This window comes from Variovorax sp. 01N425 (assembly GCF_056399465.1).
The window spans coordinates 167,436-282,492 of record NZ_JBFTRJ010000005.1 but is presented as its reverse complement, the minus strand read 5'-3'; the positions used below and the strand labels follow the sequence as shown (position 1 = coordinate 282,492).

Below are 115,057 nucleotides of genomic sequence, written 5' to 3'. Positions count from 1 at the left end.
CACCGAGGTCGGCGTGCCGGTGAAGTAGAGGTGGTGCAGCGTGCCCAGGATGCCGCCGAACAGGAACACGATGGTCTCGGCGATGATGGCGCGGTTGGCGCTCTCGGTGCGCACCAGGCCCAGGCGCGTGAAGATCAGCGCGACCACGGCGGTGGCGAACACCTCGAAGAAGCCCTCCACCCAGAGGTGCACCAGCCACCAGCGCCAGTACTCGATCATCGAGTAGTGCGTGTGCTGTCCCCACACCAGCGAGGTCGAATAGAAGCCGCCGATGCAGGTGGCCGACAGGAACACCATCGCGATCAGCCCGCGCGATGCCGAAGGCTTGACCAGCGCGGGCCAGAGCGCACGGCCCAGCAGGAACACCCAGAACAGCAGGCCCACGAACAGCAGCACCTGCCAGACGCGGCCCATGCTGGTGTATTCGAGGCCCTGGTTGCCGAGCCAGAAGCTGAAGTCGACGCCGCGGTGCTGCAGCGTGCCGAGCCAGCCCGTCAGCGTCGAGCCGACCACGATGGCGATCAGTGCCCAGAACAGCACGTCGACCCCGAGCTTCTGCAGCCTGGGCTCGCGGCCGGACAGCAGCGGCGCGATGTACAGGCCCGTGGCCAGCCACGCGGTGGCGATCCAGAAGATGCCGATCTGCGTGTGCACCGTGCGGCTCACCACGTAGGGCAGCAGCTTGGCCAGCGGAAGGCCGAAGAACGAATCGCCCTCGACCGCGTAGTGCGCCGTGACGATGCCCATCGCGATCTGCAGCAGCATGAGGCCGATCACCGCGAAGAAGTACTTGCGCGTGGCCTTCATCGAGGGCGTGGCCACGGCGCCCAGCAGCGGGTCCGCCTGGGGCGGCTGCGCCTCGGCCTCGTGCCGCTGGCTGCCGTGCAGCCACAGCATGGCCGCAATGGCCGCCAGCAGCAGGCAGATGCTGACCATCGACCAGACCGCGGCCGAGCTGGTCATGGTGTTGCCCACCAGCGGCTCGTGCGGCCAGTTGCTGGTGTAGCTCAGGCCCGTTTCTCCGGGCCGGTCGGTGGCCGCGGCCCAGGAGGTCCAGAAGAAGAAGGCGGTGAGCGCCTGGCGGTCGGCGCGGTCGGGCAGCGTGCCCGGCGTCATCGCGTACTGGCTGCGCAGCGTGGCGAGCGAGCTGTCGTCGCCGAACAGCGCGTCGTAGTGCGCCGCCACCTCGCGGATCGCTTGCGCCCGGTCGGCCGGCACGGTGATCACGCCGCTGGCTGCGTCATAGGTGTTGCGCCGCATCTGCTCGACCACCGTGGCCGCGAGCGCGCCGCGGTCCGCCGGGCTCAGCGAGTCGAAGTCCTTGCGAAAGGCCTGGGCGTGGCGGTTGCGCAGCGCCACGGCCTCGCGGTGCAGCCAGTCGGCGGACCAGTCGGGCGCGACGTAGCTGCCGTGCCCCCACACCGAGCCCAGCTGCTGCCCGCCGGCCGACAGCCAGACCTGCTGGCCACGCCGGATCTGCTCGCCGGTGAAGATCGGTTCGCCGTCGGAGCTGGTGACCGCGCTCGGGATCGGTGGCGCGGTCAGGTAGATCTGCACGCCCAGGTAGCCGAGCGCACCGAACGACAGCACGAAGATGAAAGCGAGCCAGCGCCACAGCCGGTTGTTGTTGCTCATGATGTTTCCTTCTTGGGAATCCGGATCGGTGGAGGTGCTCAGGCGCCGCCGCATCCACCGCAGCAGCCGCCGCTCGCGTGCGCGTCGAAAGCCGGCACCTTGGTGATGGCCACGCGCCAGACCCAAGGGCCCTGCTCGAGGTAGTTCCATGCGAACCGGTCGGGCCACTGCGACTGGAACTGCGCATACAGCGGCCGGGGATCGTGGTCGTTCACCAGTTCGATGGCGCTGCCGACGTCGAGCGCGGCAAAGGTGGAGAAGATGTGCGCGTGGCGAAAGCGCGGCTCGAGCCTGCGGACATCGACGATGGAGGAGGGTGCGGATTTCATGGGTTTTCCTCGGTGGAAGCGAAGGGATCTGAAAGGTGTATTTCGGATGCACCTATGCTAGGAACGCGCGTGCGGCGCCCCTTGATCTGCATCAACAACAAGAGCGAAGGCAGCGGCGACGCTCGCGGCATGCCTTCTTCTTCTTCTTCTTCTTCTTCCTCTCTTTTCGATCAGCTGCTGCAGGCCGCGGCGGCCCAACCCGAGCCCCAGCGCCTGCTGTTCGTGTTCGCCGAAGCCGAATTGCCCGGCGACGCCGATGCCGCGCAGCGCGCACGTTTCGAGGCGGGGCAGGGCGGCGCGCTGACGCCCGTGGCCTGCGTGGAGAAAAGCCTGCCGGAGCTCAGCACCTTTGCTGCGCTGGTGGCCGAATCGCGCCGCGTGAGCCTGCCCTGGCGCGTGGTGTTCGCGGCCGGGCTGTCCGGCGCGAACGGCCTGCCGCCCTCGCCCGAACGCATCGACAGCGCGCTCGAAGCCATGGTCGAGGGCGTGCGAAGCGGGGCCTTCGGCGGCTATCTCGCGCTCGACGCCGAAGGCCGGGCGGTGCGGTTCGGCTGAGGCGCGCCCCGGCTACTTTCGAACGCCGCGGCGCGCCGCCAGCCGCTCCTGGATCAGGCGGTCCTTGTCCTGCCACTGGGCTTCAATCCACTTGCGGGTGTGCGCGCGGCGGGCCTTGTCGCCCGACGGGCTCGTGCCCAGCAGATGAGGCGGAATGGCGCGCTGGCGCACATCGACTGTCACGGCCTGCACGTTGCCGCACAGCAGCGCCCAGAAGCTCGGCGTTCCTTCGGGGTAGACGATGGTCACGTCGAGCATCGCCTCGAACTGCCCGCCCATGGTGGCCAGCGCCACGCCCAGGCCGCCCGCGCGGGGCTCGAGCAGATGGCGGTAGCTGCTGTTCTGCGCAGCATGCTTGGCCGCGGTGAAGCGCGTGCCCTCGACAAAGTTGATGACGGCCGTCGGCACGCGCTTGAACTTCTCGCACGAGCGCCGCGTGGTCGCAAGGTCGCCGCGACCGGTGCCGCGGCCGCGCTTCATGAACGGAAAGTCGAGCGCCCACCACGCCAGCCCGATGACCGGAACCCAGATCAGCTCGCGCTTGAGAAAGAACTTGAGGAAGGGAATGAGCCCGTGGAAGATGCGCTGCAGCACCAGGATGTCGACCCAGCTCTGGTGGTTGCTCGACACCAGGTACCAGCCGCGCGGGTTCAGGCCCTCGACGCCGCGGACCTGCCATGGCGTGGGGCATGCGCCGGCGATCCATGCGTTGTTGACGGCGACCCAGCCGCCGGCCAGCGCGTTCAGCGCCCGGTCGCAACCGGCACGCACGCGGTCGGCTGGCACCAGCAGCTTCACCAGCGCCGGCGGCACCATCAACGTGAACGCGAGCAGCGTGTTCAGGCCGAGCAGCAGCCCGTTGAGCGCACCGCGCACGGAAGGCATCAGTCGCATGGCGAAAGCTCCGGCGCGCCGCCCAGTTCGCGCGTGTAGCGGCTGGGCGCGGGCCGCGCAGGACCGGCCTTCGGCGCCGTCACCGAACCCACGCTGACGAAGCACAGCGGCTCGTCGTGCCGACCGAGCGCGAACAGGGCGCGCAGTTCGTCCGACTGCAGCGCCTTGCCGCTGGTCAGCGCCGAGCCGTAGTCCAGCGCGGTCGCGGCCAGCAGCATGTTCTGGATGGCGCATCCGGCCGACAGGATGCGCTCGGCGGCCGGGATCTCCGCGTTGCCGGGGCCCATGCGCACGACCGCGAGCATCAGCAGCGGCGCGCGGAAGGCCTTCTCGCGCGCCTGGCCCTGCTGCTCGGGCGTGGCGGCGTCGTCGCGCTGCAGCAGCGCCTGCGCGAACACGTCGGCAAGCCGCCCGCGCTGCGGTGGCGGCACGACGACGAAGCGCCAGGGCACCAGGCCGCCGTGGTCCGGCGCCGAGGCCGCGGCGCCGAGGATCTGCGCGAACTCGGGATGGCCGGGGCCGGGTGCGCCGAGCCGTTTGGGCAGCACGGTGCGGCGCGCCTCCATCAGCGCGGCCAGCTGCCGCGCGCTCGCGGGCGGCTCGGCCACAGCATGGGCCACCGCATTCATCCGCAGCTCCCGAGGTGGCCGCACTGCGTGCAGTAGTCGCAGCCGTCCTTGCGGATCATGGCGTGGGCGCCGCATTCGGGGCACTTGGCGCCCGCCATCGGGGCGGCGGCAGCAACCAGTGACACCGGCACGTCCGGTGCCGCGGGCGCCTGGCCCGCGCGGCGCGCGATCAGCTGCTGGATCGCATAGGCGATGGCGCCCGCTTCGGAGTCGTGCCACATCGGCACCTGGGTGCCGTCGGCCTTCAGGTGGTGGCCCAGGCGCACCGGCCCGCGGTCCCAGGCGACCTTGCGCATGTCGGCGAGTGCGCGTTCGAGAAAACCGCCGCGCGCGGCCAGCGACAGCAGCCGCATGCTCGCGGTGATCCATTGCTGCGACTCGCCGCTCTGGCCCACCGGCATGAAGAATTCCACGGCCCGCTCGCGGCCGTCGGCCAATGGCAGGAACGAAACCACCAGGTAGAGCGTCTGCCGCCCCTGCTGCGTCCAGTACTCGATCTTCTCGGCGACGGCATCCAGCGCGCCCTTCGGCCGGCTCTCGATCATTGCGCGCATCGGATCGGCGGCGGCACTGTCGACGGCGGGGCGGGCCTCCGGCTGCGCTGCTGGCGCGACCTCCAGCACGGCGCCCAGGATGCTGTTGGGCCGGTAGGTGGCCAGGCCCTTGAGGCGGGCATTCCATGCCTGCTGGTAGAGCTCCTTGAAGTCCTCGTAGGGATAGTCGGCGGGCACGTTCACCGTCTTGGAGATGGCGGTGTCGACGAAGGGCTGCACCGCTTCCATCATCGCCAGGTGGCCGGCTGCGGGCATCGACAGGGCCGAGACGAAGTACGGCGGCAGCCGGTCGGTGTCGCCGCCGAGGAAGCGGTACAGGCGCCAGGCGTGGTCCTCCACGTCGTACTCGGTGGTGCTGCCGTCGGCCTCGCGCTTCTTGCGCCGGTAGCTCCACGAGAACGCCGGCTCGATGCCGTTGGAGGCGTTGTCGGCGAACGCCAGGCTCACGGTGCCCGTCGGCGCGATCGAGACCAGGTGGCTGTTGCGGATGCCGTGCATGCGGATCTGCTCCTGCAGCGCCGGGTCCAGGCGGCTCGCGAAGGTGCCGCACGCCAGGTAGCGCTCGGCGTCGAACAGCGGGAAGGCGCCTTTCTCGCGCGCCAGCGCCACCGAGGCAGCATAGGCCGCATCCCGCAGGCAGCGCGCGATGCGCACCGCCATGGCCCGGCCCTCGGGCTGGTCATAGCGCAGGCACAGCATCGCGAGCGCGTCGCCCAGGCCCGTGAAGCCCACGCCGATGCGGCGCTTGGCCATGGCCTCGGCGCGCTGCTGCGGCAGCGGCCAGAAGGTGAGGTCCAGCACGTTGTCGAGCGCGCGCACCTGCAGCGCCACGGCTTCGCCGAAGCGCGCGAGATCGAAGTGCGCCGCACCGCCGATGCCGAACGGATGGTCCACGAAGCGCGTCAGCACGATCGGCCCGAGGTCGCAGCATCCGTACGGCGGCAGCGGCTGCTCGCCGCAGGGGTTGGTCGCCTCGATGTGCTCGCAGTAGCGCAGGTTGTTGTCGTTGTTGATGGTGTCGGTGAACAGGATGCCGGGCTCGGCGAAGTCGTAGGTCGAGCGCATCACCAGGTCCCACAGCTCGCGCGCCGGCAGGCTCCGGTAGACCCAGCTGCCGTCGGCGGTCTGCGCTGCGCCGCGCGCGATCAGCTCGGCGCCGGGCCTGGCGCTGTGCACCAGCGGCCATTCCTCGTCATCCGCCAGCGCACGCATGAACTTGTCGCTCACCGCCACCGATACGTTGAAGTTGTTCCAGCGCCCCGGCGTGCGCTTGGCCGTGATGAAGTCCAGCACGTCGGGGTGGTCGATGCGCAGCACGCCCATCTGCGCGCCGCGGCGCGCGCCCGCGCTCTCCACCGTGGCGCAGGAGCGGTCGAACACGTCGATGTAGCTGCACGGGCCCGAGGCGGTGGAGGCGGTGGTGCGCACCTGCGCGCCGCGCGGGCGGATGCGCGAGAAATCGTAGCCGACGCCGCCGCCGCGGCGCATGGTCTCGGCGGCTTCGCGCAGCGCCTCGTAGATGCCGGCGTAGCCACCGGCGTCCTGGCCCTGGATGCAGTCGCCCACCGGCTGCACGAAGCAGTTGATCAGCGTGGCCTCCAGCTCGGTGCCCGCGGCGCTCATGATGCGGCCGGCGCCGATTGCGCCGGCGCGCAGGTTGGCGAGGAAGCGCGCCTCCCATGGCGCACGTTCTTCCTCGGCTTCGACCGAGGCCAGCGCACGCGCGACGCGCGCGAACAGGGCCTCGGCATCGGCTTCGCCGGGCTTCAGGTATTTTTCGCGCAGCACGTCGCGGCTGATGGGCTGCACGGGCAGCGGCTCCATGTTGCTGGCGTCTTCGCGCTTCATGCCGCGGCCTCCCCGGCGAGGCCGGCCGGGCGGATGCCGCCGAGCAGCCAACGCATCAGGTCGCGCACGGGGCGGATCTCGCTGCCGAAGGGCAGCGTCCCTGCGCCGCGGAAGAACAGGCCGCGGTCGAGGTGGCCTTCCAGTGCGTGCCCCAGTGTCTTGTCGATGCAGAACTGGCCCCAGCTCGGGGTGCCGTCGCGCAGGCCGCAGTGCGCCAGGCAGTCGAAGCGCATGGTGCAGCTCTCCTTCTTGTGCGCCTTGTGCTGCAGCCGCTCCTCCAGCCGCAGGTACTTGTCGAGCCACGGCGTGCGCACCGCGCGCGCGGGCAGGCCCGCCGTGCTGACGAACTCGACGATGTCGGCGGGCTGGGCGTCGGCCAGCACCTGCTTGAAGGCCGGGTGCGCATCGCATTCGGCGGTCACCGCGAACGCGGTGCCCAGCTGCACCGCCGCGGCGCCGATGCCCTGCAGGCGCCGGATGTCCTCGAGGCTGCCAATGCCGCCGGCCGCAATCAGCGGAATGCGCCCCTCGATGCCGGCCGTCTTGAAGAATTCGAGCACCTGCGGAATGGCGACGTCGAAGTCGAAGCGCGGGTCCTGCAGGTCGGCGACCTTGGAGGCGCCCAGGTGGCCGCCCGCGAGCCGGGGATGCTCGATCACGATGGCGTCGGGCAGGCGCCCCTTCTTCTCCCATTTGCGCACCACCAGCTGCACGCCGCGCGCATCCGAAAGGATGGGGATCAGCGCCACCTCGGGATGGTCGCGCGCGAGCTCGGGCAGGTCCAGCGGCAGGCCCGCGCCCACCACCAATGCGTCGATGCCGCAGGCCATGGCGTGGCGCAGGTAGGCCTCGTAGGCGGTCAGCGCCTTCATCACGTTCACGGCGACCAGGCCGCGCCCGCCGGAGAGCTCGCGGGCCCGCGCGATCTCGCGGCCCAGCGCCTCGAGGTTGGCGGCGTCGATGCGCTGCCCGGCGTCCGGCTCGGCGTTCAGGTGGGCCGTGCGGGCCATCAGGTCGGGATGCAGCCGGCGCAGGTCGACGGCCGAGATCGTGCCCATGCCGCCCAGCCCGGCGACGGTGCCGGCGAGCCGGCCGGCCGACACGCCGACACCCATGCCGCCCTGGATGACAGGAAGGCGTTCGACACCCTTGAGGCGCCAGTTGCGCAAGCCCGCATCGCGCGAAAGCGCTTGCAGGGCGACTGCTGTTTCGTCAGAGGATCGATCCATCATGTTCCACATCAGATTGATAGGGGCCGGTGCCGGCCGTGGCGGTTCACTGCACCAGCGGGGAGTCCGCCCCTTCGAGCGCGAGGCCGCGCAGCTCGGCGCGGCCGGCCAGCAGCTGCATGTACTGGTGCAGCGCCTTGGCGCGCGACTGCTGGGCGAGCTGCACCGCGATGCGCGAGCCCACCTCTTCGAAGGATTGCTGCCGCCCCGCATCGCGCGCGAGCACCTCGACGATGTGGAAGCCGTAGCGGCTGTGGACCAGCCGCGGATGCAGGCCCAGCGCGTCGAGCCGTTCGGTGTTGTGGAACAGCTCGGCCGTGAGCTCGTCGGCGCAATCGTCCGGGCCGATCCAGCCGAGGTCGCCGCCGTCGGCGCCGCTCGGGCAGTTGGACAAGGTCCGCGCGAGCTTGGCGAAGCGGCCGGGCGCGGCCTCCCTGTGGCGCAGCTCGAGCAGGGCCTGCTCGGCGCGCGCGGCCAGCGCCGCCACGTTGATGCCGTCCGTCACCGCAAACAGGATGTGGCGTGCATGCACGCGGCGGCCGATGGCGAAGTGCGCGCTGCGCGCCGCGTAGTAGCGGCGGCATTCGTCCTCGCTGGCCGCGGGCACCTCGATCTCCTCGTCGAGCATCTGCTGGATCACCGCCTGCTCGGCCGTGCCCAGGCGCGGCGCAAGGAGTGCATCCGAAGGCGGCAGCAGGCCGCGCGCAACGGCGGCCTGCCGCAGCAGCTCGGCCCAGGCGAGTTCGCGCAGGCTGTATTCGTCCGGACGTTCGCCCGGCAGGTGCAGCGCGACGCCGTTGACCGCCGCGCATTCGCCGGCGCTCACCGGGCCACCCCCGTCGACCTGGCTGCGGCGCCGCTTGGCACGGCCTTGGGCGGCGCATGGGGCGCGGCGCTCGGGGCGGCCGCCGATGCCGGCTTGCGCGGTGCCAGCGCACGGCGGCTGCGCACCACCTGGTAGGGCCGCAAGACATAGCCCACCGTCGCGAAGCCGCTCCAGACATGCACCAGCCGCGTGAACGGGAAGATCAGGAAGATCGACATGCCGAGGAACATGTGGGCCTTGAAAACCCAGCTTGCGCCGTCCAGCAGTTCCACCGCGCCGCCGCGGAAGGTGACGATGCGCTGCGCCCATTCGGCCAGCAGCACCATCATGCTGCCGTCCAGATGCTGCGCCGACAGCGGAATGGTCGCCAGGCCGAGCGCCAGCTGCAGCCACAGCAGCACCAGCAGCACGATGTCGCTGGCCTTGGAGTTGACGCGGATGCGCTCGTCGCCGAGCCGCCGGTGCAGCAGGATCGTGACGCCGGCAAAGCCCAGCAGGCCGGCCACGCCGCCCGAGATCATCGCCATCAGCTGCTTGCTGCCGGCGCCGATGAAGGGCTCGTACAGGAAGTGCGGCGTCAGCATGCCGACGCTGTGGCCGAAGAACAGGAACAGCACGCCCACGTGGAACAGGTTGCTGCCCCAGCGCAGCTGGCCGGCACGCAGCAGCTGCGAGGAGTCGCTCTTCCAGGTGTACTGGTCGCGGTCGAACCGGATCAGGCTGCCGATGAAGAAGACGCTCAGGCAGATGTACGGATAGATGCCGAAGATGAAATTGTCGAGGGCGTTCATATGCGGGCTCCACGGGCGGCGGGCGCGGCCGCCTTGCGAACGATGTGGATGGGCTGCGCAGCGCCGGGCCGGGCCTGGCCCTGCGTGCTGCAGCCGTCGAAGACGATGGGCTCGGCCCAGCTCTCGTCGATCGGCTGGTCATCGGCCACCGCCACCGCTTCGGCCTTGTGGCCGGCCAGTTCGATGACCGCCGCCAGCACGCTCGCATAGGCACTCTCGCGCTTGCGCAGCGCGCTGAAGATGGACGCGAGGATGTGCGCCATCTCGCCGAGGAAGGCACGTGCCACCGCCGGCGGCTGCGTGGAGGCGAACTCGAGCAGCACGCACAGGTGGTCGGGCGCTTCATGGGGGCCGAGCAGCAGCCCCGACTTCTCGTAGGTCTGGACCAGGTCGATCATGGCCGGGCCGCGCTCGCGCGAGTCGCCGTGCACATGCTCGAACAGGTGCAGCGAGGTGCTGCGGCCGCGGTCGAACAGTTCGACGAACTGCGTCTCGGCCTCGATCGGATCGACCGAGACCAGCGCGCGGGCCAGTGCCCGCAGCTCCTTGCGGCGCGCCGGCGACAGCGCCGCTTCGGCGTCGATCGCATCGGCCAGCTGCGGCATGAGTGCGCGCGCCTTCGCATCGGGATAGCCGAGCAGGAGGGCGAGCGCGCGAAGGGTGTGGCGTTGGGTTTTCATCGTTTCGCTCCCGGTGTCAGACCTTGGCGTGGATCGGAATCGTGCGGCGCTTGGCGGCGCCGAACAGGCTGGCCTCGGAGCTGCCGTCGGAGCAGCCGTTGCCGAACGAGAAGCCGCAGCCGCCCTTCATGTCGAAGGTGTTCTCGGCGTACTCGCGGTGCGTCGAGGGGATCACGAAGCGGTCCTCGTAATTGGCGATGGCCATCACCTGGTACATCTCTTCGACCTGCGCGGCGCTGAGGCCCACCTGCGCCAGCACGGCCGGGTCCGCGAAGTCGTCGACGTGCTTGCCGCGCTGGTAGGTGCGCATGGCCAGCATGCGCTCGAGCGCACGGATCACGGGTTCGGTCGCGCCCGCGGTCAGCAGGTTGGCCAGGTACTGCACCGGGATGCGCATCTGCGTGACGTCGGGAATCGCGCCCTTGGCGCCCACATGGCCCGCGTTGGCGGCCGCGGTGATCGGCGACAGCGGCGGCACGTACCAGACCATCGGCAGCGTGCGGTACTCGGGGTGCAGCGGCAGCGCCACCTTCCATTCCATCGCCATCTTGTAGACGGGGCTCTTCTTCGCGCCTTCGAGCCAGGCCTCGGGGATGCCGTCGCGCCGGGCCTGCGCGATCACTTCCGGATCGTGCGGGTCGAGGAAGATGCCGAGCTGGGCCTCGTAGAGATCCTTCTCGTCCGGCACGCTGGCCGCTTCCTGGATGCGGTCGGCGTCGTACAGCACCACGCCCAGGTAGCGGATGCGCCCGACGCAGGTTTCCGAACAGACGGTGGGCTGGCCGGCCTCGATGCGCGGGTAGCAGAAGATGCACTTCTCGGCCTTGCCGCTTTGCCAGTTGTAGTAGATCTTCTTGTAGGGGCAGCCCGAGACGCACATGCGCCAGCCGCGGCACTTGTCCTGGTCGATCAGCACGATGCCGTCTTCCTCGCGCTTGTAGATCGAGCCCGAAGGGCAGGAGGCCACGCACGCCGGGTTCAGGCAGTGCTCGCACAGCCTGGGCAGGTACATCATGAAGGTGTTCTCGAACTGGCCGACCATCTCCTTTTGCACCGCGTCGAAGCTGTCGAGGTTGGCGTCCTTGCTGCGCTTGGCGAACTCGCCGCCGAGGATCTCTTCCCAGTTCGGGCCCCACTCGATCTTCTCCATGCGCTTGCCGGTGATCAGGCTGCGCGGGCGCGCCGTCGGCGGCGCCTTCATCGCGGGCGCCGACTGCAGGTGCTCGTAGTCGAAGGTGAAGGGCTCGTAGTAGTCGTCGATCTGCGGCAGGTTGGGGTTGGAGAAGATGCGCATGAGCAGGCTCCACTTGCCGCCCTGGCGCGGCTCGATCGAGCCGTCGGGCTTGCGCACCCAGCCTCCTTGCCACTTGCCCTGGTTCTCCCATTCCTTGGGGTAGCCGATGCCGGGCTTGGTCTCGACGTTGTTAAACCAGGCGTACTCGACGCCGGGCCGGCTGGTCCAGACGTTCTTGCAGGTGACCGAGCAGGTGTGGCAGCCGATGCACTTGTCCAGGTTCAGGACCATGCCGATTTGCGCGCGTATTTTCATTGGGTACCTCGTTCAGGCCGCGGTCGCGGCGGGCACGGTGGCCACGTCCGCGGGCGTGTCGAGCCAGTCGACCTTGTTCATCTTGCGCACCACCACGAACTCGTCGCGGTTGGTGCCGATGGTTCCGTAGTAGTTGAAGCCGTAGCTCAGCTGGGCGTAGCCGCCGATCATGTGCGTGGGCTTCAGCACGATGCGGGTCACCGAGTTGTGGATGCCGCCGCGCGTGCCGGTGATCTCGGAGCCCGGCGTGTTGATGATCTTCTCCTGCGCGTGGTACATCATCACCATGCCCGGATTGACGCGCTGGCTCACCACCGCGCGCGCCGCAATGGCGCCGTTGATGTTGAACAGCTCGACCCAGTCGTTGTCGACGATGCCGGCGCTCTTCGCGTCGTCCTCCGACAGCCACACCACCGGCCCGCCGCGGTTGAGCGTGAGCATCAGCAGGTTGTCGGTGTAGGTCGAGTGGATGCCCCACTTCTGGTGCGGCGTGATGAAGTTGAGCTGGATCTCCTTGTTGCCGTTGCCGCGGATGTTGTGGATGTCCTTCGTGGTCTTCAGGTCGACCGGCGGGCGGTAGACCGCCAGGCTTTCGCCGAAGGCGCGCATCCACGGATGGTCCAGGTAGAACTGCTGGCGGCCGGTCAAGGTGCGCCATGGAATGAGCTCGTGGACGTTGGTGTAGCCCGCGTTGTAGGAGACCTTCTCGCTCTCGATGCCGCTCCAGGTGGGCGAGGAGATGATCTTGCGCGGCTGCGCCTGGATGTCGCGAAAGCGGATCTTCTCGTCCTCGCGGTAGATCGCCAGGTGCGTGTGGTCGCGCCCGGTCTGCACGCCCAGGGCCTTCCACGCCTTCACGGCCACGTGGCCGTTGGTTTCGGGCGCCAGCTGCAGCACGACCTCGCAGGCGTCGATGTCGGTGTCGATGCTCGGCATGCCCTGCGTGGCGCCGGCATCGGTGACGCGGCCGTTGAGGTTGCCGAGTTCGTCGACCTCCACTTCCGTGTTCCAGCCGATGCCCTTGCCGCCGTTGCCGATCTTCTTGAGCAGCGGGCCCAGCGCGGTGAAGCGCTTGTAGAGGTTGGGATAGTCGCGCTCGACCACGGCGATCTGCGGCGCGGTCTTGCCGGGAATCAGCTCGCACTCGCCGCGCTTCCAGTCGGCCACGCCGAAGGGCTGGGCCAGCTCGGCGGGCGAGTCGTGCATCAGCGGCGTGAGCACCACTTCCTTCTCGACGCCGAGGTAGCCCGGGCACATGGCGCTGAAGGTGCGCGCGAAGCCCTTGTAGATCTCCCAGTCGCTGCGCGCCTGCCAGGCCGGGTCGACCGCGGTCGACAGCGGATGGATGAAGGGGTGCATGTCGCTGGTGTTGAGGTCGTTCTTCTCGTACCAGGTGGCGGTCGGCAGCACGATGTCCGAGTAGAGGCAGGTGGTGCTCATGCGGAAGTCGAGCGTCACCAGCAGGTCGAGCTTGCCCTCGGGCGCCTTGTCGTGCCAGACCACCTCGGTCGGCTTGGCGTCGTCGGGTCCGAGGTCCTTGCCCTGCACGCCGTGCGTGGTGCCCAGCAGGTGCTTGAGGAAGTACTCGTGCCCCTTGCCCGAGGAGCCCAGGATGTTGGAGCGCCACACGAACATGTTGCGCGGCCAGTTCGACGGGTGGTCCGGGTCTTCGCAGCTCATGCGCAGCGTGCCGTCCTTCAATGCCTTCGCCGTGTAGGCCGCGCCGTCGATGCCGGCGGCCTGCGCGTCGCGCGCCACTTGCTGCGGGTTGGTCTGCAGCTGCGGTGCCGACGGCAGCCAGCCCATGCGCTCGGCGCGCACGTTGTAGTCGATCATCGTGCCGGCGAACGCGGCCTTGTCGGCCAGCGGGGACAGCACTTCCTCCATGCCGAGCTTCTCGTAGCGCCACTGGTCGGTGTGGGCGTAGAAGAAGCTCGTGGAGTTCATCTGCCGCGGCGGGCGGATCCAGTCGAGTGCGAAGGCCAGCGGCGTCCAACCGGTCTGCGGGCGCAGCTTTTCCTGGCCCACGTAATGGGCCCAGCCGCCGCCGCTCTGGCCGATGCAGCCGCACATCATCAGGATGTTGATGACGCCGCGGTAGTTCATGTCGCTGTGGTACCAGTGGTTCATGGCCGCGCCGATGATCACCATCGACTTGCCGTGCGTCTTCTCGGCATTGGCCGCGAACTCGCGCGCCACGGTGATGACCTGGTCGCGCGGCACGCCGGTGATCTTTTCCTGCCAGGCCGGGGTGTAAGGCGTGTCGTCGTCGTAGCCGGCGGCCGCCATCTCGCCCGGCAGGCCGCGCGCCAGGCCGTAGTTGGCGGCCTGCAGGTCGAACACCGTGGCGACCAGCGCGGTCTGGCCTTCTGCGCCGAGCGCGACGAGCCGCACCGGCACCGTGCGCACCAGCACGTCGCTTTGCGCATTGTTCGGGAAGTGCTCGCTCTCGATGCCGCCGAAGTAGGGGAAGCCGATCTGCGCGGGCTGGATCGCCGCGGCCGCATCGTCGAGCAGCGACAGCGTGAGCTTTACCTCTGCGCCGTGCTCCGCTTCCTTGGCCTCGAGGTTCCACTGCCCGGCATCGGCGCGGCCGTCCGCGCCCCAGCGAAAGCCGATGGCGCCTTGCGGCACCACCACCCGGCCGTCCTCGGCCAGCGCGACGGTCTTCCATTCGGGGTTGTTCGGCTGCCCGAGCCGGTCGTCGAAGTCCGAGGCCCGCAGGTAGCGGTCGGGCACCATCACTTGTTCGCCCGAGGGCAGGGTGTGCGGCTTGAGCATCACCAGCATCGGCAGGTCGGTGTAGCGGCGCGCGTAGTCGTCGAAGTAGGCGCTGCGCCGGTCGAAGTAGAACTCCTTGAGGATCACGTGGCCCATGGCCATGGCGACCGCGGCGTCGGTGCCCTGCTTGGGATGCATCCACAGGTCGGACAGCTTGGCGACCTCGGAGTAGTCGGGCGTGATCGCGACCGTCTTGGCGCCCTTGTAGCGGACCTCGGTGAAGAAGTGCGCATCCGGCGTGCGCGTCTGCGGCACGTTGGAGCCCCAGGCGATGATGTAGCTCGAGTTGTACCAGTCGGCCGATTCCGGCACGTCGGTCTGCTCGCCCCACACCTGGGGGCTGGCCGGCGGCAGGTCGCAGTACCAGTCGTAGAAGCTCATGCACACGCCGCCGATCAGGCTCAGGTAGCGGCTGCCCGCGGCGTAGCTCACCATCGACATGGCGGGAATCGGCGAGAAGCCGATGATGCGGTCGGGCCCGTGGCGGCGGATGGTGTGGATGTTGCTGGCCGCGACGATCTCGTTGACCTCGTCCCAGCCCGAGCGCGCGAAGCCGCCGAGGCCGCGCACGCTCTGGTAGCTGCGGCGCGTGGCCTCGTCCTGCACGATGGAGGCCCAGGCCTCGACGGGTGCGAGCGTCTTGCGCGCTTCGCGCCACGCCTTGAGCAGCGCGCCGCGCACCATCGGGTACTTGACGCGGTTGGCGCTGTACAGGTACCAGCTGTAGCTGGCGCCGCGGGCGCAGCCGCGCGGCTCGTGGTTGGGCATGTCCCAGCGGGTGCGCGGATAGTCGGTCTGCTGGGTTTCCCAGGTGACGATGCCGCCCTTGACGTAGATCTTCCACGAGCAGGAGCCCGTGCAGTTCACGCCGTGCGTGCTGCGCACGATCTTGTCGTGCGCCCAGCGCGTGCGGTAGGCGTCCTCCCAGGTGCGGTCTTCGCCGGTGACCTGGCCATGGCCGTCGGCGAAGGATTCGCGCGGCTGCGCGAAGTAGGTCAGGCGGTCGAGAAAGTGGCTCATCGTGGGTCTTTCATACGAATTCGATTGGCTGGCTCAGGGGTTCTTCACATAGGCGCCGCGGCGCAGGTAGAACCACCAGTTGAGAACGAGGCACAGGGCATAGAACACGGCAAAGCCGTACATCGCGTATTGCGGCGTGCCGGCCTTGATCTGGGCGCCGATGACCACGGGCGCGATGAAGGCGCCGTAGCCGGCGATGGCGGAGGTCCAGCCCAGCACCGGGCCGGCCTTGGCGCGGTCGAAGATCACGCCGATGGTGCGGAAGGTGGAGCCGTTGCCGATGCCGCTGGCCGCGAACAGCAGCACGAACAGCAGCATGAAGGGCAGGAAATACTGCTCCGGCTGCGGCGAGCCGTAGGCCAGCAGCATCACGTAGCCCACGGCGGCCGAGGCCACCACCATCACCGCGGAGATCGCCTGCGTGACGATCGAGCCGCCCACCTTGTCCGAGATCCAGCCGCCCACCGGGCGGATCAGCGCGCCGACGAAGGGGCCGATCCACGCGTAGGTGAAGGCCGAGGGCGCGTTCGGGTTCTTCAGCGTGTGCTGCAGCACGCCGGCCGCGTCGGGCACGTGGCTGATGCCGAAGATCACCGCGATCGACAGCGGCAGCGCCATCGAGAAGCCGATGAAGGAGCCGAAGGTCACGATGTACAGCGCAGTCATCGACCACGTGTGCTTGTCGCGGAAGATCTCGAACTGCTTGGCGATGTTTTCCTTCATCGTGCCGAACGCGGCGAGCTTCATGGTGAACAGCGTGGCCACGATGATCAGCGGCATGGCCACCCACATGTTGAGCAGGCCCAGGCCCGTGGGCGCCGGCAGGTACAGGTACAGGCCCGCGATCGCCGGGGCGAACGACAGCGTGTACAGCCAGGTGATCTTCAGGAAGGCCTGGACCGGGCCGCCGGTGTCGGGCGAGACGGTGCGCAGGTTGTTCATGCCGAACCAGCACAGGATCGACAGCGGCACCAGCGACAGCACCCAGGCGAAGCCCGCGTTCTGGATCCAGGTGGGCGTGCCGGCGGTGATCTTGCCCATGATCCAGCCGCTGTCCTTGAGCAGCGTCATGGGCTCGCCGCCGATGCTGCCCAAGAGGCCCACGGTCATCACCAGCGGGATGACGATCTGCATGGTCGTGACGCCGAAGTTGCCGATGCCCGCGTTCAGGCCCAGCGCCGTGCCTTGCAGGCGCTTGGGAAAGAAGGTGCTGATGTTGGACATCGAGCTGGCGAAGTTGCCGCCGCCCACGCCCGACCAAAGCGCCATGAGCTGGAACACCCACAGCGGCCACTCCTTGTGCTGCAGCGCGATGCCGGTGCCGATGGCCGGCGCCAGCAGCATTGCCGTGGTCAGGAAGATGGTGTTGCGCCCGCCCGCCAGGCGGATCAGGAACGCGGCCGGGATGCGCATGGTGGCGCCGGCCAGGCCCGCGATGGCGGTGAGCGTGAACAGCTCGGCCTGGGTGAAGGGAAAGCCCAGGTTGTTCATCTGCACGGTGATGATTCCCCACATGCCCCACACCGCGAAGGCGCACAGCAGGGCGGGCACCGACAGCCACAGGTTGCGCCATGCCACGTGCCTGCCGGTGCTTTCCCAGAACTGTTCGTCCTCGGGGCGCCAGTCGGCGATGTCGGTGCGGCCGCCGGTCGTGCCCGGGGGAACGGCGATGGTGCTGGTGCTCATGATTTGGCTTCCAGGTTGAGTTTCGATTCGCGCGCGCCGCCCATCACCTGGGTGCCGCGCACTTCGGTCCAGTACATCCAGACGAGGGAAACCCAGACCACGCCGTACATCAGCATGAAGGCGCTCGAGCGGATGCCGGTGAGGTCCATCAGCGCGCCGAACATCACGGGCAGCACGAAGCCGCCGAGGCCGCCGGCCAGGCCGACGATGCCGCTGATCGCGCCGATGTTGGCGGGGTAGTCGTCGCTGATGTACTTGAAGACGCTGGCCTTGCCGAAGGCCATCGCGATGCCGAGCACGAACATCAGCGCGGTGAAGCTGTAGACGTTCAGCCCGATGTGGAAGGTGCGCGGGCCGTTCACCGTGACGAGCGTGAGATCGGTCTGCGGATAACTCAGCAGGAACAGGCAGATCCAGCACACCCACATCACCCACCAGGTGACGCTGTGCGCGCCGTACCGGTCCGACAGCCAGCCGCCCGCGGCGCGCAGCACGCCGCCGGGCAGCGAGAAGCAGGCGGCCAGCAGCGCGGCGACGCGGATGTCGAGCCCGTATTCGCCGACGTAGTACTGCACCATCCACAGCGAGATGGCGACATAGCCGCCGAACACGATGCTGTAGTACTGGCAGTAGCGCAGCACGCGCGGGTCCTTGAGCGTGCCCAGCTGCTCGGCGAAGCCGGCGCTGCGGCCCACCAGGTGCGCGGGGTCGCTCGTACTCAGCAGCCAGAACAGGACCGTAGCACCGAGCATGATCGCCGCGTACACCTGCGGTACCACGGCCCAGCCGACGGCCACCACGATGGCGGGCGCCACGAACTTGTTGACGGCCGCACCCGAGTTGCCGGCGCCGTAGATGCCCATCGCAAAGCCTTGCCGCCCGCGCGGAAACCAGCGCGCCACGTACGGCGTGCCGACCGAGAAGGCACCGCCCGCGAGCCCGACGAACATGCCCAGCACGATGAAGTGCCAGTACTGCGTGGCGTAGGACATCAGCCAGATGGCGGGCACCGTGGCGGCCATCAGCAGCGTCATGACGATGCGGCCGCCGAAGCGGTCGGTCCAGATGCCCAGCGGCACGCGCACCAGCGAGCCCGTGAGCACCGGCATGGCCGTGAGCAGGCCGAACTCGGTCGCGTTGAGGTCGAGCGCCTTGCGGATCGGGATGCCGATCACGCCGAACATCATCCAGACCATGAAGCAGACGGTGAACGCCAGCGTGCTCACCGCCAGCACGCGCCAGGCCTTGGCGGGCACGGCCTGGGTGGCCGATGGCGGCGAGAGTGGGGGGCTGGTTGCGGTGGCGCGCTGCTGCACGGTGGGTCTCCTGAAAGGCTGACCGGAGCTTAGGAAGGGGGCATTGCGGGCGGCTTGATCCACATCAAGCGGCAGCGCTTGTGCACAGACACACTGGGCCATGGATCAAAACCCGCGAGCCCGGCCCGCACGGCCATACCCTGTGCTGGACGACGCACAGGGCTTCGCGACGGCCGTGCTGCTGGTCGGGCTGGGGCTGGCGGTGCTTCGCAGCGCCCATCTGCTGACGGGCGGTCTTCCCGGCCTGGCCTTCGTGCTGAACTATGCGACGGGCTGGCCTCTGGGGTGGACCCTGCTGATCGTGAACCTGCCCTTCATTGCCTTCGGCTGGCATGCATTCGGTTTGCGCTTCACGTGGAAGACGATGCTCGTCGTTGCCGGGCTGTCGCTGAGCGTCGAAGGGATAGGGCGGGTGCTCAGCGTGCATTCGGCGCACCCGCTGGCCGCGGCGGTCGCCGGCGGCCTGCTGATCGGCGTTGGCCTGCTCATCCTGTTCCGCCATGGCGCGAGCCTCGGCGGATTCGGCGTGCTGGCGCTGTTCCTGCAGCGCCGCTACGGCTGGCGCACGGGCGCCGTGCAGATGGCGTGCGATGCCGCGATCGTGGCCTCGGCCTTCGCCCTCGTGGAACCGGGCCGTGTCGGCTACTCGATCGTTTCGGCGCTGGTGGTGAACCTGGTCCTGCTGTGGAACCACCGGCCCGGTGCGCAGGCAATGCGATCGTTGAGCGGCATCAAGGGACCACCCGCCGGGCATCGATAACCTTGCCGCCAGTTCCATCCTCAGAGGAGACCGCATGGCTGTCCTGGACCGATCCGATACCGCTTCGCTCGGCCTGCCTTTCATGGACCAGGCGCGAGGGCGATTCGCCGGCCTGCTGGCGCAGGTGGAGGCCGCCGGCAATGCCGCGTTGCCGGCGGCCTGGCGCGAACTGCTCGCGTACGCCGCCGAGCTCTTCGCCTGCGAGGACATCTGGATACGGGCGTCCGGCTTTGCTGCGCGCCGGGATCACGCGGCGCAGCACCGCGTGGTGCTGGAGGTGATGCGCGAAGGTGCGGTGCATGCCGCCGAGGGGCGGCTTGCGCAACTGAGGGAGATGGCGCGCCAGTTGAAGGCCTGGCATGAAGCGCATGGCCGGACGATGGACGCGCCGCTGGCGCGCCATCTGCGCATGCGGCGGGCTGGCCGCGGGAGCGTCGCTGCGCGCCTAGGCCGCGGCGCCGGGCAATCGCAGCCCGCCGCGTCCCGTGAGGCGCGCAGTGATCGCCGCCTTCAGCGGCGGTAGATGCTGCGCGCCGCGAAGGAACAGTTGGCGCGCCAGGCGCTGCGGCGTGCCCGTGCTGGCATAGAGTTTCGCCACGGCGTTGGTGCCGTGATAGACCGGCGCGGCATCCCGCCGGTGCGCGCGCTCGTAGCCCGCGAGCACCGCGGCATCGCCGATGTCCCGGCCGGCCGCGCGGGCGGCACAAAGCGCATGGACCAGCGACGCGACACTCTGCAGGCCGAGGTTGTAGCCGTGCGCCGTGACCGGATGCATGCCGACGGCCGCATCGCCGACGAGCGCGCTGCGCTGGCCCACGAAGCGCCGGGCGTATGCGGCAACGAGCGGATAGGGAAAGCGCTCGCCCAGCAGCTGCATGCGGCCCAGCCGGCTGCGGAACTGGCGCTCGACCAGCATCGCGAATTCACCTTCGGACAGTTGCATCAGCCGTTCGGCGGCCGCGGCGTCGGCGGTCACCACGACCGACGAGACATGGCCGACGGCGGGCAGCACGGCAAGCGTGCGCTCGTAGCCGAAGCACTCGTAGGCCACGTCGTGATGCGGCAGCTCGTGCTGCATCCGGCAGACGATCATGGTGCGGCCGAAGTCGTGCATGTCGGCCGCAATGCCCAGTTGCTTGCGCGACCAGGAGAAGCGGCTGTCGGCCGCGACCAACAGCCGGCCCTGCAGCTGCTGCGGCAGGCCCGGCGAGGTTTCGAAATCCAGCTGCACGTGGCCGGGCTCGGTGGCCACGCGCAGCACGTGCGCACGGTCGATCAGGCGCAGCCCCGGGCGCTCGGCCGCGGCCGCGAAGCTCGCGCGGCGCAGCGCATGATTCGGCACGATCCAGCCCAGGCGCTCGGCGCCGGGGCCGCGCGGAGAAAAACTCAATGCCGCGTCCTGCCGGTCGCCGTCGATGACGCGCGCTTCGCGGATGCAGCCGATCTCTTCGGGCCGCAGGCGCTGCCACAGCCCCAGGGTGCGCAAGGTGGCCACGCTGGCGTGGGTCAGTGCGATGTCGCGTCCGTCCTCGGGCGGAGCGGCGAGCGCTTCGCGCGGCTGCGCGTCGAGCACGGTGGCGGTGAAGCCGGCATCGGTGAGGGCAATGGCCAGCGCCAGCCCGGCCGGGCCGGCGCCGACGATGAGGGCGTCACGTTCTTGCTGCATGCGGAGTCCTGCGGAGGTGAAGGCAGGAATTGTTGGACGGGGTGGCGGCGCACGCCTTGACGGGCATCAAGGCCGCGGCCGCCGCGGGGCAGGGGCGTCGCCCGCGTACACCGGAAGCGCAGTGCCCGCGAATGCCTCGAGCACCGAGCCGACATTGCCGCAGCCGTGCAGCGCCGTGACGATCGTGCGGAACAGCGGCTTGTACGCATCGTCGGCTTCATGGCCCGCGAGCGGATCGCGGTTCATGCAGAAGGCCGCGTCGAGCTCGGCCCATTCGCCGTCGCTCAGCACCGATTCGGCGAGCGGCAGGATCTGCGTTTCCTCGACGTGCATGTGGGCCAGGTAGAAGTCGGCGTAGTGCCGCATCAGCTGCTCGAAATGGTCGCGCCGCATCTCGCACTGGGCGGTGCCGCTCATCGCCCGGAACCCCAGCAGCGCATGCTCGAGCTCGCGGATGGCGAACCCGCCGTGCGCATGCTCGCGCTCGAGCCGGTCGAGCACCGCGTCGGTCTGCGCGCTGCGGCCGCGCAGCTTCGGAAACAGCAGCAGGCTCTCCTTCGGATGGTGCAGCTTCTCCGGGAACTCGTCGACGTAGAACAGCATGGCCTGCAGCGCATCGAAGTCGGGCAGGGTGCCGTGCCGCCGGTGCTCGCGCAGCAGCAGCGTGATCGAGCGCAGCATGGCCGACAGGGCGCGGTGCTCGTGGCGGATGATGGTCAGGCTGTCGTGGGTCATGGGGCACCTCCCGCGGGGACCGGGGCCCGCTTTTCAGGTTGTCAGCAACGCACCGCTGTCGTCGAAGACGCGCACCTCGACCGGAATGGCGGCGCGCACGCTTTGCGTCACGACGCAGAAGTCCTCGAACTGGGCCAGGGCCCGGTCGAGCTGCCTGAGCGTCGATCCCGCAACGCCAAGCCGGATCGCGACCTCGATGCCCGCCACGCGCAGCCGGCCCTGGGCATTGCGCGACAGCGCGGCGCCGGCCGTGGTTCGCATGGGGACCGCCTCGTTCCTGAACTTGCGCAGCGAGAACAGCAGGCTGGACGACAGGCAGTTGGCCACCGCGGCCACCAGCAGCTGCTCCGAGTCCGGGCCGGCTCCCCTTCCCAGCGGCGGCTTCACGTCGGACAGGAGCGCGGCGGCGCCGGGCAGTCCGAAGTCGACGGCAAACCGGTAGGCGTCGTGCAGCACCAGTGTGACGTGGTTCGCTTCGTCCATCATGGATTGGAGCGGCACCTGCTGCGCCGGCCCTATGGGTTCAATGCTCGTCGGGGTCTTCATGGCAATGCCAGTGTGGGGTCCGTCCCGCTGCACGGGCTTGACCTGGCGCAAGGACCGGCGAAGGAATACCCGGAGGCCGCGCCGGGCTCAGCTGCCGGCCATCGTGGCAAGCAGCATGGCCTGCAGCACGAAGCGATGGTTCTGCGCACGCTCGGCGGCATGCTCGCCGAGACAGGCGGTCCGTGCCCGCACATCGGCCGCGCAGCCGTGTTCGCGCAGCGTCATCAGGTCCGCCAGCACCGAGGCGGGATGGTCGATGCCTTCGAGGTCGTCATAGACCGGCACGCCCGCATGCTGCTCGATCTGCCGCACTTCGGCAGGCGTCAGGGAGGCGCAATCGATGGCGTCGTACAGCCGGCCCAGCATCTGCGAAAGGTGGCGGAACTCGGTGCCGCCCGGATCGACCGGGGGACCGAGCCGCACATGGGCCACCCGCGCGCCCAGGTCCAGTGCGGCGCGATGCAGCGCCGACATTTCCGCATCGGCCGGCCGCTGGCGCAGCAGGGCGATGTTCTTGCCCGCCAGCGGCCGCTCGCCGGTGCGGCCTGCAAGCGATGCGGCCTTCAGCCGGCAGGCGAGTTCGTGGACGGCCGAAAGATCGCCGGCCAGGAATTCGCCGCCGGCGTGGAGGCCGGGACTGGGCGAGGAACTCAAGGTCGATTGCATGACGATCGCAGCCTATAGCCCGTGCCGCCGCAATCCTTGACGGGCATCAACTCCCTGCCATGGCGGGAACGAATGACACGCTGCATTCACAGGCGGTTCACCAAGCGCGCGAGGTCCTTCGCTTCCGGCCGAAGGTCTCTTCCAGTTTTTTTGCCCTGGCAGGTGAAGAAGATCACAGCCTGCCGCGCGATGCGCAGCCACGTCGGCACGATGGCCCGCATGAACCACAAGCGCCAGCCGCATCACGGCGATACCAGGCATGCAGCGCGGGAACCGGCGGGTTCTCGGGCGCATGCGGATGCGCCCGCGAGCGGTCCCTTCGTCAACTGTTCATGCGGGCTCGCGCACCTGGAGCGCATCCATCGGCATTGGTGGATGAAGCTCCTGCCTTGGCTGCGGTTCTATTGCTGCAGCCGCTGCGGAAAATCGCAGCTGGCCTCGAAGCGGGCGGTCAGCTTCGCGGTCACGTCTCTCAGGAGTGGAAGCGAGGCGGCGCAGGCGCCTGCGCCCTGAGCGGGGCCGCTGGCGATGCCTCGGGCAGATCAATCCGGCTTCGGTCCGGCGTTGCCCGTGTCTTCCGGCATGGTGAACAGCTCGGGGTCGAACATGGGATGAGCTTCCTCGGCTTGCTCGGCGGGCGCATCCGGAAGCAGGCTGCCGAAGTCGGTCGAGGCGAAGTTCGGCGGAATGTGGATGCCTTTCTCGTCGCGGCGGACCAGGCCGCGGCTCTCCAGGTCGCGCATGGTCTTGTTGACCACCTCGCGCGAGAGCCCCGAATACGATGCGATGACCGCCTGGGTGATGCGCTTGTCGTAGCCGCCGCTGCCCGCAGGCGCCAGCTGGGTCAGCTCGTGGAGCACGCGGCCGACCAGGTTCTCGGCCGACAGCGACGAGATCCGGCGCAGCTGGCCGCGGATCATAGTGATGCGCTTCATCGCAACCTCGAGCAGGCCGATGGTCACCTCGGGGTAGGTCGAGCACAGCCTGCGGATCGCGGCGATCGGCATCAGGTAGACCGAGGAGGGCAGGGCCGCAACCAGGGTCGACGTGGTCTGGTAGCGGTCCTCGCCCAATGAAGGGCCGAGGAAGAAATCGCCCCTGCGGATGAAGTCGGTCGTGACGTCGCGATCGACGGCTCGCAGCAGGCCGCTGGCCACGCAGTAGATGCTGTCGGTCCAGGTGTCGGCAAGAAGCACCGTCTCGTTGCGCCGGTAGGACCGCAGTTCGCTGCTGCGGATCAGGGCGGCCCGGTCGGCGGGCGGCACGCTGGCAATGAGGGGATGGAGGTACATGGCGAAGGTTATGTCGGCCACCTCATTTGCAGTCCGCCTGAAGCAGCCGGAACAGCGCCTCGATGCGGTTTTGTTCTTCGGCCTCGTGCAGGGCGCGGCCCCGCAACCAGAGTCTTCCGGCTTTTCTCTCGACATGCACGTCGTAGACGCGATCGACGCAATCGACCACGACATCCGGCGCGAGCCGCTCCTGCGCGGCCCACAGGGCCAGCTCGATCTCCGCCGCGCCCAGGCGCCTGGACGCACGCATCGCGATCCAGTCCGCATGCAGCCGCGGCAGTGCCGTCATGCCGCGCACCTTGAGCGGCTCGCTGCCGAGCTTCGCCAGCAGTTCCTCGAGCTGCCCGCCGCCGGAGCGCTGCGCGGGCGCGGAACTGGCCGTGCAGGCGGCGCTGGTGCGCAGCAGGAAGCAGTCGTCGCGCAGGCAGCTCAGGTCGGTGTCGGCCGAAGCCAGCAGGCTCGCGCGGATCCGGCGCCGGATCTCGCGGCTGACGTCCGCGGCAACCTCCGGCCCATCGGCATCGACCAGATGCGCGAAATTGGCGATGAAGAAGAGTGCGCACACCCTGGCAGGCTGGCCGCTGCGGTTTCGCTCCCTCGCTGCCGCCGCAGCGGCGGCACCGCGATGCCTTGAGGGCAGGAAATGCGCCAGGGCCGCGCGCCAACGCGGCCCGAAGAGCCTGTTTTCCATTCGCGGCAGGGCGATCGCTCCATCGCCTGCGTGACACCACTTTCTTTGCATTTGGCATGCCCCTGAATCGTTGAACCATTTCTTGGATCCGCTCGTGAGCGGTCCTCAGGGGAATGCTACGGAGCAACATGCGGCTTGGCATCGGGTTTCGAGTCGCGGATGTGTTCCGAATCACAATCAGACACAATTGGCGTTCGACCTCTTGCGGTTCACGAAATGTTGAAGGTGGGCGGGGTCCGCCGCCGCGGCAGGCGTTTCAAGTTCATTGTGTGGGGGCGGGTGCTGGGCAGCACTCCCACAAAAGGGTGAGTGGCCGATGCGCGACAGGAGAGGTGCGCGGCTTGCGCCCGGCAAGCCGCTACCGGCTCATGGCCGGCCGTCGTCGGCAATGCGCCGGGCCACTGCCAGGCAGTCCGCCACGAAGCGCTGCGCCGAGGCGGCGTCCGGGTCGCCGGCCGCCAGGAGCGCAGCTGCATCGCCTTCGGGCGCAGTGCAGGCCGACAGGGCGATGCACAAGGACGCCGAAGGGCAGGCGGCATGTTGTCGTCGCCAACGAGAAGAAGCGCGGCAATCCGTGCAGCTTCGGGCGTGAGCTGCATCGCCTGTTCGTAGAGCGGGCCGATGTGCATAGGCCAGCCGTCAAGCAAACGCGATGCCCGCTTCGCCCCGGCCTTGGCGGTTTGCATGCACTGTCGGCCGCCTACGCCGATGTGAGCGCCGCCCTACATCGCTGCGATCATGAAAAAACAGGATGGCGGAGCGATGCCGCAAGACGTGCAGTCATTCTTGCCGCCGGCCCCAGCTCCGGCTCCCGGGCCGTGCGCGGCCGCTCGGGCTGCGGCCATCGTGTTCATCGCGATCGTGCTTGCCTGAAGCGCGAAGCCGCGCGGTGCTGCTCAGCGTTCTGCGAAGACCTCGATCTCGACGCGGCGGTTCGGTGCCAGGCAGTCGATCAGGGCCGCGCGCGCCGTTTGCGTGCACTGCACCTTCGGCTCGGATTCGCCCTTGCCTTGCACCTGTATGTTCTGCGCCGGCACGCCGGCCTGGACCAGGTAGTCGCGCACGGTGTTGGCGCGCGCCAGCGAGAGGGCGCTGTTGTAGGCCTGGCTGCCGAGCCGGTCGGTGTAGCCCGTCACCTTGACGGCATCCGCCCCCTTGATGTCGCCGGCCAGCGCATCGAGCTTGCGGCGTCCCTCCGGCAGCAGGTCGGCGAGCGACCGGCCGTCGAAGCGGAACAGGCCGTCGGCACCCAGCGTGGTGCGCCGCGGTGCCGGGCTCGCGGCGGCCGGCCGTTCGGCCGCCGGCAGCGCACGCACCGCCAGCACGTCGGCGCAGCCGGCCGGCAGCCAGTGGAAGGTCTGCGCCTTGTAGTCCTTGTCGAAGATCGCCTTGTACTGGCAGGTGGTCACGCCGCCGCCGGGCTTGCGGAAATGGAAGATGTAGTCCCACTCGCGCGGGCCCGCCATGCCTTCGCGGAAGTGCGGCCGCCCGAGCAGGTCGTACAGCTGGTCCTTGGTGACGCCGGGCGCCACGGCGCGCAGGTTGTCCAGGTTGGGGAATGTGCCTTCCTTGAGCCATGCATCGTTGTCGATGTTGGGGAAGATCACTTCGGTGGCCTTGCCGTCGTCGGTGATGCCGCGGCTCACATAGGAGCTGCAGCCCTGCAGCAGCAGCAGCGCCGCGGCGCCCGCTGCAATGGCCGAGAAGCGATGGATTTGCGTTGTCATGATGTTGTTCCTCTTTGTGATGCCGCCGGCCTACCAGTGGAAGCCCGCACCGGCCGCCACGCCGACCTTGCCGCGCGTGTTGGCCGAGCCGCTGAACTTCACGACCCACCGGCCGTTGTCCGAGAGCTTCGACACGCCGATGGCAAGGGCGGCCTGGCCGTCGAAACCCGCCACGCCCGCGGACACCATGCTCTTGCCCGGGATGTAGGCCTGCGGCATGGTGGCCATGGCCATCGCGCCGGCCGCGCCTGCGCTCGCATCCTTGGCGATGCTGCGGATCTCGCCGCCCAGGGCGTTGACGCGCGCGTCGGTGTAGGCGTTGGCCCCCGCGATGCCGCTGTTGAGCTGGTTCACGTTGACCGCATCGGTGCCCGCGACGCCGGGCGCCACGTTGTGCACCGTGACCGGCCCGGTCGCGTTGCTGCCGCCCATCGACACGCTGTTGTAGTTGATGGAGCCGTCGGGGTTGGTGTCGTACTTGACGGTCGACTGGTCGATCACCGCCACCTGGCCCTGCACGCCGCGCAGCTGCGAGACGTTGACCGCATCGCTGTCGGCCGAGCCCGCGGCCACGCCGGTGATCTGGCGGAACTGCCCGTTGGCCGCATCGCCCACCGACACCGCCGCCAGCGTGCTGGTGGTGGCGCCAATGGCGATGCGCTGCGCCTCGGTGGCCGTGGGCGGCACGTAGCCGGCCACGCCCGCGGCGGTGGAGGCCACCGAGCCCGCGCCCAGTGCCACGCCGCCGGCCTGCGTCACGCTGCTGCCTGCGCCCAGCGCCACGCCCTGCACGGCCGCGGCCGAGGACTGCGTGCCCAGCGCGATGGAATCGGCCATGTGCGAGGTCGCGCCCTGGCCGATCGCCACGCCGCCCGGCGCGGTCTGCTGCACCACCGCGCCGTTGCCGATGCCGATGCCGTTGTTGCCGTTGACCACCGTCTGCGGGCCCACCGCCACCGACTCGGCGCCAATGGCCAGCGAGTCCGCGGCGTTCGAGTTGGCATGGAAGTACAGCGTCGGCGTGACCGCGAAGGAGGTCAGCGCGCCCGCGAGCTGGCGCACCGTGACCGCGTCCTGTGCCTGCGTGCCGTCGGCCACGTTGGTGATCTGGCGGTAGCTGGTGGCGCTGCCCAGGGACAGGGCGCCCAGCAGCGCGCGGTCGGTGGTGTTGTAGCTGATCAACGAGCTGCCCGCCGGGATGCTGCCGGTGGAGGGCGCCACGAAGCGGTCGGAAACGGCGCCCGAGCCGATGGCCACCGCGCCGGCGACCGTTGCGCTCGCATCCTTGCCCGACGCGATGGCGTCGGCCCCCGTCGCGCCCAGGTTGTCCTCGTTGCCCCCGCCCGTGGAGTTGACGCTGTAGTACCTGATCTTGTTGGCCGTGACCGTGGTGCTGAGGTTCTCGATCGACTGGTTGGTGGCGAACAGCTGCGAGCCGTTGATGGCATCGGTCGAGCTGCCCGAGATCCGGCCGGCCGCCACGTTGGTGATGGTGCGCTCGGCGCCCACTGCACCCACGCTCACCGTGCTCCCCGGCGTGGTGCCGGCGAAGTTGTAGGTCGTGCCGTTGATCACCGTGCTGGCCGTGCCCACCGCCGCCAAGGTGGTGGAGCCGCCGCCCAGCGCCACGTCGTTCGCGTTGTTGGCGACCGCGTTCGGGCCGATGGCGACCGAGTCGGTGCCCAGCGCCTGCGAATCGGGCAGCGTCGAGTTGGCGTGGAAGTACTTGATGCCCCCGCCGTTGTTGATGTCGCCGATCGTGTTGCCGAGGTTGGTGATCTGCGTGGTGTTCGCCGTCACCTGCTGGTTGGTGGCGAAGAGCTGCGAACCGTTGATGGCATCGGTCGAGGTGTTGGAAAGCCGGCCCGCAGCCACGTTGGTGATGGTGCGCTCGGCGCCCACGCTGCCCACGCTCACGGTGCTCCCCGGCGTGGTGCCGGCAAAGTTGTAGGTGGTGCCGCCGATCACCGCGCTGGCCGTGCCGACGGCCGCGGCCGTGGTGGAGCCCGAACCCAGCGCCACGCTGTTGGCGTCCGACGCCGTGGCCCCGAGGCCGATGGCCACGGCCGAGGTGCCGGCCGCCGCCGCGTTCTTGCCCGACGCGATGGCGTCGGCTCCGGTAGCGCCCAGGTTGTCCTCGTTGGTGCCGCCAGTGGAGTTGACGCTGTAGTACTTGGTCTTGTTGGTGGTGACCGTGGTGCTCAGGTCTTCGATCGACTGGTTGGTGGCGAACAGCTGCGAGCCGTTGATCGCATCGGTGGAGGTGCCGGAGATCCGGCCGGCCGCCACGTTGGTGATGGTGCGCTCGGCGCCCGCTGCGCCAACGCTGACCGTGCTCGTGGGCGTGGTGCCCTGGAAGTTGTAGGTCGTGCCGTTGATCACGGCGTTGGCCGTGCCCACCGCAGCAGCGGTCACGGAGCCCGAGCCCAGGGCCACGTCGCCCGCACTCGCAGTGGCCGTCGCGGCATTGCCGATGGCCACGCTGCCTGCCTTGCCGGCCGCACCTGCGGTGGAGCCATTGCCCAGTGCCACCGATCCCTGGCCGATCGCCTTGTTGCCATTGCCGATCGCGACCGCCCCGTTGGCCTGGTTGGCCGCGGTGGCCGTGGCCGTGCCGTCGCTGTTGGCAATGTTGTTGGCGCCGCCGGTGAAGGCGCCGGTGCCGCTCGCATAGCTCGGATCGCCGATCACCACGGCGCCGTCGCCATAGGCCGTGTTGCCTGAACCGATCGAGATGGCCTTGCCGCCCGTGGCCGTCGCGCCCTTGCCGATGGCCACGGCTTCGGCCGAATCGGCGGTCGCGCCGCTGCCGATTGCCACGGTGTCCGCGGCGCTGGCGCGCGAGCCGTTGCCCATGGCCACGCCGCTGGCACCGGCCGCCGAGGCGTTCACGCCGGCCGCCAGGGCATTGATGCCCGTGGCGCCGTCGTTCGCATAGTTCCCCTGCTTGGTGCCGTTGTCGTTCACGCTGTAGTAGCGGATCTTGGCTCCTTCCACCTGGGTGTTCAGCTGGCTCACGTTCACTGCATCGGTGGGCGCCACGCCCGGCGCCACGTTGGTGATGACCGTGTTGCCGGCGTTGATGCCGTTGATCGTCACGCTCGGGCCGCCCGCGATCGTGAGGCCGTTGTTGTTCAGCACCGTGCCGCCGGTGGTCACGCTGGTGAAGCTGGGCGTGGCGCTGGTGGCGATCTGCACCTCCGCGCCGTTCTGGGTGATGGCGATGTTGTTGCCCGCCGTGTATGTGGCGGTGCCGCCCGGCGCGATGTTCTGCAGGCTGGTGCCTGTGGCGGTGCCGGTGCCGGTCTGCGCCGTGGTCACGTTCCAGCCCTTGCCGGCGGTGACGCCCACGGCATCGATCGCCGAGTTGGTGGCGAACAGCTGCGAGCCGTTGATCGCATCGGTCGAGGTCTGGGAGATCCGCCCGGCGGCCACGTTGGTGATGGTGCGCTCGTTGCCCGCACTGCCCACGCTCACGGTGCTCGCCGGCGTGGTGCCCTCGAATTTGTAGGTGGTGCCGTTGATCACGGTGCTGGCCGTGCCGACGGCCTTGCTCGTCGTGGAGCCGGAACCCAGCGCCACGTCGCCTGCATTGGCGCTTGCCGATGCGCCGGAGCCCAGCGCCACGCCATTGACCGTGCTGACCGCGGCGTTGGTGCCCATGGCCACGCTGCCCGTCGCTGCCGTGGTGGTGCTGGCGCCCACGCCCGCGGCAATGGAGTTGATGCCCTGCGCGCCGTCGTTGTTGACGTTGCCTCCGGCCACGCCGTTGTCGTTCACGCTGTAGTACTTGGTCTTGCTGGCCGCGACCGTGTCGGTCAGCTGGTCCACGTTCACTGCATCGGTGGGCGCCACGCCGGGTGCCACGTTGGTGATGACCGTGTTGCCGGCATTGATGCCGTTGATCGTCACGCTCGGGCCGCCAGCGATCGTGAGGCCGTTGTTGTTCAGCACCGTGCCGCCGGTGGTCACGCTGGTGAAGCTGGGCGTGGCGCTGGTGGCGATCTGCACTTCGGCGCCGTTCTGCGTGATGGCGATGTTGTTGCCCGCCGTGTAGGTGGCGGTGCCGCCCGGCGCGATGTTCTGCAGGCTGGTGCCCGTGGCGGTGCCGGTGCCGGTCTGGGCCGTGGTCACGTTCCAGCCCTTGCCGGCGGTGACGCCCACGGCATCGATCGCCGAGTTGGTGGCGAACAGCTGCGAGCCGTTGATCGCATCGGTCGAGGTCTGGGAGATCCGCCCGGCCGCCACGTTGGTGATGGTGCGCTCGGCGCCCGGAGCGCCGACACTCACTGTCGAAGTCGGCGTGGTTCCCTGGAAGTTGTAGGTCGTGCCGTTGATCACGGTGCTGGCCGTGCCGACGGCCGCGGCCGTCACCGAGCCCGAGCCCAGTGCCACGTCATCGGCCTGGGCGGCCGTGGCGCCAACGCCGAGCGCGAGCGCATTGGCGGCGCTCGCATTGGCCCGGTTGCCCACGGCAGTCGCATTCGCGGCCGACGCAATGGTGCTCGATCCGAATGCAATGGCGTTGTCGCCGGAGGCATTGGACACCGATCCGATCGCTGTGGCGTTGGAGCCGGAGGCGTTCGACCGGTTGCCGACCGCGATGGTGCTGACATTGCTCGACTCGGATTGGAGGCCCACCGAGATCGAGGACTTTCCGGAGGCGCTTGCCAACGGGCCAACGGCCGTGGCTTGTGTGCCCGCCGCCAGGGTGCCCACGCCAGCCGCCAGCGCATTGGCGCCGGTCGCGCCGTTGTTGGTGTAGTTCCCCTGCTGCACGCCACCGTCGTTCACGCTGTAGTAGTGGGTGGGCGTGCTGGCCGCGATCGCCTGCACCGCCTGGTTGGTGGCGTAGAGCTGCGAGCCGTTGATGGCGTCGGTCGAGGTCTGGGAGATCCGCCCTGCCGCCACGTTGGTAATGGTGCGCTCGGCACCCAGCGCGCCGACGCTGACCGTGCTCAATGGCGTGGTGCCGGCGAAGTTGTAGGTGGTTCCGCCGATCACGGCGCTGGCCGTGCCGATGGCCTTGCTCGTCGTGGAGCCCGAACCCAGTGCCACATCGTCCGCATTGTTGGCCACCGCCGTGTCGCCGAACGCCACCGCGCCCGCGGCCAGCGCGCTGCTGGTGCTGCCGATCGCGACGCTGCCCTGGCCGACCACCGTGTTCTGGTAGCCGATGCCGACCGCGCCCTGCGCCGCCGTGCCGGGGGTGCTCACGGCCTGGCCGCCGCCGCCCACCATGTTGGTGTTGCCCATCGCCACCGAACCATTGCCGGTGGCGGTGTTGTCCAGGCCCGAGGCAATCGCGCCGTTGCCGGTGGCGGTGTTGGGGTCGCCGATCGCCACGGCGCCGTTGCCGCTCGCGACGTTGCCCGAGCCGATGGCAACTGCGCGGCCACCGGTGGCCCTGGAGGCCCGGCCGATGGCGACTGCATCAGCCGCATCGGCGACGGATTCACCGCCGATGGCAATGGCATTGGCGCCCGATGCAAAGGCACCCAGGGTGGCATTGCCGCCGATGGCGAGCGAACCCACGCCGGTAGCGCGCACGGCAGTCGCGGCGGTGGTCCCGCCCGAGCCGAGCGCGGTCGCGTTGTCGGCCGCCGCATTGGCCCGGGTACCGGCCGCCAGCGCATCGAGGCCGGTCGCCCGGCTTCCGATCCCCATGGCGACAGCGCGATCTTGAGAGGCGGTCACGTCCGTGCCGATGGCGATGGCGCTCTCCGCCAGGGCACCCGCTCCTGCAGCCGTGCGCGCGCCAAGATTGATGGAATTGACCGCCGATGCGATCGCCTGGGTACCGATGGCGATGGCGTTGATGCCACCTGCGCTGGCGCTGGTGCCCTGCGCGACGGTGTTTGCTGCCGATGCCTTTGCCAGCGAACCGAGGGCGATTGCGTTATTCGCGCTCGCATTCGCGCTCAAGCCGATCGACGTGGTTCCATTTCCCGCCACGCCGATGCCTGCGTTGGTGCCGATGGCGATGTTGTCGTTGCCACTCACCAAGCTGCCTGCCGAAGCGTCCAGGTTGGCGTCGTAGGCGACCGTGCCATCGCCCGAACCGAAGGCGACGTTGCGCGTTCCCGTGACACCCGAACCCGCGCCCCGCATCACGCTTGCAATCCCTCCGCCCATGGCGGTGTTCTGCGCGCCGCTGACCAGCGTGCCGGCGGCAATGCCCACGGCGGTCGAACCCGTATTGGCGACCGTCGAGCCTGCGCCGGCGCCCTGGCCGACCGCCACGGTGCTGGTCCCGACAGCGACCGCTTGCGCGCCGAGCGCGAGCGAACTGTTCCCCAGCGCCCGGGCGCTGTTGCCGACGGCGGTGGCTGCGTCGTCGCTTGCCGTTGCCAGATGTCCTATCGCGGTGGCATTCACTGCGGACGCGCTAGCCTGAGTTCCTTGCGCGACGGCGTCCTGCATGCTTGCAGATGCCTCGGCGCCAACGGCGATGCTGCGCAGCCCGGTTGCGGCCGAGTTCGTACCGACGGCGAGGGCATCGGTGTTCGTGGCATTTGCGACGACCCCGATCGATGTCGCGTTGATACCACTCGTGCTGGAGCGGGCGCCGATCGCGACTGCACCGGTCGAACCTGACGTGGTGGCTTGCAAACCGATGGCAACGCTGTTCGCAGACTGCGCGTTCGCATCCTGACCCATGGCGACTGCCGCCTGTCCGGCGGCGTTTGCTCTGATGCCGATCGCCGCGGCGTTGAGCGCGCTGGATTGAGCCAGGGTTCCGATGGCAACGGTATTGCCCGCGCTGGCGGTCACATCCGTGCCGATCCCGATAGCACCCGCAGCCAAGGCGCCGGTACCGGCGGCGGTACGTGCGCCCAGATAGATCGAATTGATGCTTGTGGCATAGGCCCCAAAACCCAAGCCGATGGCATTCTGTCCTGTGGTATGGGCGGCATACCCCACTGAGAGCGCACCAAGCACATCAGCAGCCGCGAGAGAGCCCAGCGCGGTGGCTCCGATGCCCGCGGCCGAGGAGTTGAGACCCATGCAGGACGCCGTGCCGCTGTACGCATTCCAAGGCGACACATTGCAGTTCACCGACTGCGCCTGCGCCGACAACGACAGCAATCCCAGCACGCTCGCCGCCGCGGCAAGGGCCACTCGGCTGCCGCCGCGCTTGCCTCGCGCCCGCGTGGTTTCGGATGCGGCCACCCAGGCGCCCAACGCCTCGTTCCAGATGCTGCGGTACGACTTATTCATGCATTTCTCCTTGATTGTTCAAGACGCCAAAAGCCCTGCTCCAAGGCCAATGGATCCCCGGACGGCACGTGCCAATAAAACTTTAGAAATAGTTGTAAAACTATTTAATCAACTGCAATTAAACAGAAACATTTTTTGGCGGATCTTAAGAGATTGCGAAGGAATGCAACTGGCGTGTGGCGGATTCACGTCATTGTCGTGTCGCCGCAATTAAGGATTTTTATTGGACCGATCTTATGAATAGTAATGTGAATTTATTATTAATTAGATCGCATAACATAATATTCGGATGATTTTATTTGGAAATTCCTATTGATAATTCTATACAAATAGTAATACAAAGTTTTTAAATGTTAAATTTACTGCCACGGATTTCCATAGCTTTTGATTTAAAATTTATATCGATTAATCAATGGCGGTAGCGCACCGAACCGGCGCGCCCCAAATTGGCCGGCACTGAATTGATGCGCACCGAATTGGCGCAGACGACGGAATGCCGGGCCCGAGCTGTTTTCGGTGCTGAGGGTTGGCCGAGGCCGAGGGAGATGGCGCTGCCAGAAAGGCGGCGAACTGCTGCCGATGGCTGCGGCCCGCGCTCAGGAGGCGGTGCAGCGATCGCTGGAGGGGGAAGGGGAGATTGCTGCTGCGAACGCCTACCGCTTGGGGCATTCGCCAGGCAGATGCGCCGCGGAACCGCGGCGCATCGAAGGGAGCGGCTTGGGGGAGCGGCTTAACGCAGCACGTAGCCGCTCAGGCGCCACGTGCCGCTGGCATCGAGGCGAAAGCTCGTCATCTCGCGCACCACCCGGTTGCTGGCGTTGGCAAAGCGGGTTTCGTATTCGACGTTGATGTATTGGCCGGCCACGTCGGGATCTTCGTTTGCAACCATTTGGCGGTTGACCGAAATCCACGTGCGCTGCTGCGCCGCGCCGAGCGGCGACCGCGACGCCTCGACCTGGCGAACGAACTCGGGACGCGCGACCCGCTTCTTGGTGGCGGGGCTCGAGCCGTCCCACAGTTCGCCGATCTTGCCCTGGTCCACCAATTGGATGGCCTGCAGGCCGCCGCGGACCATGTTCGTCGGATCTGCGTCCTGGGCCGAGGCCACGCTCATCCAACCCGCCAGGAATACGGCGCCGATCAGCAGTTTGCTTTTTGAGGTCATGTCAGGTCCGGGAGTGATGTTGATTTCGATATGTAAGTATGCCGATTCGCACGAAGTACTTTGATGGTGCCGTTCGTTTATAGCACCCAGGGATTGATGCGCGAATGCAGATGCCGGCCTGCGATTGCGCCATGACGGGCAATTGAAGAAACCGCCCGATCTTTCCATTGCCATTGCCATTGCCATTGAAGGACGAGCCTTTTGCGGATTACGGCTCAGGCTGCGCCCGCATGCCTCCACCGCAGCGACACGCGGGTGCCTTCGCCGCTGCGGCTCTCGATGCGCAGATGGGCGCCGATGGCGTCGGCCTGCTCCCGCAGCCCCACGAGCCCGTAGTGCCCCGCGGCGCCCGCGCTCGGCTCGAAGCCGATGCCGTCGTCCGTGATCTCCAGTTCGATGCCATCGCTTCCCATGCGCTGCAACCGGATCAGGAGGCGTGCCGCGCCTGCGTGCCGTTCGACGTTGCGCAGCACTTCTTCGCACATGTGGAACACGGTTTCTGCCGGCTCGGCCGCAAGGGCGGACAAGGCCGGGTCGATCCGGCAGTCGAGCTCGATGCCGGAGCGCTCGCCCAGGCTCTTGGCCAGCTCGGCCAGCGCTGCGCCCAGCCCGATGTCGCGCACCGGGTTGCTGCGCAGCTGGTCGATCGCGCGGCGCGCTTCGTCCAGCCCGTCGCGCGCTGCCCGCTCGGCCCGCACCAGTTCGTCCGGCAGCGCATCGGGCCGGTTCGACGCGAGGTGCTTGAGCACGCGGATCTCGGTGAGCATCGCCATCATGGAATGCGCCAGCGTGTCGTGCAGTCCGCGTGCGAGCCGCAGCCGCTCGCGCACCACCGCCGCATCGCGCGATTCCTGCGCGAGCCGATTGATCTCTTCGGTGCGCTGCCGCACGCGTTCGTCCAGCTCGGCGTTGAGCCGGCGCAGCTCGTCGCGTTCGCGCTGCAGCGTGTCCAGCAGCCGGTCGAGCGCGCTGCCCAGCCGCGCGGCTTCGTCGGCGCCTTGCGGCACCTCGATGCGCGTGGCGCTGCCGGCCAGCACCGCGTCCGCCGAATGGGCAATCACGCTGACACGGCGCGTGAGCCGGCGCGCCATGACAATGCCCGCAATCGCGGCGGCCAGGCCCAGCAGGCTCAGCACGATCGAGATGCGCCATTCGATGGCGGTCGCAAACGCCGCGACCGATTCGACCGGCTGGATCACCACGGCCTGCCAGCCGAGCCGGCGCAGCGTGCCGTCGCGCGCATTGGGCGGGGTCGCGATCAGGTAGGGCCGGTTGTCCAGCAGCCGCCTTGTGCGGATGCGCATGGGCAGATCGGATCCGTCGTTGCCCAGGCCCGCGACCACGGGATCGAAGGGCGTGATCGGATCGCCGGCATCCTGCCAGCGCTGCCCCAGGAGCGCGCTCGGCCCGTGGCGCACGATGCCGTCGCGGTCGATCAGCAGCCATTCGCCGGGCGATGCGCGGATCTCGGCCATCATCTTCTGCACCCAGTTCCAGCGGAGGTTCGCGGCCACCACGCCGATGATCGCGCCGTCTGCGTTGCGCACAGGCGCCGTGAGCTTCAGGAAGCGCTCCTGCGGCGAGCGGCCTTCCTCGATCCATGCGGCGTCCAGGCCCTGCGAGATCCATGCGTGCTGATTGACGTTCTGGCCGACCACCTGTTCGTCGGTGGCGGCGACGATGAAGCCGTCGGCATCGGTCACCGCCAGCCAGATCAGGTCGGGCACGCCGCGGCGCACCGCCTCGAGCGAGCGCTTCAGGCGTGCGCCTTCGCTGCGCTGCACGTCCTCGGACAGCATGGCCGCCACCACGCTGACGGCCTGCAGGCGCAGCAGCAGCGCGGTGTCGAGTTCGGCGCTGACGTGCTCGGCCGCGGCCTCCAGGCGCTGGCCGTGCTGCTCGAGCAGCGTCGCACGCACGAAGCTGCGCAGCCACAGGTTGGCCGCGAGCGCCAGGCACAGGGTGAGCGCAATCAGCAGCCAGCCGATCGCGGCAGCCATGGAGCGCCGCGGGTCGATGCGACGTGCGAGGTTCATTGGCTGCGGATTCTCGCAGCCGGTGGCCGTGACTTTCGGCATGGGTACTTCCCCCGAGTCCTCGGGGTTTGTCTCGATCCGCCGCGTGACTTCCGGCAGGCGCGTCGGCGGCGGTTTGCGGCAACAGTTGCACCCATCGCGATCCGTGCCTGCAGCGCGACTGAATTCCAACCCTGAACGTGCCGCGACGCGATCGGCGCGACAACGAATGGAGACCCAACGAATGAATCCCACGTCCCCCGCACAGGCCGCATCCGGCGCGCCGCCGCGCCTGTTCGACAACCGCTGGCTGCAACTGGCCGTCGGCATCGTCTGCATGATTGCCACGGCCAACATCCAGTACGCATGGACCTTGTTCGTGCCGGAGATCCAGGGCAAGTTCGGCTGGGAGCGCGCATCGATCCAGATTGCCTTCACCATCTTCGTGCTGGTGCAGACCTGGCTCGCGCCGATCGAGGGCTACTTCATCGACAAGTTCGGTCCGCGCCTGATCGTGGCCTTCGGGGCGCTGTTCATCGGCGCGGCCTGGGCCATCAATTCGCAGGCCACGACGCTGATGGGCTTCTACATCGGCGCGGCCATCGGCGGCATCGGCGTGGGTTCGATCTACGCCACCTGCATCAACAACGCGCTCAAGTGGTTTCCCGACCGGCGCGGCCTGGCGGTAGGCCTGACGGCCGGCGGCTACGGCGCGGGCTCGGCCGCCACCATCCTGCCGATCGCCGCGATGATCGAGAGCTCCGGCTTTCAGCAGGCCTTCCTGTTCTTCGGCCTGCTGCAGGGCTCGCTGGCCTTCATTGCGGCCTGGTTCCTGCGCGCACCCAAGGGCAACGAAGTGCGGGGCTCGACCAAGCTCGCGCAGAGCCGGCGCGACTACACGCTGGGCGAGGCGCTTCGCACGCCGCTGTTCTGGCTGATGATCCTGATGTTCTCCTGCGTGGTGACCGGCGGCATGATGGCCGTGGCGCAGCTGGGCGTGATCGCACAGGACCTGGGCGTGAAGAACTTCAAGGTGGACCTGTACTTCGTCACCATGGCCGCGCTGCCGCTCGCGCTGATGCTCGACCGTGTCATGAACGGCATCTCGCGCCCGCTGTTCGGCTGGATCTCCGACCACATCGGCCGCGAGAAGACCATGGTGATCGCCTTCACGCTGGAAGGCATCGGCATCATTGCGCTGGGCTACTTCGGCCACAACCCGTGGGCCTTCCTGATCTTGTCGGGCGTGGTCTTCCTGGCCTGGGGCGAGGTGTACTCGCTGTTCTCCGCACTGGCGGGCGACGCCTTCGGCACCAAGCACATCGGCAAGATCTATGGCGTGCTGTACTGCGCCAAGGGCGTCGGCGCGCTGTTCGTGCCGCTCGGCAATCTGATGATGGAAGCCACCGGCACCTGGTCGACCGTGCTCTACACAGTCGCGGCGCTCGACCTGTTCGCCGCCTTCCTGGCGATCGTCGCGCTGCGGCCGATGCTGGCCAGGCACACCGCCAGCAATGCCGCTGCATCGCATGCGCCTTCGCCGGCGGCTGATCTCGCGATGCCTGGCGGCCTGTCGCCTGCAGGCCGCTCGGCCTGATCGACGCCGCTTCGGGGGTTACTTCTTCAACACCAGCACCGCCAGTTCGGTGCGCGTGTTCGCGTGGAGCTTCTGCATGATCCGGCTCACGTGGTTCTTTGCCGTTCCCTCGGCCAGGTTGAGCGCCGTGGCGATCTGGCGGTTGCCATAGCCCTTGGCGATCAGTTCGAGCACGGCGGCCTCGCGCTCTGTCAGCGGTTTGGTCGTCGCCGTCGAATCGGACTGCGATGGCTCGCCGGGCGCGGCGGCCTGCGCCGCGGTGCGGGGATCCGGCGCCGGCGGGGAGGGCGGCTCCTGCGCGACGCGATCGGCCAACAGCCGGAACTGGTCCATCACCTTGCGCGCGATCTGCGGCGTGAGGCGCGACTCGCCGCGATGCACGGCCCGCACGGTGTCCAGCACCTCTTCTTCCGAAGCGTCCTTGAGCAGGTAGGCCTGCGCGCCGGCACGCACCGCGTCGAAGACCAGGTCGTCGCGGTCGAAGGTGGTCAGCACCATCACGCGCGTATGCGGCAAGGCGGCCGAGATCTCGCGCGTCGCGAGCACGCCGCCCTTGCGCGGCATGTGCAGATCCATCAGCACCACGTCGGGCAGCAGGCGGCGGGCCAGCTCCACGGCTTCCACGCCGTCGGCCGCTTGGCCGAGGACCTCGATGTCCGGCGCAGCGTCCAAGAGCATGGCCATGCCGCGGCGGATCAATGCCTGGTCGTCGGCAATCAGCACGCGGATTTTTGGCGCGGCCTGCGAAGAAGAGGATGACGGTTCGGCAATGGTGCTCATGGCAGCGTCGATTGTGCCGCGAGGTGCGCCGGGTCCGTCACAATTTGCCGTATCGACTGCTGCTCAAAAAAGAAATCCGATGCCACAAACCAACCAGCTGCGCCCGTTCTCGTTCGTGCTCGCCGTTCCGGACCTCGAGCGAAACACCGCCTACTTCAGGGATGCCCTGGGCTTCAAGGCCGAGTGGCCGGAAGGAACCGGCTGGCAGCTTCTTTCGCGCGGCGATGTGCGCATCATGATCGGCCATTGTCCGGACGCCATGCCGCCGTCTGCGACGGGCGATCACAGCTACTTCGGATATCTGCATGTGGATGACGTCGATGCACTCCATGAGGAATTCGTTCGGCGCGGCGCGTTGATAAAGCAGGCACCCGCAGACAAGCCGCATGGCATGCGCGAGTTCTCGGTCGCGACGCCTGACGGACACCGACTCATGATTGGCCAGGACCTTGCATCGAGGGCGGGAAGCTGACGAGGACTTCGAAGCAGCGGGAGACGGGTTGGAGCCCGAAGCTCCAGGAATAGTCGTCTTCGCGCTGATGGCGTACTGCTGCAACTACAACCGTGCGGCCGTCGACGATCTCGAACAGTGCGACGCGGCCCGTGTGGCCAACCGAGATCACCAGCTCGCGCAGGGATCTCCATCGGATTGCGTGCACCCGCTGGAGTGGAAGCGGGGTGCACATAACCGCGAGCCTTAGCCCGCGAGCGTCGGATAGTCCGTGTAGCCCTTGGCACCGGGCGTGTAGAACGTCTCCGGCGCAGGCGCGTTCAGCGGCGCGTCCTGGCGCATGCGGTCGACCAGGTCGGGGTTGGCGATGAAGGCCCTGCCCATGGCCGTCAGGTCCGCGCGGCCTTCGCTCAGGGCCTGCAGTGCGCTGGCCTTGTCGAGTCCGCCGGCAAGGATGAAGGGGCCGTCGAACGCGGCCCTGAGGTCGGTCTTCAGCTTGGCCGGGACGGGCGGGGTGCCCAGGGCCGAATGGTCGAGCACGTGGACGTACATGAGGCCGAGTGCGGAGAGCTGCTTCACCAGCGCCAGGTACTGTTCGTCCACGCCTTCGAACGCGCCGGTGCCATTGAGCACGCCGTGCGGCGACAGGCGGATGCCCACGCGCTCCGCGCCGATTTCCTTCACGGCCGCACGCGCGACCTCGAGCACCAGCCGGTTGCGCCCTTCGGCCGTGCCGCCGTAACCATCGGTGCGGCGGTTGACGTTGGCGTTCAGGAACTGCTCGAGAAAGTAGCCATTGGCCGCGTGCAGTTCGATGCCGTCGAAGCCGGCCTCGATGGCAAGGCGCGCGGCCGTGGCGTATTCGCCGATCGCCACCTGGATGTCGGCCTCGGTCATGGCGCGCGGCGGCGTGTGCGGCTGGTTGCCTTGCGTATCCGTCCACATCTGGCCGGGGCATGTTTCCGATGAGGAGCTCAGCACTTCGGCGCCGGCCGGCAGGTTGTCCGAGTGGGCCACGCGGCCGGTGTGCATGAGCTGCACGACGATCCTGCCGCCCTTGGCATGCACTGCGTCGGTCACGAGCTTCCAGCCTTGCACCTGGGCGCCATTGAACAGGCCGGGAATCCGCGCGTAGCCCAGGCCGTTGGGCGAGGGCGAGGTGCCTTCGGTGATGATGAGCCCGGCGCCCGCGCGCTGGGCGTAGTAGGTGGCCATCAGGCTGTTGGGCGTGTTGTTCTCGGCCGCGCGGCTGCGGGTGAGCGGCGACATCACGGCACGGTTCTTGAGCGGGGTGGCGCGCAGGGAGAAGGCGTCGAAAAGCATGGACTGTCCTGAAGAAAAGGGGAGTGAGAAGAAAGGAGGGGGATGGCCTTGGCCCGCAGCGGCTCAGCCGATCCGGTAGCGCGGGGCCGGCGTTCCCACCTGGGTGGCGGCAAACAATGCGGAGCGCGCCGCTTCGTACTTGTCCCACAGCGTTGCATCGGCGACCGACGGCCACGTGACCGCTTCGCCCTGGTCCCATCCCGCGAGCGCCGCATCGACCATGTGTTCGGTGGTCATCAAGGCGTCCTTGTTGAGGGCCGCCAGCGGCACGCCCGACAGGTCCCAGATCTCGGTGGCCGTCGAGGCCGGCAGGACCAGTTGGACCTTCACGCCAGTGCCGGCCAGCTCTTCCTGCAGGCCCCGGCTGTATTGCAGTACGAAGGCCTTGGTGCCGCTGTAGACGGCGCTGATGGGCAGCGCGTGGATGCCCAGCACCGAAGCGATGTTGATGATCACCCCGTCGTTTCTGGCGATGAAGGCGGGCACCACCGCCTGGGTCAGGCGCGTCAGCGCCGTGATATTGAGGGCGATCTGCGACAGTGCGTCGCCGGCGGACCTCTGTGCCACGGGTCCCAGCCGCGCAATGCCGGCGTTGTTCACCAGCACGTGCAGGTCGGCGCGGGTGGACAGGATCGTCTCGATCCGCGCCAGGTCCTCGTCCTGGGTCAGGTCGGCAACGACCGGCTCGGCCTTGATGCCGTGCGCCTTCGAGACCTGTGCGCAGAGGGCTTCGAGGCGGTCGGCGCGCCGGGCGACAAGAATGAGGTCATAGCCGCGCGCGGCGAGGCGGTCCGCATAGACGGCGCCGATGCCGGAGGAAGCCCCGGTGACAAGAGCGACTTTCCTGGAGCTGGGATGTGTCATGGATGGCTTTCGAATAAAATTTGAGGGCTCAACCAAAAAAGTTGAGGGCTCAAATGTAGAAGCGATCCGCCACCGGCTGCCGTTGGTGCAGCACTCAACCATTTTCAAAACATGGGAATAAAAACCAAAGCCGTCGACGCGAAGTGCAGCCTGGACAAGCCGGCCGCGGATCAGGATGTCCTGGGTGGCCGCGTCTGCACGAACACGGCGCTGCGCCTGGCCGCCCGCCGGCTGGGCCAGCTGTATGACGAAGCGCTGGCGCCGCTGGACCTCAAGGCCACGCAGCTCGCGCTCATCGCGGAAATAGACAAGCTCACGGTTGCCGCCCCGCAAGGGCCGACGCTGCAGGACCTCGCGACCCGGCTCGCCATCCAGCTGTCGGCGCTGACCCACGCGCTCAGGCCACTGGTGCGCGACGGCTTCGTCGAGCTGCGTGCGGACGCCAAGGACCGGCGCACCAAGCACGGCGTGCTCACGCCGCTTGGCAAGGCCAAGTTGTCCGAAGCGGTGTGGCGCTGGGCCGCGGCAAACGACCGCGTGGAGGCCGTGCTGGGCCCTGCCTCGGCGGCGAACCTCCGGGCCCTGGCCGATCAGGTGTCTTCCGACGCGTTCCTGGCGGCATACAAGTCGGAGGATTGATCGGTCGGCCGGATCCCCAGGGCCCGGCCACGGCCGAGCGCGGCAGCCTTCGCAATGAGCGTTCCGTCTTCGACAGCCGCGGCCTAAACTGCGGCCCGCACAACTTCTGTTCGGAGGACCGATGACGACGAATTACCAAGGCAGCTGCCACTGTGGCCGGATCGCCTTCGAGGTCGAGGGCGACATCCAGGGGGCGATGTCATGCAACTGCTCGATGTGCCAGCGCAGGGGATCGCTGCTGTGGTTCGTGCCGCACGACCGGCTCAGGCTGAAGACGCAGCCCGAGGACATCAGCACCTACATGTTCAACAAGCACCTGATCTCGCATCGCTTCTGCGCGGTCTGCGGCATTCATGTCTTTGGCGAGGGCACCGATCCCAAGGGCAACAGGATGGCGGCCATCAACATCCGCAGCCTCGAGGGCATCGACCTGGAAGCGGTGCCGGTGCAGCATTTCGACGGGCGTTCGAAGTAGGTCCTGGGGCAGCCACCCGCTTGCGCCGGCACGGCCAATCCCGTACGCTGGCCCGGCGCCCACGCGCAGCACCCGAGCCCTGGCGGGCCGCCGGGCCGGCCTTGCGGGCGCGTAAGGAGTGCATGCCATGCCAAGCCGATCGAACGGCCTTGCGGCCGAAATGCAGGCCGTGCGAACGTTGGCGCTGGTGGGCGCCGCAGCCGCCGGCAAGAGCTCGCTGGCCGAGAACCTGCTGCACAAGGCGGGCGCCATCGCGGCGTGCGGCAGCATCGAGCGCGGCAGCACCGTCAGCGATCACGACCCGCTCGAGCGCCGCATGCAGCACTCGCTCAACGCATCGGTGATGCACCTCACGCACGGCGGCACGCGCATCCACCTGATCGACACGCCCGGCGGGCCCGACTTCCTCGGCCAGAGCCTGCCGGCGCTGGAGGCGGTCGAGACGGCGGCAGTGGTCATCAATGCCGCGACCGGCATCGAGCCGATGACGGTGCGCATGATGGAATACGCGGCCTCGCGCCACCTGGCGCGCATGATCATCGTCAACAAGATCGACTCGCAGGGTGTTTCGCTGGCGGGCCTGCTGGCCGACATCCAGGCCACCTTCGGCCGCGAATGCCTGCCGCTGAACCTGCCCGACGGGGTCGGCCGTCAGGTGGTGGACTGCTTCTTCAACCGCTTCGGACAGTCCGACTTCGGCCCGGTCGAGGCGGCGCACCGCGCACTGGTGGAGCAGGTGGTCGAGGTCGACGCGGCCTTCGTCGACCGCTACCTCGAGGAGGGCGACGTGGACCCGGCCGAGCTGCACGCGCCGCTCGAACAGGCACTGCGCGAAGGCCACCTGATCCCGGTGTGCTTCGTCTCGTCGCGCAGCGGCGCCGGCGTGGCCGAGCTGCTGGACGTGATCGTCAAGCTGCTGCCCGACCCGACCGAAGCCAACCCGCCGGACTTCATCGTTGGCGAGGGCGCAGAGGCCAGGCCCATGGAGGCCAGCCCCGACCCGTCGCTGCACGTGCTGGCGCATGTGTTCAAGGTCACGGTCGACCCCTATGTCGGCAAGCTGGGCATCTTCCGCGTGCACCAGGGCACGGTCACGCGCGACAGCCAGCTCTACATCGGCGACGGACGCAAGCCCTTCAAGGTGGGGCACCTGTTCATGCTCCAGGGCAAGGACCATGTCGAGGTGCCGCACGCGGTGCCCGGCGACATCGTGGCGGTGGCCAAGGTCGAGGAGATCCATTTCGATGCCGTGCTGCACGACGCTGCGGAGGACGCCCACGTGCACCTCGCGCCGCTGCCGTTTCCGGTGCCGGTGCACGGCCTGGCCGTGGAGCCCAAGCGACATGGCGACGAGCAGCGCGCCTGGGAGATCCTCGGCAAGCTCGCGGCCGAGGACCCGTGCCTGCGCATCGAGCATGTGGCCGCGACCAACGAGACGGTGCTCTACGGGCTTGGCGAGCTGCACCTGCGCATCGTGCTCGAGCGCCTGCGCGAGGTGTACCGCTTCGAGGTCCAGACGCGGCCGCCGCGCATCGCCTACCGCGAGACCGTGAGCGCGCCGGCCGAGGGCCACCACCGCCACAAGAAGCAGACCGGCGGCGCCGGCCAGTTCGCCGAGGTCTTCCTGCGCATCGAGCCCCTCGCGCGCGGCGCGGGTTTCCAGTTTGGGGACGAGGTCAGGGGCGGCGCGATCCCGGGCCAGTTCATTCCCGCGGTGGAGAAGGGCGTGCGCGAGGTGCTGGCGTACGGCGCGATCGCAGGCTACCCCGTGGTCGACGTGCGCGTGGTGGTGTACGACGGCAAGCACCACAGCGTCGACAGCAAGGACATCGCCTTTGCGACCGCCGGCCGCAAGGCCTTCATGGCCGCGATCCGCGAGGCCCGGCCGGTGGTGCTCGAGCCGATCGTGCAGATCGAGATCGCCGTGCCCGAGCATGCCGTGGGCGACGTCACGAGCGACCTGTCGGCTCGGCGCGGCCTGGTCACCGGCACCTCGGGCCAGGGAGGCGGCACCGTGGCCATCGGCGGGCAGGTGCCCGAGGCCGAACTCGCCAGCTACCAGTCGCGGCTCAATGCAATGACCAGCGGCCAGGGCCGCTACACCATCGCGCTGTCGCACTACGAAGCGGTGCCGCCGGCGGTCCAGCAGGCGCTGGTGAGCCAATACCAGGTGCGTGACGAGGAATAGCATCGCGCCAGCCGCTCGCGCTGTACCGAGGCGGCGTGTGACGCCGACCATTGAACGGCGGCACCATGCGTCGGCTCGAACGCCAAGAGCCCAGTAGCCCGTGCGCGAGATCGAATGCAACGCCCGATCCGAGTCGACGGGTATCGCGGCTACAACGAGACATCGAACCGACGGCGGAAGTCGCCTGGCGTGCATCCTTCAATGCTGCGAAAGAACTTGGTGAAGTTGGTCGCTTCGTCAAAGCCAAGCCGCTGCGCGACGGCGGAAATCGGCATCTCCGTATGTACGAGCAGGCGCTTGGCTTCCAGCGCAAGGCGCGAGGCAATAAAGGCCTTCGCACCGACGCCAGCCACCGCACTGCAGACGCGAGTAAGAGTCTTCTCGGAACATCCCATGGCATGTGCATAGCGCGAAACGTGATGCCACTGATGCACCTTCGCGTCCAAAAGCCGTTTGAAAAGACGAAAGCGCTCCGGCGCGTCGGCCGATGCTCCAGCGGGCGGCTGTTGCTCGGTGTGAAAGATGTGCAGCCGCATCACCAGCGTTGCCAGTTCACTCTGGAGCAGCCAGTTCAGCAGCGGTTGCCGGGCTTCGAGCGCGCACTCCTCCTCGAGCCGCGCGAGCGTGTCGGCCAAGAACCGACCCGTCGACCGATCGAGGCGCAGATGGCCAGGAAGCGCATCGATCAGTTCAGGCATCTGAAGGCGTTCCTCGCCTTGCGAAGCCTGCAGCAGTTCGGGTCTGAACAGCAGGAGGTTCGCGTCCCAGCGGCTTCCCGGGCCGAAGCGGTGAACCTGTCCGGGCCGGATGGTCAGCAGCGATCCCGCGCCACACTCGATGTGCCTGAAGTCCACCACGGCGCGGCATTTCCCGCGTCTGACGTGCACGAACATGTGGAAGTCGTAGCGGTGGTGACGCTGGAGGTGGGCTTGGGGCACCCTTCGTCTTAAGTCCGACATAGAGAAGACCTCGAGATCCAGTGTGCTCTCGGCCGAGGGCCGATATTGGACCTGCTCGATATCGATGGGTCTCGTTCCGCGCGGCATCGACCCATTCTGTCCGATATTCACCATTCAGCAACCGACTTTGATCGTGTCGAACACGCCGGCAACTCGAACAATATGGGTACGCGGGCACCGGGCGGCCACCAAGCCCCGCGTCCCATCCTGATAGACATTCCGAGGCGACAGATGCAAACCACAAACCGACAGTTCATGACTCGCTTCGTGGAGTTCATCAACACAGCGGACCCGCGGCTCGCCACAGAGTTGGTTTCTCCGGACGCCGTGTTTCAAGTTCCTGGGCGCGCCGAACCCGTGCACGGGCCACAAGGCTACCTGGAGATCATCGGGATGATGCGCGGCGGATTCCCCGACGTTCAATGGACTCTTGAGGAAACCGTCATCGAAGGTGATGTCATCGCTGCGCGATTCACGATGCGTGGGACGCATCGCGGAGCTTTTTTCGGCGTGCCTCCCACAGGCAAGACGATTGCCGTGCAAGCGCTGAACATCTATCGATTCTCGACCGGGAAGATCGTCTCCGAAGTGGGGCAACCGGACCTGCTCGGACTGATGCAGCAGATCGGCGCGTTGCCGCGTTCCTGAGGCCCAAGGCTGGACCAAAGGACCGCTTCTGCCCGATCGCGGTCTGTCGTGCGTCTGCTATTGACGTCCGCTTCTTGCCAGTGAGCTGCCCTTCAACGCGGCTGCTCCGACTACCAGTGGAAGAAAAGCTGGCCACAAAAGCCGGGGCGATTCAGTTCGCCCTGTGCTGTTAGCCTTACATGGTCGGCAGGGCCTCTGCCACGCCAACTCCGGCCATCGTGCCCAATTTTAGAAGTGAACTCACTATGACCAGCCCGCTGTACAACGCCTCCGTTCCCGTGATGCAGCAGATGCTGCGCGCCCTGTCCGACGTGCTCAAGAAGGCCGAAGACCACGCGACGCAGAAAAATATCGATCCAGATGCGCTGCTGCAGGCGCGGCTGTTCCCTGACATGTTTCCGCTGGTGCGTCAGGTACAGATCGCCGCAGACTTCTCCAAGGGCATTGCCTCCCGCCTGGCTGGTGCCGAGGTGCCGTCCTGGCCCGACACTGAGGTCAGCTTCGCCGACCTGCAAGCGTTGATCGCCAAAGCTTTGGCCCATATCGGCTCCTTCAAGTCTGAGCAATTTGATTCAAGCGAGAGCCGCGACATCGTATTGCGCCCCGGCACCCCCAAGGAAAAGAAGCTGACCGCAGGCGCATATCTTCTGCACTATGGACTGCCGCAGTTTTTCTTCCACGTGACCACCACCTATGCCATCTTGCGCCACAACGGTATTGAGATCGGTAAGCGCGACTACATGGGTGCCTACTAACCGAAGACAGACAGGAGTTCAGCCACTCTGGCCGCTGCCGCTCGATAGCAACTAGAGCCTCCGTCGCTGCGCGATTTCAGCTAACCCTAATTTGCTTGACGCCTGGTCAACGCTGACCAAATGTCTACTGCGTTAGTCTGTGAATTACACAGTCGACCCGTTGCGAGCGTTCGACATTGGTCTGCTGATGACGGCTATGCAGCGATTGCCGACATCCGAAGGGCTCGTGCGAATGGGTACTATCGGCCAATAGCGGAAGTTCGTCGCGGACGCCCAGCTCTCCGGACGAGTGCTACTTGTTCACCACAGGACCGGAAAATGACCGCTGAAGAGTGCCGAATCAATCAAGGGCTTCTCGACCATGTCGAGGCGCTTGGTGGTGGCTACGTGTGGGATGCCGAGGTGTTTTCAGTCACGCTGATGGATGTACCCCTAGAGGACGACAAGGCCATCGCGCTTTGCGGGTTGCGCGGAGTGCAGCAAATTGCGCTCGACGCCTCTCGACTCTCGGTTGCGACGCTCGCGGCATTGGCAGGCATTCAGGGCTTGCAGTCGCTGGTGCTGGCGAAAAGGACGTTCACTGACAATCAGCGCACCGAGCTCGGTCGATTTGGCCCAGAGATTATTGAGGCCGGCGGCGAGGGCTAGTTGCGGCCATAACCAGAAGTTGAAGGACGGCCAATGAAACGTGATGAGGTTCTTGCCGCCGTGCTCCAGTCGGCAGACCGCTTCGGAGCGGACAACCCGCAGCAACTCGCTTTTCTCCGGTCGCGGCTGGGCCGCTGTGCACCCGCTGAGGTTTTTGCAGGCCTGTTCGCGGTCTTCGTCGAGAGTGCACCCAAAGAGTTGCGGTCTCAGCGGCAGGAGCTGGCCGGCAGATTGCTCGATACAGCAGAGCCGACCAAGGAAATTGACTTGGTCGAATGCATACGAGCGTCCCTGCCGAGCTACGACCTCAGCGTCGAGCAACTTCCCCAGTATTTCGCCCGAGTGCTTGGGAAGCAGGCGGCAATCGATGCGCTCGCATCTGTGCAAGCGACTGAGGGCTTGAGTGACGGAGAGATTGCTGCCGCGCGCACCATGCGCTGGTGGCTGGGAGACCCGACGGCTGGGGAGCAACCGTAGGCCCCTGCCGCCGTCACCGGTCGCGGCCAGAGCCCGCTTGCATCGCGCCAATTTGAAGGTCAGCTTTGGAGAAATCCGTACAGCCGGTTTGGGCCCACCGCAGTCATACGCCGTGCTCCGAAGCGGTCACTCAGAGGTAGGTAGCTCACTCGTGCTGGACGGGAGCAGAGACTCAAGTTGTTTTATGGCGCGTGCGTGCCAAGCTTCAAGCGGTGCCCACCCAACCGGCGGCTTGCCCCACCAGCTCATGAGCCCAGATTTTCCAAAGCCGCCAACCTCAACTCCGTAGGAGGTGCCATCGATTCCGATAGTTGAAGCCAACGCAAAAGGCGAGAGTTGCATTGTCCGAAGCTCGGATAACAGACCGCTGAAGCTCTCTTCGACCACTGGTGATTCCGCACCGAAAGTGATTGGCTGAGAATCAACAGTCGGGACTTGCTCCCACACGACCCGACGGACGAAGAAGCTTTTGCCGCTTTCGAGGATGGACCATGCGACGCATGGCCTAAACGAGGGATACACCCAAACGCGCAGTAGCGCGATCCCTTTTCTCGGTGCTAGACCGGGGTAATTCTCGGGTGCTTCAAGCAGGGCCAACGCCCGCTCATGTTGAATCGCGCTCATCTAAACCTTGTTGACTGGGCTCTTCACTTGTTGGTGGCGATCGCGAGAGGTCGCTCCTGGCCGCGTCCCGACCTATTCGCTTTGCGACCAGTTCAAGGGCTCATCATCAACGTCAGTTGTGATCTGAGCGCCGAGTGCCCTTGAAATCGAGGCGATCCGTAGCCGAAGCTCATTGTCCGGATTCGCAAACTCGGGCTGATACTCCATGACCAACTTGCCTCGAGCGAAGCGAAGAAACGGATGCCATTGCATTCCGCTGTGCATCTCTGAGTCTGCATCGCCAACCGGAAGAAGAACCTGTTCACCGGTCTTAGGGTTGATGGCGGCATACGGCTCAGCGCGAAGCCGTAGGTCCGGCTCGTCGGCGACGAGCTTCCCCCATTCCTCCAAGGAAATGGCATTGGCGCGGCCGGGCCGCTCGACAAACAGGCTGACTCCCAAGATTCCTCCTCGTTAGCCGCATACAGCGGGTGTCCGCTTTGGACACGATTGTGCTTCGCAGTTGAACGATTGCAGTTGGCCGAATTGCGTCATGGTAGCTTCGGCATGATGCATCCCACGTCCCGTTCGCTCATTCTGAAGCTCTGGTCGGCTCGGCCCGAGGAGATTCGATCTGTGCCTGCCACCGAAGACGCTCTCAACACCTTCGAGAAGGAGTTCGGCGCAATTCCAGAAGACTTTCGCTGGTTCCTCGCCGCATGTGGCGGTGGAGTCGTCGGAGGCGAATGGGTCGATGGCGTCGAACAGCTTGCGAAATCGCATCGAAAGCATTTTCGAGACAGGTCGGCCGACAACGGGTGGAAAGCCAGTTTCTTCATCATCGGGTCGGATGGCACCGGGCAACCCTTCGGCATCGACCGAGCAACTGGCGAGGTTGTTTCGGAGCCCGAAGGGAGCGATGGGGAGGTTGACCGGCTTTCGCCGTCGATTGAAGCTTTCTTACTCAAAGGCCTCATCGGTTGAGACTGCCGTGAGCGGCCGCTCTTGGCCGAGGCTGTGTGAAAAGACTTCCAGTCCCGCCCGTCAAAAAATAAAATGGGTGCACCCGTTTCAAGCGAGGTGCCCCATGAAGAGATTCATCGAAGGCGAAGACCGGCAGCAGGTCGCGCTGTTGCCGGAATGTCTTGATGACTATATCGGCGAAGACAACCCGGTGCGAGTAGTCGACGCCTTCGTCGAGGAACTGGATCTTCAGGCACTCGGTTTCATAGGCACTTCCCCAGCTGCCACCGGTCGGCCTGCGTACCACCCGGCGGTGCTTCTCAAGCTCTACATCTACGGCTACCTGAACCGCATCCAGTCCAGCCGCCGCCTTGAGCGCGAGGCCCAGCGCAACGTCGAGTTGATGTGGCTCACCGGCAGACTGGCGCCGGACTTCAAGACCATCGCCGACTTCCGTCACGACAACGGGGCGGGCATCCGCAACGCCTGCAAGCGCTTTGTCGGCATGTGCCGGGAGCTCAAGCTGTTCACGCAGGCCATCGTGGCCATCGATGGCAGCAAGTTCAAAGCGGTCAACAGCCGGGATCGCAACGTCACGCCGGCCAAGATCGATGCGCGCCAGCGGCAGATCGAGCAAAGCATCCAGCGCTACCTCGACGCGCTGGAAACCGCCGACCGTACGCAGCCCGCGGAGGTCGAGGCCAAGACCGAGCGGCTGCAGGACAAGATCAAGAAGCTGCGCGAACAGATGCGCCAGCTCGACGAGACCAAGGAGCAACTGAAGCACGAACCGGACGGCCAGCGCTCCACCACCGATCCCGATTCACGCTCGATGAATTCGCAGGCCAAGGGCTCGGGCCTGGTGGGCTACAACGTGCAGGCGGCCGTCGATGCCAAACACCATTTGATCGTGACGCACGAGGTCACCAACATCGGTAACGACCGCTCGCAGCTGAGCAAGATGGCCATGGCGGCACGCGATGCAATGGGAAAAGACAAGCTGCAAGCGCTGGCTGACCGTGGGTACTTCAACGGCACGGAGCTCAAGGCCTGTGAAGACGCGGGAATCGCCACTTACGTGCCCAAGCCGATGACCTCGGGCGCCAAGGCCCAGGGGCGCTTCGACAAGAGCGACTTCATCTACATCGCCAGGGACGACCAGTATCAGTGCCCAGCAGGCGAACGCGCCATCTATCGGTTCAACACGGTCGAGAGGAACGGTCTCAACGCACGTGTCTACTGGACCAGTGCTTGCCCTCGTTGCGCCATGAAAGATGAGTGCACGACCAGCGACTACCGGCGCATCCGTCGATGGGAACACGAAGAGGTTCTGGAGCGCGTCCAGCAGCGGATGGACAGGAAATCTGACGCCATGACCTTGCGACGACGCACTGTGGAGCACGTCTTCGGTACGCTGAAGCACTGGATGGGGTCCACCCACTTCCTGACGAAGACGCTGGCGCACGTCAGCACCGAGATGAGCCTGCACGTGTTGGCGTACAACCTCAAGCGGGTGATGCGAATCCTGGGGATGGCGAAGACGATGAAGGCGATGCATCTGGTGGGGGCGTGAGCCTCTCAAACGCAGCCTTGCCGACATGCGGCGCCTCAGCACACATCAAACGCTGTCATTCTCGATAGCCGGCCTACTGGCTGTCTATTGAGCCCCACCAGGCATCGCCAGCACCAGAGTTCGGCATACTAGCGCGACGAGGGCGTTTCCACACAGCCTCGGCCGATAGTACCCATTCGCACGAGCCCTTCGGATGTCGGCAATCGCTGCATAGCTGTCGCGCGGGTAGGGATGGAGCAAACCTTGTGGGCGGCCGGGCCGTCGCGCTCTACCGCAATTTCGCTGCGTCGAAGATCCGTCGCTTGGCGTTGAGGATATGGAGCCGTGTTGCCTCGGCGGCGTCGGCCGGGGATCGTTTCTCGATGGCGTCGAGGATCTGCTGGTGCTCCATCTGGACCAGCCGGACACGCTCGACGGTCATCTTCGATCGCACGCTGCGCGCCAGTTCCATGAATTGCCTGATGGGCGCGACACTCGTTTCGACGGCGGCCACGAAGAACTGGTTGTGCGAGGCCCTCGCGATCGCCCTGTGGAAGCGGACGTCGTCTTCGATGCCTTTGTTTCCACTCTCCATGGCCAGGGTCTGCGCTTCCAGGCAGGCTCTGATCGTCGTCAGGTCGTCGGCAGTGCGGAACTCCGCCGCGGCGGCCGCCGCCCCCGATTCAACAACTGTGCGGTAGGCGTAATACCGCTCGATGTCCGAATAGTTCCTGATGGGGGGCATGCTGGATGCCGGTGTCCCGGGGGCCCGCACGACCTGGCTGCCGGAGCCGCGGCGGGACTCGATGATCCCGTCCGATCGCAGCCTCGACAGTGCCTCCCGGACGGTCGGCCGCGAGACTCCGAATTGCGAGGCCAGTTCGCTTTCCGTCGGCAGCTTTTTGGAGTCGACGTAGTCCCCGCGCAGGATGGCTTCGACCATCCGGGCGTAGATCTGGTCGGGCAGTGTGCCGCCATTGACGTCTAGCAAGTGTTCCGCCATCGAACCGATACCCTGGGAATCTTTGTCAGACAACTATAGCAAATCCTCCGAACTTGACGAGAACAGCGAGTGGCTCTCCCGCAGCACCCTTGCTCTTCCAGAGGTTGGCGTGTGTCCGCGGGGCTCAGCGAAAACCCGGATGACAACTCGAAAGTTGTCTTACAAGATTCCGCCTGCCAAGCCCATCCATCAGGAGATTCCGAATGCGCCCAGTTTCCCTCTCACGGCATCGCCGCGCCCTCATTGCGGCCGTTCTCGGGACGGCGAGCTGTGCCGGCATCGGCCTGGTCCAGGCGCAGGAGATGCCAAAGTCGCCGGTGGTGATCAACGTGATCGACGCCGCCGGCAACCTGGCGCTGACGCAGGGGGCGTTTGAGGCCTACCAGGCGCAGAACCCCAAGCTGGTCTCCAAGTTCACTTTCACCAAGGCGCCCGCGCCCGAGATCCCGGCCAAGATCAAGGCGATGCAGAACGCGGGCCGCAGTGACATCGACATGATCATTGTCGGCACCGATGCGCTCGCGGCCGGCCTCGAGATGAACCTGTGGGTCAAGTTGTTCCCCGACTACGCGGCCAAGTTCCCCAAGCTGCAGGAGAACTACCTTCCCAACGCCTACAAGATGCAAGCGCTGGCGAAGGACCACGGCCTGGCCATCGTCTTCATGCCTGCCGGCCCGCTGGTCGAGTTCAACCCCGACAAGGTCAAGACGCCGCCGACGACGCCCCAGGAACTGCTGGCCTGGTGCAAGGCCAATCCCAACAAGCTGATCTATGCACGGCCCGCCAACTCCGGTCCGGGGCGCACCTTCTTGATGGGGTTGCCCTATCTGCTGGGAGACAAGAACCCTGCCGACCCGATCAATGGTTGGGACAAAACCTGGGCCTACCTGAAGGACCTCGACGCCTGCATCGAGTACTACCCCACGGGAACCGCAGCCGTGATGAAGGAACTGGGCGAAGGCTCGCGCGACATGACGCTGACGGTAACGGGTTGGGACATCAACCCCAGGGCGCTGGGCATCGTGCCGAAGAACTTCCAGGTGCTGCCCTTCAAGGGCATGACGTGGGTCAACGATGCGCACTACATCGTGATTCCCAAGGGCGTCCCGCCGGAGAAGCAAGCGGTGGTTCTCGACCTGATGGCTTTCCTGCTCAAGCCGCAGCAGCAGGCGATGACCTATGACAAGGGCTACTTCTATCCGGGCCCGGCGGTCAAGGACGTGCCGCTGTCGCTGGCACCCAAGGACAGCCAGGACGTGATCAAGGAGTTCGGACGGCCTGACTACGACAAGTGGCTGGCCCAGTTTCCTCATGCCGTGCCGCTCGAGACCAAGGCCATGGTCGATGCATTCCGCCGCTGGGACCAGGACATCGGCACCCGCAAGACCAAGTGATTCGCGGCGCGCACTGCGCGCCCGACCGATGCTGCAAGCGCCCATGCGGACGCATGCAGGCTGCTTCTTTTCCAGGATTGTGTGTCTCCATGACTTCAGACTTTTCCGAGTTGCGCCTCGATGGCGTCACGCGCCGCTTTGCCGCGGGCAAGGGCGTGCAAAGCTTCACTGCGCTCAATGCCTTGACCATGACGGTCAAGCGCGGCGAGTTCATCGCGCTGCTTGGACCCTCGGGCTGCGGCAAGTCGACGGCCCTCAATTGCCTGGCCGGGCTGCTGCCCTTGACGGATGGAGGCATCTGGCTCGACGACACCCGCATCGATGTGCTGCCGCCTGAAAATCGGGGCTTTGGCATGGTGTTCCAGAACTATGCGCTCTTTCCGCACATGAGCGTGGCGCGCAATGTCGCGTTCGGGCTGGCGATGCGCGGCGTGCCAGCCGCCGAGTCGGCGCAGCGCGTGAAGCGGGCGCTGGACCTGGTGCAGCTGAACTCGCAGGCGCACAAGCTGCCCGGCCAGTTGTCCGGCGGACAGCAGCAGCGGGTCGCGATCGCCCGGGCGATCGTCATCGAGCCGCCGCTGGTGTTGATGGACGAGCCCTTGTCGAATCTCGACGCCAAGTTGCGGCTGGAGATGCGCGCCGAGATCCGGCGCATTCATCGCGAACTGGGACGATCGACGATCTATGTCACCCACGACCAGGATGAGGCGCTGTCGCTGGCCGATCGCGTCGTCGTCATGAAGGACGGCGTGGCACAGCAGATTGCCGAGCCACAGCGCATCTACGCGGAGCCGGCCAACCTGGACGTGGCCCGCTTCATGGGCTATCGCAACCTGGTGGAGCTGGACGTGCGCTCGGAGGGCGGCGCGTCGGTGCAGCTCGCCGGCAGCGGCCTGGCGCTCAACGCGCGGGCGATGCAGCCACTCGCCAGCGGCAAGGCGATGCTCGCGATCCGGCCCGAGGAATTCGACGTCGTCTCTTCACCGGTGGACAACAGCTTTGCCGCCCGGGTGCTCAATGTCGAATACTGCGGCCACGACAACATCGTCGACGTCGAGGTGGCCGGCGGGCTCAAGCTGATCGTGCGCACGACGGCGCGCCTGCGGGTCGGCGATCCGGTCATGCTGGCCATTGCGCCGGACAAGGCGCTGGCCTATCCCGTCGATGCAGCCGCGGGAATGGTGCCATGAGCAGCGCCAGCCCGTCTTCGTTCGACCGGTCCCTGCTGCTGCTGGTGCCGGCGACGCTCTTCATGGTGGTGCTGTTCGTCTATCCGTTCCTCTACGGCTTGCAGCTGTCGTTCCATCCGATGGAAGGCAACTGGCTGGCGAACTACATGCAGTTCTTCACCACCGGCAACCTGCGCGACACGGTGTGGACCACGCTCAAGCTGGCCATCCCCGCCACCGTGATCAACGTCGGCGCGGCGCTGCCGATCGCCTATCAGATGCGCCGCAGCAGCCGCTTCCAGAAATTGATCACCACGCTGCTGGTCATTCCGTTGACGCTGGGCACCGTCCTGATCGCCGAGGGCATGCTCGGCTACTTCGGCCCCAAGGGCTGGCTGTCGCAGTCGCTCCAGTGGCTGCACATCTACGAAGGCCCGATCCGGCTGACGCACAACTACTGGGGCGTCCTGATTTCGCTCGTCATCTCGGGTTTTCCGTTCGCGTTCCTGCTCACGCTGTCGTACATCACCGGCATCGACCCCAACCTGCCACGCGCTGCCTCGACCCTGGGCGCAACGCCGTGGAACCAGTTCCGGCATATCTATCTGCCGCTGCTGGTCCCGGGGCTGGCGATGGCCTTCGCGCTGTCGTTCGTTCAGGCCTTCTCGGTGTTTCCGTCGGCGGTCCTGCTCGGGTCGCCGGCCGGTGCCACCCGAGTGATCTCGATCGCGGCGTACGAGGCCGCCTTCGAGCGCTACGACTATTCCATGGCTTCGGCCGTCGCCATGCTGATGGGCGTGGTGCAGCTGTTCGTCGTTGCCGCGGTCCTGGGCGCGCGCGGGATGTTCTATCGGGGCCCCGTCTCCGGCGGCAAAGGTTGACCATGGATACGCATCGCCTGCTGATGAAACTCTGGAAGTCACTGGTTGCACTGGTGATGGGCTTCTTCATCGTCAATGTCGCACTCATGGTGGCCGCGGTCGGCACCAGCTCGGTGGCCCGCCGCTGGCTCGGCACCTGGCTGCCTGATGGCTACACGTTCAACTGGTACCAGACCGCCTGGCAGGAGTTCCAGCTCGACAGCGTGCTGTGGGTCACGATCGAGGTGGTCGCCGCCGTCGTGTTCCTGTCGATCCTGATCGGCGTGCCGGCGGCCTACGCGCTGGCGCGGCGCAACTTCCGCGGCAAGAACCTGCTGATGGGGCTGTTCCTGCTGCCGCTGATGATCCCGCCGATCACCTACGGCATTCCGCTGGCGACCGTGATGTACCAGGCGCACATCGCGGGCACCATCTTCGGCGTGATCCTGGCGAACATGATTCCGGCCGTGCCGTTCATGATCCTGGTGATGACACCGTTCATCGAGCAGATCGATGCCAACCTCGAATCCGCCGCCCGCGTGTTCGGCGCCAACACCTTCAAGCTGTTCTGGCATGTGCTGTTGCCGCTGCTGGCGCCGGGCATTCTGGCGGCCTCCCTGCTGGTGCTGGTGCGCACCATCGGCATGTTCGAGCTGACTTTCCTGACGGCCGGCCCGGATTCGCAGACGCTGGTGGTGGCCCTGTACTACGCGGTCTTCGCGGCGGGCGTTCGTGCGCCGCAGTCGGTCGATGCAATGGCGATGGTCTACATGGCGGTCACGCTGGCCTGGCTGCTGATCGCGCTGCAATTCGTCAACCCGACGCAGCTGGTCAGCCGCGTCAAGGAACATCCAAAAACGGCCTGATGCCGCCCTCCATGAAGATCACGCAAGTCGATACGGTCCACGCGGCCGCCTATCCCAACATCCTGTGGGTGCAGATCCACACCGACACCGGCCTGGTGGGCCTGGGGGAAACCTTTCGTGGCGCCCAGGCCGTGCAGGCGCAGATCCATGAACTGGTCGCGCCCTACCTGCTGGGAAAGGATCCGCTCGCCATCGAAGCCCACAGCCAGCACCTGCTGTACGGCTATATCGGCTTTGCCAGCAGCGGCGCCGAAACGCGCGCCGCTTCGGCGGTCGACATCGCGCTGTGGGATCTGTTCGGCCAGGTCACGCAACAGCCGCTCTACCAGTTGCTCGGCGGCGCCGTGCGCGAACGCGTCCCGGTCTACAACACCTGCGCGGGCTACACCTACAACAAGGCCCCACAGCGTCGCTCGGTGACGCAGGCCAGCGCCGACGTCGCGCCCGAAGGGCCTTACGAGGACCAGGTTGCATTCGTCAAGCGCCCGGCGGCGTTGGCCGAAAGCCTGCTGTCCGAGGGCTACAAGGCGATGAAGATCTGGCCCTTCGATCCCTTCGCCCAGGCCAGCGGCGGGCAGTCGATTTCGGCCCGCGACCTGGACACTGCGCTCGAGCCGTTCCGCGAAATCCGGCGCGCTGTCGGCTACGAGATGGACATCATGGTGGAGCTCCATTCGATGTGGAACCTGCCGATGGCCGTGCGGATCGCGCAGGCGCTCGAGGAGTTCAAGCCCTATTGGGTTGAGGACCCGATCCAGATGTCCAACCTCGACACGATCGCCGAATTCCGTTCGCGCACCCGCATTCCGGTCTGCGGCAGCGAGACGCTGGCCACCGTTCAGCCATTCATCCAGCTGCTCAAGAACAATGCGGTGGACTATGTGATGCTGGACCTGGGCTGGGTCGGGGGTCTCTCCGAAGCCAGAAAGATCGCGGCCCTGGCGAAGGCCTTTCACAAACCGGTTGCGCCGCATGACTGCACCGGCCCGGTCGTGCTCGCGGCGTCGCTCCACCTGGCGATGAGCACGACCAACGTGGTGCTGCAGGAAGTGGTGCGCGCTTACCTGGGAGGCTGGTATCGCGAGCTCGTGACGCAATTGCCCGATGTCCGCGCCGGCCATGCGACGGTTCCGCCCGGCGCGGGCCTGGGCCTGGCGCTGTCGCCGGCGCTGCTGCAGCGGCCTGACGTGACCATCCGCAGTTCGAAGTCGTGAGCGGATGGCGATGCATCTGAACGTGACGCCCGACACCACGCTGTGCAGCGGAACGCTGACGGCGACGCTGGCGCCGGCTGCCGGCGGACGCGTCACCAGCCTCAGCTCCCGCGCAACCGCGGGCGAACGAATCGACTGGCTGGTGCCGCTCGACGACGCCGTCCGCGCCGGCGGTTTCGAATCCACCCAGTGGCCCAAGGCCGGCTGCTATCCCCTGGTTCCGTTTTCGAACCGCATCCGCGATGGCCGCATCGCCGGCACGCAGGGCAGGGTGCAGTTGCCGCTTCATCCGGGGGAACGGCACGCGCTGCATGGCGTCAGCCAGCAGCGTCCATGGCACCTCGAGCGGCACGCAGCGGACCGCGCCACCATGACCTATGTCCATGTGCCGGGGGACCACGGCTGGCCATGGGCTTTTCGGGCCGAGCAGGTGGTGGAGCTCGACGCCGCAGGCATCACGCTGAGCTTGCGGGTCACCAACGAGGACCGGGAGCCGATGCCGGGCGGTTGCGGCTTCCATCCCTATTTCCCGGCCCAGTTCGCGCACGGCCTGCAGTTCGATGCGCGCACCGTCTGGCCGGCGGACGCCGAATTCCTCGCGAGCACGCCGCAGCCGACCGGTCCGGCGGACGACTACGCGTTGGCGAAGGCCTTGCCCGATGTCGAATGCACCCGCTACTACGGCGAATGGAACGGAAAAGCGCGAATGGCGGCGGCCGATGGTCCCGCCATCGAACTGCTGGCCAGCGCCGCGCTGCAGCACCTGGTGCTGCATCGGCCGGGTCCGGGAGCGTACTTCTGCGTTGAACCGGTCTCGCATGTCGCGGACGCCGCCAACCTGGCTGCGGCGCGCGCCGACACCGGCTGGCGGGTGCTCGCGCCCGGCGAGGCGATGGCATGCAGCCTGCGCCTGTCGGTCTTTCCTCTGTCGAGCCAAGCCTCGCCACCATTGACTACACGAGATCGACAACATGACTGAATCAACAGCTTCCCTCAGGACCGCCCTGGACGGCATCTCAGGCATCCTGGTGACGCCCTTCGACGATGCGGACCACATCGCGCCCGATCGCCTGGGCCCCGTCGTCGACCGCGCCATCGAGGCCGGCGTCCATGTGCTGGTGGCCAACGGCAACACCAGCGAGTTCTTCGGCCTGACCATGGCGGAGGCCGAGCGCATGGTGCATGCCGCGGCGGAACATGTCCGTGGCCGCGTGCCCTTGCTGGGTGGCGTGGGGCGCAGCGTCCACGACGCCTGCGCCCTGGCGCGCGCCTCACGCCAGGCAGGTGCCGCTGCCCTGATGGTGCATCAGCTGACGGACCCTTTCGTCGCCCCCAGCGGTGTGGTCACGTATGTGCGCCGGGTTGCCGACGCGGCGGACGGCCTGCCTGTCGTGCTCTATCTGCGTGACGACGCGATCGGTCTGCCGGTGATCGAAGCCCTGTGCCGAATCCCGCAGGTCATCGGCGTGAAATGGGCGTCGCCCACGCCCTTGCGCCTGGTGCAGGCCATGGTGCAGGTGGCCGATCGCGGCCTGGCCTGGGTGTGCGGACTGGCCGAGCCCTGGGCCCCGCCGATGTATGCGGTGGGTGCCCGCGGCTTCACCTCGGGGCTGATCAACGTGCGGCCCGACCTGTCCGTGCGCATTCACGCCGCGCTCGCGAAGGGAGATCACCAGCTGGCGATGGAATTGATCGGCGGCATCGCGGCCTTCGAGGAATTGCGCACGCATGAGCGCAACGGCTCGAACGTGAGCGTGGTGAAAGCGGCGCTGCAATACGCCGGGCGCGACTGCGGCGCGGCCCGGCCGCCCAGCACTTGGCCGCTGCCGGACGCGGACCTGGCGCAGCTCAAGCAGTTGGTCGACGGCTGGCAATAGCATGGAACGCCGCTTCTTCGCCGCCGTCCTGTTCGGCCTTGTCGCTGCTGCGGGCTGGCCTGTTGCCGCACAGACTTATCCAGCCCACCCGGTGAAGCTGGTCATCCCGGTTCCGCCCGGCGGCAGCGCGGACGTGGTCGGGCGCCTGCTTGCCAATGCGGCGTCGGCGGAGCTGGGCCAGCCCGTCATCGTCGACAACCGTGCCGGAGCCGCCGGCAGCGTGGGAACGGCGTCGGCGCTGAAGGCGCCGGCCGACGGCTACACGCTGGTCCAGTGCAGCATTGGCAGCTGCGCCATCAATCCGAGCCTGTACAAGAACGTCGGCTACGACCTGTTCAAGGACATGGCGCCGGTGATCCTGCTGGGCGCATCGATCAATGTGCTCACCGTCAACAACGAGGCGGGCATCCGCAGCGTGAAGGACCTGGTCGACCAGGCCAGGCGCCAGCCCATGGCCTACGCGTCTTCGGGCGTGGGCGCGTCCAACCACCTCGCCGCCGAGTTGCTCAAGAAGATGGCGGGCATCGAGCTGACGCATGTGCCGTACAAGGGATCGGGGCCTGCCATCACCGACCTCATCGGCGGCCAGGTCCCGGTGTTCTTCGACAACGAGCCTTCCATCCTGCCCTTCATCAAGCAGGGCAAGGTGCGTGCGCTGGCGGTGACGGGCAAGACGCGCTCGGCCAATCTGCCGGACGTCCCGACGATGGAAGAACTGGGTTTTGCCGGCTTCGTCATCGAGCCGTGGTACGCCTTCGCGGCCCCGGCGGGCACGCCTGAGCCGGCGATCCGGCGGCTCAATACCGCGTTCAACAACGCGCTGAATCAACCGGCGGTGCGCGACAGGATGGTCGCCATGGGCATTACCCCGGCGGGCGGCTCGCCCGAAGTGCTCGGTCGCCTGATCCGCAGCGAATACACACGCTGGGCGGAGTTGATCCGCGTGCAAGGTATCAAGGGAGATTGAGGGCCAGACGAACGCGGGGCGCCCGTACTTCTGCGTGAAGGTACTCTGGACGTGCACCCAATCACTGGGAGCCTTCATGTCGGCGCCGGTAATGCAATGCGACCGCGCCGTTGCTGAGCGGCCTCGCCGAGACCAGCTCGAGCCGTCGCGTGTTGGGCAGCCCGCTCTGGTACAGGGTCGGGCCGTGGCCGGCGATCCTGGGGTGAACGAGAAACTTGTATTCGTCGATCAGATCCAGCCGGTCCAGCGCGGTCGCGAGCTTGCCGCTACCGAGGAGCACGCCGGCCGGAGTGGCGTCCTTGAGCTTTTGCACGCCCGCTCGCAAGTCGCCCGCGATATGGTGGCTGTTGGTCCACGGAAAGTCCTTTCGCGTCGACGACACGACGTACTTCGGCTTGGCCTCCAGCTTGACCGCCCATTCGCGCACCGCCGGCGGTGCCTCCACATCGCCGCGGGCGACCGCTGGCCAGTAGCTCTCCATCATCTCGTAGGTGACGCGGCCCCAGAGCATCGCCCCACCTTCGTCCATGAGACGGGTGAAGAAGGCGTGCGTCTCGTCGTCGGCGATTCCCTCCTGGTGGTCGATGCACCCGTCCAGCGTGACATTGAGGCTGAAGGTTAGAAGTCCCATGCGAGTCTCCTCCGGGTTAAGCGGTCCACTGGACTGTGGAGAGCAGAACGTGATGCCAGCTTGCGTTGCTTCATAAAGCACGTTGCCGGCATACAGTACTTCAATGGTCGCGGCGCCCGAAAGAGGTTGCAGTTCAGATTCGCAATCAAGGATGCGCAGCCGAACATCCTGTCCGTTCGCCCGCATCTGGGGGTACGCAAAGCTTGAATACCAACTTGCCCGGCGCTCGATGCCCACGACCACCCCTTGCGCTGCTGAGAGGCCCTGCAACTGCGGCAAGGCCGTAGAGAAGCGACAACCAGCGCGACATGCAAAATGCCTTACCCGTTGATGCGAACGACAACAGTCTCTCCTTGGGTCACGTGGCCCTTGAACCAATCCTTGCCACCTTGCTTCGCAATGGCTTGCTCGCAGGAGCAACTCGAAAGACTGAGATAAAAACGTTCAGGACGCCAGCTGTTCCAGGTGGCACCCAGCGAAAGGAGCTCACCGTCGGCCCCGAAGCTGGCAACAATGGGCGGCTCTGCACCGACAGCCAGTTGGAGTGACGCGCTCGGGCGCTGGCGCTCCAGCTTCGTGGGCTGAGGAGGATTCTCGGCCAGTTCCATCTCATACTCGGCCTGTGCTGCGAGATGCTCTTCGGAATCGGTGGCGACATCTTCTGTAGGCAAGGTCGCTTCATCGACACTCGCCAGCGTCAAGTGCAGCTCGTCACCTTCGGCCAGAACCATCTCTTCAATCCATTGCACGTGGGACTGACGTTCGTTGCCAAGGTCCCGCATCCCGCCGATGCGCAGGATGGCTGGGTGTTCGCCGTCGACCAAGGTGCTCAGATGCAATGAAACAAGAAGCGCATCTGCGGCTCCCGCCGTCACAACAGGCAGACCATTGCATCGAACTTTGAACGCTTGTATAGGAGGTCCGGGCGAGAGGATTGGAGAGGCCGGCGAAGGGTAGCTGGCCGACTGTAGCCGAAGGCTGAGCGGGCATCCTGGTTCGAAGCGGGCTTTGCCCTTTCTCCAAAGCGCGCTTGGGGTCAGGTGACGATTGTTGGCAGGCGCGATTAGTTAATGATCTCCCCCATGCCCGCGCGTACGCGCTCCCTGAGCTGCCGGATGTACTCCGCATCAAACAGTTCCCACGTGTCGAGTTCGCCGACGATACGAAGCGGCTCCCGGCTGCGGTACGAGCGTGTGGGATTACCCGGAAACTTCTTGTCGGTGACGTTGGGATCGTCCTCGAACGCGCCCGTGGGCTCGACGACGTAGACGCGTCGACGGCCGTCGCCCTTCGCCATTTCGGCGGCCAGCCCGGCACCCTTTGGCCAGGCGGTGAAGTAGATGTGGTTCATGACGACGTCGCCGTCGTAGTTTGAGCGGAAGCCTGCGGTGAGCAGGTCGCCCACCTGGAGGTCCGCCCGTGTGCCGTGGAAGTAGGGGCCGGTGTCCAAGACAGCCATTCGCAGCTCGCTCCTTGTTGACTTCGTGCTGGATCACGTAGGTGCGTCCGTGAAGCGCTTCGAATCTCAAGCGGATATCCTTTGCCCGGAATTGCGGGCGCGTCGTGAGCGCCCGCCCATCTGACAAAGTCAGTTCGCCGCGAAGCAGTACATCAGCCCGGCGCTGCCGCTCATCTTGAGTTGGTCGACGCTGCAGCCGCGCGTACCGTGCGAAGAATTCCACGACGCATTGGCGACCGGATCGGGATTGGTGCCCTTGTGGTCGTGATGGCCCACGATGGCGGAGCCGCCGTCGCTTTTGGTCCAGTTGCCGCAGGTGGTGTCCTTGCCGGGATCGGGCGCGGCCAGGGTGCCGTCAGGGCGCGAGCCGGTGAGGATGTCGTGGCGGTTGACCGGATCGCCGAAGCCGGAGACAACCTCGCCCTTCTCGGTCAGCGAAGTGTCCTTGCCGACCTTGGCGTTGGCGCTGTGCAGGTCGGCCACGCTGGTGGCGACGACCACTCCCTTGGCATTGGTCCAGGGACCGGTGCCGATACGGTCGCGCGCATTGACGGCCGGCTGGCCGTTCGCGGCAGTGGTGCTCAGATAGGCGCGCCACGTTTTGTTGCCCGCCCCTGCACTCGTGGCCAGCGACTGGCAGAAGCGGTCGGCTCCGGCCAAGCCTCCGAGGTCGCCGCCCTTGCCGGGGTTGGCGCTGGTGATGAAGAAGCTCATGGGGTTGCCGCTCGATGAACGCATGGCACCGCAACCGATGATCAGTGCGGTGGCTGCGACGGCGGCGCCAGTGGAAAGAAGCAAGCGGCTGGACATCGGGAGACTCCTGGCTGTATTGAAGCCGGGAGGCTACCGCACCGTCGTGCCAGCGGCAACCCGAGCCTGCCCTCCCATGCGGCAACCGCAACATCATTGCAGCGGAAGGACGGCGGCTTTTGGGCCGACTTCGGCCGGCCACGACGCTTTCTGGAGACAATGGCTCCTCTCGAAACCGGCCATGAGAGGATCAAGATGTCAGCCGACGACTGGTGGAAGTGCGGAATCGTCTATCAGGTCTATCCGCGTTCGTTCCAGGACAGCAACGGCGACGGCATCGGAGACCTGGATGGAATCCGCGCGCGGCTGGACCATCTGGTCTCGCTCGGTGTCGATGCCGTCTGGATCTCGCCGATCTATCCCTCGCCGATGGCCGACTTCGGCTACGACATCTCCGACTTTTGCGGCATCGATCCGCGCTTCGGCACGCTGGAGGGCTTCGATGCGCTGGTGCAGGAGGCGCACGCGAGAGAGCTCAGGATCATCCTGGACTTCGTGCCCAACCACACCTCGGACCGCCATCCGTGGTTCGTGCAGAGCCGCAGCGCGCGCAGCGATCCGCGGCGCGACTGGTACATCTGGCGCGACCCGGCTCCGGGCGGTGGGCCGCCCAACAACTGGCTCAGCAACTTCGGCGGCCCGGCCTGGGCCTTCGATCCGGCCACCGGCCAGTACTACGCCCATTCGTTCCTGAAGGAGCAGCCCGACCTCAACTGGCGCAACCCCGAGGTGCGGGCCGCGATGTACGAGGTGCTGCGCTTCTGGCTTCGGCGCGGCGTCGACGGGTTCCGCGTCGACGTGCTCTCCCAGATCATCAAGGACGCGCAATTCCGCGACAACCCGCCGAACCCGGATTTCATCGAAGGCCAGGACCCCTTCTTTCGCTGGCAGATGCTCTACAACACCGACCTGCCGGAGGTGCAGCCGATCGTGGCCGAGATGCGCCGCGTGGTCGACGAGTTCAGCGACGCACGCTCGTCGCGCGTGCTGATCGGCGAGCTCTACCTGCCGCTCGCGCGCCTGGTCGCCTACTACGGACTCAACACCGAAGGTGTGCTCGAAGGCGTGCAGCTGCCCTTCAATTTCCAGCTGATCGCGACCGAGTGGCAGGCGGCGCGCATCGACCGCCTTGTGCGCGACTACGAAGCCGCCTTGCCCGCCGGCGCCCAGCCGAACTGGGTGCTGGGCAACCACGACAGGTCGCGCATCGCGAGCCGCGTCGGGCCGCAGATGGCACGGCTCGCGGCCATGCTGCTGTTCACGCTGCGCGGCACGCCGACGCTCTACTACGGCGACGAGATCGGCATGGCCGACGTCCCCATTCCCGCCGATGAAGTGCAGGACCCGTTCGAGAAGAACAAGCCCGGCATGGGCCTGGGGCGCGACCCGGAGCGAACACCCATGCAGTGGAGCGCCGCAGCGCATGCGGGCTTCACGACCGGTACCCCGTGGCTGCGCCTGGCGGCCGACTGGCCCACGCGCAACGTGGAAGCGCAGTCGCAGGACGCGGGATCGATGCTGGCGCTCTACCGGCGCCTCATCGCGCTGCGCCGCGCGCAGCCTGCGCTGAACCGGGGCAACTACGAAGCGCTCGATGCCGACGGCGAGGTGCTGGCCTATGCGCGCAGCTTCGAAGGACGGCGGCTGGTGGTGCTGTTGAACTTCGGCGCCACCCCGGCAACGATCTCGCCGGCGTTGATGCCGCGCCAGGCAATCGTGCTGGCATCGACCGATCCTGCGCGCGCCGAGTCGATGGAGGGGCCGCTGGAGCTGGCGCCTTGCGAAGGCGTCGTGCTCGGCGCCCTGAACGGCAAGGCTCCGGCGACACGCTGAGCGATCAAGGCGTGCCGGCCTGGATCTCGACGTAGCTGCGCGCGTGCCAGCGCACGCGAAGAGGCCACTTCGCGTCGGCGATGGTTTCCGAATTCACGTCCTTGCCGCTGCCGTAGTTGATCTGCCGGTCGGGCCGCTTGTTGAGGCCGACCAGCAGCACGATGCGGCTGCCCGCCGCAAGCTTGCAAGCCGTCACGCGCTCGGCGGTGAACGCAAGCAGCTGGCGCTCGCCGGCCCGCAGAAGCCTGCGGCGCACGCGATGGCCTGCGTAGCTGGCGCGGAAATCGTAGGGATCGAACAGCAGCTGGTACTCGCCGCTTTCCGTCTGCTCGTACAGCGAGATGTTGAAGTCCACGTCCTGCCGCGAGGGCGTGATGTCGAACACGCCCTGCAGGCTTCCGAAGATCTCGGTGTCCTGCGGAAGCGGATCGCTGACAAAGCGGATGCTGTTGCGCGCCGGCAGCTGCGCCGCGCGCAGCGCGTCCGGCCACGGAATGCGCACGTCGCGCCGGTCGGCAAGGTCGACCGAGAGCCGCGTGCTGCCACCGCCTTCTTCGGACGGCGACGGCAACAGGCGGTGCGGCTCGTTGCGCTCGCGGGTGTCGAGGTAGAAGCGCAGCCGCGTGCGCTGCGGCGCATCCAGCGCCGGCACATGGCGCCACTGGTCCGCGCCCATCACCTGGTAGTTGACGCGATCCCCCAGCAGGGCAGGCTTGTTCGCGCCCTTCAGGATGTGGTCGAGCCACCGCAGGCGCAGCTCGGGCAGGTCGACGCGTGCGGCGGGGTCGAGCGTGTAGCCGCGCAGCGTGGCCGCCGTGCCGTGCCGGATCGAGGCCGCGTCGTAGGGGCCGAGCAGCAGTGTCGTGTCGGCCTGCGGCCGGTGGCGGCGATGCTCCTGATGGAAGTAGAGCGCGCCGGCGTCCGCGCCGTAGTAGCCGGCAAAGCTGAGCACCGGAATGTCGATGCGCGCAAACTGCTCCGCCGACGGCAGGAACTTCTGCCAGTAGCGATCGTGGCTCGGGTGCGTGAGCCATGTCCGGATCAGCCGGCTGCGCTTGCCCAGCAGGACGCGGTCCACGTCCCAGTAGGGGCGATGGCCGCGATACCAGCGCGCGTCGAGTGCCTGCCATGCCGTGTCCGGGTCGGCATCGACGCCGGGCCGCAGGGGCTCGTCATCCGCATGCTCCTCGGCCCAGCGCACCATGGCGTTGCGGAAGATCTGCCCGGCCATCGGAAAGTCGATGCCCGGCGCCATCGGCGCGATCGTGGCAATGGCCTTGAGCGCGGCCGGTCTCCTGCGGGCGGCGGCCCAGGCGGCATAGCCGGAGTAGCCGTCGCCGATCATGCAGACGCGGCCGTCGCTCCACGCCTGCCGGGCAATCCAGTCGATGACGGCGGCGGCGTCTTCGCCGTCGCGAACGAACGGCCACACGGCGCCCTTGCCGTCGGGCGTGCGTCCGCGCACGTACGCCGTGACGCCGACGTAGCCCTTGGCGGCGCTGCGTTGGGCGTCGTCCTCGGCCGGATCGAGCGTGAAGCGCAGCAGCGTCGGCAGGGCGCCCGGTGCGTCATTGGCGCGGCCGGGCCGAACCAGGCGCGCATGGATGACAGCGCCGCGCACGGGAATCCTGAGGTCGGCCTCCGCCACGTAGCGGTTGCGGTTTTCCGCCGCGAACAGTTCGGGCAGCAGCGCACCGAAGCTGCGGCGCGACTCGTACGAATGCCAGGTCCGCACGAGCGCCAGCGCGTCGTCCTGCGGAAGGCTGCCCTTCGCGCGCCAGAGATCGAAAGCCCGGCGCAGCGGCTCTGCATAGACCGCTGCCGGGATCTCGAGCCGCGCCATGATGGCCTGGGCTTGGGCATTGTCGAGCGGCGACACCAGTTCCCGGAACGCGCGCGCATAGGCTTCGGCGAAGCCGAGGCGCTCGTTCGCTTCGAGTGCGCGCGCACGCGCATAGATGCCGTCGAGGATCGCGCGCTGCACCAGGTCGTCGAACGGCTTGCCCTGGCGGCGGGTGCGCAGGGCCCGGCTGCTGTCGGAGGCTGCACGGTAGGCGCCGCTGACGATCTGCAGCGCGGTCAGGTTGGCCAGGAAGACATCGGTGTCCGCGTCCTGGTACACCGGCAGGATGCGCTCGGCCAGGTCCCGCATCAGGTCCGCCGCGGCGGCATCCTGGGGATCGCGCGGCGGCTTGAAGCCGAAATCCGCCGCCCAGCTCCACGCGGGCAGCGCAAGCATCAGCCGCACGAGGGCGCGGCGCGCACGGCCGACGGTGGACCCAAGGTGTCTCATGGCCGCTGCTCCTCGCGCACGGTGTTCGCCGGCGCCTTGACCAGGTGCACCACCTGAGTGAACAGCCGGTCGCGCGCTTCTCCGGCCGAGCCGATGTGGACAATGCCCGTGTGCTCGAGCTTGCCCAGCAGGTCGATGATGAGTTCGCGCGTGTCGTCGTCGAACGCGCCGAAGGCCTCGTCCATCACCAGCCAGGGCGGCGCCTGCAGCACCACGCGGGCAAAGCCCAGCCGCAGCTGCTCGTCCATGCTGAGCTCGCTCTCCCAGCGTCCCGTCTTGTTCAGCAAGGGTTCCAGGCGCTGCAGGCCCACGCTCGCCAGTGCGGCCACCATGGCTTCCCTCGGGTAGCTCGACGGCTCCATCGCATACGACAGCACCTCGGCCAGCGTGCCGCGCGGAATGTAGGGCGTGCCGCGCGGCATGTAGTGGATGGTCTCGCCGGCGGGCCGGCGCACGGTGCCGGAGCCCCAGGGCCAAAGGCCCGCGAGCGCCCGGAACAGCAAGGTCTTCTCGGTGCCCGGCGTGCCGAGGATCAGGACGCGTTGGCCGCGATGCAGGACAAGGCCCGGGGTGTCCAGCCGATCGTGGCCGGTCCACGAGCGGACTTCGAGCGCTTCGATCGCGAGCACCCCGGCTTCGCCCTCTTCGTAGGCGATGCGGCTGCCGCCTGCGCGTGCCTCCAGGTCGGACGCCAGCATGCGGCGCAGGTCGGCAACGCGCAGCAGCGTGGCGCGCCAGTCGGCAATGATGCTGAAGTTGTCGACGAACCAGCGCAGCGACGACTGCGCCTGCGTGAAGGCCGCGGCGGCCATCATCAGGCCGCCGAACGACACTTTCCCCGAGAAGTACAGGGGCGCGGCCACCAGCGTCGGCGCGATGATGGTGATCCAGCCGAAGCCCGCCGTGACCCAGGTCAGGTTGGTCAGCCCGAGCACCACGCGCGACGTGGCGCGAAGGACGTCGCCGAAATGCATGGCGACGCGGCGCTTCTCGTCCGCCTCGCCACCCGCCAGCGAGATGCCGTCGAGATGCTCGTTGATGCGCGTCAGCGAGAAGCGCAATTCGCCCTCGCGCGCGTAGCGCTCGGCATTGCGCGCGATCAGGCCGCTGCCGACCCAGTAGGTGACCAGCGAGCCGGCGATCGCATAGGCAATGGCCGCCCACAGCATGAAGCCCGGCAGCACATGGTCCTTGCCATTGAAGAAGAGGCTGAAGTCCTTGGAGAGGACCCACAGCACGCTCGCAAAGCTGCCGAACAGCATCGCTGCCTGCAACAGGCCCACGCCAAGGGTGACCGACAGATCGCACAGCTTCAGCGTGTCGTCGTGCATGCGCTGGTCGGGGTGGGCTCCCATCGGGCCGCTGGCCTGGAGCCAGAACGCCCGGCGCGGCTGCAGCCACAGCCCGACGAGGTCATTGACCACGGCCTCGCGCAGCTTCAGCTGCAGGGTTTCGCCGAGCCACCGCTGCGCCACATTCAGGACCAGCAGCGCCCCCGCAATGATCGCGAAGACGCCGACCTGCACGACGAATTCGCCCAGGTCGCGGCGCGAGATCGCATCGTAGAACGGCTTGTTCCAGCTGTTGAGCTCGATCTGCCCGTACGCCGTGAGCGCGACCACCACGACGATCGCACCCATCAGCGCGACCAGCGTTTTTGCGACCGGCGATACGCGCAGGGCGCCGAGCAGCTCGCTGACCTGACGGAAGAAACCGGTCCTTGCAGCCGGCTCGACGCGGTTCTCTGTCCGCGCGCTCATCGCTGCCGCGACGCCTCGCAGGCAGCGGCCGCGCTGCGGCGCGCCGAGACACACGAAATGAACGCGGCGTGGCTCCAGGCCAGTTGCTTGGCCGAGGTCTGCGCGCCGCTGCGCTGGTCGAACTGTTCCGACAGGTCGCCGCCGGCCGGCGTGTACGCGCGCACGGTGGAGAGGTAGGCGTCGCCGCGTTCGAACCAATGGCGTGCATCGCCGCCCATCGCCGCGGCAGCACGAAAGCAGAACTCGGCGGCGCCGAGCGTCGAGAAGTAGTACGCGCCGCCTGAGTAGTACACATCGCCGCCATACCGGCCCATTGCCGCGCCAAGCCTCTCGGCACGGCCGTGGTTGATGGGGTAGGCCGCATCGAACAGCGCGTCCAGGCGCGCCAGCGTGGCCTGCATGCGCGGATCGGCCGGTCCATGTGCGGCCTCGGTGCCTAGGCTATGGATTGCCGACAGGATCACCGCGATGTCCAGTGCCTTCGGGCCGGGCCGGCCGTCCGTGAGCGCGCGCGAGCGGAAGTAGCCGGGCGCCGCGCCGCGTTCATCCACCCAGTAGCCGTCGAGCAGGCGCAGCACCGCGTGCGACTCTTCCCGGCAGCGCTGCGCCTGCGCCGCGTCGCCCAGGCCCTCCAGCCATGCCGCGCCTTCGGCCAGCGCCGCACCTGCGACACGCAGCGTGTAGTAGTGGTGGCCGAGCTCCTCCTCCCAGATGTCGTAGGACGGCTCGCGCCAGCGGCGGAGCGTGAAGTCCAGATCGAAACGGATCAGCTCGGCAGCTTCCGCCAGCAGCGGCGCGTCCAGGTGGCCACCGGCCGCCCAGCGCAGCAGCGCCAGCGCGCGCAGCGGCGCGCCGTCGTGCTGGGGACGATTCCATCGGCAGACGTCGAGCGTGCCGTCGGGGTTCACCCGCGTCTCGGCGGCCACCAGGTCGCCGAAAGCTGTTGCAAGGTCATGGTCCTCGCGCAGGTACTGCAGGAGCTCGGGGGCCACGCACGCGCTGCGGTTCTCCACCGCGGCCGCGGCGCGGCCGTCGAGGCGGTTCAAGTCCAGGCTGAAGCGGATGAAGTCGCGCAGGTGCTGCAGGGCTTCGTCGCCGATGTGCCCCTCAAGGTAGAGCAGGCGCAGTGCATCGATGACCACGGCGGAATCGCGGAACCAATGAAAGAAGTAGTCCGGGTCCGGGTTGTAGTCAGCGAGGACGGGCGAAGCGACGATGGCGCCGGCCATCGGCCGCACGGTCTGGCCGAAGCCCGGCCGGTGCTTGACGATCGACACCGGCGAAATGCTGGACAGCATCGCCGCCGCCGAATGGCGCAGCTGTGTTTCGAGCCAGGGCTCGAATGCCGGGTCTTGCTGGCTCGCCACGCTGAAGCTCACGCCGCCGACGCCCCGAGATGCGGGCTGCTGAAGTCCAGCGCGCGCAGCCCGGCCTGCACTTCGGGCACGCTCATGAACAGTTTCCACAGAAGGCCCGTGCGATGGTTTTCCATCATCACGACGATCGGGCCCTGGTCGATGGCAAGGAAGGTATTGGCGAACCAATCGCGCCGCTCGCAGAACGCATCGACGAAGCCGTAGTCCCGCCACACCCGCTCGCCATGCACGGTGAGGAAGTGCCGCAGCACCCGCATCACCTCGGCGGGCGCATAGGGCAGGCTGGCCAGCGCGGCCGTCGGCGAGATGGTGCCGTTGTCGTTGTTCGGATCGTGCGCAAGATAGCCGTCGGGGTCGTCGCTCGCGGTCAGGCCCCAGCACGATTCGCCGTAGCCCGGGAAGCCCCGCGGATTGGCGATGCAGTGGGCGCGGTTGATCTGCACGTGGCGGCTGTTGAGATCCCAGTAGTCGGCGTAGCGGTCCCTCAGGCCGCGCGGATCGAGGCCGCAGAACGAGTAGTGCGCAAAGAACAGCGGGCCGGCGTTCGGCGGGCCCAGCGGCAGTTCGATGCCGTGGTACGAGTGGCCGTTGAGAAAGTCGGGGCCGGAGGCGAAGCCGCGATGGTAGACCTTCGGATCGATCGCATGGCGCGGCGCGGCCGCCGCCAGGAAGTAGGTGATGAGGCACTCGTTCCAGCCGTGCACCTCATGGTTCATGGCCCAGCCGTGGTTCGGGCTCCAGTGCCAATACAGCACGTCGCGCCCGCCCTGGGTGAACCAGTTCCATTCGACCTCGTGCCACAGCGTGTCGATGTCGGCGCGCAAGCGGCGCGCCATGGCCGTGTCCTCGCTGAAATACTGGCGCGCGCAGAGCAGGCCCATGCAGAGGAACGAGGTCTCGACCAGATCGCCCGCGTCGTCCTTGGGGCTCATCGGGATCGTTGCGCCGCTCGCCCCGTCCATGAAGTGCGGAAAGGCGCCGTGGTAGCGCCTGGCGCGCAGGAGGGCGTCCCGCATGCGCCCCAGGCGCTCGAGCGCCGCATCCCGCGTGATCCAGCCGCGCTCCACCGCGACGATCATGGCCATGATGCCGAAGCCGGTGCCGCCGATCGCGACCCTCTCGTCGGCCAGGTCTTCACCCGTGGCGCCCACGAGCGTGCGGCGGTCGAGCGCCAGGCCGCTGGCGGCATCCGCACCGTCCCAGAAATAGCGGAAGGTCTGCCGCTGCACGGCGTCGAGCAAGGCTTCATCAGGCAGGGCTGCCAATGCCTTCGGGTTCCTGTCATCCTTCTTCAACACGCATGGCTCCTTTCGTTGGTGGTCCCGGGCGTCACGTTTGGTTTCGCCGAATCGTCGGCGGCGCCACACAGCCGAGGGCTCTCTGCCCGCAGCATGCCATCATTAAGCCCCTTGGGTCCTATTCGAAATCCCTGATGAGCCGCATCGACACACTCATGGCCCGGATGACGCTGGCCGAAAAGCTGGGTCAACTGACGATGACTGCCTCCAGCTACACGGTCACCGGACCGGTGCTCGCGGGGGACTCCACGCAGTCGATCATCGACGGCAGCGTCGGCAATCTGCTGAACATGGTGGGCGCCGGCCCCACGCACGAGATGCAGCGGCTGGCGGTCGAGAAGTCGCGGCTTGGCATTCCGCTCCTGATCGGCCTGGACATCATCCACGGCCATCGCACGCTCTTTCCGATTCCGCTGGCGGAGGCCGGCAGCTTCGACGAAGACCTCTGGGAGCGCACGGCGCGGGAAGCCGCGCGCGAAGGCGCCGCCGACGGCCTGGCGATGACCTTCGCGCCGATGCTCGACGTGTCGCGCGATCCGCGCTGGGGCCGCACCGCGGAAGGACCCGGCGAAGACCCTTGGCTGAACGCGCGCATCGCAGGGGCCAAGGTGCGCGGTTTCCAGGGCGCCGACCTGTCGTCGGCCGAATCGCTGGCCGCCTGCGCGAAGCATTTCGTCGCCTACGGCGCAGTCACCGCGGGGCGGGAGTACGCCGCGGTGGACATCTCCGAGCGCACCCTGCGCGAGGTGCATCTGCCGGGCTTCGAAGCGGCGGTGCGCGCCGGCGTCGCAACGCTGATGCCCGCGTTCACCGATCTCAACGGCGTGCCGATGACGGCGCACATCCCCCTGCTGCGCGACTGGCTGCGCGGCGAGATGGGCTGGGACGGCGTCATCGTCAGCGACTACAACGCGATCGCGGAGCTGATCAAGCACGGCGTCGCGGCCGATCTCGTCGATGCCGCGGTACTGGCGCTGAAGGCCGGCGTCGACATCGACATGATGGCCGACGCCTATCGCAAGGGCCTGCCGATCGCGCTCGAACAGGGACGGGTGACGATCGAGGAGATCGACGCGAGCGTGCGCCGCGTGCTGCGGCTCAAGGAGCAGCTCGGCCTGTTCGACGACCCCTACCGCCGCGGCGCAACGCCGGAACCCGCGGCAGCCGTTGCCGAACGGCACACGGTGGCGCGCGACGCCGCGCGCAAGGCCATCGTCCTGCTGAAGAACGAGCGCGACACGCTGCCTTTGCCTGTGGCACCGAAGGCACTGTGCGTCATCGGCCCGCTGGCCGATGCAAGCACCGAGATGAAAGGCCCGTGGTGGGGCGCCGGCGAACACGAGCCGGCCGTCAGCGTGCTGGCCGGCCTGCGCGCCGCGCTGCCGCAGGCCGACATGCGCCATGCGCCCGGCGTCGAAATCGAGGGCGGCGACGACAGCGGCATCGAAGCGGCCATCGCGCTGTGCGACGGCGCCGACGCGGTCGTGCTGTGCCTGGGCGAGCGCGCCACCATGAGCGGCGAGGCGGCGAGCCGCGCCACGCCCGCGCTTCCGGGCCGGCAACAGGCGCTGGCCGAAGCGGTGACGGCGCGCGCCCGCGCGCTCGGCATCCCTGTCGTCGCCATCTTGTTCTCGGGCCGGCCGCTCGTCGTCCCCTGGCTGGCTGAAAACGCCGATGCACTGCTGGCTGCGTGGTTCCTCGGCGTCGAGGCCGGCCATGCGATTGCCGACGTGCTCACGGGCCGGGTGCCGCCCAGCGGTCGCACGCCGATGAGCTGGCCGCGCGCTCTCGGGCAGGTGCCGATCCATTTCGGCCAGCGTCCCACCGGCCGGCCGATGAATCCCGCCGACCACTTCACGAGCAAGTACCTGGACGTGCCCAACACGCCGCTGTACGACTTCGGCCATGGCCTGACCTACGGCCGGTTCGACTACGACGCGCTCCAGGTCGAGCCGCGGCGCGTGCGCGAGCAGGACCTGCTTGAGATCAGCGTCAGCCTGCGCAACGTCGGCGTGCGCGAGGCCGAGGAGACGGTCTTCCTGTTCGTTCGCCACAAGCTGAGCCGCGTCACCCGGCCGCTGCTGGAGCTCAAGGGCTATGCAAAGCTGCGCTTGAAGCCGGGCGACGTTGGCTCGGTGAATCTGGCGTTGCCGGCGGCCGCGTTGCGCCACCTCGGGCCGGACCTGCAGCCCGTGTTCGAGCCGGGCGAAGTCGAGATCCTCGTCGGGCCGAGTGCCGAGCCATCAGGCTTGCTGCGCCAGACCATCGAGTTGTACTGAAACTCTGCGGATGTCGTCGACGACGTCAGCGAAGGTCCGGTTCCGGAGGTGGACCGGTCGTTCCGGAGAACGGCCCTCTGGACAGCGCCCGCGCGCGTTGCCACACTGCCCGCATGGCACTTTCTCACGCATCCTCCGGCCAGGTCGTGAACCTCGGCACGCTCGACGGGCAGGCGACGGAAACCTGCGCACTGCTGAAGGCCCGCGACATCGAGCTCATGTGGCTGGTGCTGCCGGCCGGCAAGCAGGTTCCGTCGCATGCCGTCTCGACCTCGATGACCTTGCAGTGCATGCGCGGCAAGGTTGAGGTGCAGCTGGACGGCGAGGCGAGGGTGCTTGAGGCCGACCAAGTTATTTATCTGGCGGGCGGCGTGCCGCACGGCCTGCATGCGCTGGAAGATGCCAGGCTGCTGATGACCGTCGTGCTGCCGGCCAGCCGCACCGACTGAGTCAGCAGCCCGCCGCGGCCAGCTGCGCCACCGCGTTCAGGTCGGGCGCCACGCCGATGCCCGGCTGCTCGCCCAGGCTGCAGCGGCCTTCCGTCACGCGCGACAGCGCTGGCGCAAGCGCAGTGCGCAGCGGATTGGGATTGGCGTCGATCTCGAGGATGCCGCTGCCGCCGGCTGCGGCCAGCAGATGGGCCGAATGCAGCAGGCCGATGCCGCCGCCCAGGTAGTGCGGACAGTAGCGCAGGCCCGCGGCTTGGCCGCGCGCGATCACGGGCCAGCAGCCCGAGATGCCGCCCCATTTGGCGCTGTCGGGCTGCAGCACCGAGAGCACGCCTTGCGCAATGGCGGCATCGAAGGCCGCGGGGCTCGCGATGTTCTCGCCGGCCGCGAGCGGAATGCCCGTGGCCTGCGACAGCTGCTGCCACTCGTGCCACGGCCGGTCGGCGCGCAGCGGCTCTTCGAGCCACCCGAGGTTGAAGGCCTCCAGCTGCGGCGCCATGGCGCGGGCCTCGTCCAGGCTCCAGGCCTGGTTGGCGTCGGTCATGAGCGGCAGGCCGGGGCCCAGCACCTCGCGCATCGCGGCGAGGTTCGCCAGGTCGCGCTCGCGGCCGAAGCCGATCTTGAGCTTGAACGCGCGGTAGCCTTCGGCGAGCCGCGCCGCCGCCAGGTCCTGCGGCCGATCGGGATTGATGCCGCTGGCATAGACGCCCACGCCGTCGTGCGCGCCGCCCAGGTAACGCCACAGCGGCTGGCCGGCGCGGCGTGCGCACAGGTCCCACAGCGCCAGGTCGATGCCCGCGATCACCTGCGCCATCGGGCCCGGCTCGCCGGACTGGATCGCGAGCACGGCGGTGCGCTGCGTCAGCCAGTCGAAGGCTTCGGCGGGGCCGTCGAAGGCGCGGCTCGCCAGCAGCGGCGCCATCACGCTGTCGACGAGCTTCGCGCGGTGCTCCGCGCCGCAGGAAGGAAAGTTGCACCAGACCTCGCCCCAGCCCGTGGCGCCGTCGCGGTCTTCCACGCGAACGAAGACGGCCGGCCGGTCATGCATGGTGCCGAACGAGGTGCGCACGGGCGTGGCGATCGGGCAGCGGAACACGAAGGCCTCGACGCGCGCGGCATGGACAGGGGAGAGGGGCAGCGGCTTCATGGTTTCAGGTTCATTTCGACGCGGATGGCATCGCCGCGGTAGGTGACGTCGGCCAGGTAGATCACGGTGTCCTCCGCGTCCTTGAAGATGCGGCGCACCTCGGCCACGGGCGCGTTCATCGGCAGCTTCAGCAGCCCGGCCACTTCCATGTCGGCCGTGCCGATGGTCAGCACCTGGTGCGCCTGGGCGATCTTCACGCTCTTCATCGCGATCAGCAGCGGGATCACGGTCCTGGTGCGGAACTTCTCGGGCGCCTTGCGGAAGATGCGTTCGTCCAGGTAGATGTTGATGACGCAGTAGGCGCGGCCGTCGCGGAAGTGCACGCGGCGCATGAAGGCGTAGCGCGCGGCGGGCTGCCCTTCGCCCGGCGCGAGTGGCGGGGAGGTCGCGGCCTCGTCGATGTTCATGATCTTCGGCTGCGTGTCCTCGTAGACGCGCGCGAGCTCGTCCAGGCTGGTGACCACGCTGATGAAGCGGTCGCGGTTGGGCTTGCCGGTGACGAAGGTCCCGCGGCCCTGCTGCGGCGACACCAGGCCCTCGCGCGCGAGCAGGTCGATGGCCTGGCGCACCGTGACCCGCGCCACGCCGAATTCCGCCGTCAGTTCCTCGAGCGAGGGCAGCCGGTGCTCGCGCGGCCAGATGCCGCGCGCGATGCGCTGGCGCAGCAGGTCCGCCAGCTGGTGGTAGCGCGGCATCGGACTGTCGAGAAACTTGGCGGACATGTTTTATCAATCAAACGTATGGTCTATAGTATGACAGATTGACAGAGACGGAAGCCTACGGGCCCAGTCCGCCAACGAGAGACAAACCGCCGATGAGAAGCTCCTCTTCCCCGCTGATGCGCGCGCTGCTGATCGTGGCGCCGTGGCTGTTGATCCTGGCGCTCTGGTACGCCATCCGCGCGAGCGGCCTGGTCAATCCCGCACTGGTGCCGGCGCCGCACATGGTGCTGGCCAAGTTCGTCGAGCTGTCGCGCGGCAGGCTGTGGGAAGACATCTACATGTCGACGCAGCGTGTCTTCGTCGGTGTGGCGCTGGGCGTGTCGCTGGCGGTGCCGGTGGGCTTCTGCCTTGGCTGGTACCAGGGCCTGCGCAGCTTCATGGATCCGGTCATCAACTTCTTCCGCGCGCTGCCGCCGATTGCGCTGATCCCGCTGGTGATCGTGTACTTCGGCATCGGCGAGGCGGCCAAGACCGCGATTCTTTTCTATGCCTCGTTCTTCGCGGGCGTGATCGTCATGTACGAGGGCATCGCGCAGATCAGCCCGATCTACATCAAGGTGGCGCGCACGCTGGGCGCCAGCGATGTGGAGATCTTCGGCAAGGTGATCGTGCCGCTGACCATTCCGCACATCCTCACGGCGGTGCGCGTGGCGCTCGGCGTGGCGTGGGCCACGCTGGTCGCGTCCGAGCTGATTGCGGCGCAGCAGGGCCTGGGGGCGCTGATCCAGAACGCCTCGTCGTTCTTCCAGCTCGACATCATCTACGTGGGCATCATCTGCATCGGCGTGATCGCGCTCGTCATGGACCTGCTGCTGCGCCTTGCGACGCGCCGGCTGGTGGCCTGGCAGGACCGCATCGCCTGAAGGAGGGCCGCTTCGCCATGACGCCACAGCAACCCATCCGCATCAGCTTCGACCATGTGTCGGTCGATTTTCCGACCGAGCATGGCCCCATGCGCGTGCTCGACGACGTGTCGTTCGACATCCGCAACGGCGAGTTCGTCTCGATCATCGGCCCCTCGGGCTGCGGCAAGACGACGATGATGAACATCGTCGGCGGCTTCGTCCAACCCACCAGCGGGCAGGTGCTGCTCGATGGAAAACCGGTGGCCGCGCCCGGGCCCGACCGCGGCGTGATCTTCCAGGAGTACGGCGTGTTCCCGTGGCTCACGGTGCGCCAGAACATCGAGTTCGGCCTGAAGCTCTCCGCGAACCGCGTGCCGGCCAGCGAGCGCGAGGAGATCGTGCAGCGCTACATGCAGCTGATGGGGCTGTCGGACTTTGCGGGGCATTTTCCCAAGCACCTGTCGGGCGGCATGCGCCAGCGGCTCGCGATTGCGCGGGCCTACGCGGTGCGGCCGGAGTTCCTGCTGATGGACGAGCCCTTCGGCGCGCTCGATGCGCAGACCCGCTCGGCCATGCAGGACCTGCTGCTGCAGGTGCTGCAGAGCGACGGCAAGACCGTGATGCTGATCACGCACTCGGTGGAAGAGGCGATCTATTTGTCCTCGCGCATCGTCGTGGTCACGGCGCGGCCGGCGCGCATCCGCACCGTGATCGACATTCCCTTCGGCTATCCGCGCGCGGAGAACCTGCACGAGGACCCGCGCTTCGCCGAGCTGCGCGCCCACATCCGCGAGCTCGTCATGCAGGAATACGCCGCGCAGGCCAGGCAGGCCGTGCGCATGTCGGACTAGCTGCTTTCACCACCCCGCCACAGGAGACACACCATGGCCCTTCGACGCAGACAACTGATCCAGGCCGCCGCCGCCGGCGCGGCCGCACTGGCCGGCGGCATGCCGGCCTTCGCCCACGCGCGGACCAAGGTCAAGGTGGGCTACCTGCACACCCCGGCCGTGGACGGCCACATCTGGATCGGGCAGGAGAGCGGCGCCTTTGCGAAGCAGGGGCTCGAACTGGAGATGATCCAGTTCACCACCGGCCTGGAGCTGTTCCAGGCCATGATCGGCGGCAGCCTGGACATGCTGTCCACCGGCGCCGTGGTGTCCAACTTTCCGGCGCGCGGCCAGGGCAAGGTGTTCCTGATGAACAACATCGAGTATGCGACGGCCCAGCTGTGGGTGCGCGAGGACGCCGGCATCAAGACCGTGGCCGACCTCAAGGGCAAGCAGATCTCCACCACCACGGGCACCACGGCGCACGTGTTCCTCGACCGCGCGCTGCGTTCGGGCAACCTGGATCCGGCCAAGGACGTGAAGCTGGTCAACCAGCGCATGACCGAGGCCGTCACCTCCTTCATCTCCGGCGCGGTGCCCGCGGTGGCGCTGTGGGTGCCCTTCGATTCGGTGATCCGCCAGAAGCTGCCGAGCGCGCGCAAGCTGATCGATGCCTCGGCCTTCTTCCCCGAGGCCGCCATCATGGGCGGCTGGGCCGCGCGCAACGACTACTACGACAAGAACCGCGCGGTCATCGCCAAGCTGATCGCCGCATGGGCCGAAGTCAACGACGTGGTCACCGGCAAGCCCGACGCCGCGGCCGAGATGCTGCAGAAGACCCAGTACAAGGAAGTGCCGCTGGCGGACTTCAAGGAGCAGTTCAAGGCCTCCAAGTACTACACCACCGCCGAGTGGCGCACGCGCTACCAGGACGGCACGGTCACCAAGTGGCTGCAGCAGGTGACCGACTTCTTCGTTGCCAATGCCAACATCCAGGGCGCGCTGAAGGCCGAGCAGTACTTCGACGCCAAGCCCTTCCTGGAGACCGTCAAGGCATGACGGCGGGCGCCGGCGGCTACGACTACATCATCGTCGGCGCCGGTTCGGCCGGCTGCGTGCTGGCCAACCGCCTGAGCGCCGATGCACGCTGCCGCGTGCTGGTGCTCGAGGCGGGCGGGGAGGGCGGCGCCTTCTGGCTGCGCATGCCGATCGGCTACTTCCGCACCATCTACGATCCGCGCTATTCATGGCAGTTTGCCGTGGAGCCGCAGGAGGCCACGGGCAACCGCGCCATCGTGTGGCCGCGCGGCAAGGTGCTGGGCGGCTCCAGCGCGATCAACGGGCTCTTGTACATCCGCGGCCAGCATGCCGACTTCGACGACTGGGCCGCCGTGGCGGGCGCGACGGGCTGGAGCTTTCGCGAGGTGCTGCCGTACTTCAAGAGATCCGAGCGCTACCAGGGCGGCGAGAGCGAATACCACGGCGCCTCGGGCGAGCTGTGCGTCTCGGACCTGCGCAACGAACATCCCTACTGCGCCGCCTGGATCGAGGCGGGCGTGCAGGCCGGCCACGGCCGCAACCCGGACTTCAACGGCGCGCGCACCGAAGGCCTGGGCGCCTACCAGCTGACGCTGCGCGGCCACTGGCGCTGCGATGCGGCCACGGCCTTCCTGGCGCCGGTGCGCGCCCGGCCGAACCTCAGGGTGCTGACCGGCGTGCACGTGACGCGGGTGCTGATCGAGCAGGGCCGCGCGGTCGGCGTGGAATGGCTGCAGGACGGCGAGCTGCGCAACGCGCGCGCGGACACCGAGGTGCTGCTGGCCGCGGGCGCGCTGCAGTCGCCGCAGCTGCTGCAGCTGTCGGGCGTGGGCCCGGCCGGCCTGCTGCGCGCCCATGGCATCGCGGTGCAGGCCGATGCGCCGCAGGTCGGCGAGAACCTGCAGGACCACTACCAGGCGCGCGTGATCGTCAGGCTCAGGAAGCGCATGTCGCTGAACGACCAGGTGCGCAACCCGCTCGCGCTGGCCACCATGGGCGCGCAGTGGCTGTTCCGCCAGCGCGGCCCGCTCACGGTGGGCGCGGGGCAGGTCGGCGGCATGGTCTGCAGCCCGCATGCCGAGGGCGGCCGGCCCGACGTGCTGTTCAACGTGATGCCGCTGTCGGTCGACAAGCCCGGCGATCCGCTGCATCGCTTCTCGGGCTTCTCGGCCTCGGCCACCCAGTGCCGGCCGCTGTCGCGCGGCACGGTGCAGATCCGCTCGGCCGATCCGCTGGCGCCGCCGCGCATCGTTTCCAATTACCTGAGCGATCCGCACGACGCCAAGGTGCTGGTGGCGGGCCTCAGGATGCTGCGCGAGATCTACCGCCAGCCGGCCTTCCGCGACCTGGTGACGGACGACGAATACCTGCCGGGGCGCGAAGCCGCCGACGATGCCGCGCTCGAGGCCTTCGCGCGCCACAAGGGCGGCACCGTGTTTCATCCCGCGGGCACCTGCCGCATGGGTGGCGATGTGCGGTCGGTGGTGGACTCGCAGCTGCGCGTGCGCGGCATCGAGCGGCTGCGCGTGATCGACGCCGCCGTGATGCCGGCGATGGTGTCGACCAACACCAATGCTGCGTCGATCATGATTGCGGAGAAGGGGGCGGCGCTGGTGCGGGAGGCGCAAGGGGGCCAGCCGTGAGGCCGCCAGGCACAAATCACCGGATTCCGTGATTCCCAGAACTGCAGCCACATGTAACAGTTCGCGGCCTTAGGAAGCCACGCTGAGGTCCCTTGCGGGGCGCGCATTCCGCACTCGGTGCCGGCTTCGCAACGGACCCGAACCATGCCCTTCGCCCAGCGCCGGCGCCGCCCCTTGCGGCAGACACAAAAAATACATGTACTGACACTTTGTGTGCTGACCGCGGTGGCCCTGCCGGCGCAGGCGCAGATCGACCCGGGCGCGCTGGACCGGCAGAACCAGCTCATCGAGCGCCAGCAGCAGGAGCGGCTGCGCCAGGACCAGGAGCGTGCCTTGCCGCAGCGCCCGCCGCCGGGCGGCACCGACCTGAGGTCCATCGAGCCGAAGGTGTCGGTGCCCGACCTTGGCGCGCCGTGCCGCGACATCCGCGAGATCCGCATCGGCGGCGCGAGCCGGCTGCCCGAGGACGTTCGCGCCGCCATCACGCGCGACTACGCGGGCCGCTGCCTCGGCGCAGCGGAGCTCGAAGCCGTGCTGGCGGCGCTCACCAAGAGCTACATCGACCGCGGCTTCATCACCACGCGCGCCTACCTGCCCGCGCAGGACCTGCGCGGCGGCGTGCTCGAGATCGCGGTGGTGGAGGGCCGCATCGAGCGTTTCGAACTGCAGCAGACGGGCCGCAGCGCCGGCGCGGTGTCGATCCGCGGCGCCTTTGCGGCAAGCCCCGGCGACCTGCTGAACCTGCGTGACCTGGAGCAGGGCATCGACCAGCTCAACAGCCTGTCCTCGAACGAGGCCACGCTGGACGTGCAGCCCGGCAGCCAGCCCGGCCGCAGCGTGGTGGTGGTGCGCAACAAGGCGCGCCTGCCGGTGCATCTGTTCACGAGCTACGACAACACCGGCACGCCGGCCACGGGTGAGAAGAGCGCTTCGGCCACGCTCAGCCTCGACGGCCTGCTGGGCTTCAACGAGCTGATCGCGATCACGCGCCGCCAGTCGGTGCCGCACGACCGCGAGCACAACTCGGCCATGACGGCGCTGCGCGCCTCGGTGCCCTTCGGCTACAGCACCTTCAGCCTCGACGCGAGCGAAAGCGCCTACACCAACACGCTGGTGCTTCCGAGCGGCAGGAAGCTGGCTTCCGAAGGGCGCACCGCCACGCAGAGCCTTGGCGTCGACCACGTGGTGTACCGCGATCAGGCGAGCCGGTTGTCGATGTCGGCCCGGCTCGCGGTGCAGGACAGCCGCAACTTCCTGGGCGGCGAGTTCCTTTCGGTGAGCAGCCGCACGCTGAGCACGCTCGACCTCGGCGCCGCGGCCTTCACCCAGCTGGGCGGCGGCGTGCTGAACGCCCGCCTCGGCTTCGTGCGGGGCCTGTCGATCCTGGGCGCGCTCGAAGACCAGCCGGGGCTCTCCGACAAGCTGCCGCATGCCCAGTTCAGCAAGTTCACGCTCGACCTGGGCTACAGCCGCCGTTTCGAGGCCGGCGGCCAGCCGCTCGTGTGGTCGAGCCAGTTCAGCGGACAGCACAGCCGCGACACGCTGTACGGCTCGCAGCAGATCCTGGTGGGCGGCATCGCCTCGGTGCGCGGCTCGCTGCTCAACACGCTGAGCGGCGACAACGGCTACTACTGGCGCAACGAGCTCGCCTGGCCCTGGCAAACCGTGGCGGCTGGCGAGGCGCTGACGGGCCGCGTCTACGCCGGCTACGACTTCGGCCGCGTGAGCAACCGCGCGGACGGCGTGCCCTCGGGCTCGATGTCGGGCGCCACGCTCGGTGCCTCGCTGCTGTGGCGCGGGCTCAGTGTGGACGTTTTCGCTTCGCGCGCCCTCCACCTGCCGGCCCCCATGAAGCGCGAATCGACGCGCGTCGGGGTGCGCCTGTCCTATTCGCTCTGAACCCGCGCTGAAAGGCCTCTCATGAACCACATCTATCGCGTCGTCTGGAATGCCGCTTCCGGCTGCTGGGCCGCCGTCGCCGAAAGCGCACGCGGGCACGGCAAGGACAAGGCCAGCAAAAAGCGTTCGCGCCTGGCCGCGGCGGCGGTGCTTGCGGCCGCGCTGTCGGCTGCGCAGGCGCAGGTGCCTTCGGCCGTGCTCGCGCCCGGCGGCCAGGCCACCATCTACGTCTCGCCCAACGGCACGACGGTGGTCAACATCAATGCCGCCAATGCGGCCGGGCTGTCGCACAACCGCTATCAGCAGTTCAACGTGAACGCGAACGGCCTGGTGCTCAACAACACGACGAGCGCGCAGCAGATCAACTACCAGTCGCAGCTTGCCGGCCAGCTGCTGGCGAACTTCAACATAGTCGCGCCGGCGAACGTGATCCTCAACGAGGTGGTGAGCAACAACCGCAGCACGCTGGCCGGCTTCACCGAAGTGCTGGGCAACAAGGCCGACGTGGTGCTGGCCAATCCCTACGGCATCACCTGCTCGGGCTGCGGCTTCATCAACACCGACCGGGTGACGCTCTCGACCGGCGTGCCCTTCCTCGCCGCGAACGGCGCGCTCGGCGGCTTCAACGTCAACCAGGGCAACATCCTGGTGACGGGCAGCGGCCTCAATGCCACGGCGCAGCAGGTGCTGGACCTGGTGACGCGCTCGGTGCGGCTGGAGGCCGCCGTCAACGCGAAGGACCTGGGCATCTTCGCGGGGCCGAACCGCTGGGACTACGGCACGCGTGCCATCACCGGCAGCGCGGATGCGCTGGGCAGCGCACCGGCCTACGCCATCGACAGCTCGGCGCTGGGCGGCATGTACGCCAACCGCATCCGCCTGATGGCCACCGAAGCGGGCGTGGGCGTGCGCATGCTGGGCGACGCGGCGGCCAGCGCCGAGGACTTCACGCTCTCGGCGGCCGGCCGCATCGAGCTGCGCAACCGCCTGTCGGCGCAGCGCGACGTGCTGGTGGCGAGCAGCAGCGCCGATGCCGCGGCCATCGCGCTGGTCGATGCCACGCTGACGGCCGCGCGCGATGCCCGGCTGAGCGCGGCGCAGGGGGGCCTGGCGCTCGAGCGCGCCTCGCTCATTGCCGGCAATGACCTTGAGGCGAGCGCAGCGCGCATCGACGCGGGACAGGGCTCGCGCCTGCAGGCGGCCGGCGCGCTGGAGGCCCGCGCCACCGCGGGCGAGCTGGCCCTGGGCGCCGCGGCCGTGCGGGCCGGCGGCGACCTGCACCTGGCCGCGGCCGGCCTGCTCTCGACCGCGGCCGGCGACGGCCAGGGCGTGCAGAGCCTTGGTGGGCAGCTTGCCATCGAGGCCGGCCAGGGCATCGCCAATGCCGGCACGATCACGGCCGACCAGGGCAACGTCACGCTGCGCGCCAGCGGCCTGATCACCAACAGCGGCCAGGTCAACGCGGGCCGCAACCTCGACATCGCCGACGCTGCGGGCGGCGCGACACAGGCAGTCGACAACCGCGGCAGCCTGCTGGCGGGCCAGTCAATGGCAACGCACGCCGCGGCCATCGACAACAGCGGCTGGATGCAGGCCGGCAACGCCAACACGATCGAGGCCGCGAGCCTGCGCAACAGCGGCAAGGTGATTGCGACCAGCGGAAGTGCCACGCTGCACCTGGCGGACACGCTCGCCAACACAGGCAGCGTGCGCGCGGCCCAGGACGTCATCGTGGCCGGCCGCGAGGGCGCCGCGGCCGTGCAGAGGCTGGACAACGGCGGCGACCTGCTCGCCGGCCGCGCCATGGATCTGAACGCCGCCGCGCTGAGCAACCAGGGCGGCGGCTGGATCCAGGCGGCCACGGGTTCGGCCGTGCGCGCCGGCACGCTCGACAACGCTGGCACCTGGCTGCTGTCGCAGCAGGCCGGCGCCAGCGACCGCATGGACATCGCCGGCACGCTGCTCAACAGCGGCGTGGTGCAGTCCGCGGGCGAGCTTGCGGTCACGGCCGGCGCACTGGACAACCGCCGCGCCATCGCCGCCGCCGGGAATTTGGGCGCCGACGTTTCGGGCGGCATCCGCAACGCCGGCGGCGCCGTGCTGCAGGCAGGCGGCACGCTCTCGCTCGCGAGCGGCGGCGCCTTCGGCAATGCGGCGGGCGGCACGCTCATCGGCGCCAACGTCGCGCTGAGTTCGGCGCAGGGCCTGGACAATGCCGGCGTGGTGGACGCCACCAGCGGCGGCGCGGCCGTGCGCGTGGATGGCGCCATCGCCAACAGCGGAACCATCCACGCCACAAGCTCGCTCGGCATCGCGGACCGCAGCGGCGGTGCGGCCGAGGCGTTCGGCAACAGCGGCAAGCTGCTCTCGGACGGCAGCCTCTCGCTGGCCGCAGACAGCGTGCGCAACGAGTCCGCCGGATGGATCCAGGCCGCGGGCGGCAGCCGCGTCGACGCCGGCGCATTCGACAACGCGGGCACCTGGCTGCTGTCCACGCAAGGCGGCGCGGCGCCGAGCCAGGTGAACGTGGCGGGCCTGCTGGCCAACCGCGGCACGCTGCAGGCGCTGGGGGATGCGAGCTTCAGCGCGAGCCGCATCGACAACCAGGCAGGGGCCCTGCTGCGCACCGGCGGCCGGCTGCAGGCCAACGTCAGCGCGGCCGACGGCCTGGGCAACGCCGGCACCATGCAGGCCGGCAGCACGCTCGGCGTTTCGGGCACCGGCAGCACGCTCGCCAATGCGGGCCTGATGCTGGGCGACAGGCTGGCGATCTCGGTCGGCGAGATCTCGAACGCGGGCACGATCCAGGGCGGCAGCGCCGCGGACTCCAGCATCGCGGCCACGGGCAGCGTGGACAACCAGGCCGGCGCGACCCTCACGCTGGCCACCGCGAGCAGCGGCGGCGGCACGCTGTCCGGCCAGCGCATCGCCAACGCGGGCATGCTGCAGTCGCTGGGCGCGCTCACGCTCGGCGTCGGCAACGGCGGGCTCACGAGCCAGGCCGACGGCACGGCGGGGCACGGCGACATCGTGGCCAACGGCGCATTGACGCTGCAGGCCCTTGGCGCCAACAGCTACACCGCCACCGTCGGCGGCACGCTGCAAAGCGGCGGCCTGCTGCGCGTGGCTGGCGATGCGAATTCCACGCTGGCGCTGAACGGCAATGCGCTCGGCGATTCGATCGACGTGGACATCGGCAACGTGAGCGTCGGCGCGCGGGCGGCGATGGTGGCGCAGTACACGCTCGATCTCGACGCCGCCGCGCTGTCGCTGGCGGTCGAAGGCAGCGGCGCGGACGCCAGGACCGGCCGCATCCTTGCCGCGGTGGACACCGGCCGCCAGGGCAGGGGCACGGTCCGCGTCTCGAATGCCTTCACCAACGACGGCCTGCTGTTCTCGGCGCACGACCTCGAGGTGCAGGCGCCCTCGATCACGGTGGGCGCGACCGGCGCGATCTCGGCGCTCAACGACCTGGAGGTGCATGCCAACGGCGGTACGCTCGACCTCTCGGCCGCCACGCCCAACGCGCAGGCAGGCAACCTGAACAATGCAGGCCTGCTGTATGCGGGCCGCATGCTCACGGCCCAGGCCAACGGCACGCTCGTCAATACCGGCGACATCCACAGCGACGACAGCCTTTCGCTGCGCGCGAACACGCTGCTCAACAGCCGCATCATCGACGCGGGCAACGACATCGCGATCGTGGCGGCCACCCTGAAGAACGAGGTGCCGGGGCTCGAGCGCATCACCACGCGCGGCCCCGACAGCGCGCACACCGCGATCGCCTCGCGCGACGACGTCCACAAGGGCACCGCGGATGGCGGCAACAAGGACGAGGCCACGCTGTACCAGTACAGCTACACCACCACGCAGTCCTACTCGGAGCCGCCGCCGGAGGTCGCGCCGCAGATCACGGCCGGGCGCCACATGCAGCTGGCCTTCCACGAGGGCCGCAACATCGGCGGCACCATTTATGCCGGCGCGAGCATGAACCTGCAGGGCTTCTCCTACGACGCCGCGCAGGCGAACGGCGCGCTGCATACGGGCCTGGGCATCGTGGACGATGCGGGCCACGGCTTCCAGCTCGGCGGCGCGAAGTTCACCAACGACAACCTCGCGCTCACCACCACCACGCACGTCGTGCGCTACTCGCGCACGACAAAATACATAGCGCTCGGTCCCGAGATCGACTATAGAGACCGCCTGTGCGACCGCAACGGCACATGGGACGCAGTCTGCTACACCAGCGGCTACGAAGACAGCCCGCAGTCGTCCAGCGCCAACAACGTGCTGAGGGCGGGCCTGTACACCGCGAGCCTGCGCGGCTCGGGCTTCAGCCTCGTCAACAACGGCTCCACGGCGCAGGACGTGGGCAGCAACCAGAACCTCGACGGCGTGCGCGAAGCTGCGGCGCCCGCGTCGACCAACACACCGCGCACGGTCGGCCAAGGCGCGTTGCCCGGCAGCGCCGTCGGCCGGGGTCCCAGCATCGCCGCCGACGCTGTTGGCGCCGCGGCCTTTACCGGCAGCACGGGCACGCGCCCGCTGCCGGCCATGTCCTTCCTGGACGCCAATGCCGCCAACGGCGTGCGGGGCACCTCCTTCGGCGGCATCAACATCGCGTTGCCGGCCAACCCCAACGGCTACTTCGTGACCGCGCAGTCGCCGGGCGCGAGATACTTGGTGGAAAGCAATCCGCTCTACCTCGCGGGCACCGCCTCGGTCGGGTCGGACTACCTGACCCGCCTCCTGGGCTACGACGCCGACAAGCTGTCGATGCGGCTGGGCGATGCCAGCTACGAAGCCTGGCTGGTCAAGCAGCAGATCATCAAGCAGACGGGCAGTGCGGTGCTGGCAAGCTACCAGGGCGCGGACACGCAGATGAAGGGGCTGATGGAAAGCGCCGCCACGCAAAGCGGCTCGCTGGGCCTGGTCTACGGCAAGGCGCTCACGCCCGAGCAACAGGCTTCGCTCAGGCAGGACATCGTGTGGATGGTGCAGACCGAGATCGGCGGCAAGACCGTGCTCGCGCCGGTGGTCTACCTCGCCCAGGGCACCAGGAACAAGATCGCCAGCGGCGCCGTGATCTCGGCGCAGGACGCCGACCTCAGCCTCACATCGCTGACCAACACCGGCGGCACCATCGTGGGCGGCCGCTCGCTGGTGATCGCGTCGGCCGGCGACATCACCAACCTGTCGGGCCTGATCAAGGGCGGCAACGTGAGCCTCAGCTCGACGCAGGGCAGCATCGTCAACAAGACCGCCAGCGAGGGCGGCGGTGGCGAGCATTTCTACAACACGGTGCTCGGCAAGACCGCGGGCATCGAATCGACCGGCACGCTGGCGCTGGACGCGAAGAAGGACATTGCGAACCTGGGCGCCACCCTGAACGCCGGCACCGATGCGAGCCTGAAGGCCGGCGGCAACGTGACCTTCGACACCATCGAGAAGAAGGAAACGAGCAGCACCTTCTCGAACATCCAGGTCAAGCACGGCAGCGGCACCAAGGACAGCACCACGACGAGCATCACCCAGGTGAAGTCCGGCCTCACGGTCGGCGGCAACCTGGCGGCGCAGGCCGGCAACGACATCACGCTGGCCGGCACCGACGCCAAGGTCGGCGGCAATGCCGACCTGCAGGCTGGCAACAACCTCAACATCATCGCGCGAGAGAACACGACGACGACGCACACCGAGACCAAGGCGAGCGGCTTCGGCATGAACAGCTCGCTGTACGGCACCACAAAGACGACCGAGGATTCGCTGTCGGTGCGCAACGTGGGCAGCAGCCTCGAAGTGGGCGGCAACGCCAGCCTCGCCGCGAAGAACGACATCACCGTCCAGGGCTCGAACGTCGACGTCAAGGGCGACGGCAAGATCAGCGCCGCCAACGTCAACGTGCTCGCGGGCCGCAACTACGACGAGACCCACACCACGACCACGAACACGGGCGTGATGCAGGTCGGCGCCTCCGGCAAGGGTTCGGCCAGTGCCGCCGCGGCATCGAAGGCCGGCTCGGGGCGCGGGCTCGCCAATGCCTCGGCCGAGGCGTCGGCCGGCGCGGCAGGCAAGGGTGCCGCGGGCCTGGCCTTCAGCTCGACCACCACCACGACCACCGACACCACCGACCTGCGCCACGTCGGCTCGAACCTGAGCTTCGGCGGCAACCTCGCAGTGGATGCCTCGAAGGACCTCACGCTGCAGGGCTCGACCGTCAATGCCGGCGGCAACGCGGCGGTGAACGCGCAGAACGTGAACCTGCTTGCGGCGGAGGACAAGAAGACCTCCAGCACCAGCACGACCACCACCAAGATCGGGCTGATGGCCAGCACCGACAACAAGGCGCAGTCGGGCGTGGGCGCCGCGGCCTCGGCCGCCGGCGGCAAGGGCAACCCGAACGCAGGTGCCGATGCGCAGGCCGGTGCCTCGGCCACCAGCGAGAACCACCTGGACGTCTTCCAGCAGACCAAGAGCACCACGCGCACGCTCGACACCACGCACCAGGGCTCGGCCATCAACGCCAAGGGCAATCTGGATGTGACGGCGCGCGACGGCCTGACGCTCGAGGGTTCGACCATGAGCGCAGGCAGGGACATGACGCTTGCGGCAACCGACATGAGCTTCAAGGCGGTGGACGACGTGCACCAGGTGTCGACCACCAGCAGCAGCACCACCGCGGGCCTCTATGCATCGGGCAAGGCGCAGGCCGGCGCGAGCGCCGAAGCCGGCGTGGGCATCGGTGCCAAGGCGGGCGCCCAGGCCAATGCCTCGGCCACGGGCGAGGTGGGCCTGTATGGATCGAACACGAGCGCGAGTTCCGTTGAAGGCTCGACGACAGCCGTGACCTCCGGCCTCTCGGCCGGCAACAACATCACGCGCAAGGCGGCCAACAGCATCACCGACGTGGGCACGCGCATCGAGGGCGGCGGCAACCTCGACCAGTCGGCCAAGACCATCACCAGCCTGGCGGCGGCCGACACCACCTACGCCTCCTCGGAGAGCACGAGCCACACCGCCAAGCTCGGCGTCTACGGCGAGGCCTCGGCCAGCGTCTCGGCAGAAGGGCAGGTCGGGCCGGGCGCCAGCAAGCAGTCGATGAACGTCGGCGTCGGCGGCGGCGTGAAGGCGAGCTACGAGTACGGCAAGGAAGCGGCGCAGTCCAACAGCAGCACGGCGGTCGTCTCCACCATCAGGATGGGCGGCAGCGTGTCCAGCAGTTCCAGCGGCAAGACCACGCTCGAAGGCACGCAGATTGCGGCGGCGAAGGACGTCACTCTCGAGGCCGGCTCGCTCGACTACAAGGCGGCGCAGAACACGGGCAGCAGCAGTTCCAGTTCGACCAGCGCGGGCGGCTCGGTCAAGGCCGACATCGTCAACAAGGGCGGCAGCGCCGAAGTCAGCTACCAAGGCGAGAAGAGCAGGGAGAGCACCAGCACCGCAGTGGCCGGCGGCATCGCGAGCGGGGGCAATCTGACCATCAAGACGCAGGGCGACACGCGCCTGGAAGGCACCCACATCGCCGCAGGCGGCGCGGCCACCGTCGATGCAGGCGGCAAGCTCGACTTCGAGGCGGCAAAGAACACGGCCTCCTCCAGCAGCGAGCAGGTCGGCGTGGCAGCCGGCGTCACTGCGACCAAGAAGGGCGGCAGCGGCAGCGTGGACGTGAGCGTCGGCAAGTCGCGCAGCAGCCTCGACCAGGACGTGGCGGGCAGCATCTCGAGCGGCAGCGGACCGCTGACACTGCGCAGCGGCGGCGACGCCAGCTTCACCGGCACGGCCATCGCCAGCACTGCCGGCGACGTGACGGTGGCGGCCGGCGGCAACCTGGCGATGAACGCGGCGCGCACCATCGCCAGCAGCGAGTCGCTCAGCGTCGACGTCTCGGCGGCGGGCGGCGGCGGCAACAAGGAGAAGGTCATCGCCACGGGCAACACCTTCGTCGGCAGCACGCCGGCCGACAAGGGCACGGCCGTCAACCACCGCAGCGGCGCGGCCTCGCTCGGCGTCGGTTCCTCCAAGTCCGACAGCAACACCGCCACGGGCGGCGGCATCACGAGCGGCGGCGGGAAGATCAGCCTGTCCTCGGGCGGCAATACCTCGCTCGAGGGCACCCAGGTGGCGGCCGCCAACGGCGTGGCGGTCGATACCGGCGGCAGCTTCGAGACCAAGGCGGCCGTCAGCACCAGCAGCTCGCAGGTGGTGGGCTTCTCGGCCTCGGCCTCCGGCTCGACCATGACGCCTTCCAGCAAGACGGGCGCCAAGACGAATCCTCCGGCCGGAGCGCCTGCGCCTGCGCCGGCCCCGGCTCCTGCAATCACGGCACCGCCCGCGCCCGCGCCCGGCACTGGCAAGCCGCCGGCCACGCCGCCTCCCGCAACGCCCGGGTCCGGCAAGCCGCCGGCGGTTTCCCCTCCGCCCACGCCCGGCAGCAGCGGCAAGCCACCGGCCGTACCGCCGCCGCCCACGCCTGCGCCGAAGCCTCCCGCTTCTCCCTTCGAGCAGCAAAAGGGCGGCGGCATGGCGAACGTCTATATGGACAAGCAGAAGAACACCACCGTGCAGAACACCACGATCAGCGGCGGCGCGGGCGGCATCGTCGTCAACCAGGGCAAGTCCACGCCCGGCGCGCAGCAGATCAGCGCCAGCGTGCCGCTGCCCGCCGCCATGCCGCCGGGCAAGGCGCCCAAGGCCCTGACCAGCGACGGCAAGCCGCTGCCCGCATGGCTGAAGTTCGACCCCAAGACCGGCACCTTCCAGGGCAAGCCGCCGGCCGGCATCAAGGGCGAGCTCAAGGTCAACGTCAGCGTGCCGCAGGCCGATGGCACGACCAAGACGGTGCCGATGCGCTTCTCCGGCCAGTGAGACACGGAAGTTGTTGAGAGAATCCAGGCCCGCCCTGCCGCCGGCATGGCCCGATGAAAGAAGAACGCTTGTTGCTGAACGTCCTGATCGTCGATGACGACGAACCCGTGCGCTCGCGCCTGCAGCGCATCGTCTTGGAGGTGCACGGCCACGCGCTGTGCGTGCAAGCCGATTCGCTGGCGCAAGCACGGGCGCAGCTGGCCCTGCGGCGCTTCGATCTCGCGCTGGTCGACGTCGGCCTGCCAGACGGCAGCGGCATCGAGCTCGTGGAATGGATGCAAACGCATGCGCCGCAGACCGAGTCGGTGATCGTCTCCAGCCTTGGCGACGACGCGACCGTGCTGCGCGCCATTCGCGGCGGCGCCACCGGCTACCTGCTGAAGAACGGCGACGATGTGGAGCTGGAGCTCTCGCTGCGCAGCATGCAGCGCGGCGGCGCACCCATCGACCCCGTGATCGCGCGGCGCATCCTGCACCTGATGGCCACGCCGCCGGCCGGGCAGATGGTTAGGATGGCGGCCGCGCCGGCGGACGAGGGCCTGCTCAGCGAACGCGAGGTCGAAGTGCTCGAACTGGTGGCGCAGGGACAGAGCAATCGCGAGATCGCGCAAAGCCTGTTCATCTCGGTCAACACCGTCGAATGCCACGCCAAGAACATCTATCGCAAGCTCGCGGTGCACTCGCGCGCCGCGGCCGTCCACAGCGCCCGCGGACGCGGCCTGCTGCCCTGATCCCGCGCGGCCGCGTACTGCAGCAGCTGCTGGCGGGCCTGCTGTTCCTGTGCCTGCTTGCGGGCCTGGCGCCGGCCGCCGCGCTCGATGCGCCCGGCTTCGAACGCATCGAGGCCGCACGCGCCGACCCGGCGAGCCCCGACGCGCCACCGGCCGGGGGGTGGACCGCGGTCACGCTGCCCGACGCCTGGGCCGAGCGCTGGCCCGCGCACGATGGCGTGGTGTGGTATCGCCTGCGGTGGAATGAGCCCGCCACGGCCGGCGTGCCCGCGCCGCGGGGCCTCGCGATGGACTATTTCTCGATGGCCGGCGCGGTCTACCTCAATGGCGCGCTGCTGGCGCGCGACCCGCAGCTCGATGAGCCGCTGTCGCGCAGCTGGAACCATCCGCGCCACTGGCTGCTGAGCGCGCCGCTGCTGCGCCCCGGGCCCAACGAGCTGCTGGTGCGTGTCTCGGGCCTTGCGGCCTATGCCCCCGGTCTGGGCCCGGTGATGGTGGACAGCCCGGCCGCGGCCGACGCGCACTATCGGCATGAGCAGCTGATCCGCGAGTCGCTGCACATGCTCAGCCTGGGCATCACGCTCGCGATGGGCGTGCTCTACGGCCTGTTCTGGCTGCTGCGGCGCAACGAGACCTTCTACGGCTGGTTCAGCCTGTTCTCGCTGCTGTGGGTGCCGGTGGGCTACAACTACATCGCGCGGAGCACCTGGCCCTTCGGCAGCACCGACACCTACCAGGCCGTCAACATGTCCGCCCTGGTGCTGAGCACCGCCGCCTTCCTGATGTTCGCGCTGCGCTTCTGCGGGCTGCGGCGGCGCCGTGCGGTGCAGCTCATCGGCGGCGCCACCGGCCTGACCACGGCCGCGCTGTGGCTGGCGCCGCACGCGCTGCTGTCGCCGGTGCGCGGCGCCGCGGTGGTGGTGGCGCTGGCTACCTACACACTGAGTGCCTGGATCATCTGCCGCCATGCGCTGGCCTCGCCGCGCAAGCGCGAGGTGCAGGCGCTGGCGCTGTGCACCCTGCTGCCGCTGGCGGCCGGCACGCACGACGTGCTCGTGTTCCACGGCGTGCTGGCCACCAACCTCTACTACACGCCCTGGTCCTCCAGCGCGATGCTGGTGGGCATTTCCTTCGTGCTGACCTGGCGCTTCGTGGTCGGCATGCGCCTGGTCGAGCATTTCAACGACGAGCTGCGCCACCACGTGGAGGACGCCACACAGCGCCTGTCATCGGTGCTGCACCGCGAGCACGCCACCGAACTGCAGAACACACGGCTGGCCGAGCGCATGAACCTGGTGCGCGACCTGCACGACGGCCTGGGCATGACGCTCAGCGGCCACATCGCCTCGCTCGAAAACCGCGACGCGGCCGGGCCCGACACCGCGCTGTGGGCGCTCAGGGAAGTGCGCGACGACCTGCGCCTGATCATCGAGAGCTCGGCCCTGGACGACACCGACCGGCTGTCCGAACGGCTCGCCCCGCTGCGCCACCGCACGACGCGCGTGCTGGAGGCGGCCGGCATCGAATGCACCTGGGCGCTGCAAGGCCTGGACCAATGCCGCCTCGACGACCGGCGCGGGCTCGACTTCCTGCGGCTGCTGCAGGAAGCGCTGGCCAACGTGCTCAAGCACAGCCGCGCCTCGAAGGTCCGCATCGGCATCGAGGCCGCCGACGGACAGCTCTCGCTCGCGGTGGCCGACAACGGCAGCGGATTCACCGCCGGCCGCGACGGCCACGCCGGCATGGGCCTTCGCAACATGGAAGCGCGTTCGCGCCGGTTGAACGGCACGCTCGACATCCGGCCGACGCCGGGCGGGACCACGGTGGCGCTGCGCTTCCCGGTGGAGGTTCTGGAGGATGGAGTAAGGTAAAAAATATACGCAATGAGTATATTTTTCTAGGAATAATAAGCGCATAGCGTACATTTGAGGCATGAGCCAACAGCAAGACCTCCTGCGCGACGCGATGCGCCGCCTCAATCTCACGCGCGATGCGTTCTCGGAGCGGCTGGGCGTGCGCCGCCGCGCGCTCGACACCTGGCTGCTGCCGTCCGATTCGAGCGAGTCGCGCGCGATGCCGGAGATGGTCGGCAAGTTCGTTGCCGAGATTCTTCAGCGCGAGGCGCTCGACACCGGCGTCGGTTCGGTAGGCGCAGGTCAGCAGCGCCCGCTCGCCCAGCGCATCGCGGCTGAAGGCAAGCCGCAGCTGCTGTCGGTCGCGCAGTTCGACCGCGGCAGCCTCGAGGACCTGTTCCACGTGGCCGACGTGATGCAGCCGATCGCGCGCCGGCAGAAGGTCACGCGCATCCTCGAAGGCGCCGTGCTCGGCAGCCTGTTCTTCGAGGCCAGCACGCGCACGCGCGTGAGCTTCGGCGCCGCCTTCTGCCGGCTGGGCGGCACGGTGTGCGACACCACGGGCTTCACCTTCTCGTCGATGGCCAAGGGCGAGTCGATCTACGACACCAGCCGCGTGATGAGCGGCTATGTCGATGCGCTGGTGGTGCGCCATCCCGAGCAGGGCTCGGTGGCCGAGTTCGCGCGCGCCACCAACATCCCGGTCATCAATGCCGGCGACGGTCCCGGCGAACACCCGAGCCAGGCCATCCTCGACCTGTACACCATCCAGCGCGAGTTCTCGCGCATGGGCAAGCTGGTCGACGGCACGCACGTGGCGCTGGTCGGCGACCTCAAGTACGGCCGCACCGTGCATTCGCTGATCCGGCTGCTGGCGCTCTACCGCGGTCTCAAGTTCACGCTGATTGCGCCGCCCTCGCTGGAGATGCCGGCCTACCTGGTCGAGCTGGTCGCGCGCAACGGCCACGTTGTCGAGCAGACCTCCTCGCTGGCGCAGGGGCTGCGCGGCGCCGACGTGGTCTACGCCACGCGCGTGCAGAAGGAGCGGTTCGCGAACGGAGAAACGCTGGAGGGCTACACGCCCGAATTCCAGGTGTGCAAGGCCCTGGTGGACGCAGCCTGCAAGCCCGACACGATCCTGATGCATCCCTTGCCGCGCGACGGGCGCCCGGGCGCGAACGACCTGAGCGTGGACCTCAACCACGATCCGCGGCTGGCGATCTTCCGGCAGACCGACAACGGCATCCCGGTGCGCATGGCGATCTTCGCGGTGCTGATGGGCGTGGAGCAGCAGGTGGCGCGCTCGATGCGCGATGCCAGCTGGCGCTCGCCCGCGCACATCGGGCCCGACGATGCCGACTTCGACGGACTCGACTGAAACTACAAAGCACCTTTTCATGCGCCGGTGCATGGCGGCAGGGGTGCGCTCCTAGACTGGGTCTTCTGGCGCCCGGGGCGGGCGCCCCGAGGACCGTCGAATGAAGAACCACCTTTCCATGCAACCCCTGGCCGGCGTGCGCGTGCTCGACCTGTCGCGCGTGATGGCCGGCCCGCTGTGCGGCATGGCGCTGGCCGACCTGGGCGCCGACGTGATCAAGGTCGAGCATCCCGAACGCGGCGACGACACGCGCGACTGGGGCGTGCGCATCGGCCGCCACAACACCTCCTACTTCAACAGCTGCAACCGCAACAAGCGCTCCATCTGCGTCGACCTGCAGGACGAGGACGGCCAGGCGCTCGTGCGCGAGCTCGCGGCGCAGTGCGACGTGGTGATCCAGAACTTCAAGTACGGCGGCGCGCAGAAGATGGGCCTGGGCTACGAGGACTTGCGCAAGCTCAATCCCGGGATCATCTACTGCTCGATCTCGGGCTACTCGGTGCTGGGCCAGGAGAAGGCGCGGCCGGGCTACGACCTGGTGATCCAGGGCGAGACCGGCCTCATGGCGATGAACGGCGAGGAGGGCCAGGGGCCGCTCAAGTTCGGCATCGCCGCGGTCGACATGTTCACGGGCATGTATTCGGCCCCGGCGATCCTCGCGGTGCTGTACGAGCGCACGCGCACCGGAGAAGGCCGCCACATCCAGATGTCGCTCTACGACAGCGGCATGATGATCACGTCCTACTACGGCCTGACCGCCTGGCTCAACGAGGGCGATCCCGCGAAGTTCGGCAACTCGCATCCGTCCATCGTGCCCTACGGCGTGTTCGAGGCCGCGGACGGCCCGCTGGTGATCGCCGTCGGCAACAACAGCCAGTTCAGGAAGTTCTGCGACGAGGTGATTCTTTGCCCCGAGCTGCCGGCCGATCCGAAGTTCGCCACCAACACCGAGCGCGCGAAGCACCGCCACGAGCTGCTGCCGATCCTGCTCGGCCGCATCGCGCAGTTTTCGCGCGCCGACCTGCTCGCGCGCATGGACAAGGCCGGCATTCCGTGCGGCGAGGTGCTGGGCCTGTACGAGGCGCTGCAGTCCGACCGGACGGCGCAGGCCGGTGTCTGGCACCGGTTCGAGGACGCGGAAGCCGGCGCGCAGGCCGTCCATGCGCCGCCCTACGTCATCGACGGCGCGCGCTCGGATGTGCGCCATCCTCCGCCGCACCTGGGGGAGCACACGGCCGAGGTGCTGCGCGAACTGCTGGAGATGGGGGAGGGCCGGTTCGAATCGCTGGCGCGCAGGAGCGTGATCCGATGAAGCCGGCGATGCTGCAGCATCAAGGCGCTCAATGCTCCAGGTCGTCCCCGAAGTCCTCATCCAGGATGGTTTCGTAGTCCTGGCCGCCATAGAACACGCCGATGATGGACACCTGCTCGGCGTCCACGAAAAAGGCGATCACTGCGCGTTTTCTGTAGTTGATGATGCGCAGGCCGGGCCGCACATCGTCGCGCCTGGTGCCACGGTGGGGGAAGGCACGCAGGCCCTCGCAGTAGGTCACGATGGCCTCGGTGTACCGCGCAGCAATCTCGGGGGAAGCTGCGGCAGCGATGTAGCTGTACAAGGCCGCAAGCTGTTCCTCGGCCTCGGGAGAGAACGCGACGCGATAGCTCACCGCGCCTTGGCGTGTTCAGCGGCCAGGCGTGCGCGCACCTGGTCGGCCGTGACAGCGCGGGACGGATCGGCTTTCAATGCATCGTAGGCGGGGCCGACCTGGCGGTGCAGCCAGGTTTCGACGGCGCGATCACGCGCCAGGAGCGCTCGCAAGCCGTCGCGGATGACTTCGCTTTCGGTGGCGTACTCGCCAGCGCGCACCTTGGCTTTCACCACGTCGGCCATTTCGTTGGGCAGGGTGATGCTCAGTTGCTGCGTCGTGCGCATGGTGAACTCCCCGGTCAAAGCAGTAGGATTTAATCCTATCAAAAACAAGGGGAGTGATCAACTCTGGCCCGTAGGAGTGTCATTCGACAGGGGTTCCGCAGGCGCAGCGGCGTCTGGTTGTTCAGCGGACCCAGTGGCAGACGCGGTGGTGATGGTGCGCATTCCACTTGCACACCTTGTGCGCCCGATGGTGGGGCGCGGCGGAAGCGATCGTCGGTGCGAAGGCGGCCAGGGTGGCGAACGCAACGACGCCGGAGAGGACAAGCTGCTTGATCTTCATGATGTTCTTTCAAAGCAAATGACGGAAGCACGCGTCGCGTGAACGACGCAGCTTGAATAACGCTTGACCCCGATCTCCAGACGACTTGTTGAAGAGGAGTGATCAGCTTCGCTCTGGCGCTCTGTGCGAGCGTCTTGGACGAGTGCGGGGGGTCGCCTTCGCCACGAACACATCGCGCAGCGCGTCATTCGCGCGCGTCTGCCAACCGGGCCCAGCCGCCTTCAATGCCTCCAGAACAACTGCATCCAGCCGGATGGCGGTCGACACCTTGGCGTCGGCCTTCACACTGCCAGCAGGCCGGCCACGCTTGCGCGCCTCGATCTGCGCGGGCGTGTGCACGGCCGCATGCTCGCCGCGCTTCATTTCTCCCATGGACTGGAGCAGGTCCTTCTCGAACTGCGCCATTTCCTTGTCAATCTTCGGCATCGATCGCCTCCTTCAATTTCAGCAGGATCGCAGCGGGGATGTTGTCGAACTTGGCCTTCACGTAGACCAACAGCAGTACCAGATCGTCCTGCTCGTTGCGGTTGAAATAAATCACACTGGCGCCGCCGCGCTTGCCCATGCCGGGGCGCGACCAACGCACCTTGCGCAATCCGCCGGTGCCTTAGAGATTAATCCGTGTGCAGGGGTTATTCTGTAACTACAAAAAAAGAAGGCCGACGTCGCGCCTGGACGGCATTATTCAGTGCGACTGCTTCGGCAAGTTCAGCCCGCGCAGCACGGGAAGCCAGCGGTCCGCCTCGGCCTTGATGAACTTGTCGAGCTCCTCCGGCGTGCCGCCGCGCGGCTCCATGCCGATGGCGCGGGCGCGCGCCACGAAGTCGGGGTCGGCGATCACCTGGTTGACGGCCTTGTTCAGGCGCTCGATTGCGGGCCGCGGCGTGCCGGCGGGCACCGAGAGCGAATACCAGAGCGTGGCTTCCATGTCGAAGCCCTGCTCCTTGAAGGTGGGTGCGTCGGGCACCTGCGGCAGGCGCTTCGAATCCATCACGCCCAGCACGCGCAGCTTGCCGGCCTTCACGTAGGGCAGCGATCCCGTGATGGAGGTGCCGTGGATGTCGATCTGGTTGCCCAGCAGGGCTTGCAGCGCGGGCGCATCGCCGTTGAAGGGAATGTGCAGCGTGCTGAAGCCTTGTTCCTTCTCGAAAGCGATGGGCGCGAGGTTGGTCAGGATGGCCGCGCCCGGCGAACCGCGGTTGATCTTGCCGGGGTTCTGCTTGGCATAGGCCACCATTTCCTTGATGTTCTTGTAGGGCAGGTCGGTGCGTCCGACGACGATGGCGGGCTGGTAGGCGATCTGCGTGACGGCCGCAAAGTCCTTCGCGGGGTCGTAGGGCAGCTTGTCGTAGAGCACGCTGTTGTTCGCGAGCGTGCCCAGCGAGGACACGAGCACCGTCTGCCCGTCGGGCTTGGCGCGCGCGACGTAGTCGGCGGCGAGGATGCCGCTTGCGCCGGGCTTGTTCTCGATGATGACGTTCAGGCCCTGCTTGTTGAGCTCCTGGGCCAGGATGCGGCAGTACTGGTCGGTGCCGCCGCCGGCGGCAAAGGGCACGACGATGCGGGTCACCTGCTGGGCGAGTGCGGGCGCGACGAGCGCGCAGGCACCCAGCGCCAGCCCGATCACGAGTTTGCGGTAGCTCATTCTTGTCTCCTGTTCCGGCCCGGAATCGGGCTCTGGAGCCAGTCTAGGTGGCCGCCCTTGGCGCTGCGCTGCACGAAATGAAAAGCAGCTTTGCGGGAAGCGCCGGCAGCGCACAGCCCGGCCCTGCACACTTCGCCGATGACCGTGCAGATCACCAGAATCGGAACCACCCGGGACCAGCTGGGCGAGAGCCCTTGCTGGGATGCCGACGCGCAGGCGCTGAACTGGATCGACGCGCTGGGCGGCGCGCTGTGGCGGCTGCAAGCCGGAGCCGGGCAGGCCGAGCGGCATGAGCTGCCGGCGCCCGTGGGCTCGATTGCGCCCTGCCGCGGCGCGGCCGTGGTGGTGGCGCTGCGCAACAGCTTCGCGCGCTACGACTTCGCCACCCGCACGCTGGAGCCGCTGGCCCGCATCCCGGTGGACCACCCGAAGGTGCGCTTCAACGACGGCAAGTGCGACGCGGCCGGCCACTTCTTGGCCGGCACCATGCACGTCGCCCGCCGGCCTGGCGAGGCGGTCATCGGAGGCCTCTACCGGTTGCGCACCGATCGCCGGGTGGAGCAGCTGGCCGACGACATCGGCTTTGCCAACGGACCCTGCTTCAGCCCCGACGGCCGCGTGCTGTACCTGGCCGATAGCCTGGAACGCACCATCTGGGCCTGGGACTACGACCCCGACGGCCCGCTGCGCCACAAGCGCGTGTTCGCGAGGACGTATGAATTCGATTCGGGCCCCGATGGCGCGACGGTCGATGCGGAGGGCTTCGTCTGGACCGTACTGACCCGCGCCGCCAAGCTCGCTCGCCTTGCGCCCGACGGCAGGCTGGAGCGGCTGATCGATCTGCCTGCGAGCTATCCGACGAGCATCTGCTTCGGCGGGCCGCACCTGGACTGCATCTACCTGACCAGCATTTTCCGCAGCGCGCGCCTGGAAGGGAACAAGACGCACGATGGCGGGCTGTTCCGGATCGAAGGGCTGCCTGCGCCGGGGCGCCTGCCTGATCGATTTGGAGGCTGCTAGCGCGCTGAGCTGGAAGTTACGAGCAGGACCTCTCGACGATTTTCACGTCCATCAGTTGGCGCGGCAGGCCGGCGGAGGTGATGACCGCGACGAGCAGGTGGGTGTCGACCACGAAGCGCACGGCGCCTGGTCTCAGGCGCCTGGGCGGCGCGCCTTGCGGGCGGTCTGCACTTCTTCCTCGATCTCGTCCTCCGACAGCGGTGCCAGGTTCAGTGCATCGAGCTTGGTCATGGCTTCACCCAGGCGCGCCGCGGCCGCCGCGCGCTCCTCGTGTGCGGCCAGGAACTCGACGAAGTCCACCACTTCGGCCAGGCGGCCGGGCGGCAGTTGCTTCAGGCGCTTGAGCAGGCGAGCCTCGATGGCAGTCATGGGGTGGTTCCTCGCTCGGGTATGCGTCGGTTGATTTTCGGTTGCACCACGGCTCGGTTCAACTTGCTCGAAGCCTGCTGTTCTTTGCCATGAATGTCCGAGACGGCGCTTAATGTCTGAGACAAGCCTTATCAGCCGGGACGAACGTGGGCGGCGTGGAGGCGGTCCTGTCCCCTCCTGTGACGAAGGCGGCGCGAGCACTATGAAAAATTAAACATGATTTCAATAATTATGAGATCCGACTATAATTTTTCGTATGGAACTGAACCAGATTTGGCACTGCCCCCGACCGGAGCTCGCAAAGCGCTACCTGGCCCTGTTGCAAGCCGGGCCGGTTGTGAGTACGACCATTTTCGCCCCTCGGCGCACTGGGAAGACGGTGTTCCTGCGCAAAGACCTGACGCCAGCAGCCGACGCTGCCGGCTTCACCGTCGCATACGTGGACCTTTGGCAGACGAGGTTGAACCCCGGCATCGCGATTGTTCGGGGACTGGAGGAAGCGCTCACGCCGAGGACGTTGGCACAAAGGGCGCTTCACAAGCTGCATGAGCCGGTCAAGAAGGTCAAGGCATCTGGCAGCGCGGGTGAGTTGAAGGGCGCCATCGAGGTTGAGTTGGGCGACGCGAAAAAGGAAGCCACTGAACTCGCCCTGCGTATCGAAGAACTCGTTGTCAAGCTCGTTTCCAAGAAGAAGCTTCTGCTCTTGGTCGATGAAGCTCAGGAACTCGCACGAAACAAAGAGAATGAGCTGATGGCAATGGCACTGCGCACCGCCATCACCAAGAACAGCGACAAGCTGCGAGTCGTATTCACCGGCTCATCGCGCACGCAGCTCGCCAACGTCTTCTCCAACAGCACCGCGCCACTCTTCTCGGTGGGCGCCACTGTTCAAGAGTTCCCGCTGCTTGGCAGAGAACTGGTCGAATTCGTCGCAAAGAAGTTCCAGGTCGCCAGCGGGCGAACCCTGGACGTCGCCGCAGGATGGACGGCCTTCCAAGAATTCCACCAGCAGCCCGAGCCATTTCTCTCGGTGGTCGTGGCCATGCTCATGGACCCGTCGCTCACCTTCGAGCGCGCAGTGGCAACCGAAAAGGCAGAGCAGGACAAGGAGGAAAACCACGAAGGAACCTGGGCGTCGCTCGATGCGATGCAGCGCCAGCTCCTTTTGCTCTTCGCCAACGACCCGCATGCCAAACCATTCGGAAAGGCGGCGCTTGCGAAGCTTGCCAAAGCTCTCGGCGTCCCTTCGCTCGCGCCGTCCGACGTGCAGTATTCGCTCAACAACTTGAAGTCCAAGACCATCATCTCGAAGGCGCCGGGCGGTGTGCATACGTTCGAAAGTGCGGCGTTCGAGCGCTGGGTCAGAACGTTGGCGCCCGTGAATCCCTAGCCGAGCGAGAGGGACCAGCTTCTCTTCGACATAGCCACGCAACCTCGGGCTCCACCAGAATGCACGAGATGCCGATCCCACGGCCAGCTAGTACTGCCTGGCGAACTTGGTCCAGCTTGGAACCTCGCTTCGCGTCAGTGCGCTTCAAACTGATCATGGATGATTGAGATACATTGAATCCCTCGCTTGCGTGCATCCGCTGCGCGTCAACGATGGCGCTGAAACAGCGTCTGCGACCAGCCCGAAACAGGCGTCCACGATCGCTGAATGCCCACCACGATCGCCGGAGCTGACGCCTGATCTCGCGTCAGCTTGGCAGCGACGTCGCCGTCACGAGGACAACGGCGCGATGCAAGACAGTCGACGCAAATGGACTACGACAGTGCCGAAGGAGGAGGACTCCCAGATTCGCGCAGGACCTGCCTCTCGGTTTTCGCTTTCTGAACAAGATCGAGTTGCCTGGAGTGCACCGGTGAGAGTGATTTCAAGAACTCCACATCCACGGCGTCCAAAATCTCCATCTGGCGCTCTGACAGGAGACGCCGCCCGACTCCGCTGCGCGCCAGCGCGTAGACCCGCCGGATCTTGCCTCCGAGCCTCTCGGTGGACTTCGGGTCCTGGGCAATGCGACGTAGAGCCTCGCTAGCCACTTGGATCGCCCACTGCGCCTGCGTGAGTACGTGTGGGCCTTTCTCTTTGAACAGGCCCACAGCGTTTTGCACGCGGGACTCAAGAACGTCGAGTGGGTCCATCATGCGAATGAAACGACCTGGGCGCCATTCAGCCTCGACGCTGTCCGCGATCACCCTTTTGGTGAAGAGCGTCGACTTTTTGAGGTTGGCGCCAGCATAGAGCTTGTGCAAAACGTCAATGTTGCGTTCCTTGCCTCCCGCCGTGGGGAGTCTCAGTTGCGCGACGATCGCCGTCATGCTGCTTTTCTTCGGCAGCACGACGCGGGCTTTGATCGTCTCGGCAAGCTCAATCGCTCGTGCCACCTTGCCGAGTGCGTCACCATCATTCGAAATCGCGGCACCTTCCGCCACGATGCCGAATCGATCCATCCAGAAAGCGAGTGCTTGCCCGCCAACAAGAACCATGTCGGTGCCCATGTTGGATAGGAAGAGATCGACCGTCTCTTTGTCTAGAGGACTTTCGCCGGCAGGAAGCACAGGCTCAGTGGCCACGAATTCATCCTCAGTACGGAGAGTCCGTGAGCTTGACGCGGCGTGCAACGCCGTCCGAAAACCAACTCAGTTGCGCTTGCGTGACGCGGCCGCTTCGCGCATTGGCCATGTCCGACGACTGGCGCTCACGTTTGAAGGCCCAGAGGTCGAAATCGCCGGGAGCCTTCGCTGCCTCCCCCTCGGCGTGACGTTGCAGGAGCCGAGCAACTTGAGCCACCGTCAGGCCGCACTCTTCAAGGGCTGATCCGATGCGAGCCCAATGCTCAATCTGCTGAGCAGCCGAACGCGACATCAAATTGCCCTGCTCGCGGGCGATCCGGAAAAGTTCGGCGTCAACACGGATGGAGTTCGAAGACATAGGAAGTCAGGAAGTCGCGTTTTGTGGCATTTTACCACGGCCCCTAGCCTGCGCCGACGCAGGGGCGTGGCTCGGACATTCGCTCCGATCGGCATCGAGTTGATGCACGTGCTGAGCAAATCTTCGCGATGAGGTGTGCGTAAGGGCCAGAGCAAAGCCGCCTTCACCCGGTTCGGTGCTGTGCTGCGGAAAGCGCGGGGTTCTTGGGTCCTTGACTTCGAAATGGCAGGACTGCGTCGCTTCTATCTTGGGCACCCGCTATGCCACGACGTCGGGGACCACGTGGACCGGTACAGCCGTTTGTGGAGCAAGGCGAACGCCGAGTGTTGATTGCCACCGCAAATTGAGGATCAGAGATCAGCGCAATACAACACTCTCCGGCTACGTTGCGTATCGGAAGCATCTGCAGCGGTCATCTTCACTGGCCCCCACTCACCAGAGACGCATCAAAAACGGATCGGTGAAGCAGCAGCAACCGCAACTTTGGAGGAGTGAAAATGCGCATCTACGCTGCCTACGCTGCCTACGCTGCCTACGCTGCCTACGCTGCTTCAGCTAGGTGCAGATGCTCTTCTGCATCCCGAGTGACAAGCCTGCGTGCTGTGGCAGCTTTCGCACGCGGGTCTCGGGCATCGACGGCGAAATGCAAAAAGCTTGGCGCCGGGCGGAAAAACCGGACGGGCTGCCCCTCAACCCGGTGCCTCGCGCGCGACGCCTTTCCGCTGCCGGCGCCGCTCCCAGCCAGCCCGTGAATTAGCGCTTCTCGCTTCGAAGCGCATCGGCCACGAAGTCGACAAAAGCGCGCACCTTCAGCGGCAGCACGCGGCTCTGCCGGAACACCGCGAAGACGCCGTTGGAAAAAGCCCGCACCGCAAAGCGGTAGTCGGGCAAGAGCCGCACCAGCGTGCCGGCCTGCAGGTCGCCGCGCACGGTGGCTTCCGACAGCAGCGCCACGCCCATGCCGCCGATCGCGGCCAGGCGCAGCAGCTCGCCGTTGTTGGCGCTCAGCACGCCCTGGATCACCAGCTCCTGCTGCTCGCCCGCCTCGTCGATGTACTTCCAGGTGATGATCTCGCGCTCGCGCCGGTAGGTGAGGCAGCGCACCTGGGGCAGGTCGCTCGGATGCCGGATGCGCGAGTAGGTCTTCACGAAGGCCGGGCTGGCCACCAGCACCTCGTCGCTCGACAGCAGCCGCTTGATGACGAAGCCCGAATCGGTGGATTCGCCGGTGCGGATGTCGACGTCGAAGTCGTGCTCCACCAGGTTGACCGGATGCTCGGAGAGCTCGAGCTCGACGCGGATGTCCGGATACAGCTCCGCGAAGCGCGGCAGCAGCGGCGCCAGCACGCGCAGGCCGATGTGGGTGCGCGAATGCACGCGCAGCCGGCCCTCGGGCCGCTGGCGCGCGTTGTGCACCACCTGCTCGGCCTCGCTCATGAGTTCCAGCACCGCCTCTGCCCGCTCCAGGAAGGCTTGGCCCGCCTCGGTCACCTTGAGGTTGCGGCTGGTGCGGTCCACCAGCTGCACGCCCAGTTCCTCTTCCAGCGCGCTGATGCGCCGCGAGATGGTGGCCGGCGACAGGCTGAGGCTGCGGGCCGCCGCCGAGAGGCTGCCCTTCTTCTGGGTGGCCACGAAGATGCGCAGCGAATCGAGCGCCTTCATTTCGAAAGACGCAAAGAAGGTGTGCGTTCGCTGGTGATCCGCAGGGCCCCCGAGTTCCTACGATGGACCTCAATCAAAACCAGCCAACCAGGAGTCACAGCGATGGATTTCGGAATCTTCATTCTGATGCAGCAGCGGAACAAGCACAAAACCTCCCACCAGATCCTGCGCGACGCCGTCGAGCAGACTCGCCTGGCGGACGAACTGGGTTTTGGTGCCGCATGGTACGCCGAGCACCACTTCAGCAACTACGGCCTGTGCTCCTCGCCGCTGACCATGATCGCGCACTGCGCCGCGGTTACCCGCAACATCCGGCTGGGCACCGGCATCGTGGTCGCGCCGCTGTACACGCCGGCGCGGCTGATCGCGGACGTGGCGATGGTCGACCAGCTGTCCGACGGCCGGCTGAACCTCGGCATCGGCTCGGGCTACCAGCACTTCGAATTCGAGCGCTTCGGCGTCTCGCTCGAATCCGCCAAAGGCCGCACCTTCGAGATGCTCGACATGCTGGAGGCCGGCCTCACGCAGCCCAAGTTCAGCTACGAGGGCGAGTACTACCGCCAGCCGATGAGCGCCATCAGCCAGCGCGCGGTGCAGCGACCCACGCCGCCGATGTGGATCACCAGCGTCGACCCGGCCTTCCTGTCGCGCGCCGTGAAGTCCGGCCACCATGTGTTCGTCTCGGGCGGCGACGGCGGGCTGGAGAAGCTGGCCGCCACCCGCGCGCTGATCGACCAGGTGGCCGCGGCCGAGGGCAAGGACCCGGCCGGCGTGCAGGTCGGCCTGCTGCGCGCGGCCTACGCCAGCAACGACAAGGACGAGGTGGAGCGCTACCTGGAGTGCGCGCGCTACCAGCGCCGCATTGCCGTGAGCCTGAAGCGCCGCACCGCGCAGATCGCCGACGACTACCAGGTCGAGGAAGGCATCGTCGAGGGCGAGCCGAGCCTGGACGAGATGCGCGCGCTGCTGCCCGTGGGCAGCGTCGACACGGTGATCGAGCGCGTGGTCAACGAGATCCGCACGCTCAAGCCGGTGCACTACTGCTTCCAGACGCAGATGGGCGACTTCGACCACAAGACGATGCTGCGCCAGCTCGAGACCTGGGGCAAGGTCATCATCCCGGCGGTGCAGCAGGAGATCGCCAACGATCCACCGCACCGTCCCGCGGCGCGGCCCGAACTCGCCGCGGCCTGAGCCCGGCCGCCAGGAGACCGACGCCATGTCCGAAGCCGCCGAAGGGATCCGCCCCGCCATCGAGCCCGCGCAGCTGCGCCAGCTGCTCGGATGCTTTCCGACCGGCGTGGCCGTCATCACCACCTGCACGCCGGACCGCCAGCCGGCGGGCCTCACCTGCAATTCGTTCAGCTCGGTGTCGCTCGACCCGCCACTCGTGCTGTTCAGCCTGCGCAATGCGAGCCGGCTGCTGCCGACCTTCCAGGCCGCCGACGGCTTCGTCATCAACATCCTCTCGCAGCAGCAGGACGCGCTGTCGGGCCGCTTTGCCTCCAGCAAGATCGAGGACAAGTTCGATGGCGTGGCCTGGCGCGCGGGCCGGCTCGGCATGCCGCTGATCGACGATTGCCTGGCCAGCTTCGAATGCCGCATGCATGCCGCCCACGAGGCCGGTGACCACACCATCTTCATCGGCGAGGTCCGGCACCTGGGCGCCGGCGTGCCCGACCAGGCGCTGGTGTTCTACAAGGGCGCCTACATGATGCTGGCCGAGTCGCTGCGCAAGCTCGTCGTGGAAGGGCGGCTCGGAGACGCCGACATCGACGAGGCCTACCGCACGCTCTACGGCACCCTGCTGCGGCTGGCGAGCGAGCGCGCCACCGAGACCGAGCTGGACGCGGTGCACCAAGCCGCCGACGCCATCGAGGGGCACCCCGACGACGCACCGCTGAAGGAGCGCATCGCCTCGGCGAGCGCCTTCTTCTCGTCGATCGCGGCCGCCGGCCACAACGAGGCGCTGACGCTGATGGCGCAGACCATGACCAGCGTGCTGCGCGAACGCATGACGCACGTGCTCTCGGTGCGTCCGCGGCCGGATCTCTTTCCGCTGCGCCGCAAGGTCGCGCACGCGCTGCGCCGGCGCGACCCCGAGGGCGCCGCCGCCGCGCTGGACGAACTGATCACGCAGCTGCGCAAGGGCTGAGCCCTTTTCCAATTTCCAACAGGAGACAAGATGTCCATCGACTACGCCGGCTTCCGGCGCGAACTCGAAGCGTTCGCGCGCGACGCCTGCCTGCCCGAGATCCGCGCCGTGGTCGCGGCCGGCCAGAAGATCACCAAGCGCGAATACCAGGCTTGGCAGCAGATCCTGAATGCCCGCGGCTGGGGCGCGCCGAGCTGGCCACGCGAAGCGGGCGGCACCGGGTGGGACATCCGCCAGCGCCTGATCTTCGAGGAGGTGATGGCCGAGAACGACTGTCCGCCGCTCTACCACCATGGGCTGGGCCACATCGGCCCGGTGATCATCCGCTTCGGCACGCCCGAGCAGAAGGCCCGCTTCCTGCCGCGCATCCTCGACGGCTCCGACTGGTGGTGCCAGGGCTATTCGGAGCCCGGCTCGGGCTCCGACCTGGCCTCGCTGTCCACCAGCGCACGGCTGGAGGGCGGCGAGTGGATCGTCAACGGCCAGAAGATCTGGACCTCGCATGCCCACGAGGCCAGCATGATCTACATGCTGGTGCGCACTTCGAAGGAAGCGAAGAAGCAGGAAGGCATCTCGCTGCTGCTGGTGCCCATGGACACGCCGGGCATCACCGTGCGCCCGATCAAGACCATCGACGGCTGGCACCACCTGAATGAGGTCTTCTTCGACGAGGTGCGCGTGCGCGCCGACAACCTCGTCGGCGAGGTCGGCAAGGGCTGGACCTGCGCCAAGTTCCTGCTCGAGCGCGAGCGCCTGCCACCGGCCAACGTCGCGCGGCTGGAGCTCATGCGCCGGCAGGTCACGCGGCTGGTCGAGGATGCGAGCCGGGCCGCCGCGGGCCGGCGCGACTTCAGCGGCCTGCACCACAAGCTGCTGCTGTGCGAGGCCGACGTGAAGGGAGCCCGCGTGATGATGGCCGAGGCCACCGACGACCTGATCCACCAGCGTCCGCTGGGCGTGCAGCCTTCGGTCATCAAGATGACCTGCGCCGACGTGGCGCAGCGCCTGACGACCATTGCCCTCGATGCGGTCGGCCCCGACGCGGCGCACCGCTTCCTCGCCGAGGCCGGGGAGGACGTGCCCGACGCCACCTGGATCCAGAACTACATGTTCACGCGCGCCCGCACCATCGCCGGCGGCACCTCCGAGGTGCAGCGCAACGTGGTCGCCAACGAATTGCTGGGAGCCTGAGCCATGTCCACTTCATTTCCATCGCTCTTTCCCGGCATGCTGCTGGACGCAGCCAGCCGCTATGCCGAGGACCACATCGCGCAGCAGATCCAGGGCGACCCCGTGCGCGAGCTGGGCTGGACCGCGACCCTCGTGTCCGAGGAGGCCGGCGGCGTCGGCGGCAGCCTGAGCGACCTCGCTTCCATCGTCGAGGGGCTGGCCACGCACGGCCTGCAGCTGCCGGTGGTCGAGACCTGTGCCGTCGTGCCGCTGCTGCTGCAGGCGGCCGGCGCCGAGACGGCCCGTCGCTGGCTGGAGGCGGTGGCCGAGGGCAGCGCGCGGATCGCGCCGATGACCGCGCTGTCCGCCACGCCCGAGGACCCCGCCATCACGGCCCGGCACCTGGACATCGGCTACGCGCTGAGCGGCGCGGTGCAGGGCGTCGACCTGACGCTGCCCGCCACGCACTACCTCGTGCCCGCGCAGCTGGACGATGGCGACGAGGCGCTCTTCCTGGTCGATGCCGAGCGCATCGGCCCGCCGAAGGTCCGCTACCGGACGATGGAAGGCCGCCTGGGCGCCGACTTCGCGCTGGAACGGCTCGCGGTGCCCGAGGGCGCCTGCATCGCACGCGGCGCTGCCGTGCGCGCGGCGCGCGCCAAGGCGACCGACGCCGCCTTGCTGTTGACCGCCGCCGACACGGTGGCCGCGCTGGCCACGCTGATCCGCCAGACCGTCATCCACCTGAAGGAGCGGCGCCAGTTCGGCGTGGCGCTTGCGAGCTTCCAGGTGCTGCGCCATCGCGTGGCCGACATGTACGTGAAGTACCTGGGCGCCAAGGGCCTGGTGATCCACTGCTTCCATGCCTGGGAGCAGAACGCGGCCGACCTGCGCCGCACGCTGCGCCTGGCCAAGGTGTCGCTGGCCGAGTCGGCGCGCGCCTGCGCCGAAGCGGCCATCCAGATGCACGGCGGCATGGGCGTGAGCGAGGAGGTGCTGGCCACCCGCACGGCGCAGCGCCTGATCGCCTCCGAGTTCCGCTACGGCGACCGGCTGCTGCACGCCGCGCTGCTGCTGGCGCCGCATGAGCCCGCGCCGCAAGTTTCTTTTTCCAACCAGACCGGGAGTGTGCGATGAGCATCGAACTGGAAGTTTCCGAATACATCGCCGTCGTCCGGCTCGACAAGCCGCCGGTCAATGCACTGGACCGCGCCACGCGCCGCCGCCTGATCGAGATCTTCGACGAGGTCTCCGAGCGCGCCGACGTGCGCGTCGCGATCCTCACGGGCACCGGCAAGTTCTTCTGTTCCGGCGCGGACCTCAAGGACCGGCCCGATGCGCAGAAGGCCGGCGACTTCCTCGACCACAACCGCTGGACGCGCGAAACGGGCAATGCGATCCGCGAATGCGCCAAGCCCGTGATCGCCGCCGTCAACGGCCCTGCGCTGGGCGCCGGCTTCGGGCTCATGGCGGCCTGCGACATCTTCCTGGCGAGCGAGGACGCCACCTTCGCCATGCCCGAGATCAACGTCGGCCTGGCCGGCGGCGTCTCGATGCTGCGCACCATGTTCGGCCGCTCGTTCACACGCCGCATGTTCTTCACCGGCATGAAGGTGCCCGCCGCCGAACTGTACCGCCGCGGCGTGCTCGACGAGGTGGTGCCCGGCGATCGGCTGATGCCGCTGGCCATGGAGATCGCGCAGGAGATCGCCTCCAAGGCGCCGCTCGCCGTCGCCTATGCGAAGCAGGCGGCCAACATGATGGACCTGATGCCGCAGCGCGACGGCTACCGCTTCGAGCAGAACATCACCATGGCGCTGGCCAGGACCGAGGATGCGCAGGAGGCCCGCAAGGCCTTCCTCGAAAAGCGCAAGCCTGTCTACAAAGGTCGTTGAGATGCAGGCAACGCAAGTGGGCCACGGCCTCGACGCGCTGTTCAAGCCGCGCTCGATCGCGATCTTCGGCGCCTCCGACGACGTCACCAAGATCGGCGGCCGGCCGCTGCAGTTCCTGCAGAAGTACGGCTATGCGGGCGGCATCTATCCGATCAACCGCAAGGGCGGCCTGGTGCAGTCGCTGCAGGCTTATGCGAGTGTGGCGGAACTGCCCGAGGTGCCCGAGCTCGCAGTGATTGCGGTGCCGCCCGCGGGCGTGCTCGACGCGGTGCAGGACTGCGCGCAGCGCGGCGTGAAGGCCGCGGTCATCCTGTCCGCAGGCTTCTCCGAAATGGGCGAGGAGGGCAGCCGCCTGCAGGCGCGCATCGGCGAGGTGGCGCGCGCCAGCGGCATGCGCATTGTCGGCCCCAACTGCCTGGGCGCGATCGGCGTGCCCGACAAGAGCATTGCCACCTTCTCGGTGGCGCTGGAATCGTCCTTTCCCGCGGCGGGCTCGGTGGGCATCGTCTCGCAGAGCGGCAACCTCGGCAGCTTCACCCTGCGGCTGGCCGGCGAACGCGGCCTGGGCGTGAGCCGCATGCTGACCACGGGCAACGAATGCGACGTGGACATTGCCGACGCCATCGCCTCGCTGGCGGCCGATCCCGGCACCTCGGTGATCCTGTGCTGCATGGAAACCTGCCGCGACGGCGCCAAGCTCATGCTGGCCATGGCGATGGCCCGCGAGGCCGGCAAGCCGCTGGTGGTGCTCAAGGTCGGCGTCTCCGAGGCGGGCAGCGCGGCCGCGGCCTCGCACACCGGCGCGCTGGCCGGGTCGGACGCGGTGTTCGATGCGGTGCTGCGCCAGGGCGGCGCACTGCGCGTGCCCAGCATCGAGCTGCTGCTCGAGGTTGGCCATGCGCTGTCGGTGGCCGGTCCGGCGCGCGTGCCCGGCGGCCACCGCGTGGCGGTGCTCACGGCCTCCGGCGGCTTCGGCGTGCTGCTGGCCGATGCGGCCAGCGCGCAGGGCCTGGCGCTGCCCAAGCTCGCGGCGCAGACGCAGGCGCGCATCGTCGCGGCCGTGCCCTTCGCCGCGCCGTCCAATCCCGTGGACATGACGGCGCAGGTGTCGAGCCGGCCCGAGGTGCTGGCCCAGATGCTCGATGCCGTGGCGCGCGACGACAGCTGCGACGCGCTGATCCTGCAGTCGGCCAACGCCTTCCATGTGCCGCGTCTGCGCGACGTGTTCCTGGAGGCGCTCGCGCAGGTGCGCAAGGACCATCCCGCGCGTCTGATCCTGCTTTGCGCGCGCGCTCCCGAGGACGTGCGCGCACGGCTCAACGCGATGGGCTTTCCGGTGGTCGAGGGCATCGATGCGGCCTGCGCGACGGTGGCGGCGTTGCTGCGCTTCGGCGCGCGCGATGCCGCACGGATTGCTGCGCCGGCCATCGCACGCGCGCCGCTGGGCGCCGCGGCCTTCGCCACCGAGGCCAGCGCCAAGGCGGTGCTGGCCGAGGCGGGACTGCCCGTGCCGCGGGAGGCGGTCGCGCGCAGCGTCGACGAGGCGCTCGCCGCCGCGCGCGAGATGGGTTTTCCGCTGGTGCTCAAGATCGTCTCGCCCGACATCGCGCACAAGACCGAGGTCGGCGGCGTGTTCGTCGGCGTGCGCTCCGAAGCGCAGCTGCGCGAGGAATACGGCCAACTGCTGGCGCGCGTGGCGTCGAAGGCGCCCGGCGCCCGCATCGCCGGCGTGCTGGTCGCGCAGATGGTGCAGGGCGGCGTCGAGCTGATCCTGGGCGCCAGGAAGGACCCGGTGTTCGGCCCGATGGTGATGGCCGGCCTGGGCGGCATCTTTGCCGAAATCTTCAAGGACGTGGCGCTGCAGCCGGCGCCCGTCGACGAGGCGCAGGCCACGGCGATGCTGCGCTCGCTCAAGGCCTTTCCCCTGCTCGACGGCGCGCGCGGCCGCCCCAAGGCCGACGTGCAGGCGGCCGCGAGGGCCATTGCGGCGCTGTCGCGCTTCGCGGTGCGGCATGCGGACAGCGTCCGCGAGATCGACATCAACCCCCTGGTGGTGCTGGAACAGGGCCGCGGCGCGCATGCGCTCGACGCGCTGCTGGTGCCAGAGGAACACGCCGTGAAAGGCAAGCAATGAACATGTCTTTGTCAGGCCGCACGGCCTTCATCAGCGGCGCGGGCCACGGCATCGGCCGTGCCACCGCCCGCGCCATGGCGCGCCTGGGCGCCACCGTCGGCATCAACGACCTGAAGCCGGAGTTCGTGGAGGAGGCCGTGGCCGAGATCCGCGCGCTCGGCGGCCAGGCCATCGGGCTGCCCTGCGACGTGTCGACGCGCGACGGCATGCGCGAGGCCGTGGCGCAGTTCGCGCGCGATGCGGGCCGGCTGGACGTCATGGTCAACAACGCCGCCTGGGTGCGCTACCAGCCGCTGGCCGAGATCACGCCGGAGGTCATGGACCGCATGGTGGAGATCGGCTTCAAGTCGGTGATCTGGGGCATCCAGGCCGCGGCCGAGGCGATGGATCCGGAGCGCGGCGGCTCGATCATCAACGTGGCCTCCATCGCGGCCTTCAAGTCGCCGATGCGCTCGGTGGTCTACAGCGGCATCAAGGCCGGCGTGCTGGGCATCACGCGCGCATCGGCCGCCGACCTGGGCGCGCGCAACATCCGCGTGAACGCGGTCGCGCCCGGCGCCGTGCCCACCGAAGGCACTGCCAAGCACCGCAATGCGGAACTCGATGCGCGGCGCATCGGCCGCACGCCGCTCGGGCGGCTGGGCACGGTCGAAGACATTGCCGACGCCATCTGCTTCCTGGCCGGCGACGCCTCGCGCTTCTTCAACGCGGACGTGCTGCGGCTGGACGGCGGTGCTTCGGAGACATCGCTGTGAGCGCCGCCGTTCAATCGCCCAAGCGGGTGCAGAACGTGTTCGTCGTGGCGAAGCAGCCGGCCAGCCTGCATGCCTTCTACGAAGGTGCGCTGGGCCTGCCGATGACGTTCCGCGATGGCGACCGCTGGATCCAGTACGGCGTGGGCGGCACCAACGTGGCGCTGGCCAGCGCCGAGGAGGCCGCGCCCGCCACCAGCGGGCTGGTGATGGTGCTGGAGGTGGACGACTTCGAGGGCGCGACGGAGCGCATCGGCGCGGCCGGCGGGCAGGTGCTGGGCCTGCGCGACATGGGCAGCCACGGCGCCGTGCTGTCGCTGCGCGATCCCGAGGGCAACCTGGTGCAGCTGTTCCGGCGCGCAGCGCCCGCATGAGCGCCGCGCCGGGCCGCCCCAAGCAAGCTCGCTCCCGCCTGGCGGGAAGGCGCGCAGCGCCAAGGGTGCACCAGTGAGTGCCGCTGCGCACGGGCCGGCAACGCTGCAGGAGTTGCTGGACCGCGAGGCGATCCGCGACTGCTTGCTGCGCTACTGCCGAGGCATCGACCGCTGCGACGAACAAGCCCTGCGTTCGGCCTACTGGGAGGACGCCACGGACTGCCACGGCGCCTGGAACGGCAGCGCCGCCGGCTTCATCGATCAGGCGCTGACCAAGCTGCGGCAGGGCGGACGCCGCGTCCACCAGATCGGCAATGTGCTGATCGAGCTGCACGGCGATGCCGCGGCGGTGGAAAGCAGCTTCTTCGCATTGCAGGCCACGGCCGCGCAGCCCGAGCGCGAGACCTTCCTGTGCGGCCGCTATGCGGACCGCTTCGAGCGCCGCGGCGGCGAGTGGCGCGTGGCCGCACGCACCGTGATCTACGACTGGATCGAGGAGCGCACGCGGCCCGAGCTGAAGCA

General features: G+C 67.8%; 97 protein-coding genes (2 of these 97 only partly in view). 47 read left to right on the top strand and 50 right to left on the bottom strand.

All coding sequences use genetic code 11. The features are described 5' to 3' along the window. Positions 1-1,635, bottom strand: partial view of a nitric-oxide reductase large subunit gene (locus AC1DSC_RS11220; RefSeq protein ID WP_020610603.1) — the 5' portion only. The gene continues 669 nt to the left of window position 1, outside the view; 1,635 of the gene's 2,304 nt are visible here — the first part of the coding sequence; its start codon is at positions 1,633-1,635; its stop codon lies off the left edge, out of view. 38 nt (positions 1,636-1,673) lie between these two features. Further along, positions 1,674-1,964, bottom strand: a complete 291-nt coding sequence (locus AC1DSC_RS11215; RefSeq protein WP_018906029.1) for a DUF2249 domain-containing protein — start codon at positions 1,962-1,964, stop codon at positions 1,674-1,676. A gap of 69 nt (positions 1,965-2,033) precedes the next feature. Between AC1DSC_RS11215 and AC1DSC_RS11210 the strand changes: the two genes are divergently transcribed. Then, positions 2,034-2,519: a ribonucleotide reductase subunit alpha gene (locus tag AC1DSC_RS11210; RefSeq protein ID WP_478131816.1), complete on the top strand. Its 486-nt coding sequence runs from the start codon at positions 2,034-2,036 to the stop codon at positions 2,517-2,519. Positions 2,520-2,531: 12 nt separating this feature from the next. Here AC1DSC_RS11210 and AC1DSC_RS11205 read toward each other — a convergent pair whose 3' ends face one another. Genes AC1DSC_RS11205 through AC1DSC_RS11155 form a run of 11 tightly spaced genes read right to left on the bottom strand, consistent with a single transcriptional unit; the run spans position 2,532 to position 18,262 of the window. Then, positions 2,532-3,413: an acyltransferase gene (locus tag AC1DSC_RS11205; RefSeq protein WP_230537896.1), complete on the bottom strand. Its 882-nt coding sequence runs from the start codon at positions 3,411-3,413 to the stop codon at positions 2,532-2,534. Next, positions 3,404-4,042, bottom strand: coding sequence for a nitroreductase family protein (locus AC1DSC_RS11200; RefSeq protein WP_018906032.1), 639 nt, complete (start codon positions 4,040-4,042; stop codon positions 3,404-3,406). The genes AC1DSC_RS11205 and AC1DSC_RS11200 overlap by 10 nt, the downstream gene beginning before the upstream one ends. Next, positions 4,039-6,444, bottom strand: coding sequence for an adenosylcobalamin-dependent ribonucleoside-diphosphate reductase (locus AC1DSC_RS11195; RefSeq protein ID WP_018906033.1), 2,406 nt, complete (start codon positions 6,442-6,444; stop codon positions 4,039-4,041). Before AC1DSC_RS11195 ends, AC1DSC_RS11200 begins: the two co-directional genes overlap by 4 nt. Beyond that, positions 6,441-7,673 (bottom strand): NAD(P)H-dependent flavin oxidoreductase, encoded by a 1,233-nt coding sequence (locus AC1DSC_RS11190; RefSeq protein ID WP_049809398.1) that lies wholly within the window; start codon positions 7,671-7,673, stop codon positions 6,441-6,443. The genes AC1DSC_RS11195 and AC1DSC_RS11190 overlap by 4 nt, the downstream gene beginning before the upstream one ends. Positions 7,674-7,719: 46 nt before the next feature. Then, the gene (locus AC1DSC_RS11185) at positions 7,720-8,499 is read right to left on the bottom strand and encodes a peptidylprolyl isomerase (RefSeq protein ID WP_018906035.1); all 780 of its coding nucleotides are present in this window, start codon (positions 8,497-8,499) and stop codon (positions 7,720-7,722) included. After that, positions 8,496-9,290, bottom strand: a complete 795-nt coding sequence (narI, locus tag AC1DSC_RS11180; RefSeq protein WP_049809397.1) for a respiratory nitrate reductase subunit gamma — start codon at positions 9,288-9,290, stop codon at positions 8,496-8,498. Before narI ends, AC1DSC_RS11185 begins: the two co-directional genes overlap by 4 nt. Next, a complete protein-coding gene (gene narJ, locus AC1DSC_RS11175; RefSeq protein WP_018906037.1) occupies positions 9,287-9,970 on the bottom strand; it encodes a nitrate reductase molybdenum cofactor assembly chaperone in 684 nt (227 codons plus the stop codon). Before narJ ends, narI begins: the two co-directional genes overlap by 4 nt. 16 nt (positions 9,971-9,986) lie before the next feature. After that, positions 9,987-11,519, bottom strand: a complete 1,533-nt coding sequence (gene narH / locus AC1DSC_RS11170) for a nitrate reductase subunit beta (RefSeq protein WP_026284171.1) — start codon at positions 11,517-11,519, stop codon at positions 9,987-9,989. Positions 11,520-11,531: 12 nt separating this feature from the next. Next, complete coding sequence (locus tag AC1DSC_RS11165; RefSeq protein ID WP_018906039.1) at positions 11,532-15,320, bottom strand: nitrate reductase subunit alpha; 3,789 nt, start codon at positions 15,318-15,320, stop codon at positions 11,532-11,534. Positions 15,321-15,353: 33 nt separating this feature from the next. Beyond that, positions 15,354-17,006 (bottom strand): MFS transporter, encoded by a 1,653-nt coding sequence (locus AC1DSC_RS11160; RefSeq protein WP_278875566.1) that lies wholly within the window; start codon positions 17,004-17,006, stop codon positions 15,354-15,356. After that, positions 17,003-18,262, bottom strand: coding sequence for an MFS transporter (locus AC1DSC_RS11155; RefSeq protein WP_038107782.1), 1,260 nt, complete (start codon positions 18,260-18,262; stop codon positions 17,003-17,005). Before AC1DSC_RS11155 ends, AC1DSC_RS11160 begins: the two co-directional genes overlap by 4 nt. A 202-nt stretch (positions 18,263-18,464) precedes the next feature. On the opposite strand from AC1DSC_RS11155, the gene AC1DSC_RS11150 reads away from it, so the two are divergent. Together AC1DSC_RS11150 and AC1DSC_RS11145 are read left to right on the top strand one after the other, a co-directional pair. Further along, a complete protein-coding gene (locus tag AC1DSC_RS11150; RefSeq protein ID WP_018906042.1) occupies positions 18,465-19,082 on the top strand; it encodes a YitT family protein in 618 nt (205 codons plus the stop codon). 34 nt (positions 19,083-19,116) lie between these two features. Further along, positions 19,117-19,605: a hemerythrin domain-containing protein gene (locus tag AC1DSC_RS11145; RefSeq protein ID WP_278875562.1), complete on the top strand. Its 489-nt coding sequence runs from the start codon at positions 19,117-19,119 to the stop codon at positions 19,603-19,605. On the opposite strand, the gene ubiM is transcribed toward AC1DSC_RS11145, so the two are convergent. The 4 genes from ubiM to AC1DSC_RS11125 all read right to left on the bottom strand — a co-directional run bounded on the left by ubiM (position 19,528) and on the right by AC1DSC_RS11125 (position 22,695). Beyond that, positions 19,528-20,748, bottom strand: a complete 1,221-nt coding sequence (gene ubiM, locus AC1DSC_RS11140) for a 5-demethoxyubiquinol-8 5-hydroxylase UbiM (protein WP_278875559.1) — start codon at positions 20,746-20,748, stop codon at positions 19,528-19,530. The two genes, AC1DSC_RS11145 and ubiM, sit on opposite strands and share 78 nt — an antisense overlap. A gap of 66 nt (positions 20,749-20,814) precedes the next feature. After that, complete coding sequence (locus AC1DSC_RS11135) at positions 20,815-21,483, bottom strand: hemerythrin domain-containing protein (protein WP_369664974.1); 669 nt, start codon at positions 21,481-21,483, stop codon at positions 20,815-20,817. 33 nt (positions 21,484-21,516) lie between these two features. Further along, entirely contained in the window at positions 21,517-22,029 is a 513-nt protein-coding gene (locus tag AC1DSC_RS11130; protein WP_369664975.1) for an OsmC family protein, read from the bottom strand. Between the two features lie 87 nt (positions 22,030-22,116). Continuing rightward, on the bottom strand, positions 22,117-22,695 hold the full coding sequence (locus tag AC1DSC_RS11125) for a Rossmann-fold NAD(P)-binding domain-containing protein (RefSeq protein WP_369664976.1): 579 nt from the start codon (positions 22,693-22,695) through the stop codon (positions 22,117-22,119). Between the two features lie 162 nt (positions 22,696-22,857). Here AC1DSC_RS11125 and AC1DSC_RS11120 point away from each other — a divergent pair, with 162 nt between their 5' ends. Continuing rightward, positions 22,858-23,208, top strand: coding sequence for a hypothetical protein (locus AC1DSC_RS11120; RefSeq protein WP_436045708.1), 351 nt, complete (start codon positions 22,858-22,860; stop codon positions 23,206-23,208). A gap of 29 nt (positions 23,209-23,237) precedes the next feature. Here the strand turns inward: AC1DSC_RS11120 and AC1DSC_RS11115 are convergent, their stop codons facing one another. The 7 genes from AC1DSC_RS11115 to AC1DSC_RS11085 form a co-directional block, all read right to left on the bottom strand. After that, a complete protein-coding gene (locus tag AC1DSC_RS11115) occupies positions 23,238-23,987 on the bottom strand; it encodes a Crp/Fnr family transcriptional regulator (protein ID WP_015865617.1) in 750 nt (249 codons plus the stop codon). 22 nt (positions 23,988-24,009) lie between these two features. Beyond that, on the bottom strand, positions 24,010-24,552 hold the full coding sequence (locus AC1DSC_RS11110; protein ID WP_369664977.1) for a hypothetical protein: 543 nt from the start codon (positions 24,550-24,552) through the stop codon (positions 24,010-24,012). Positions 24,553-25,044: 492 nt separating this feature from the next. Continuing rightward, positions 25,045-25,194 carry a hypothetical protein gene (locus AC1DSC_RS11105; RefSeq protein ID WP_436288716.1) on the bottom strand — a complete coding sequence of 50 codons (150 nt, stop codon included), beginning with the start codon at positions 25,192-25,194 and terminating at the stop codon, positions 25,045-25,047. Positions 25,195-25,574: 380 nt separating this feature from the next. After that, a complete protein-coding gene (locus AC1DSC_RS11100) occupies positions 25,575-26,405 on the bottom strand; it encodes an OmpA family protein (RefSeq protein WP_418147960.1) in 831 nt (276 codons plus the stop codon). 30 nt (positions 26,406-26,435) lie between these two features. Then, a complete protein-coding gene (locus AC1DSC_RS11095; RefSeq protein ID WP_436288717.1) occupies positions 26,436-33,626 on the bottom strand; it encodes an ESPR-type extended signal peptide-containing protein in 7,191 nt (2,396 codons plus the stop codon). Between the two features lie 730 nt (positions 33,627-34,356). Beyond that, positions 34,357-34,791, bottom strand: coding sequence for a DUF4019 domain-containing protein (locus tag AC1DSC_RS11090; RefSeq protein ID WP_307594659.1), 435 nt, complete (start codon positions 34,789-34,791; stop codon positions 34,357-34,359). A 215-nt stretch (positions 34,792-35,006) separates the two neighbouring features. Beyond that, positions 35,007-36,869 (bottom strand): histidine kinase, encoded by a 1,863-nt coding sequence (locus AC1DSC_RS11085; protein ID WP_478131815.1) that lies wholly within the window; start codon positions 36,867-36,869, stop codon positions 35,007-35,009. A gap of 181 nt (positions 36,870-37,050) precedes the next feature. On the opposite strand from AC1DSC_RS11085, the gene oxlT reads away from it, so the two are divergent. Then, complete coding sequence (gene oxlT, locus AC1DSC_RS11080; protein WP_278879610.1) at positions 37,051-38,403, top strand: oxalate/formate MFS antiporter; 1,353 nt, start codon at positions 37,051-37,053, stop codon at positions 38,401-38,403. Between the two features lie 18 nt (positions 38,404-38,421). On the opposite strand, the gene AC1DSC_RS11075 is transcribed toward oxlT, so the two are convergent. Beyond that, on the bottom strand, positions 38,422-39,183 hold the full coding sequence (locus tag AC1DSC_RS11075) for a response regulator (RefSeq protein ID WP_436288719.1): 762 nt from the start codon (positions 39,181-39,183) through the stop codon (positions 38,422-38,424). Between the two features lie 79 nt (positions 39,184-39,262). Here AC1DSC_RS11075 and AC1DSC_RS11070 point away from each other — a divergent pair, with 79 nt between their 5' ends. Then, a complete protein-coding gene (locus tag AC1DSC_RS11070; RefSeq protein WP_436288720.1) occupies positions 39,263-39,655 on the top strand; it encodes a VOC family protein in 393 nt (130 codons plus the stop codon). Positions 39,656-39,880: 225 nt separating this feature from the next. Here the strand turns inward: AC1DSC_RS11070 and AC1DSC_RS11065 are convergent, their stop codons facing one another. Beyond that, positions 39,881-40,957 carry an alkene reductase gene (locus AC1DSC_RS11065; RefSeq protein WP_436288721.1) on the bottom strand — a complete coding sequence of 359 codons (1,077 nt, stop codon included), beginning with the start codon at positions 40,955-40,957 and terminating at the stop codon, positions 39,881-39,883. 63 nt (positions 40,958-41,020) lie between these two features. Further along, positions 41,021-41,821, bottom strand: a complete 801-nt coding sequence (locus AC1DSC_RS11060; protein WP_436288722.1) for an SDR family NAD(P)-dependent oxidoreductase — start codon at positions 41,819-41,821, stop codon at positions 41,021-41,023. 111 nt (positions 41,822-41,932) lie between these two features. Between AC1DSC_RS11060 and AC1DSC_RS11055 the strand changes: the two genes are divergently transcribed. From AC1DSC_RS11055 to fusA, 3 genes are all read left to right on the top strand, one after another. Beyond that, a complete protein-coding gene (locus AC1DSC_RS11055; protein WP_436288723.1) occupies positions 41,933-42,460 on the top strand; it encodes a MarR family winged helix-turn-helix transcriptional regulator in 528 nt (175 codons plus the stop codon). 121 nt (positions 42,461-42,581) lie between these two features. After that, the gene (locus AC1DSC_RS11050; RefSeq protein WP_278879619.1) at positions 42,582-42,935 is read left to right on the top strand and encodes a GFA family protein; all 354 of its coding nucleotides are present in this window, start codon (positions 42,582-42,584) and stop codon (positions 42,933-42,935) included. A gap of 127 nt (positions 42,936-43,062) precedes the next feature. After that, entirely contained in the window at positions 43,063-45,123 is a 2,061-nt protein-coding gene (gene fusA, locus AC1DSC_RS11045) for an elongation factor G (RefSeq protein WP_436288724.1), read from the top strand. Positions 45,124-45,272: 149 nt separating this feature from the next. Here the strand turns inward: fusA and AC1DSC_RS11040 are convergent, their stop codons facing one another. Next, a complete protein-coding gene (locus tag AC1DSC_RS11040; RefSeq protein ID WP_278879623.1) occupies positions 45,273-46,169 on the bottom strand; it encodes an AraC family transcriptional regulator in 897 nt (298 codons plus the stop codon). 168 nt (positions 46,170-46,337) lie between these two features. On the opposite strand from AC1DSC_RS11040, the gene AC1DSC_RS11035 reads away from it, so the two are divergent. The 4 genes from AC1DSC_RS11035 to AC1DSC_RS11020 all read left to right on the top strand — a co-directional run bounded on the left by AC1DSC_RS11035 (position 46,338) and on the right by AC1DSC_RS11020 (position 48,610). Next, positions 46,338-46,730, top strand: coding sequence for an ester cyclase (locus AC1DSC_RS11035; RefSeq protein WP_307644161.1), 393 nt, complete (start codon positions 46,338-46,340; stop codon positions 46,728-46,730). Positions 46,731-46,975: 245 nt separating this feature from the next. After that, on the top strand, positions 46,976-47,485 hold the full coding sequence (locus AC1DSC_RS11030; RefSeq protein WP_436288725.1) for a DUF1993 domain-containing protein: 510 nt from the start codon (positions 46,976-46,978) through the stop codon (positions 47,483-47,485). 318 nt (positions 47,486-47,803) lie between these two features. Then, positions 47,804-48,133: a hypothetical protein gene (locus AC1DSC_RS11025; protein ID WP_278877930.1), complete on the top strand. Its 330-nt coding sequence runs from the start codon at positions 47,804-47,806 to the stop codon at positions 48,131-48,133. Between the two features lie 33 nt (positions 48,134-48,166). Then, positions 48,167-48,610: a hypothetical protein gene (locus tag AC1DSC_RS11020; RefSeq protein ID WP_062364833.1), complete on the top strand. Its 444-nt coding sequence runs from the start codon at positions 48,167-48,169 to the stop codon at positions 48,608-48,610. A gap of 696 nt (positions 48,611-49,306) precedes the next feature. On the opposite strand, the gene AC1DSC_RS11015 is transcribed toward AC1DSC_RS11020, so the two are convergent. Continuing rightward, positions 49,307-49,675 carry a hypothetical protein gene (locus tag AC1DSC_RS11015; RefSeq protein ID WP_436288726.1) on the bottom strand — a complete coding sequence of 123 codons (369 nt, stop codon included), beginning with the start codon at positions 49,673-49,675 and terminating at the stop codon, positions 49,307-49,309. Between the two features lie 174 nt (positions 49,676-49,849). Here AC1DSC_RS11015 and AC1DSC_RS11010 point away from each other — a divergent pair, with 174 nt between their 5' ends. Next, positions 49,850-50,197: an SMI1/KNR4 family protein gene (locus AC1DSC_RS11010; RefSeq protein ID WP_478131814.1), complete on the top strand. Its 348-nt coding sequence runs from the start codon at positions 49,850-49,852 to the stop codon at positions 50,195-50,197. Positions 50,198-50,300: 103 nt separating this feature from the next. Then, positions 50,301-51,749, top strand: a complete 1,449-nt coding sequence (locus AC1DSC_RS11005; RefSeq protein WP_018907496.1) for an IS1182 family transposase — start codon at positions 50,301-50,303, stop codon at positions 51,747-51,749. Between the two features lie 268 nt (positions 51,750-52,017). Here AC1DSC_RS11005 and AC1DSC_RS11000 read toward each other — a convergent pair whose 3' ends face one another. Then, positions 52,018-52,764, bottom strand: a complete 747-nt coding sequence (locus AC1DSC_RS11000; RefSeq protein ID WP_436288728.1) for a FadR/GntR family transcriptional regulator — start codon at positions 52,762-52,764, stop codon at positions 52,018-52,020. A 170-nt stretch (positions 52,765-52,934) separates the two neighbouring features. On the opposite strand from AC1DSC_RS11000, the gene AC1DSC_RS10995 reads away from it, so the two are divergent. The 8 genes from AC1DSC_RS10995 to AC1DSC_RS10960 all read left to right on the top strand — a co-directional run bounded on the left by AC1DSC_RS10995 (position 52,935) and on the right by AC1DSC_RS10960 (position 61,078). After that, on the top strand, positions 52,935-54,125 hold the full coding sequence (locus tag AC1DSC_RS10995) for an ABC transporter substrate-binding protein (protein WP_278878565.1): 1,191 nt from the start codon (positions 52,935-52,937) through the stop codon (positions 54,123-54,125). An 89-nt stretch (positions 54,126-54,214) separates the two neighbouring features. Beyond that, entirely contained in the window at positions 54,215-55,315 is a 1,101-nt protein-coding gene (locus AC1DSC_RS10990) for an ABC transporter ATP-binding protein (RefSeq protein ID WP_307594995.1), read from the top strand. Beyond that, the gene (locus AC1DSC_RS10985) at positions 55,312-56,175 is read left to right on the top strand and encodes an ABC transporter permease (RefSeq protein ID WP_307594994.1); all 864 of its coding nucleotides are present in this window, start codon (positions 55,312-55,314) and stop codon (positions 56,173-56,175) included. Before AC1DSC_RS10990 ends, AC1DSC_RS10985 begins: the two co-directional genes overlap by 4 nt. A gap of 2 nt (positions 56,176-56,177) precedes the next feature. Further along, positions 56,178-57,020: an ABC transporter permease gene (locus AC1DSC_RS10980; protein ID WP_015865589.1), complete on the top strand. Its 843-nt coding sequence runs from the start codon at positions 56,178-56,180 to the stop codon at positions 57,018-57,020. An 11-nt stretch (positions 57,021-57,031) separates the two neighbouring features. Next, positions 57,032-58,234, top strand: coding sequence for a mandelate racemase/muconate lactonizing enzyme family protein (locus AC1DSC_RS10975; RefSeq protein WP_062365382.1), 1,203 nt, complete (start codon positions 57,032-57,034; stop codon positions 58,232-58,234). 4 nt (positions 58,235-58,238) lie between these two features. Further along, positions 58,239-59,213, top strand: coding sequence for an aldose 1-epimerase (locus tag AC1DSC_RS10970; protein ID WP_436288729.1), 975 nt, complete (start codon positions 58,239-58,241; stop codon positions 59,211-59,213). After that, positions 59,206-60,111, top strand: coding sequence for a dihydrodipicolinate synthase family protein (locus AC1DSC_RS10965; RefSeq protein WP_436288730.1), 906 nt, complete (start codon positions 59,206-59,208; stop codon positions 60,109-60,111). The genes AC1DSC_RS10970 and AC1DSC_RS10965 overlap by 8 nt, the downstream gene beginning before the upstream one ends. A gap of 1 nt (position 60,112) precedes the next feature. Further along, a complete protein-coding gene (locus tag AC1DSC_RS10960; RefSeq protein ID WP_436288731.1) occupies positions 60,113-61,078 on the top strand; it encodes a Bug family tripartite tricarboxylate transporter substrate binding protein in 966 nt (321 codons plus the stop codon). A 61-nt stretch (positions 61,079-61,139) separates the two neighbouring features. Here the strand turns inward: AC1DSC_RS10960 and AC1DSC_RS10955 are convergent, their stop codons facing one another. The 4 genes from AC1DSC_RS10955 to AC1DSC_RS10940 all read right to left on the bottom strand — a co-directional run bounded on the left by AC1DSC_RS10955 (position 61,140) and on the right by AC1DSC_RS10940 (position 63,978). Continuing rightward, a complete protein-coding gene (locus tag AC1DSC_RS10955; protein WP_478131813.1) occupies positions 61,140-61,988 on the bottom strand; it encodes a dihydrofolate reductase family protein in 849 nt (282 codons plus the stop codon). A 41-nt stretch (positions 61,989-62,029) separates the two neighbouring features. Next, the gene (locus tag AC1DSC_RS10950) at positions 62,030-62,533 is read right to left on the bottom strand and encodes a hypothetical protein (protein WP_436288733.1); all 504 of its coding nucleotides are present in this window, start codon (positions 62,531-62,533) and stop codon (positions 62,030-62,032) included. Between the two features lie 239 nt (positions 62,534-62,772). After that, the gene (gene arr, locus AC1DSC_RS10945; protein WP_018907183.1) at positions 62,773-63,168 is read right to left on the bottom strand and encodes an NAD(+)--rifampin ADP-ribosyltransferase; all 396 of its coding nucleotides are present in this window, start codon (positions 63,166-63,168) and stop codon (positions 62,773-62,775) included. A gap of 129 nt (positions 63,169-63,297) precedes the next feature. Next, positions 63,298-63,978: a hypothetical protein gene (locus tag AC1DSC_RS10940; RefSeq protein ID WP_436288734.1), complete on the bottom strand. Its 681-nt coding sequence runs from the start codon at positions 63,976-63,978 to the stop codon at positions 63,298-63,300. A gap of 195 nt (positions 63,979-64,173) precedes the next feature. On the opposite strand from AC1DSC_RS10940, the gene AC1DSC_RS10935 reads away from it, so the two are divergent. Next, positions 64,174-65,811, top strand: coding sequence for an alpha-amylase family glycosyl hydrolase (locus tag AC1DSC_RS10935; protein WP_436288735.1), 1,638 nt, complete (start codon positions 64,174-64,176; stop codon positions 65,809-65,811). 4 nt (positions 65,812-65,815) lie between these two features. On the opposite strand, the gene AC1DSC_RS10930 is transcribed toward AC1DSC_RS10935, so the two are convergent. Genes AC1DSC_RS10930 through AC1DSC_RS10915 form a run of 4 tightly spaced genes read right to left on the bottom strand, consistent with a single transcriptional unit; the run spans position 65,816 to position 72,538 of the window. Continuing rightward, the gene (locus AC1DSC_RS10930; RefSeq protein WP_436288736.1) at positions 65,816-68,104 is read right to left on the bottom strand and encodes a CocE/NonD family hydrolase; all 2,289 of its coding nucleotides are present in this window, start codon (positions 68,102-68,104) and stop codon (positions 65,816-65,818) included. After that, complete coding sequence (locus tag AC1DSC_RS10925; protein ID WP_436288737.1) at positions 68,101-69,864, bottom strand: ABC transporter ATP-binding protein/permease; 1,764 nt, start codon at positions 69,862-69,864, stop codon at positions 68,101-68,103. Before AC1DSC_RS10925 ends, AC1DSC_RS10930 begins: the two co-directional genes overlap by 4 nt. Continuing rightward, the gene (locus tag AC1DSC_RS10920) at positions 69,861-71,243 is read right to left on the bottom strand and encodes a glycoside hydrolase family 15 protein (RefSeq protein WP_436288738.1); all 1,383 of its coding nucleotides are present in this window, start codon (positions 71,241-71,243) and stop codon (positions 69,861-69,863) included. The genes AC1DSC_RS10925 and AC1DSC_RS10920 overlap by 4 nt, the downstream gene beginning before the upstream one ends. Then, positions 71,240-72,538, bottom strand: a complete 1,299-nt coding sequence (locus AC1DSC_RS10915; RefSeq protein ID WP_436288739.1) for a glucoamylase family protein — start codon at positions 72,536-72,538, stop codon at positions 71,240-71,242. Before AC1DSC_RS10915 ends, AC1DSC_RS10920 begins: the two co-directional genes overlap by 4 nt. A gap of 134 nt (positions 72,539-72,672) precedes the next feature. Here AC1DSC_RS10915 and AC1DSC_RS10910 point away from each other — a divergent pair, with 134 nt between their 5' ends. Both AC1DSC_RS10910 and AC1DSC_RS10905 read left to right on the top strand, forming a co-directional pair. Beyond that, a complete protein-coding gene (locus tag AC1DSC_RS10910) occupies positions 72,673-74,817 on the top strand; it encodes a glycoside hydrolase family 3 N-terminal domain-containing protein (protein ID WP_436288740.1) in 2,145 nt (714 codons plus the stop codon). 113 nt (positions 74,818-74,930) lie between these two features. Next, entirely contained in the window at positions 74,931-75,266 is a 336-nt protein-coding gene (locus AC1DSC_RS10905) for a cupin domain-containing protein (protein WP_369664988.1), read from the top strand. Between the two features lies 1 nt (position 75,267). Here AC1DSC_RS10905 and AC1DSC_RS10900 read toward each other — a convergent pair whose 3' ends face one another. Together AC1DSC_RS10900 and AC1DSC_RS10895 are read right to left on the bottom strand one after the other, a co-directional pair. Next, positions 75,268-76,413, bottom strand: a complete 1,146-nt coding sequence (locus tag AC1DSC_RS10900) for a mandelate racemase/muconate lactonizing enzyme family protein (RefSeq protein ID WP_278880661.1) — start codon at positions 76,411-76,413, stop codon at positions 75,268-75,270. After that, the gene (locus AC1DSC_RS10895; RefSeq protein ID WP_278880660.1) at positions 76,410-77,135 is read right to left on the bottom strand and encodes a GntR family transcriptional regulator; all 726 of its coding nucleotides are present in this window, start codon (positions 77,133-77,135) and stop codon (positions 76,410-76,412) included. Before AC1DSC_RS10895 ends, AC1DSC_RS10900 begins: the two co-directional genes overlap by 4 nt. 92 nt (positions 77,136-77,227) lie before the next feature. Between AC1DSC_RS10895 and AC1DSC_RS10890 the strand changes: the two genes are divergently transcribed. The 10 genes from AC1DSC_RS10890 (at position 77,228) to AC1DSC_RS10845 (ending at position 97,526) form a co-directional block, all read left to right on the top strand. After that, the gene (locus AC1DSC_RS10890; protein ID WP_369664989.1) at positions 77,228-77,998 is read left to right on the top strand and encodes an ABC transporter permease; all 771 of its coding nucleotides are present in this window, start codon (positions 77,228-77,230) and stop codon (positions 77,996-77,998) included. 17 nt (positions 77,999-78,015) lie between these two features. After that, complete coding sequence (locus tag AC1DSC_RS10885) at positions 78,016-78,831, top strand: ABC transporter ATP-binding protein (protein ID WP_278879931.1); 816 nt, start codon at positions 78,016-78,018, stop codon at positions 78,829-78,831. 33 nt (positions 78,832-78,864) lie between these two features. After that, positions 78,865-79,869, top strand: coding sequence for an ABC transporter substrate-binding protein (locus AC1DSC_RS10880; RefSeq protein WP_436288741.1), 1,005 nt, complete (start codon positions 78,865-78,867; stop codon positions 79,867-79,869). Further along, a complete protein-coding gene (locus tag AC1DSC_RS10875; protein WP_018907197.1) occupies positions 79,866-81,491 on the top strand; it encodes a GMC family oxidoreductase in 1,626 nt (541 codons plus the stop codon). The genes AC1DSC_RS10880 and AC1DSC_RS10875 overlap by 4 nt, the downstream gene beginning before the upstream one ends. Before the next feature lie 213 nt (positions 81,492-81,704). Next, positions 81,705-83,390, top strand: coding sequence for a ShlB/FhaC/HecB family hemolysin secretion/activation protein (locus tag AC1DSC_RS10870; protein ID WP_018907198.1), 1,686 nt, complete (start codon positions 81,705-81,707; stop codon positions 83,388-83,390). A gap of 21 nt (positions 83,391-83,411) precedes the next feature. After that, positions 83,412-92,252, top strand: a complete 8,841-nt coding sequence (locus AC1DSC_RS10865) for a hemagglutinin repeat-containing protein (RefSeq protein WP_062364812.1) — start codon at positions 83,412-83,414, stop codon at positions 92,250-92,252. Between the two features lie 68 nt (positions 92,253-92,320). Beyond that, positions 92,321-92,983: a response regulator transcription factor gene (locus tag AC1DSC_RS10860; protein WP_018907199.1), complete on the top strand. Its 663-nt coding sequence runs from the start codon at positions 92,321-92,323 to the stop codon at positions 92,981-92,983. Continuing rightward, complete coding sequence (locus tag AC1DSC_RS10855; RefSeq protein ID WP_062364811.1) at positions 92,893-94,854, top strand: sensor histidine kinase; 1,962 nt, start codon at positions 92,893-92,895, stop codon at positions 94,852-94,854. The genes AC1DSC_RS10860 and AC1DSC_RS10855 overlap by 91 nt, the downstream gene beginning before the upstream one ends. A 61-nt stretch (positions 94,855-94,915) precedes the next feature. Beyond that, complete coding sequence (locus AC1DSC_RS10850) at positions 94,916-96,214, top strand: aspartate carbamoyltransferase (protein WP_018907201.1); 1,299 nt, start codon at positions 94,916-94,918, stop codon at positions 96,212-96,214. 100 nt (positions 96,215-96,314) lie between these two features. Then, positions 96,315-97,526, top strand: a complete 1,212-nt coding sequence (locus AC1DSC_RS10845) for a CaiB/BaiF CoA transferase family protein (protein ID WP_436288743.1) — start codon at positions 96,315-96,317, stop codon at positions 97,524-97,526. Between the two features lie 28 nt (positions 97,527-97,554). Here AC1DSC_RS10845 and AC1DSC_RS10840 read toward each other — a convergent pair whose 3' ends face one another. From AC1DSC_RS10840 to AC1DSC_RS10815, 6 genes are all read right to left on the bottom strand, one after another. Continuing rightward, positions 97,555-97,881 (bottom strand): type II toxin-antitoxin system RelE/ParE family toxin, encoded by a 327-nt coding sequence (locus AC1DSC_RS10840; protein ID WP_018907203.1) that lies wholly within the window; start codon positions 97,879-97,881, stop codon positions 97,555-97,557. Beyond that, positions 97,878-98,147: a ribbon-helix-helix domain-containing protein gene (locus AC1DSC_RS10835; RefSeq protein ID WP_015865565.1), complete on the bottom strand. Its 270-nt coding sequence runs from the start codon at positions 98,145-98,147 to the stop codon at positions 97,878-97,880. The genes AC1DSC_RS10840 and AC1DSC_RS10835 overlap by 4 nt, the downstream gene beginning before the upstream one ends. A gap of 121 nt (positions 98,148-98,268) precedes the next feature. After that, positions 98,269-98,427, bottom strand: a complete 159-nt coding sequence (locus tag AC1DSC_RS10830; protein WP_018907205.1) for an HHHH-motif protein — start codon at positions 98,425-98,427, stop codon at positions 98,269-98,271. A 102-nt stretch (positions 98,428-98,529) separates the two neighbouring features. Continuing rightward, positions 98,530-98,853, bottom strand: coding sequence for a BrnA antitoxin family protein (locus AC1DSC_RS10825; RefSeq protein WP_018907206.1), 324 nt, complete (start codon positions 98,851-98,853; stop codon positions 98,530-98,532). After that, on the bottom strand, positions 98,840-99,022 hold the full coding sequence (locus AC1DSC_RS10820) for a hypothetical protein (protein WP_436288769.1): 183 nt from the start codon (positions 99,020-99,022) through the stop codon (positions 98,840-98,842). Before AC1DSC_RS10820 ends, AC1DSC_RS10825 begins: the two co-directional genes overlap by 14 nt. Before the next feature lie 90 nt (positions 99,023-99,112). Continuing rightward, complete coding sequence (locus AC1DSC_RS10815) at positions 99,113-100,072, bottom strand: Bug family tripartite tricarboxylate transporter substrate binding protein (protein WP_018907208.1); 960 nt, start codon at positions 100,070-100,072, stop codon at positions 99,113-99,115. Positions 100,073-100,210: 138 nt separating this feature from the next. On the opposite strand from AC1DSC_RS10815, the gene AC1DSC_RS10810 reads away from it, so the two are divergent. After that, entirely contained in the window at positions 100,211-101,092 is an 882-nt protein-coding gene (locus AC1DSC_RS10810; protein WP_436288744.1) for an SMP-30/gluconolactonase/LRE family protein, read from the top strand. A 132-nt stretch (positions 101,093-101,224) separates the two neighbouring features. Here the strand turns inward: AC1DSC_RS10810 and AC1DSC_RS10805 are convergent, their stop codons facing one another. Continuing rightward, positions 101,225-101,461 (bottom strand): DUF2281 domain-containing protein, encoded by a 237-nt coding sequence (locus AC1DSC_RS10805; protein ID WP_018907211.1) that lies wholly within the window; start codon positions 101,459-101,461, stop codon positions 101,225-101,227. Between the two features lie 256 nt (positions 101,462-101,717). On the opposite strand from AC1DSC_RS10805, the gene AC1DSC_RS10800 reads away from it, so the two are divergent. After that, positions 101,718-102,851: an AAA family ATPase gene (locus AC1DSC_RS10800; RefSeq protein WP_027730955.1), complete on the top strand. Its 1,134-nt coding sequence runs from the start codon at positions 101,718-101,720 to the stop codon at positions 102,849-102,851. Positions 102,852-103,225: 374 nt separating this feature from the next. Here the strand turns inward: AC1DSC_RS10800 and AC1DSC_RS10795 are convergent, their stop codons facing one another. From AC1DSC_RS10795 to AC1DSC_RS10785, 3 genes are all read right to left on the bottom strand, one after another. Beyond that, the gene (locus AC1DSC_RS10795) at positions 103,226-104,035 is read right to left on the bottom strand and encodes a hypothetical protein (RefSeq protein WP_155736583.1); all 810 of its coding nucleotides are present in this window, start codon (positions 104,033-104,035) and stop codon (positions 103,226-103,228) included. A 10-nt stretch (positions 104,036-104,045) separates the two neighbouring features. Beyond that, on the bottom strand, positions 104,046-104,393 hold the full coding sequence (locus AC1DSC_RS10790; RefSeq protein ID WP_018907170.1) for a TA system antitoxin ParD family protein: 348 nt from the start codon (positions 104,391-104,393) through the stop codon (positions 104,046-104,048). Between the two features lie 753 nt (positions 104,394-105,146). After that, entirely contained in the window at positions 105,147-106,055 is a 909-nt protein-coding gene (locus AC1DSC_RS10785; RefSeq protein ID WP_018907169.1) for a LysR family transcriptional regulator, read from the bottom strand. Positions 106,056-106,157: 102 nt separating this feature from the next. Between AC1DSC_RS10785 and AC1DSC_RS10780 the strand changes: the two genes are divergently transcribed. The 9 genes from AC1DSC_RS10780 to AC1DSC_RS10740 form a co-directional block, all read left to right on the top strand. After that, positions 106,158-107,249 carry an LLM class flavin-dependent oxidoreductase gene (locus AC1DSC_RS10780; RefSeq protein ID WP_018907168.1) on the top strand — a complete coding sequence of 364 codons (1,092 nt, stop codon included), beginning with the start codon at positions 106,158-106,160 and terminating at the stop codon, positions 107,247-107,249. A 25-nt stretch (positions 107,250-107,274) separates the two neighbouring features. After that, complete coding sequence (locus AC1DSC_RS10775; protein ID WP_018907167.1) at positions 107,275-108,210, top strand: flavin reductase; 936 nt, start codon at positions 107,275-107,277, stop codon at positions 108,208-108,210. A 30-nt stretch (positions 108,211-108,240) separates the two neighbouring features. Continuing rightward, entirely contained in the window at positions 108,241-109,401 is a 1,161-nt protein-coding gene (locus tag AC1DSC_RS10770) for an acyl-CoA dehydrogenase family protein (protein ID WP_018907166.1), read from the top strand. A gap of 3 nt (positions 109,402-109,404) precedes the next feature. Beyond that, on the top strand, positions 109,405-110,517 hold the full coding sequence (locus AC1DSC_RS10765) for an acyl-CoA dehydrogenase family protein (RefSeq protein ID WP_018907165.1): 1,113 nt from the start codon (positions 109,405-109,407) through the stop codon (positions 110,515-110,517). Beyond that, positions 110,514-111,275, top strand: coding sequence for an enoyl-CoA hydratase/isomerase family protein (locus tag AC1DSC_RS10760; RefSeq protein WP_018907164.1), 762 nt, complete (start codon positions 110,514-110,516; stop codon positions 111,273-111,275). Before AC1DSC_RS10765 ends, AC1DSC_RS10760 begins: the two co-directional genes overlap by 4 nt. Position 111,276: 1 nt before the next feature. Further along, positions 111,277-113,409: an acetate--CoA ligase family protein gene (locus AC1DSC_RS10755; RefSeq protein WP_436288745.1), complete on the top strand. Its 2,133-nt coding sequence runs from the start codon at positions 111,277-111,279 to the stop codon at positions 113,407-113,409. After that, the gene (locus AC1DSC_RS10750; protein WP_018907162.1) at positions 113,406-114,164 is read left to right on the top strand and encodes an SDR family NAD(P)-dependent oxidoreductase; all 759 of its coding nucleotides are present in this window, start codon (positions 113,406-113,408) and stop codon (positions 114,162-114,164) included. Before AC1DSC_RS10755 ends, AC1DSC_RS10750 begins: the two co-directional genes overlap by 4 nt. Further along, on the top strand, positions 114,161-114,535 hold the full coding sequence (locus AC1DSC_RS10745) for a VOC family protein (protein WP_018907161.1): 375 nt from the start codon (positions 114,161-114,163) through the stop codon (positions 114,533-114,535). Before AC1DSC_RS10750 ends, AC1DSC_RS10745 begins: the two co-directional genes overlap by 4 nt. A 73-nt stretch (positions 114,536-114,608) precedes the next feature. Further along, positions 114,609-115,057, top strand: the 5' portion of a protein-coding gene (locus tag AC1DSC_RS10740) for a nuclear transport factor 2 family protein (protein WP_018907160.1). 100 nt of this gene lie beyond the right edge of the window; only the first 449 of its 549 coding nucleotides appear in the window; the start codon lies at positions 114,609-114,611; its stop codon lies off the right edge, out of view.

Excerpts from the sequence above, each read along its gene's own strand:
- AC1DSC_RS11215 (WP_018906029.1), bottom strand. The coding sequence starts at position 1,964 with ATGAAATCCGCACCCTCCTCCATCGTCGATGTCCGCAGGCTCGAGCCG.
- AC1DSC_RS11205 (WP_230537896.1), bottom strand. The coding sequence starts at position 3,413 with ATGCGACTGATGCCTTCCGTGCGCGGTGCGCTCAACGGGCTGCTGCTC.
- AC1DSC_RS11200 (WP_018906032.1), bottom strand. The coding sequence starts at position 4,042 with ATGAATGCGGTGGCCCATGCTGTGGCCGAGCCGCCCGCGAGCGCGCGG.
- AC1DSC_RS11195 (WP_018906033.1), bottom strand. The coding sequence starts at position 6,444 with ATGAAGCGCGAAGACGCCAGCAACATGGAGCCGCTGCCCGTGCAGCCC.
- AC1DSC_RS11190 (WP_049809398.1), bottom strand. The coding sequence starts at position 7,673 with ATGGATCGATCCTCTGACGAAACAGCAGTCGCCCTGCAAGCGCTTTCG.
- narI (WP_049809397.1), bottom strand. The coding sequence starts at position 9,290 with ATGAACGCCCTCGACAATTTCATCTTCGGCATCTATCCGTACATCTGC.
- narJ (WP_018906037.1), bottom strand. The coding sequence starts at position 9,970 with ATGAAAACCCAACGCCACACCCTTCGCGCGCTCGCCCTCCTGCTCGGC.
- narH (WP_026284171.1), bottom strand. The coding sequence starts at position 11,519 with ATGAAAATACGCGCGCAAATCGGCATGGTCCTGAACCTGGACAAGTGC.
- AC1DSC_RS11165 (WP_018906039.1), bottom strand. The coding sequence starts at position 15,320 with ATGAGCCACTTTCTCGACCGCCTGACCTACTTCGCGCAGCCGCGCGAA.
- AC1DSC_RS11160 (WP_278875566.1), bottom strand. The coding sequence starts at position 17,006 with ATGAGCACCAGCACCATCGCCGTTCCCCCGGGCACGACCGGCGGCCGC.
- AC1DSC_RS11145 (WP_278875562.1), top strand. The coding sequence starts at position 19,117 with ATGGCTGTCCTGGACCGATCCGATACCGCTTCGCTCGGCCTGCCTTTC.
- ubiM (WP_278875559.1), bottom strand. The coding sequence starts at position 20,748 with ATGCAGCAAGAACGTGACGCCCTCATCGTCGGCGCCGGCCCGGCCGGG.
- AC1DSC_RS11135 (WP_369664974.1), bottom strand. The coding sequence starts at position 21,483 with ATGACCCACGACAGCCTGACCATCATCCGCCACGAGCACCGCGCCCTG.
- AC1DSC_RS11130 (WP_369664975.1), bottom strand. The coding sequence starts at position 22,029 with ATGAAGACCCCGACGAGCATTGAACCCATAGGGCCGGCGCAGCAGGTG.
- AC1DSC_RS11125 (WP_369664976.1), bottom strand. The coding sequence starts at position 22,695 with ATGCAATCGACCTTGAGTTCCTCGCCCAGTCCCGGCCTCCACGCCGGC.
- AC1DSC_RS11115 (WP_015865617.1), bottom strand. The coding sequence starts at position 23,987 with ATGTACCTCCATCCCCTCATTGCCAGCGTGCCGCCCGCCGACCGGGCC.
- AC1DSC_RS11100 (WP_418147960.1), bottom strand. The coding sequence starts at position 26,405 with ATGACAACGCAAATCCATCGCTTCTCGGCCATTGCAGCGGGCGCCGCG.
- AC1DSC_RS11095 (WP_436288717.1), bottom strand. The coding sequence starts at position 33,626 with ATGAATAAGTCGTACCGCAGCATCTGGAACGAGGCGTTGGGCGCCTGG.
- AC1DSC_RS11090 (WP_307594659.1), bottom strand. The coding sequence starts at position 34,791 with ATGACCTCAAAAAGCAAACTGCTGATCGGCGCCGTATTCCTGGCGGGT.
- AC1DSC_RS11085 (WP_478131815.1), bottom strand. The coding sequence starts at position 36,869 with ATGCCGAAAGTCACGGCCACCGGCTGCGAGAATCCGCAGCCAATGAAC.
- oxlT (WP_278879610.1), top strand. The coding sequence starts at position 37,051 with ATGAATCCCACGTCCCCCGCACAGGCCGCATCCGGCGCGCCGCCGCGC.
- AC1DSC_RS11075 (WP_436288719.1), bottom strand. The coding sequence starts at position 39,183 with ATGAGCACCATTGCCGAACCGTCATCCTCTTCTTCGCAGGCCGCGCCA.
- AC1DSC_RS11070 (WP_436288720.1), top strand. The coding sequence starts at position 39,263 with ATGCCACAAACCAACCAGCTGCGCCCGTTCTCGTTCGTGCTCGCCGTT.
- AC1DSC_RS11065 (WP_436288721.1), bottom strand. The coding sequence starts at position 40,957 with ATGCTTTTCGACGCCTTCTCCCTGCGCGCCACCCCGCTCAAGAACCGT.
- AC1DSC_RS11060 (WP_436288722.1), bottom strand. The coding sequence starts at position 41,821 with ATGACACATCCCAGCTCCAGGAAAGTCGCTCTTGTCACCGGGGCTTCC.
- AC1DSC_RS11055 (WP_436288723.1), top strand. The coding sequence starts at position 41,933 with ATGGGAATAAAAACCAAAGCCGTCGACGCGAAGTGCAGCCTGGACAAG.
- AC1DSC_RS11050 (WP_278879619.1), top strand. The coding sequence starts at position 42,582 with ATGACGACGAATTACCAAGGCAGCTGCCACTGTGGCCGGATCGCCTTC.
- fusA (WP_436288724.1), top strand. The coding sequence starts at position 43,063 with ATGCCAAGCCGATCGAACGGCCTTGCGGCCGAAATGCAGGCCGTGCGA.
- AC1DSC_RS11040 (WP_278879623.1), bottom strand. The coding sequence starts at position 46,169 with ATGCCGCGCGGAACGAGACCCATCGATATCGAGCAGGTCCAATATCGG.
- AC1DSC_RS11035 (WP_307644161.1), top strand. The coding sequence starts at position 46,338 with ATGACTCGCTTCGTGGAGTTCATCAACACAGCGGACCCGCGGCTCGCC.
- AC1DSC_RS11030 (WP_436288725.1), top strand. The coding sequence starts at position 46,976 with ATGACCAGCCCGCTGTACAACGCCTCCGTTCCCGTGATGCAGCAGATG.
- AC1DSC_RS11025 (WP_278877930.1), top strand. The coding sequence starts at position 47,804 with ATGACCGCTGAAGAGTGCCGAATCAATCAAGGGCTTCTCGACCATGTC.
- AC1DSC_RS11020 (WP_062364833.1), top strand. The coding sequence starts at position 48,167 with ATGAAACGTGATGAGGTTCTTGCCGCCGTGCTCCAGTCGGCAGACCGC.
- AC1DSC_RS11005 (WP_018907496.1), top strand. The coding sequence starts at position 50,301 with ATGAAGAGATTCATCGAAGGCGAAGACCGGCAGCAGGTCGCGCTGTTG.
- AC1DSC_RS10995 (WP_278878565.1), top strand. The coding sequence starts at position 52,935 with ATGCGCCCAGTTTCCCTCTCACGGCATCGCCGCGCCCTCATTGCGGCC.
- AC1DSC_RS10990 (WP_307594995.1), top strand. The coding sequence starts at position 54,215 with ATGACTTCAGACTTTTCCGAGTTGCGCCTCGATGGCGTCACGCGCCGC.
- AC1DSC_RS10985 (WP_307594994.1), top strand. The coding sequence starts at position 55,312 with ATGAGCAGCGCCAGCCCGTCTTCGTTCGACCGGTCCCTGCTGCTGCTG.
- AC1DSC_RS10980 (WP_015865589.1), top strand. The coding sequence starts at position 56,178 with ATGGATACGCATCGCCTGCTGATGAAACTCTGGAAGTCACTGGTTGCA.
- AC1DSC_RS10975 (WP_062365382.1), top strand. The coding sequence starts at position 57,032 with ATGAAGATCACGCAAGTCGATACGGTCCACGCGGCCGCCTATCCCAAC.
- AC1DSC_RS10970 (WP_436288729.1), top strand. The coding sequence starts at position 58,239 with ATGGCGATGCATCTGAACGTGACGCCCGACACCACGCTGTGCAGCGGA.
- AC1DSC_RS10965 (WP_436288730.1), top strand. The coding sequence starts at position 59,206 with ATGACTGAATCAACAGCTTCCCTCAGGACCGCCCTGGACGGCATCTCA.
- AC1DSC_RS10960 (WP_436288731.1), top strand. The coding sequence starts at position 60,113 with ATGGAACGCCGCTTCTTCGCCGCCGTCCTGTTCGGCCTTGTCGCTGCT.
- arr (WP_018907183.1), bottom strand. The coding sequence starts at position 63,168 with ATGGCTGTCTTGGACACCGGCCCCTACTTCCACGGCACACGGGCGGAC.
- AC1DSC_RS10940 (WP_436288734.1), bottom strand. The coding sequence starts at position 63,978 with ATGTCCAGCCGCTTGCTTCTTTCCACTGGCGCCGCCGTCGCAGCCACC.
- AC1DSC_RS10935 (WP_436288735.1), top strand. The coding sequence starts at position 64,174 with ATGTCAGCCGACGACTGGTGGAAGTGCGGAATCGTCTATCAGGTCTAT.
- AC1DSC_RS10930 (WP_436288736.1), bottom strand. The coding sequence starts at position 68,104 with ATGAGACACCTTGGGTCCACCGTCGGCCGTGCGCGCCGCGCCCTCGTG.
- AC1DSC_RS10925 (WP_436288737.1), bottom strand. The coding sequence starts at position 69,864 with ATGAGCGCGCGGACAGAGAACCGCGTCGAGCCGGCTGCAAGGACCGGT.
- AC1DSC_RS10910 (WP_436288740.1), top strand. The coding sequence starts at position 72,673 with ATGAGCCGCATCGACACACTCATGGCCCGGATGACGCTGGCCGAAAAG.
- AC1DSC_RS10905 (WP_369664988.1), top strand. The coding sequence starts at position 74,931 with ATGGCACTTTCTCACGCATCCTCCGGCCAGGTCGTGAACCTCGGCACG.
- AC1DSC_RS10900 (WP_278880661.1), bottom strand. The coding sequence starts at position 76,413 with ATGAAGCCGCTGCCCCTCTCCCCTGTCCATGCCGCGCGCGTCGAGGCC.
- AC1DSC_RS10895 (WP_278880660.1), bottom strand. The coding sequence starts at position 77,135 with ATGTCCGCCAAGTTTCTCGACAGTCCGATGCCGCGCTACCACCAGCTG.
- AC1DSC_RS10890 (WP_369664989.1), top strand. The coding sequence starts at position 77,228 with ATGAGAAGCTCCTCTTCCCCGCTGATGCGCGCGCTGCTGATCGTGGCG.
- AC1DSC_RS10885 (WP_278879931.1), top strand. The coding sequence starts at position 78,016 with ATGACGCCACAGCAACCCATCCGCATCAGCTTCGACCATGTGTCGGTC.
- AC1DSC_RS10880 (WP_436288741.1), top strand. The coding sequence starts at position 78,865 with ATGGCCCTTCGACGCAGACAACTGATCCAGGCCGCCGCCGCCGGCGCG.
- AC1DSC_RS10875 (WP_018907197.1), top strand. The coding sequence starts at position 79,866 with ATGACGGCGGGCGCCGGCGGCTACGACTACATCATCGTCGGCGCCGGT.
- AC1DSC_RS10865 (WP_062364812.1), top strand. The coding sequence starts at position 83,412 with ATGAACCACATCTATCGCGTCGTCTGGAATGCCGCTTCCGGCTGCTGG.
- AC1DSC_RS10855 (WP_062364811.1), top strand. The coding sequence starts at position 92,893 with ATGCCACGCCAAGAACATCTATCGCAAGCTCGCGGTGCACTCGCGCGC.
- AC1DSC_RS10850 (WP_018907201.1), top strand. The coding sequence starts at position 94,916 with ATGAGCCAACAGCAAGACCTCCTGCGCGACGCGATGCGCCGCCTCAAT.
- AC1DSC_RS10845 (WP_436288743.1), top strand. The coding sequence starts at position 96,315 with ATGAAGAACCACCTTTCCATGCAACCCCTGGCCGGCGTGCGCGTGCTC.
- AC1DSC_RS10835 (WP_015865565.1), bottom strand. The coding sequence starts at position 98,147 with ATGCGCACGACGCAGCAACTGAGCATCACCCTGCCCAACGAAATGGCC.
- AC1DSC_RS10830 (WP_018907205.1), bottom strand. The coding sequence starts at position 98,427 with ATGAAGATCAAGCAGCTTGTCCTCTCCGGCGTCGTTGCGTTCGCCACC.
- AC1DSC_RS10825 (WP_018907206.1), bottom strand. The coding sequence starts at position 98,853 with ATGCCGAAGATTGACAAGGAAATGGCGCAGTTCGAGAAGGACCTGCTC.
- AC1DSC_RS10815 (WP_018907208.1), bottom strand. The coding sequence starts at position 100,072 with ATGAGCTACCGCAAACTCGTGATCGGGCTGGCGCTGGGTGCCTGCGCG.
- AC1DSC_RS10810 (WP_436288744.1), top strand. The coding sequence starts at position 100,211 with ATGACCGTGCAGATCACCAGAATCGGAACCACCCGGGACCAGCTGGGC.
- AC1DSC_RS10805 (WP_018907211.1), bottom strand. The coding sequence starts at position 101,461 with ATGACTGCCATCGAGGCTCGCCTGCTCAAGCGCCTGAAGCAACTGCCG.
- AC1DSC_RS10800 (WP_027730955.1), top strand. The coding sequence starts at position 101,718 with ATGGAACTGAACCAGATTTGGCACTGCCCCCGACCGGAGCTCGCAAAG.
- AC1DSC_RS10790 (WP_018907170.1), bottom strand. The coding sequence starts at position 104,393 with ATGTCTTCGAACTCCATCCGTGTTGACGCCGAACTTTTCCGGATCGCC.
- AC1DSC_RS10785 (WP_018907169.1), bottom strand. The coding sequence starts at position 106,055 with ATGAAGGCGCTCGATTCGCTGCGCATCTTCGTGGCCACCCAGAAGAAG.
- AC1DSC_RS10780 (WP_018907168.1), top strand. The coding sequence starts at position 106,158 with ATGGATTTCGGAATCTTCATTCTGATGCAGCAGCGGAACAAGCACAAA.
- AC1DSC_RS10775 (WP_018907167.1), top strand. The coding sequence starts at position 107,275 with ATGTCCGAAGCCGCCGAAGGGATCCGCCCCGCCATCGAGCCCGCGCAG.
- AC1DSC_RS10770 (WP_018907166.1), top strand. The coding sequence starts at position 108,241 with ATGTCCATCGACTACGCCGGCTTCCGGCGCGAACTCGAAGCGTTCGCG.
- AC1DSC_RS10765 (WP_018907165.1), top strand. The coding sequence starts at position 109,405 with ATGTCCACTTCATTTCCATCGCTCTTTCCCGGCATGCTGCTGGACGCA.
- AC1DSC_RS10760 (WP_018907164.1), top strand. The coding sequence starts at position 110,514 with ATGAGCATCGAACTGGAAGTTTCCGAATACATCGCCGTCGTCCGGCTC.
- AC1DSC_RS10755 (WP_436288745.1), top strand. The coding sequence starts at position 111,277 with ATGCAGGCAACGCAAGTGGGCCACGGCCTCGACGCGCTGTTCAAGCCG.
- AC1DSC_RS10750 (WP_018907162.1), top strand. The coding sequence starts at position 113,406 with ATGAACATGTCTTTGTCAGGCCGCACGGCCTTCATCAGCGGCGCGGGC.